Below are 115,343 nucleotides of genomic sequence, written 5' to 3'. Positions count from 1 at the left end.
TCTTTGATTTCATGACGGACAAAGGCAGTTACACCACGGCAGATGAGGCGCAGTTCCGGGCATGCTTTGAGAGGAACGTACTGCTTCCCATGGCGGAGTTTACCTATGAGGGAGTGCGGGACCGGTTTTCTTTTGCGGAGGAAAAGCAGCTTTTTGAAATGGGACTGGCATTTTATAAAATATCGGTCATCCATGAGTCCCGGAAGGTCCTGGGCAGAATCAAGGAGAAGCTGTCAGGTATACCGGACCTGGCGGTTGCGTCCTCCTTTGCCACCAATCTGGAGCTGACCCACAGCTGTGCCCAGAAGGGCAGGGCCCTGGCATTTTATGCGTCGGCCAGGGGTGTGGGACCGGACGAAATCATGGCCGTAGGAGACAGTGAGAATGATTATTCCATGCTGTCCATGGATATAAAATATACGGTTGCAATGGGAAATGCCATGGAGAGCATCAAACGTATTGCCAAATGCCAGACCCGTTCCAATATTCAGGATGGGGTAGCCTATGCCATAGAGACACTGGTGCTTACCAGGGAGGCCAGGGCATACTAAGCGATTTACAGGTTCAGTAAAGAAAATAGTTCACAGGTAATAAGTATAGAGTCCGCAGGTTCTGCCCATAACGTCCGCAGGCGCAGAACCCGGCCGGAAAAGTCCGGCCCCAGGCTCTTTTTTAATTGCATTTGGCAGGTAATCATGATATTATGGGTATACTTCAGCGGAGGTTCCTCCGCAAAAGGTCTTAGTGCTTGCCCGGCAGTTCGCCGGAATTTTCAGCGGTGTTATGGTGCAATATCTTTTTTGGGATGTGGGGACAGGGGGAATGTCTATTGTATGTGTGACAGAAGTTCATGCTGTTGTCATTTTAGAGAGGGATGATTACAATTATTTCCTGCCCGGTCTGATAGCGGTGTGTGATGGGAACAAAATAAAAAAGAACGGATACCACGGCGCCCCGGACCTGGTGGCGGAGGTTGTGTCAATAAGCAGCAGGAGCCTGGATTATATCAGGAAACCGGTGAAATATGAGCAGGCTGGGGTCAGGGAGTACTGGATTGTGGACCCGCTGAGAAATGTGGTTATGGTTTATGATTTTGAGGCCGTTGGGGGGGGGGGGTAAATTCATTTGCACTGCCTCTCTCCCGCCAGTCATGTCTGTTATCATCCGGCTGATATATGCTTCGTCTATATGTTGGTTCCGGTCTGCCCAGATTCAAAACCGGTTCAATCATTCATTACCGATTGACAAATAAATATTCCGGTGCTATGCTAGATGACAACAGGGAGCTTGTGAAGCAGGCTGAGAGGAAGTAATCAAACTTCGACCTATCGCACCTGATTTGGGTAATGCCAACGTAGGGAAATATGAGACATGTATGTGTATTGAATGCATAATTTAAGTCCATATCCTGCGCGGTATGGGCTTTTTTTGCGGCCTTTTGCGCAGCTTGGCCTTATTATGAAGATTCACTGTGCAGGTGATACGCCGCTTATACGGTCAATATGCTGCTGTGCAGGCAGAAGACCGCTGTACAGAAAATATGCCTCTTCACCAGGAAGATAGGCGGGCTCCGAGTAAAAACATGGAGGTATGACTATGAAAGTAAACATTAAGAAACTGGCGGTAAGCGCCATGCTGACAGCGGTGGCCGTATCCTTATCCGGCTTTTCCATTCCAATAGGGGCATCCAAATGTTTCCCGATTCAGCATCTTGCCAATGTATTGGCCGGCGTATTCCTTGGGCCGTGGTACGGTGTGGGTATGGCGTTCTGCACATCCTTTATCAGAAATCTGCTGGGAACAGGCAGTCTGCTGGCGTTTCCGGGCAGTATGGCAGGCGCATTTTTAGGAGGATATCTGTACCAGCGTTTCGGCAGGCTCACACTGGCTTATTTTGGGGAAGTGTTTGGCACCGGCATACTGGGAGGAATCCTCTGTTATCCGGTGGCAACACTGGTCATGGGGAAGGAAGCAGCTGTTTTTGCCTATGTAATCCCATTCCTTATGAGTACCATGTGCGGTACGGTCATTGCCGCGTTTCTGATTGGGGTGCTGTATAAATCCGGGGCATTTCAGTACATGAAGCGTATGCTGAATCTGGATGTACAGCCCGGCAAAGCCGTGGGAAGATAACATAAAAGGATAAAGTGATGATGCAGAGACAATGGATGAAGGACTTGAGGGAACGCTCTCCCAGGGTCCACTGTATAACAAATTACGTTACAGCGGGAGATGTGGCAAACCTGGTCCTGGCAGCAGGCGGCTCCCCTATTATGGCTCAGGGGCTCCATGAGGTGGAGGATGTTACCGCCATCTGCAGCAGCCTTGTCCTGAACCTGGGAACTCTGGATGAGAAGACCATACCAGCCATGGCGGCGGCGGGAAGGAAGGCTGCTGCCATGGGACACCCCATTATTCTGGACCCGGTAGGCGTCACTGCGTCGCGGTTCCGCAGACAGGCTGCCATTGATATCATCCGCCAGGCCCCGCCATCTGTCATCCGGGGAAATGAGGCGGAAATACGGGCCCTGAACCTGGAGCTGAGCGGTCATGAGGCGGGCAATACCTGCGGCGTGGATTCAGAGAACCAAGGCACGGTCCGGAGCCGTATGGAAATTGCCTGTTCCCTGAGGGACCTTACCGGAGCAATTGTGGTGATGACCGGAAAAGAGGATGTGGCTGCAGGAACAGAAAAAGAGTACATTGTCAGAAACGGTCATCCCTGGATGACCAGGATTACAGGCAGCGGCTGTATGCTGGACGGGCTTGTGGGGGCATTCTGCGGGCTGCATGGAGAACAGGGACAGGCAGGCTTGTTGGAGGAATCTGTGGTCATGGCACTCTGCGCTCACGGACTCTGCGGTGAACTGGCGGCCGGGGAGACCATGGAGCAGGGAGGCGGGACTGGTATGTTCCGCATGCACCTGATGGATAAAATGAGCCTTCTGGATGACGAGACATTGGAAAGAGGTAAAAAAATTGAAATTCGATAGGAAACATCTTTTAATTTATGCAGTAACCGATAAATCCTGGACCGGAAAATACTCCCTGGCGGAACAGGTGAGGGAGGCATTAGAGGGCGGTGCAACCATGGTCCAGTTCAGGGAAAAGGAACTGGACAAAGGCAATTTTGAGGAAGTGCTGGAAACTGCCTGCGCCATCCGCAAAATTACCGCAGAATATAACGTGCCTCTTATGATTGATGACAATCTGGAGCTGGCACTGGCCTGTCATGCAGACGGACTCCATGTGGGACAGGAAGATATGGAGGCATCTGAGGCCAGAAGGCTTCTGGGACCTGACCGTATACTGGGTGTTACGGCAAAGACAGTGGAACAGGCCAGAAAAGCACAGGCAGCAGGCGCGGATTATCTGGGAAGCGGGGCCATATTCGGAACCAATACAAAAGCAGATGCCCGCCCCATGACTATGGAGACCTTAAATGCAATCTGCGACAGTGTGGATATTCCTGTGGTGGCTATCGGGGGAATCTGCCTGGATAACATAGGCCGGCTGGCCGGCAGCCATGCCGCAGGAGCAGCCATTGTGTCAGGTATATTTGGGTCGCCCCATATACGGGAAACCACGGAAAAGCTGGTTAAGGCAATGGGGGAAATAGTCGGATTGTCCTCACCGGACAAGAGTAAGAAAATGGAAAATATTTAAAAACTTTGAAAAAAACCATTGACATTTGGAAATGAGCTGATTATAATAAGCTCAACATTCAACGAAACATATAAAACCGTTGAGTAGGAGTAAGTAAGATTGTAATTCCAGGCGCAGAGAGCTTCCGGCCGGTGTAAGGGAGCATTGGATTAGAGTCTGAATGGACCTGCGAGGGCAGCTGGAAACCAGAGGCATAGAGATAGGGCTGATGGGAGTATGGGCTGACGGGTATCCCACCGTTACCAGGGAGAACGCATGATGGTGCGTTGCAGAGCGGGCGTATTTTATTTCTTTGTTCGATGACACAGCATCAGGTTAAATTTAACTTGATGCTTTTTAATTTCCCATACCACAGGATGGCAGGGAATGCAGGTCACGGATAAGCGCCAACCAGGGTGGTACCGCAGAAGCCGGAAGAAGCTTTTGTCCCTGCTGATTACAGATGTAGTCGGCAGGGATAAGGGCTTCTTTTTTTATTGAATGTGATGCCCGGACCCGGAACTGTTGAGAGGTTGAAAATAAACAGCCAGCATGAAGGAAAGGAGTTAACGTAAATGATAATCCCAGCTTGTGATGAAATCTTAAGCCTGTCAGGAGAATATGATATCATCCCCATATGCCGTGAGGTTTACGCGGATGTGGTGACGCCCATAACCCTGCTCAGACGTATAGCAGAACGGAGCAGCCGCTTTTATCTTCTGGAAAGCATAGAGGGCGGCGAAAAGTGGGGACGCTACTCCTTTCTTGGATATAATCCGGTGATGCGTGTTACCTGCCGCTGCGGTAAGGTGAAGATTGAGAGCAGTATCAGCCGGTTCCCGTCAGGGGAAATACAGACCGCCCGTCCCATGGATGTGCTTCGCGGGATATTGGCGCAGTACAGGGCGCCCAGGCTGAAAGGACAGCCGCCCTTTACCGGCGGATTTGTAGGGTATTTTGCATATGCCATGATTGAGTATGCAGAGCCAACCCTCCATATCAGCAGAGGCCAGGCCAATGATTTTGACCTGATGCTCTTTGACAAGGTTATTGCCTATGACCACCTGAAACAGAAGATACAGATTGTGGTTAACATGAAGACCGGCAGGACAGAAAACGCGGGAATAAAGGACCGGGAACACGGTGAGGGCCGGCAGCACTGTGAAGGACAGAACTACGGTGGAGGCCGGGGAAATGGGAACAAATCCGGCAGCCTGGAGTATCTGATGAAGGAATACGGAAGAGCCTGTGAGGAAATACAGGAAATGGCCTCTCTTATCAATGACACGGCGCCTCTTAAACGGCTGTCCTCACCGGAAAAACCATCCTTTTCCTGCAGCGTTTCCAAAGAAGCGTTCTGCAGCACGGTGGAAAAGACAAAGGAGTTTATTTTGGACGGGGATATCTTTCAGGCAGTTATATCCAGACAGTTTACCAGCTCCTATGAGGGCAGCCTGCTGAATGCCTACCGGGTTCTCAGAACCACGAACCCATCCCCTTACATGGTTTACATGAACATAGACCAGGATGAAATCATCAGTACCTCCCCGGAGACCCTGGTACGCCTTGAAAACGGGCGTCTCACCACGTTCCCGGTAGCTGGTTCCAGGCCCAGGGGTGCAACGGATGAGGAGGACAAAAGGCTGGAGGAAGAGCTTCTGGCAGATGAAAAGGAGCTTTCCGAGCACAATATGCTGGTGGATTTGGGACGGAATGATATTGGACGCATTGCAGAGTTCGGGTCCGTGGAGGTGACGGAGTACAAGATGATACACAGGTATTCCAAAATCATGCATATCTGTTCCCAGGTGGAAGGAAATATAAAACCCGGACTGGACGGCTGTTCGGCGGTGGAGGCCCTGCTTCCGGCAGGCACACTTTCGGGTGCTCCCAAGATACGGGCATGTGAGATTATAGAAAAATTGGAGTCTGTTCCCCGGGGGATATACGGCGGGGCTCTGGGATACCTGGATTTTACAGGAAACCTGGATACATGCATCGCCATACGGATGGCAGTAAAACAGGCAGGAAAGGTCACGGTTCAGGCAGGAGGCGGAATTGTGGCGGACAGTGTGCCGGAGCTGGAATATGAGGAATCGGAAAACAAAGCAAAGGCCGTCATTCAGGCCATCCTTCGGGCAGGGGAGGTGGATGACAGATGATTGTATTGATTGATAATTATGACAGCTTTTCCTATAACCTGGTACAGATGATTGGAAGCATTGAGCCGGATATACAGGTGGTCCGCAATGACCAGGTTACGGTGAAAGATATAGAGAACATGAAACCAAGCCACCTGATTCTGTCGCCCGGACCAGGATATCCGCGGGATGCAGGCATTCTGGAGGAGGCAGTCATAAAGCTGAAGGGAAAAATGCCGATTCTGGGCGTGTGCCTGGGACATCAGGGAATATGCGAGGCATTCGGCGGAACCATTGCCCATGCAAAGAAGCTGATGCACGGCAAACAGAGCAATATCCGGCTGGACTGTCATATAAAGGAAGATAACACTCCGGGCAAGGCAGATGCATCCGGAAGGACAGGATACGGATGCCGGCTGTTTGAGGGACTGCCGTCCGTTATACCGGCAGCCAGGTACCATTCCCTGTCCGCGGTTTTGGATAGCCTGCCGGAGGAGCTGGAAGTGGTGGCCAGGGATTGCATGGAGGGGGAGGTCATGGCGGTGCAGCACAGGGATTATCCTGTATATGGGCTGCAGTTCCACCCCGAATCCATATTGACGCCGGATGGAAGGAAGATACTGGAGAATTTTTTGAATATCAGAGCAATGTAACGGAATGTGGCCTGTGAAAACCAGAACAGAGCAGGAATATAATATCAGGGTTTAAGTAAAAAGGAGAATGACTATGATACAAAAAGCAATTCACCAATTGGTAGAAAATAAAAATCTGGATTTTGATACAACAAAGGAAGTCATGGACGAAATCATGAGCGGAAACGCCACCCAGGCACAGATATCCTCGTTCCTCACAGCACTGAGGATGAAGGGTGAAACCATTGATGAGATTACGGCCTGCGCAACTGTTATGCGGGATAAGGCGGTAAAGCTGTCGCCTCCCTTTGCGGTCATGGACATAGTGGGAACAGGCGGGGACGAGGTGGGAACCTTTAATATTTCCACCACCAGCGCATTTGTGGCGGCGGCCGGAGGCATACGGGTGGCAAAGCACGGCAACCGCAGCGTATCCAGCAAGAGCGGGGCTGCAGACGTACTGGAGCGGCTGGGAGCAGAACTGTCGCTGACGGCGGAACAGGCAGAGACTGTCCTGGAGGACACCGGTATGTGCTTCCTGTTTGCGCCGGCGTACCATTCTTCCATGAAATATGCGGCCCCTGTGAGGAAGGAAATCGGAATCAGAAGCATTTTTAACATCCTGGGCCCCCTGTCCAATCCGGCAGGAGCATCCATGCAGCTCTTAGGCGTGTACAGCCGTGATTTGGTGGAGCCGCTGGCGCAGGTGCTGGCCAACCTGGGAGTTACCAGGGGAATGGTGGTATGCGGGGGAGACGGACTGGATGAGGCAACGCTGACCGGTCCCACCCACGTATGTGAAATCCGTTACGGAAAACTTACGGCCTATGATATGACACCTGAGGAACTGGGCTTAACCGTATGCAGCCTGGATGAACTTATAGGAGGCACGCCTGAGGAAAATGCAGAGATAACAAAGAACATTTTATCCGGCAGCCTGAAAGGACCAAAGAGAGACGTGGTGGTCCTGAATGCGGCCATCAGCTTATATCTAGGAATTGATGACTGTACGGTGAAGGACTGTGTGAAAAAGGCCCGGGGCATCATTGATTCCGGAGCAGCCATGGCCAAGATGGAGGAGTTCATCCGGGCCACAAAGAAAGCAGCGGGAGAGGTAAAGGCATCATGATACTGGATACGATAGCCCTGTCCGCCAGGAAACGGGTGGAACAGAAAAAACAGGTAAAACCACTGGAAGAAATGATGAAGGCAGCCTATGAGTTAAGGGAGAGGGAGGGCATTAACCGGGAGGATGGAGGGAATGAACCCCTTGCTTTTAAAGCAGCCCTGTCAAAACCAGGCATTTCCTTCATTTGTGAGGTCAAGAAGGCGTCGCCTTCAAAGGGACTGATTGCTCCGGATTTCCCTTATGTTGAAATAGCCAGGCAGTACCAGGAGGCTGGTGCGGATGCGGTATCCGTGTTGACGGAGCCGGAGTTCTTTTTAGGGGCTGACCGTTATCTGGAAGAAATCCGCAGGGAGACAGACCTGCCGCTGCTGCGGAAAGATTTTACTGTGGATGAGTACCAGATTTATGAGGCAAAGGTGCTGGGTGCATCCGCTGTTCTGCTGATTTGCTCCCTTTTGGACATGGAGCAGCTGAAGCGGTATATGGGCATTTGCGGCAGTCTGGGGCTAAGTTCACTGGTGGAAGCCCATACCGACGGGGAGGTGGCCATGGCGGCAGAGGCAGGGGCCGGTATGATTGGAATCAATAACCGAAACCTGGGGACCTTTGAGGTGGATTTCACAAACGCACTCAGGCTCAGGAGACTGGTGGACCGCGGCACCATATTTGTGGCGGAGAGCGGAATCAGAACGCCTGAGGATATAGAGCTTCTGGCAGAGAACCAGGTGGATGCGGTTCTTGTGGGAGAAACCCTGATGCGGGCAGCAGACAAAAAGAGTGCCCTGCGGGAACTTAAGTCACGGATTGGGTAGAGACATACATGTGCAGGGACCGACATGTGCAGGTACAAATATGTGCGGGACAGATATAGGGAATAATGCAGGGGGATGGATTATGAAAACATGCAGGCTTAAGATTTGCGGTCTCAGCCGGTTTGGAGATATCCTGGCGGCCAATGAGATTCAGCCGGATTATATCGGCTTTGTATTTGCCGAGAGCAGCCGCAGGGTTACGCCTGATAAGGCAGCCCAGTTAAGACAGGTTCTGGATAAGAGAATCCGGGCCGTGGGCGTATTTGTCAATGCATCCATGGAGGAAATACTGGAGCTCGCCGGGAACCAGGGGACCGGCAGGGTGATTGATTTGATACAGCTCCATGGAGACGAGGATGAGGCTTACATCAGACAGCTGAAGCAGCACACCGTACTGCCGGTTATCAAGGCAATACGGGTCAGGAATAGGGAACAGATTTTAAAAGCCCAGGAGCTGCCCTGTGATTACCTTCTTCTGGACACGTATGCAAAGGGTAAGTACGGGGGCAGCGGCACCCAGTTTGACTGGGATATGATTCCCGGGCTTACAAAGCCTTATTTCCTGGCAGGAGGCATACATCTGGGCAATATAAGGCAGGCAGCGGCCCACGGACCCTACTGCATTGATGTCAGCAGCGCGGTGGAAACAGGGGGCAGGAAGGACCGGAGAAAGATGGAGGAGCTGGCCCAGGTCCTGCGGGGGCAGACGCAGAGCCCGGACTGTCCGCTTAATAGCTGTATTTAACATGACTGTATAAAGAAATTGTATCAGAAAAGGAGACACAGCAATGTCAAGAGGAAGATTTGGAATCCATGGCGGCCAGTTTATACCGGAAACACTGATGAGCGCTGTCGCGGAACTGGAAGAGGCATATGAGTACTATAAAAAGGAGCCGCAGTTCATGGCCGAGTTAAAGTATCTGCTGGAGGAATACACCGGCCGTCCTTCGCGCCTCTATTATGCGGAGAAGATGACAAAGGACCTGGGCGGAGCAAGGATTTATCTCAAAAGGGAGGACTTAAACCACACAGGTTCCCACAAAATCAACAATGCGCTGGGGCAGGTTCTTCTGGCAAAGAAAATGGGAAAGACCAGGGTCATTGCAGAGACAGGGGCCGGACAGCACGGCGTGGCAACAGCCACGGCGGCAGCCCTTTTGGGACTGGAATGCGAGGTCTATATGGGAAAGGAGGATACGGACCGCCAGGCGCTCAATGTATACCGCATGGAGCTGTTGGGGGCAAAGGTACACCCGGTGACCAGCGGGACGCAGACATTAAAGGATGCTGTCAATGAGACACTCAGGGAGTGGACCAACCGCATTGCGGATACACATTATGTTATTGGCTCTGTCATGGGCCCCCACCCATTTCCCATGATGGTAAGGGATTTCCAGAGCGTAATCAGCAGGGAAATCAAGGAACAGCTTATGGAAAAGGAGGGAAAGCTTCCGGATATGGTTATTGCCTGTGTGGGAGGCGGAAGCAATGCAATGGGAGCTTTCTATGAATTCATCCATGAAAAGGACGTGAAGCTGGTAGGATGTGAGGCGGCAGGACTGGGCGTGGAGACTGAGCAGACTGCAGCCACCATAGCCACGGGCAGGGTCGGCATTTTTCATGGCATGAAATCTTATTTCTGTCAGGACGAATACGGACAGATTGCACCGGTGTACTCCATATCCGCCGGGCTGGATTATCCGGGCATTGGACCGGAGCACGCGCAGCTCCATGACAGCGGCAGGGCCCAGTATGTGCCTGTGACGGATGATGAGGCAGTGGACTCATTTGAATATCTGTCGCGTATGGAAGGAATCATCCCGGCAGTGGAGAGCGCCCATGCAGTGGCCTATGCCAGGAAGGTGGCAGGCTCAATGGATAAGGACCAGATTATTGTTATCAATCTTTCCGGCAGGGGAGATAAGGACGTGGCTGCAATTGCCAGATATAAGGGGGTAGAGCTCTATGAATAGGATACAGCAGGTTTTTGAGAATAAAAAGGCATTCATACCTTTCATAACAGCAGGCGACCCGGACCTGTCAGTGACAGAGGCGCTTGTGCCTGCCATGGCAGAGGCCGGGGCGGATTTGATTGAGCTGGGAATACCCTTTTCCGACCCGGTGGCAGAGGGAATCGTCATTCAGGAGGCAGACCTTCGGGCACTGGCTTCAGGAACCACCACGGACAAGATATTTGATACAGTGCGCCGGATTCGCCAAAAGACAGATGTGCCGCTGGCGTTCATGACCTATATCAACCCGGTGTTTGCATATGGCGTGGATAAGTTTATGAAAAATGCCTCTGATTGTGGAATAGACGCCCTGATTGTGCCGGATATGCCCTTTGAAGAACGGGAGGAACTGCTGCCGGCTTGTAAAAAGTATGATATGACCCTGATTTATCTGGTGGCGCCCACCTCCAGGGAGCGGGCCCAGGCCATTGCCAGGGAATCCCATGGGTTTGTATACTGCGTGTCATCCCTTGGAGTTACCGGTGTCCGAAGCGAGATTACCACCAACATTAAGGAAATGGTGGACACTGTAAAGCAGGGAAAAAATGTACCCTGTGCCATTGGATTCGGCATCTCTACCCCGGAGCAGGCCGGCAAAATGGCTTCCCAGGCAGACGGAGTCATTGTCGGAAGCGCCATTGTTAAGCTGGTGGCCAGGTACGGTGTAAACTGTGTGGAACCTGTCTGCAATTATGTGAAGCAGATGAAGGCCGCAGTGGGGGTATAGATGGGCAGGAGATGAAAGGGGGAGGAAAGGGGCTGGGCGGAAGATTCTGAAGAGCGGATATACTGCAAGGCGGATATACCTAAGACTCCCTTTCCTTCGGGCCTTATAACAGCCGGCATTTACCACCTGTGTACAGATTTAAATGAAGTTCAGCCTTCTGGCTTCCGTATGAACAGCCTTTCTGATTAGGCTGTTTTTTCCATGAAATGAAGGGATGCTTAAATTCAGGGGGAATTTTGTGCTATAATCGGATAAAGCACACAACTGCCGGAAGGGAGTTCGTATTATTGCAACTTTCGGCGTAAGCCATCATATTGAAGATGACAGGATTGAGGCAGCGGCAGAGCCCTGTCCCAACCGCTGGACCCACCATGTTATTGCCAGGAGTGTGGCCGAGATAGATGACAAGCTGATGGGGCGGATTAGGAAGGCTTATGAGTTTGCGTTGGTTAAATAGGATACAGTGTAATTATGGAAAATTAAAGTATGGAAGTGATATGCGGTTTGTCCGGCAAGGACAGCCGCATATCTGCGTTTTTGCCGAAAGTGAGGGGGTGTATGTCCCAAAGAAAACAAAAGTTTTCAAAAGATAATTAATTTAACTGTAAATAATAAAAATCTATAATGAATATACCAGAAAACAGTCAGAAACATAGAAGGAGGAAAGATATGAGAAGAAAAGGCCTATGTATGGCAGCGTTATTATTGGCAGCAGCAATGTTATGCTCAGGGTGTTCAACAGATGCGTCTCCATCCGGCAATACGACGGCAGGGCAGCAGTCCAGCTCATCCCAGACTGAAGCGCCTGTAAAGGAGGAAACGGTTGCCGGCAGCGAAAAAGAAACGTCTTCCCAGGACGGCGGAGGAAAAGCAGTGAATGCGTCTGATTATCTGATTGGATATTCACAGCTGGCAAATACAGGCACATACCGGATTGCCGAGACTAACAGCATGAAGGATGAGGCGGAGAAGCGGGGGTTTAAGCTGATTGTCACGGATGCCCAGGATAATACGGCTAAACAGGTATCTGATGTGGAAGACCTGATTGCCCAGAACATTGACTTGCTCATACTGTCTCCCAGGGAGTTTGAGGGATTAGAGACAGCATTGCAGACAGCCAAAGAGAATTCTGTCCCGGTAATACTGGTAGACAGGCTTGCCAAGGGCGAGCCAGGAGTGGATTATGTAACCTATATTGCCACGGATTTTGTATGGGAAGGACAGGCAGCAGGCGAATGGCTTAAGGAAAAGACCGGGGGAACCTGCAATATCATTGAGCTTACAGGAACAGTGGGGTCTTCTTCTGCCCAGGACAGGGCTACAGGGTTCGCAGGTGTGGTGAATCAGAATGAGGGAATGAAGATTATCGCATCACAGACAGGAAATTTTGAACGGTCTGAAGGACAGAAGGTTATGGAGAATCTGCTGCAGGCCCATGGCGGTGAGGTGGATGCAGTATTCTGCCACAATGACCAGATGGCTCTGGGGGCTGTGCAGGCCATTAAGGCAGCGGGCTATAAGCCAAATGAGGATATTCTGGTAATAGGAATAGACGGGGAAATGGATTCATTTAAATCTGTCATAGCCGGTGAGATGTCGGCAACTGTTGTCAGCAGTCCCATGTATGGGCCTATTACCTTTGACACGGTAGAAAAAATCCTGGCAGGTCAGGAGGTTCCGGAGCAGACCATCATGGAAGGCGTGGTGGTGGATGCGGGAAATGCACAGGAAAATATGGACCTGGCATATTAAGCAGAGAGGTATGGGTGAAGGAACGGCCATGGAGAATCGGTATTTATTAGAGATGCAGAACATATCCAAAGGCTTCCCGGGTGTACAGGCAATCAAACAGGTGGATTTTAAGGTCGGATATGGAGAAGTACATGGATTGATGGGGGAAAATGGAGCAGGAAAATCCACCTTGATGAAGATTCTGAATGGTCTCTACAGCAGTGACAGCGGAAGGGTCCTGTTTGATGGGAAGACGGTTCATCCCCAGTCTTCCCTGGAGGCCCAGAAACTAGGTATCAGTACTATCTATCAGGAGTTGAATCTTATACCGGAACTGAGTATATGTGAAAATATATATATTGGCAGAGAGCCTATGGGAAAGTGGGGAATAGACTGGAAGGCGATGGAAAGAAATGCCAGGGAACTTCTGACAGGTATCGGCCTGGATTATGATGTAAAGCAGCCCCTCAGCATACAGGGAGCTGCTGTGGCACAGATGGTGGCAATTGCCAGGGCATTGGCCATTCAGTCTAAGCTGGTAGTGATGGATGAACCTACATCCTCCCTGGATAACCAGGAGGTTAAGATTCTGTTTCAGGTAATCCGGAGACTTAAGAGCCAGGGAGTATCCATTATTTTCATATCACATCGTTTAAATGAGGTCTATGAAATATGCGACAGGGTTACGATTTTGAAGGACGGTGTATGTGAAGGTGAGTATGGTATCAATGAGCTGGATGAGATATCCCTTGTCTCTAAAATGATTGGACAGAAGGTGGAAAACAGTGAATCGCGTTTACAGGATAATAATTATCACTGCGACAGCCAGCCAATCTGCGAGATGGAAAATATTACCAATAGCAAGCTGAAAGGGATATCGTTTAAAATGAACCCGGGAGAAGTATTGGGATTTGCCGGATTGCTTGGTTCCGGAAGGACAGAACTCATTAAGGTACTGTTCGGGGAGGATACGGATTATAGGGGAACCATTGTGATAGACAAAAGAAAAATCAGATTTAAAATGCCATCAGATGCCATCCGGCAGGGAATGGCGCTCTGCCCGGAGGACCGCAGAACCGAGGGAATCATACCAAACCTGTCGGTACGCGAGAATATATCCATTGTCCTTCTCCCGAAGCTGACCAGGATGGGAATTATATCAAGAAAAGCCCAAGAGAAAGTGGCAGCAGAGTTCATAAACAGGCTGGGCATCAAGACACCTGACATGGAACAGAAAGTCAGGAACTTAAGCGGCGGAAACCAGCAGAAGGTATTGCTGGCCAGATGGCTGTGTACCTCTCCCAGGCTGGTTATCATGGATGAGCCCACCAGAGGAATTGATGTGGGCGCAAAGGCGGAAATAGAAAAAATTGTGCGTGACCTGGCAAAGCAGGGAATGAGCGTTGTCATGATTTCATCGGAAATCAGCGAGGTGGTAAGGAACAGCAACCGGGTGATGGTGTTGAGGGATGGGCGTAAATTAGGTGAACTTACTGGCGGGGAAATCAGCCAGGAAGAAATCATGAAGAGGATAGCTGACAACAAAGTATTCAGTATGTGAGGATAAGAGGCGTGATATGAGTAAATTATTGAAAAAATACGGAGTATACCTGGCCCTCTTTGCAATGGTAGTGTTTAATAGTCTGGTTACCAGGAATTTCTTCAGCCTGAATACCTGCTGGAACATCATGATTCAGAGCACGACCGTAATGTTTGTCTCCCTTGGAATGACAGCGGCCATTGCTTCAGGCGGAATTGACATTTCCATTGGGCCCGTTATGGCCTTAAGCGCCATTGTGTTTGCCAGACTTTTAGACGTTTCGGTAATCGGTGCGTTTATAAGCGCGTTGGCGCTGGCTATTTTCTGCGGAGCAGTAAACGGGTTCATCATTGCCAGATTTTCCATACAGCCAATGATTGTTACCCTGGGAATGATGAACATGGTCCGGGGGTTTGCGGAACTGGTTAATGATGGAAGGACATATTCCTTTTCCCATCCAGTTATATCAAATCTTGGATTTTATAAGGTTTTTGGCTTAGTGCCAATCCAGGCCCTGTTTATAATAATGGCAGTTGGCGCCATGTACATATTGATGAAGCGGATGCGCTTCGGCGTTTATGTCGAAACCATAGGAGACAACCCGAAGGCAGCCAGGCTCTCGGGAATCAGGATTTCAGGCATGATGGTCCTTATTTATATGCTCAGTGGTTTTCTTGCCGGTGCAGCCGGATTGGTAGAGGCCCTGCGTATGTCCGCGGCAGACCCCATTAATTTTGGACTTCAAATTGAAGTGGATGCCATTGCCTCTACTGCAATCGGTGGTACCAATATGGCAGGGGGGAAAGCAAACCTGGCAGGAACCGTGGCCGGTGTGTTCATTATGCAGATAATAACAGTAATGGTGAATATGAACAATGTGCCGTATTCCTATTCTCTGGTCATCAAGACGCTGGTTGTCATCATTGCGGTCTGTGCCCAGAACGGAAAATTTACAAGATTGGCAGGATTTAGGAAGAGGACGGAGGTAAATACATGGGCGGTTCAAAAAAATATATAGTCTGGATACAGGAAAAGAGCGCGGTGGTTGTATTCCTGATGCTTTTCCTCATATCAGCCCTGCGGTATAAACAGTTCTTTACCCCCATCAATCTGGTAAATCTATTCAGGCAGTCCAGCATAATAGGAGTCATAGCTGTGGGGATGACATTTGTTATCATAACAGGGTGCATCGATTTGTCGGTAGGTTCCACTGTAGCTGTGTGCGGTATTCTGGCAGCACGGATGTGCTCGGTGAATATTGGGGCTGCCATTCTGGTTCCTCTGTGTGCGGGAGCACTGATTGGAATTATAAACGGGACCTTTGTAACCAAACTGGAAGTACCGCCCTGGATTACATCCCTGTCCATGATGATGTGCCTCAGAGGGATAGCCTACATCATGACCAATGAAAGCTCGGTGGATGTGGAAAAGGTTTCTCCGGCCTTTCAGATGATTGGAAGGGGAAAGATACTGGGGCTGCCGGTTCCCGGAATCCTGTTCCTTCTCTTTGTGCTGATTGGGGCCTACAGCCTTAAGTATACCAGATTTGGACGGAGCGTATATGCCACAGGAGGAAACAGGGAAGGAGCCAGGATGATGGGAATCCGGATTGACAGGACTATCATCCTATCATATATGCTGTGCGGCATCGGCGCTGCCATGTCAGGTCTGATTCTCGCCTCCAGGCTGGGGGCTGCCCAGTCTACGGCGGGAGAACTTTATGAGATGCAGGTTATTGCAGCAGTGGTCCTTGGCGGAACGCTTCTGACCGGAGGCATAGGCCATATGGCAGGCACGTTGTTTGGTGTGTTTACCATGAGCATGATAGCAAATATTTTTAACATGCAGGGAAATATCAGTACATGGTGGCAGAATGTAATCATGGGATTTCTTATTCTGGTGATTGTTATTATGCAGTCCGGACTGGAACAGATAAAAACGAAAAAGAGTGAGGAGGAAGCTATATGTTGAATTACAATCCATATACCGTTGGATGTCAGGCCGGGTGGAGGAAGTATGAGCACAACCCTGTTATTGGGGAAGACGGGGATTTTTGTTTCGACAATCATGTATTAAAAGCAGGAGACAAGCTGAGAATGTACTTTTCCTGGAGGACACATTACAGTATAGCATACACAGAAAGTGAGGATGGCCTTCATTGGGGGGAACGCCATGTGGTGTTAAGTCCCAGACCGGAGATTCCATGGGAGGAAGATTTAAACAGACCAGCCATTGATTACAGGGATGGAATGTTTCGTATGTGGTATTCCAGCCAGACAACCGGAGGATTTAATCAGAAAAAATGGGTGGACTCATATATGGAGGCATCTAAGGAGGATAAAGGCGGGTCTGTCATAGGGTATGCCTGGAGCAGGGATGGAATCAGTTGGGAAAGACTGGAAGAGCCGGTACTGGTACCAAATCAGACCTGGGAAAAGCGTTCCTTAATGTGCCCCACTGTTTTGTGGGACCAGGAGCGGAAAATATATAAGCTGTGGTATTGCGGAGGAGGGTGGTTTGAGCCGGATGCCATTGGCTATGCCGAGAGCCAGGATGGAATTGTGTGGGAAAAATGCGGAGGGAATCCGGTCTTTACGCCTGATAAAAAGAATCTTTGGGAACGGGCCCATGTGGCCGGCTGTCAGGTGATAGAAATGGATGGCTGGTATTATATGTTCTATATTGGTTATGAGGACTTGTTTAAAGCCAGAATCTGTCTGGCCAGGTCAAAGGACGGTGTAAGCGGATGGGAACGCCATCCCATGAACCCCATTATTTCGGCCGGACTGCCGGGGGCATGGGATTGTGAATCCATTTATAAGCCATTCCTGTATTATGATAAGGATTATGACAGGTGGCTGATGTACTTCAATGCCAGAACAGGAACCACAGAGCGCATAGGAATTGCAATACATGATGGACGGGACTTCTGGAATTGCTGATGGTTATATGGTGAACTGCATAAATTTTATGAAAGGCAGCAGGTTTAAGAGAACACTCCAGGCTAAGTTTGGAGCGTTCTCTATACCTGCTTTATGGGATTCATGAAAAAAATATACGCTCATATGATGAATTATAAACTTCACACCAGGCTGATGATATACTTTTCCACTATGGTAATTGTGGCCATGCTTTTGGTGGCGGGTATATCCTACATTGCATCTTACCGGATTGTGGAGGAACTGGCCTATTCCTTCAGCAATCAGTCGGCGCAGTCTGTGGCGGATAATCTGAATGACATCTTCAATGAAGCGGAAAACCTGTCAGGTCTTGTGGAGAACAATTCGATTTTCCAGAGCATCCTGAACGCAGAGATGCCGGAGGATATCAGAGATAGATATGCAACAGAGCTGAAATATGATTTTGAGTTGTACCAGCTGGCAGGATATACAATTAATGAGTTCGGAGGCTTATATGTGCTGGGGGATAATGGTTTTAACTTTAAGTCCCATAATGTGGCATTTCAGGAAACAGATTTTAGGAAGGAAGAATGGTACCGGCGCATCCATGAAGCGGATGGGGTCGTGTGGTTTGGGCCTAAGGTTTATTCCAGGACAGTTAAATCCATTGACCGGTCCTATGCTGCCATGGGATGCCCGGTGATAAATAAGGCCAATGGAAACAGAATCGGCGTGGTATTGGTGGAAATAGAGGCTGATTCTATTGAATATATCATCCGGGAATTCGGCAATATAGAAAACGGGGTCATTCAGGTACTTGATGGGGAAAATACTATTCTGTTTCAAAAAAATGGTACTGGTAATGATTCCGGTGAAGCAAAAAGCCATAAGGACAGGAACAGGAACCATTCCGTATTTTATTATACAGAGACAATGGATAATGGATGGACTGTGGAATCCTATATCCCCAAGGCCATTCTGCTGGGAAGGATTATTAACCTGGGAATCTGGCTCGGGCTGGTGATATTTTTGATGATACTGCTGGCGGTTAAGGTCACCAGCGTCATTTCCGGTACAGTGACCAATCCTATCAATAAATTAATTGACCTTATGGAACAGGCGGAACAAAAGGAATTTGCTGTTCAGATGCATGTGAAATATAAGGACGAGCTGGCGGTTCTGGGCAATAAGTTTAACAATATGATGGATTTTACAAGGCATCTGATTGCGGTCAATAATAAGGAACAGGAAAATCTGAGGGAAGCAGAATTAAAGACACTTCAAATGCAGATTAATCCGCATTTCCTGTATAATACCCTTGAAACCGTAATATGGCTGATACGGTCCAAAGAAAATGAAAAGGCAATCAGCGTGATTACATCACTCTCCAAATTTTTCCGTATTGGGTTAAGCAGGGGACGGAATATCATAATGCTAAGGGAGGAACTGGAACACGTCAGGGAATACGTTAAGATTCAAAATACCAGATACAGGGATAAAATCAATTTTTCCATCCATTTAACAGAGAATACCATGCTGGACTGTCCCATACCTAAGCTGACCCTGCAGCCATTGGTGGAGAACGCTATTTATCACGGCATCCAGGAAAAACCGGAAGGCGGGCATGTTTTGATTGAGATTGCCCGTGAAGCACAAGACAGAATCAGGATAACAGTCGCTGATGATGGCATTGGAATGACACCGGCTCAGTTGGAACGGCTTCAGACCGGGTTAAAGGAAATGGGGGAAGTGGGTTTCGGTATGTATAATACGAATCAAAGGTTATGTAATTATTTTGGGGAAGAGTCTGCTTTGAAGATTGAGAGCCGGTTTGGGGAAGGCACCAGGGTGTCATTTAGCATCAACGACAGCAGGAGGGAGGGAAAGGTGTATGATTAAGGCCATTCTTGTGGATGATGAAGATATCATCAGGGAGGGACTGTCAAACTTTATAGACTGGACTGCTTTGGGTCTGGAACTGGTGGGACAGGCATCCAATGGGAGGGAGGCTGTGGAGCTGGTAAGAATGATGGCTCCGGAAGTGATTATAACAGATGTGAAAATGCCTATGATGAATGGAATTGAACTTCTGGCCCTGGCAAAGGAACAAAGGCCGGACTGCGTGGTTATCATGATTAGCAGCTATGACCAGTTTGAATATGCCCAGCAGTCCCTTAATCTGGGCGCCTTTGCGTATCTGCTGAAACCCATTGATACGGATAAGCTGATTCATCTGTTAAAGGAAGCTGTTTTAAAAATACAGAAGGTCAGGTCAGGAGAGAAGATATTAAATACATACAGGAATGTGCTGGAACAGACCCAGAAAAATATATTAGATAATAAAATTAAGCTGATGGCACTTGGAGGAAGGGTGAATGCCCTGAATGAGACTGAGGCAAAGTATCTGGAACAGTTTACAAAATTCTGTGTGGCTTCGGTAAATGCAGAGAGACCTGAATACCAGGAAGAGTCCTTTATGGAGGAACTGGAACGTCACCTGGAAGAATGGAGGACCGGACACGCAGATGCAGCAGACATAAAACAATTCCAGAACCAGAACCGGATGACCGTGTTCTGTGTCATGATGAGAGGGGATAAAGAGATAAGCTTTCGTAAACTGCTGGCTATCTATTCCCGGTATTATACGGAAACCGTACTGGGGATAAGCGATACCGTTGATTCTGTCAGGGAACTATCGGCTGCTTACCGCCAAAGCCTGGAAGCTGTGGAATACCGTTTTTTTACAGACAGAAGTCTGATTCGCTACCGCACTGTCCGGGAGGAAATACAGCCATCCTTTAAGGATATGCCTGACTGGAACCGGAACCTGGAAATGTGTCTGAAGGATGGGAGAGAAAGTGAGGTTAATACATTTACAGATGAATTTCTGTCATATGTTTACCGGACGAAACCATCCCCGGTAATTATACGTACCATGGTTTCAGCTATTCTGCTGGAGACAATCCGTACGTTGAGAACAGCGGGAGGTAAACCAGAGGATTTGTTTTTGTCAGTATCAGACACCATTGCCGCTGTTTTGAATGAAAGCAATCCTGAATTCATGTCCAGAAAACTCAGGGAGCTGTTATGGAGCGTGTCTGATTATATTGCCAGGCTGGAAAAGCTAAGACCTAACTCAGTGGCGCAGAAGGCCAGGAAATATATAGAAGAGAATTATCAGAACCCTGATTTGAGGCTGGATGATGTGGCTGGATATGTCTATATAAATGCCAGCTATTTCAGCTCTGTTTTCAGTAAGGAAATGGGAATATCCTTTGGGGATTACCTGACCAAGGTGCGTATTGAAAAAGCAATGGATTTGTTGAAAAATACGCATATGAAGGTATATGAGATTGCTGAATGGGTGGGATACCAGAATCCCTCCTGGTTCAATGTGGCATTTAAACGGTATACGGGACAGAAGCCAGGGGATTTTAGAAAATAAATACCACACGCTGCATAATAATAATTCTGATGGGAAAAGCCGGCCCGGGTGAGCCGGCTTTTTAGGTTGGCAGTTTTAATTGCTGGTTTTGCGGCAGCGGCATAAAAACTTGCAAATGTTGTAAAAAAACCACAGCTATACAGGGAGGGGGAATAAAATCAGCAGTAATATGGATGTAAATAACAAAACAAGATAAAAATTATCGCGTAGTAAAAGAAATATATTCAATTATATCAGAAAATTCAAATCAAAATAAAAAAATCACAGTTAAAAACACATCAAGAAACGCAAAAAAATCAGGACAAAACAGAAAAAAAGGTACGATAGAATATGATATTATTTCTAATAGACAGGGACAGGAACACAAAAAAATATACAAATTACATAAAAATGGGGGATATATGGAGAGTAAGAAGGTATTAGTGGCAGGTTCCATTGTATTGGATATTATTCCTGAAGTATATATTCCGAAAGGGCAGCCCGTACCGGAAATATTCCTGAGCGAGGGCAAAACCACGGAATGTTCTTATACCCATATATATTTGGGCGGGGAAGTAGGGAATACAGGTCTGGGGTTAAAGAAGCTTGGATGTGATGTAAGGCTGGTCAGTAAAATCGGAGACGATTCCGTAGGGGAAATCGTCAGGGAAATTTTAAACCGCTATGACGCGGATTATACGCTGATTGAGATGATGGGGGAACAGTCCTCGGCCAGCGTTGCCATTGCCCTTCCGGGTAAGGATAAAATGACGCTTCACAGCAGGGGGGCTTCCCAGCTTTTCAAGGCAGCGGATATTACGGACGAAATGCTGGAAGGGGTAAAGCTGTTCCACTTTGGCTATCCTCCCAGTATGAAGTACCTGGTGGAACATGAGGGCGAGGAACTGGAGGATTTGTTAAAGAATGTAAAGTCCAAGGGAATCACTATTTCTCTGGATATGAGCCTTCCGGATTTAAAGACATTTCTGGGACATGTGGACTGGAGACCAATTCTGCAGCGGATACTGCCCTATGTTGACTTATTTTTACCAAGCCTGGAGGAAAGTATATTTTTCCTGCACAGGGAGGATTACGTTGAAATGGTGCGTAAAGCAGGGGCAAACGACCTTCTGGATTATATTGATATAAGAGGAATGGCTGAGAAACTGGCGGATGAGCTTCTGGAAATGGGCGGCACCGTGGTTATGCTGAAATGCGGGCATGAGGGGATGTATCTGAGAACAGCAGGGAAAGAGAGGTGGGGAAATATGGGAAAGGCTGCTCCGGCCAGCCTGACTGGGTGGTATGACAGGAAAATCTGGCAGAAGCCCGTAAAGGTCAAACGGATTTTGTCCAGGACCGGAGCAGGGGATATTGCAATTGCAGGATTTTTATCCTCGTTCCTGCATGAGGATAATGCAAAGACAGCTTTGGGGATAGCTGCATGGGCCGCGTCCATCTGTATTCAGTCATATGATACCATAAGCGGTCTGTGCCCGTTAAACGAGTTGTAAACAAAAGAGAAGGAGTAGGAGGTATTTCATAATGAAAAAAGGTTTGGCAAAAATGACAGCATTGGGATTATGCGCATCAATGGTCCTTTCCATGGCAGGGTGTTCCGGCGGGGGAGGTTCCGCTTCCACGGAAAAGGCGGCTGAGAAGACAGCCGGGGCAGCGACGGAGAAGGCGGTGCAGGACGGAACGGAGGGAAGCCAGGAACCCATTGAACTGACATACTGGTACTGGGAGGACGAACAGGGTACCATTGAGAACATGCTTAAGGACAAGTGGGAGGCCTATGCAGGGGACCGCATTAAGGTTAACTTTGAATCCGTACCCTCTTCCAGCTTCCACGATAAACTTATAACTGCCATCAGTACCGGTACAGGGCCGGATGTGTTTATCTGTAAGCCCATGTGGGCCCCGGAGCTGTACGGAATGGGCGGCCTGATGAATATGGAAGATGTGTTTGAGGGCTGGGAGTACGCAGATGAGGTGGACGATTTCATGCTGGAACAGATGAGGGCGGGGCTGGATAAGCTGTATCTGTATCCGCGTACCACCATTGTGATGTATCTGTATTGCCGTAAGTCCATGTTTGAGAAGGCGGGAATCGATTATCCGAAGACCGTGGATGAGTTCTTTGATGCCTGTGAAAAGCTGACCGTGGATACGGACGGGGACGGCAAGACAGACCAGTACGGATTTGGTATGCGCGGCGGCAACGGCGGCCATTACATGTGGTCATCCTTTGTATTCAGCGCATTGAAGGATAAGGATTACTATGATGGGGAGGGGAAGGCGTCCCTGGCAGACGAGAAGCTGGCTGAGATGAACCAGAAGTACATTGACCTGTATCAGAACGGTTATGTGCCGCCCTCAGCCATTACGGACGGATTCAGTGAGGTCCTTACTAATTTTAAGTCAGGCGTCACAGCCATGCTGTATCATCACATAGCTTCCATAACAACCATTAAAGAAACCTTTGGCGATGATTTTGAGGTGATACCTGTCCCCACAGGAGAGAGCGGGCAGGCATTCGGCTGTCAGGAAATGACGGGATGGGCCATCAATCCTAATTCCAAGAACCTGGAGGCAGCGGAGGAGTTTGTGAAATGGGCGTCTTCACCTGAGATTCATGATGTGCGGTGTGAGAAGCTGCAGCAGGTGCCGTTCATGTCTTCCGTACAGGCATTGGACAAGTACAAAAATGACCAGGCATATAAGGTATCCATGGACAACATGCTTTCCGCCCATACATTGCCGGTAGGACCTGAAATCACAACTTATACAGAGGAAATATGGGCACAGACATTCCAGAGAGCCCTGATGGGAGAACTGAGCAGCATGGAGATGCTGGAACAGCTGGACAAGTGCCTGAACGGGGAAATGTAGGACTAAAACCATGAGAGGGTGAGCGTATGAATCGGGGAAAAGCAGCCGGAAAAAGGCGCAGGAAATCAGACATATATGTTCCCATTATATTGTTAATGCCGGCATTTCTGCTGGTGGTGGGAGTCATAATTTATCCAATCTGCTATGCAGTGGGACTCAGTTTCCAGTATTATAAATTGACGGATTATGTAAACCGCCAGTTTATCGGTTTAGAAAACTACATATCTGTCTGGAGGAATGAGACATTTCTGGCTTCCCTGGGAAATACGGTAAAGTGGGTGGGAATCACTGTTGCCTGTCAGTTCCTGTTTGGACTGGTGCTGGCCATGATTCTGAACGTCCCATTCAAGGGAAGGGGCATCATCCGTTCCATTACGCTGATGCCCTGGGTCACCCCGGGCGTTGTAATTGCGCTTATGTGGGTGTGGATTTATAACGGCAATTTTGGCGTCCTGAACAAATGTCTGACGTCCTTGGGCATCATCAGCAAAAATGTCCCGTGGCTGGGCTCATCCCGGACAGCGCTGTACAGCCAGATTGTAACCATGATATGGCAGGGAATTCCTTTCTTTGCCATCATGGTACTGGCAGCGCTGCAGACCATATCCGTGGACCTGTATGAGGCAGCGGATATAAGCGGGGCCAATTCCTGGCAGAAATTTGTGTATATCACGCTGCCGGAGCTGATGCCCACAATCATAACTACCTGCATGCTGAGAATCATATGGGTCTTTAATAATGTGGAGGTGCTCTATCTGATGACCGGAGGAGGACCGGGCCACAGCTCCATGACTGTATCCCTTGTAGCCTATATCAAGGCGCAGAAATCCCTGGATTTCGGACAGGGGTCAACCATAGCAATCTACGGCACCCTGTTTATGATTCTCTTTATGACCATATATTTAAAGCTGACAAGGCGGGGGGATGAAGATGAAAAGGACTAAACGAATTCAGAAGCTTGTAATGCTTATTCCGCTTATTCTGATAGTGTGTTTTGTGATATTTCCTTACATATGGACATTCCTGACCTCCATAAAGCCTACAGATGAACTGTATACCACCAACATAAAAATACTGCCCAGGGCAACGACCTTCCAGAATTACGTGACGCTTTTTACGGGTACGGATTTCCTGGCCAGTATGTTCCACAGCATTGTGATTGCAGTCATTACAAGCTGCATCTCCATGCTGGTGTCATCCATGGCATCCTATGCCTTTGCCAGGTACAGGTTCAGGGGGAAGAACCTGGCCCTCAGCGGTATCCTGCTGTTATATATGTTTCCGTCGGTCCTTTACCTGACTCCGCTGTTTGTGGTGTTTAATAAGATGAAGCTCATAGGCTCTCCTGTTGCATTGGTGGTTTCATACTGTACGTTTACCATACCCTTCAGCATATGGCTTCTCACCTCATATATGAAGAGCATTCCTCTGGAGTTAGAGGAGGCGGGCAAGATAGACGGGGCCAATGTCCCACAGCTATTATATTATGTGGTAATGCCGCTGCTGAAGCCAGGGCTTATTGCTACCGGCACCTATGTGTTCATCAATTCCTGGAATGAGTATTTGTTTGCAGTCATGTTCACGACTTCCAATAACAGGACGCTTCCTGTCTCATTGGCATCCCTGGTAGGAGAGTATGACCTGAGATGGGACATCATATCAGCAGGAGCAGTGGCAGCCATGATACCGGTGGTTATCCTGTTCATGTTTATACAGAAGAACCTGGTGGCAGGTCTGACTGCCGGTTCGGTAAAGGGGTAAAAATGAAGAATCAAGCAGCATTTTTGATAGATAAACAGAGATTAGAGATTATGGATTGTGAAATGCCGTCCGTTTCCGATACGGATGTGTTGGTTGAAGTGGCCCATGTGGGAATCTGCGGAAGCGATATGCACATATTTGAGGACCCGTATTATGCGGTAAAAGATATAAAGCTTCCGGTAGTGCTTGGCCATGAATGCGCCGGACGCGTAGTGGAGGTGGGAAAGAAGGTAGAAGGAATCGTACCAGGCGACCGTGTTGCGCTGGAGCCAGGCGTACCCTGTCAGACCTGTGAGTTTTGTATGAGCGGACGGTATAACCTGTGTCCGGACGTACGGTTTCTGGGGGCCAGACCATGGCTGAACGGCGCATTCAGCCGTTACGTCAGTCATCCCGCCAGATGGACATTCAAACTGCCCGATGCAATGGACACAGTGGAAGGAGCTTTGCTGGAGCCGCTTGTGGTGGGAATGCATTCAGTAAACCGGGCCAATCCCGGGACCGGACAGGCCGTGCTGATACTGGGAGCAGGGTGCATCGGGCTTATGACCCTGGAGGCATGTCTGGCCAGGGGAATCACAAATGTGACCATATCGGATTTATATGAAAACCGGCTGAATATGGCCGGCACCATAGGCGCCAGACATACGGTCAATTCATCAAAAGAGGATATTGTGACAAGGACCGCGCAGATAACCGGCAATAAAGGATATGACGTGGTATTTGAGACTGCGGGAAGCCAGAGAACAGCCGCATTGACAGCGGACCTGGTGAAACGAGGGGGAAAAATTGTAATGGTCGGGAATGTGTTCGGGGAAACTCCATTCAATTTTTTCAAAACAAATTCAAAGGAGGCGGACATACTGGGAGTATTCCGTTATCGGAACCTGTATCCGGCAGCCATAGAGCTTTGCGGCGAGGGGCAGGCGGAACCAAAGAAGATAGTGACCAATTATTTTGAATTTGAAACCATACAGGCAGCCATGGAGTATGCCATTACAAAAAAACAGGAAGCTGTCAAAACAGTGATTCGGATGTAGAAAGACGGGGACAGGAACATATGTATACAGATGTGAAGACAATACTGGATGACGCATCCAGAAATCATTACGGCGTATTGGCTGCATCCGCCATCAACCTGGAATTGGCAAGGGGGCTGATAGCGGCTGCTGATGAACTCCAGGCGCCGTTAATCATTCTTATGGGTCAGATGCAGATGACCAGACATGCCAGGGCGGATGTGATGGTGCCTCTGATAAAGACGCTGGCAGAGGAGACCAATGTCCCGGTGGCCCTGATTCTGGACCACGGAAGGGACTGGGATGTGATTACACATGCATATAGGAACGGTTTCTCCTCTATCATGATTGACGCTTCTGCTTATGAGATGGAGGAGAATGTAAAAAGAACGAAAAGGGTCATAGAGCTGTGTCATCCCCAGGGAGTGGCGGTGGAAGCAGAACTGGGCCATGTGGGACAGGCTGCCCTGGGAGACCAGACAGATGATTCCTGCTATACGCGGCCTGAGGATGTAACGGAGTTTCTGAGCCGGACCCATGCAGACTGCCTGGCCATTGCCTGTGGTACGGCCCATGGACAGTACCCAAAGGGCGTTACCCCTGAAATACGTTTTGATATCATACGGGCTGTCAAGGAAGTGACGGATGTGCCCATTGCTCTTCACGGAGGTTCCGGTTCAGGGGATGAAAATATAAAAAAGGCAGTGGAGGCAGGTATAAACAAGGTGAATGTCTGCACGGAAATATTTAATTATGTCCGCGATGAAATCAGGAAGACACTGGAGGAGACGCCGGAAATTGACCTGTTAAGCCTGATGTCCCTGACCGAGCAGGCGGCCAGAAAAATTGGAAAGCATTTCATTGGCCTGACCGGCTCCCAGGGAAGGGCAGCTAATTTCCGGAGAAGGTCAACCTTTCAGTATGGCTTTGCGCAGACAGAGACGGATGGGGGAGAATAAGGGGAAAAGGCCGGAAAGAAAATATACAGGTATAACGATGAAGGAAAATGAACAAGGGTGGAACCGATACCAGAGGTTTCCACCCTTATTTCCGTTTAAAATCCTCCGCCTGTTTGAACTTAGAATATTGTTTTGGACTGAGACCGGTGTGCTGTTTGAAGATACGGCTGAAATGGGACAGGTTTTTATAACCGACAAGACCGCATACAGAATCTACGGGAAGATTTTGTGATAGAAGTTCCTTTGCCCTCATGATACGGCAGCTGATGATATACTGGTTTGGTGAAGTGCCTGTCACATTCTTAAAAAGATTGCACAGATAAAATTTGTTAATATAAAAAGTGGAGGACAGCAGCTCCAGGGAAAGCTCGTCGCTCAGGTGCGTATGGATATGGTTGATGACGGAGTAAATCAGGCTGTAGGACGAGGTTATGGTATCGGATGAAATATTATGGTACTTCCGGTACAGGTTATTTATAAAAATCAAAAATTCTCCCAGAAGGAATTTGACTTTCAGGTCGTAGCCGTAATCCTGTTTGGTGGTATCATCGTTGCATGCAACCAGCCGTTTTAGCTGGGCCAGACATTCCTCTGCCTGGGAAATGGTCAGCGGCAGGATATATGGATTTGAGAACGGCCTTAAGAAAAAACATTCCAGCAAATCCGTTTCCTTGGAGGACAGGGATTCAATGTATTCGGGTTTAAAGGAAAGCGTATACCGTTCAAAACGTTCGCGGGTATTCAGGGTAATCTTATGCAAATCCATATTATTGAATAAAATAATACTGTTTTTGGGAACCTTCCAGTTTTTTTCGCTTACATGACAGACCGTATTGGGCGTGAGCATGAATATGATGTCAAACTGTTTGTGGGTATGATATTCATGCTGCTCCGGGCCGTAGGTCACTTTGTATTTGAACGAAAAATCCTCGGAAAAATGGGGGGATATGGGTGTTTTAGCGGGCATAATCTTGAGCAGGTCACCTCCCTTGCAAGTTCTCATAATTCCAATTATTGTACATAACATACCAGGATTTATGCAACTATTTAATTAAACATCAAAAGAAATGCAAAAAACACAGAAAGAATAGTAAAAATCCATTGTGAGTAACGCATAAAAGGCGCATCATGGAATTTGGAAAAACTTTTGAAGAAAACAACTGCTTTCTGTCAATATTATGGTAATAGAAAGCAATGGAAAACTGTTAATATAAGATTACCGAAGGGATGGCAGGGCGATGGAACAGGATACAGGAGGGAACATGATGCAGGAACGGCAATATAAAATTCTGAAGCTGCTGTACAGGTCAGATGGATTCGTGACTGTAGAGTATCTGGCGGCAGAGATGCAGTGTTCCCTTAAGACTATCAGGAACGATTTGAAGCAGCTGGGAAGTTTCCTGGAAGAACACGGGCTGGGAAAGGTTGTCTCTAAGAGTAACAAAGGCGTCTGTCTCATGAAAGAGAAGGACTGGGCAGCTGCAAAGCAGGCATGGAACGATGAGAACCAGATGGAGCTCTACGGCACGGACAACCAGTTCCAGATACTGGAGCTGCTGCTGAAGCAGAGAAGCATACAGAAGATGAAGCTGGAACAGAGGCTTCTCATCAGCAGGCTGGACGCTGAAAAGGCCACCAATCAGGCGGCCGCATGGCTGGAGGCCCATAGGATAGCCGTTACCTGTAAGAGAGGACAGGGGTTGCAGATTGAGTGCAGCGAGTACGATTGGCGCATGGCCATGTGGGTGCTTTTTGCGGATATATCCAGGAAACGCCAGGAGTTTGGGGACCAGTCGCTGAAAAACCAGACAGAGAAGTTTTTGTGGGGCTTTGATATGACCGGGGTTACAGGGGCCATCGCAGGGCTGGAACGGGAATTCGGGATACACTACAGTTTTGACGGGTACCAGCAGCTTTCCTTCCTTCTCTCATTATGCGTTATACGAATCAGGAAAAAGGAATTTGCGGAGATTCCGGCTGCGGATTTTGAGTATGGGGCTAAAGAAAGGCAGGGTTCAGAAAGTCAGGGTTCAGAAGGGCAGGGCTCAGAACATCAGCGGCATATGCGGACCTGCATGGCGTACCAGGGTGTGGAATACGACCGGAATATGGGAGAAATATGCATAGAAAGCCTTAAGAAATATTATAGCATCAGCTTTCCTGAGGGCGAGAAGCAGTTTGTGGTACTGGCTTTGGGGATTGCAGAAATACAGGAGTTTACAGGAGAGACATCCAGGCGGACCTTTATGGAGGCAAACCAAAACATCTGCCGGGTGACGGATAAAGTGATTTCCATTACCGGCAATATCCTGGGGCAGGGTCTTGGCAGGGATGAATACCTGTTTGACAGCCTGCTGCTGTACATGAAATCCAAAATCCTGAAGCTGGGGTACAACATACCGGAGGAAAATCCCCTGAAGGAGGTTGTGAAGTCCAAGTATCCCAATATATACGCAGCCGCCTGGTCAGCCAGCCTTGTCATTGAGTCTGAGCTGGGGGTGAGAATCGGGGAGGACGAGGTGGCTTACCTGGCATTATATATAGGCGGGGCCATTGAACGCCTGAATGTGGGAGTGGAGGTGTGTATCCTGTGCAACCACGGTATCGGTATATCCAGAATCCTCAAGGAACAGATTGAGCGCTCCATACAGAACATACATGTGGTAGATGTGCTGACTACCAGGGATACACTCAAGATTCAGAAGAGCCGGTGTGATTTTCTCATATCATCTGTTCCGGTGGGAAATGTATTTGCGGGAAAGGATGCGGTACAGATTGGTAATGTGCTGCAGCCCTGGGACATACAGCAGATTCAGAATAAAATGAAACTGGTCCGGAAAAAGAAGATGAGGCGGATTGCGGCGAAGGCGGAATACTCCGAGTATCAGCTGTTTCATTCCTCCCTGATATACCATTTTCCGGGAAAGACCCATAAAAGGGAAATCATATCCTTTCTGTGCGCCAGACTGGCGGAGGCAGGCTATGTAACGGAGGATTATGAGCAGACCGTACTGGACCGGGAGGAAACCACATCCACTGTGCTGGACCTTGGAGTTGCCATTCCCCATGGAGCTGCTTCCTGCGTCTGCCACCCGGCGATTGCAGCCGCCATATTGGAGGAGCCGGTGGATTGGGGCAGGGACAGGAGCGTGGACCGGATATTTCTTCTGGCCCTGAATCTGGATGAACGGTTTAAGGCAAAGGGACAAATCATCCGTTTTTATTCCGCCATTGTCACATTGCTGGATGACAAGGAGGCCTATGAGGAATTCCACGGCCTGAGGGGACAGGAAGAAATTACAGATTATTTAAATTCTATGGTAAAAGGAGACAGGAGAGCATGAATCTGCTGGAAGTAATCAATGAAAATGCAGTGGCCGTCAATGTAAGGGCGCAGAATAAGGAGGAGGTGTTTGAATATGTGTGCGACCTTCTTTTAAAGGACGGCAGCATTACATCCAAGGAAGCGTTCAAGCAGGATTTATATATAAGGGAGTCACAGGGAAAGACAGGCATTGGGGACGGAATCGCCATTCCCCATGGAAAGTCGGCGGCTGTGAAACGCAACTGTATATCGGTCCTTAAGCTGGAACGCCCCATACAATGGGAGACTCTGGATGGCCTGCCTGTGCAGGTGTTTATCGTATTTGCCATCAATCAAAGGGATAAGGATGACTACTTCCTGCGCCTCATGGCCAGCGTTGCCAAGAAGCTGGCACAGGAAGGGACATGCAAAAAACTGATGGGAAGCAGCACAAAGGAAGACATTCTGGAAGCATTTTGTTAGGCTGCTTCACTGGATTCGCGGAATACAGGAGCAGCGTGTTTATGACGAACAGGAGGAAATAAAGGATGAATATAGTAGGGGTTACGGCATGTACGGCGGGCATTGCCCATACATACATTGTCAAGGAAAAGCTGGAGCAGGCAGCCAGGAAGCTGGGATACACATGCAGAATCGAGACACAGGGAAGCATTGGAATCGAGGAACAGCTGACACCGGAGGAAATCCAAGCTGCCGATGTGGTCATTTTGGCCATTGACGTGAAGATTTCAGGGGAAAACCGGTTTAAGGGAAAACCAGTGGTGCGCATGAGCACGGAGAAGGCTATGAAAAATACCGGAGCGCTGCTTCAGAGCATTGAGGAAGCGCTGGCAAAAAAGAAAAACGGAGGGGATTAAGATTATGGGTGGGTTTAAATTATCAGAGATTAAGAAGCATGTGATGACAGGAATATCATTCATGATTCCCATTGTTGTGGGCGCAGGCTTATGTATGGCACTGGGAACCGCCATTGGAGGGACCAAGGTATCCGAGGCAGAGGGAACACTGATATGGTATATCTGGAGGACCGGTAAGGTTGGTATGGGCTTTGTGGTGCCTGTGATTACGGCTGCCATTGCGTATTCCATTGCGGACAGGCCGGCTATTGCACCTGGATTGATTCTGGGGTCCATTGCTTCGGAGATTTATACCGGATTCATCGGAGGCATTATAGCAGCCTTCCTTGTGGGCTATACAGTGCTGTTTCTGAAGAAATATCTGAAGGTGCCCAAGACCATGCAGGGTCTGGTTCCTGTACTTATTCTTCCGTTCCTGACCACATTGATTTGCGGTGCCCTTATGTTTGCTGTTATAGGAAAGCCGGTTGCTTTTGTCATCAATGCATTGCAGAATTGGCTGATAGGACTTCAGGGCGGTTCCAAATTCATTCTGGGAGCCATTGTGGGAGGCATGTGCGGCGTTGACTTTGGCGGTCCCATCGGCAAGACAGCTTCTCTGTTTGCAAACGGCCTGCTGGTGGACGGCATATACGGTCCGGAGGCAGTGAAGCTGGTTACATGTATGATTCCTCCTATGGGCGTAACCCTTTCCTACATTCTCACCAGGAACAAGTACACAAAGGCTGAGAAGGAAGCTGTAAAGGCTGCGTTCCCAATGGGTATATGCATGATTACAGAAGGCGTGATTCCGTTGGCCATGAACGACCCGTTGCGTGTAATCGGATCTTCCGTGATTGCCACATCCATAGCAGGAGGACTCACCATGGTGCTGGGAATTGAGAATTATGTAACAGCAGGCGGATGGTTCATTATCCCGCTGTCCAATAAACCTTTGATGATGGCTGCCATGGTAGCCATGGGAGGCGTTATCATGGGAGTTATACTTTCCCTGTGGAAGAAGGTGGTCACGGAAGACGATTCCATGGATTTTGGCATGGAGCAGGAAAACGGGGAAACCACCACCGATGGAATGACATTTGAGAACTTTTAGCGACATCACAGATATTGTCTGATAGGAGGATAAAAAATGCTGCTGAATCTGCAGAAAATACTGGAGCCTGCTGTAAAGGGGAATTTTGCAGTGGGAGGGTTCAATGTAACAGAAAGCACTATGTTCAAAGCTATTGTGGAGGAAGCGGAACACTTGGAATCTCCGGCTATCATCCAGGTTTCTCCCAATGAATTTCAGTTTTCGGAGCGGGAACTGTACCTGTACTTTTCGGTCCGCCTGCAGGGCAGCAGGAATCCATTTGTGCTTCACTACGACCACAGCAAGTCCTATGAGGGGTGCATCCGCGCCATTCAGGCAGGCTTTACCTCTGTCATGTTTGACGGCTCGCAGATGGAGTATAACCAGAACGTGGAATGCACCCGCCGGGTGGTGGAGGCAGCCCATGGGGCCGGCGTGTCGGTGGAAGGGGAAATTGGGACCATAGGGGAGACAGCGGACTATGCCAGCGGCACGGTCCGGGATATGGTATACACATCACCGGAGCTGGCCAGACGGTTTGTGGAGGACACCGGAGTGGATGCCCTGGCGGTTTCCATCGGCACGGTGCACGGCATTCTTCCAAAGGGATATGTGCCCAGACTGCAGCTGGAGCTTCTGAAAGAACTGGCTGCCGCGGTGCCGGTGCCTCTGGTGCTTCACGGAGGCTCCGGCACGCCCCATGAGGAGGTTGCCGCTGCCTGCAGGACGGGGATTCACAAGGTAAATATATCCAGTGAGTTCAAACATGCCTATTATCAGAGCGTAAGGGAATTTGTGACAAATCATCCCACCCAGGTCAGTCCCACCCAGGTCCTTAAGGATGCAGTGCAGGAGGTAAGGAAGGTGGCAGGGACAAAGATGCAGGTACTGGGCTGCGCCGGGAAGGCACATTGCTACATAAAATAATATCAATTAAGGGGAGTACATAATGTATACAGACATCAAAACAATTCTTGACGATGCAAATAAAAACAACTATGCCGTTCTGGCTGCATCCGCATTTAACATGGAGCTGGCCAGGGGACTGATAGCAGCCGCGGATGAAATGCAGGCGCCCTTAATTATCCTGATGGGCCAGGCCCAGATGACGAAACACGCCAGGCCGGAGCTGATGGTACCCATGATACGGACGCTTGCAGAGCAGACCAATGTGCCGGTGGCCCTGATTTTGGACCACGGCAGGGACTGGGAGAAAATCACCTGGGCTTACAGACAGGGATTTTCCTCCGTTATGGTGGATGCTTCGGCCTATGAGATAGAGGAGAACATTGCCAGGACGAAGAAGGTAGTGGACCTGTGCCATGTACAAGGGCTGGCAGTGGAGGGCGAGCTGGGCCATGTAGGGCAGGCCGCCACCCTGGACGGATGCGACGAGGCGCTGTATACAAAGCCGGAGGAAGCAGTGCGCTTTGTGCAGGAGACAGGGGTGGACAGTCTGGCCATTGCCTGCGGCACTGCCCATGGAAATTACCCCAAGGGCTTTGTGCCAACCATTAACTTTGATGTCATAAGAAGGGTGAAACAGGCGGTAAACATGCCCCTGGCACTACACGGCGGCTCCGGTTCAGGGGACGAGAACATCCGAAGGGCAGTGGAAGCAGGAATCAACAAGGTGAACATTGCCACTGAGATATTCAATGCGTGCAGGGATTACGTAAAGACCCGTCTGGACCAAAAGCCGGACCTGGATTATATGTCCCTTATGATGGAAACGGAGCAGGAGTGTAAGAAAACAGTAAAGCATTTTATCGGCCTCACAGCATCTGAGGGAAAGGCAGCCGGTTTCCGGAAGAAGTATGCATTCTGCCACGGAATCAGCCAGATTGATACAGGGATTGGCGAATAAGGGGACACGCCCTAATCCGTATGCCTGTGTCTGTACTGGATGGGGCTGCAGCCGGCCTGCTCCTTAAAGACACGGGAAAAGGAGCTGAGGTTGGTGTATCCCACGGCCTGTCCAATCATTTCCACGGAATAATCCGTGTTGATGAGAAAATCTTTTGCCCGGGTGATGCGGTATTCTGTAATATAGTCGCTGACTGTCATGCCGGAGATTTCCTTAAAGACATTATAAAGCTGGGTCTTGCTGACTAAAAACAGACGGGACAGGCTGTCCGTGGTCAGATTTTCACTGTAATGGCCTCCGATGTATTCATAAATATCATATACCAACCGGGCGTGCTCCCGGTAGGCAGATGTGCTGAGGGGGCCAAACCGCTCTGTGTAGAGCTGGTTGGCCAGCAGAAGAAATTCGCCCAGCAGGAATTTAAGGTGCAGGTCCCTTCCATAAGCAGGCGCAGGGTCCCTGCCCCCATCCGGCCTGTTATAATACTCCATCCTGGAAAGGACGGAAAGAAAGGTTCCCATCTGCCGGTCCGGCACCGTGAGGACCACGGGCTGGTTGCCGGGGCGAAGCAGGAAGCACTCCAGCAGATTAACTTCCGGTGTGGAGAACTGGGATATGTAACCGGAGGAAAAATACAGCACATAGCGGTCGCAGATTCCGGACCCGTTCTCTGAATAGATATAATGCAGGTCCATCTGGTTAAACAGAATCAGCCCATTTCTGGGAATATCAATCACCCCTGTTTCAAACTTACATTTTAAATTGCCGGACAGGGCAAACACAATTTCCATCTGTCTGTGCAGGTGGAAATTTCGCTTTTCTGTTGTCCCGGTTATCTTGTGCCGAACTGAGAATTCTTCCGGCAGCTTTTCCGTATAGCGTGAAAATGGAATGTCCATGGCGCCTCCCAGGGTATCTATGCAATCATATGAAGCACTTCTTAGTATAGCATGGTTTGAAGAAAATGCAAAGTATATGGACAATCTGCAAAAAAATGTAGAAACACATGGTATATAATACAAAATGTAAGGAAAACAAGGAAAAGTTAAGCCGGTATTCATGGAAAATATAAGGAAAAAGTCAAAATGATTGATGAAATTGTAAAGAGCACAAGGGAAGCCTGCGCCGTGCTGGAACGTATAAAATCCATGCCGCGTGAGGAATTGGAAAAGGCAGAAATTCTGCCGCTGCTGAGAAATGCCGTGAACCTGAAGCTTATGATTCAGGAGGATACCCAGACAGATATCAGAAAGCTTGTCATCATGAGCATCAAGCGCCAGGATTTGCAAAAGGGAAACCTGCCGGATGATGTGATTCAGAGGGAGATAAAGAAATACGACTGTCATCAGACCAGCCTGGCGGCACAGAAAAAGGTATTGCTGCTTATGTTTATTGAGAAGGAGCTGGGGATTGCAATGGGGGATGATGAGGCCACGGATATAGAGAGTCTGGATGAATTGGCTGAAGCTGTTATAAGGCACCTGAAAGGGGGAGGATGATATGGATGCAGATAAAATCCGCAGGGATTTTCCGATTCTGGACCAGGAGGGTGGGCCCTTTGTCTATCTGGACAACGGGGCAACCACCCAGAAGCCCCAGGCTGTCATTGACCGTCTGTGCAGGTATTATTCCCAGGAGAATTCCAATATCCACAGGGGAAGTTATCCCCTGAGCAGCCAGGCGTCCCGCATGTATGAAAGGGCCAGGGAGACGGTCCGGACATGGTTGGATGCAGAGTATGCGGAGGAAATCGTCTTTACCAAGGGGTGTACGGAGTCAGTCAATCTGGCTGCCGCGGCTGTATTTGAGACATATGTCCGGACGGGAGACAATGTGATTGTCACTGAGCTGGAGCATTCCTCCAACTATTTCCCATGGAAAAGCCAATGTGAGAAAAAGGGCGCAGAGCTTCGGGCAGCCTTGGCAGAGAGCGATGGAAGCCTGAGGGCGGACGATGTGCTGGAGCTGGTGGACAGCCGTACCAGACTGATAGCCGTCACAGCCATGTCCAATGTGACGGGATTTTGTCCGGATGTGAACCGGATTATAAAGGAAGCCCACAGAAGAGGCGTACTGGTTCTGGTAGATGCTGCCCAGGCCATTGTGCACCAGGTCATATCCGTAAGGCGTATGGACTGTGATTTTCTGTGCTTTTCCGGTCACAAGCTATACGGGCCCATGGGAATCGGGGTACTGTATGGAAGGAAGGTATATCTGGAGGAAATGGCCCCGTATCTGTACGGCGGGGACATGGTGGTAAAAGGCGACAGGGGAGAGATTTCATATAAAAGGTCCTCCGGAAAATACGAGGCCGGCACCCAGAACATTGCCGGGGCACTTGGATTGGAGGCAGCCCTTGTGTATCTCCAAAGTCTGGGCATGGAGGAGATTCTTCGGTATGAGGCGGAACTGGGCGCATATCTGAGAGAGTGTCTGGAGGCGGTTAAGGGGGTACACATAATCGGGGAGTATGAAGGGGCGCTGCAGGTTCCGCCCATGGCAGTGTTTGAGGCTGATAACCTGGGAGCCTATGACATAGGCGTCCTGCTGGCCAATTACGGAATAGCGGTCCGCTGTGGTTCCCACTGCGCCTACCCACTTATGAAGCGCATGGGAAAGGAAAGCCTCTGCCGCGTATCCCTGGCTTTTTACAATACAAAGCAGGAGATTGCATATATGGCTGAACGGCTGGAACGTATCTGCGGGAGGGGAAGTTAATGGATGGGAGATACCAGAAGGATATGCATCAGATAGATATGCATGAAATGGACATGTTCCAGGCTGAGGCAAAACATATTGACAACCTTATCCAATTACAGGACCCAGGCTCCCAGTGCGAGTATCTTCTTATGCTTGGGATGGAAAAGCTTCCTTTGGACTCCCTGCGCGGGGACCGGTACAGGATTGGAGGATGCAGGACCGCAATCTGGGTCCGGGCAGAGAAACAGGACGGGAGGGTGCATTTTTCCAGTGACAGTGATTCCCTGCTGGTGCGGGGCGTGCTTTCCATTTTAGAAGAGCTGTACCAGGGAAGAACGCCGGAAGCCATAAAATCCCATCCCATGAAATTCCTGGATTATATATCCGACGATGTGATTTATCCTGAAATAAAGGAAAATGGATTATCAAAATGTTATGGGATATTAGCACATATGTAAAATAAAAAAACAATAGAAGCAATGAAAAAGGTATAAAAGGAGAAAACAATCATGAAGTATGCAATGGACGTTAAAGTTAACTTAAAACCGGTTTTCAGCAATCTGGTACACACTGACTGGTGGGAAGGCCCTTGCCGGGTAGGTCCCATGGAAGAGGGGACGCCGGAGTTTGAACGCAGGGTAGGAAAGGAACAGTTTAAAATCTGGTACGAGGAATTACAGAACAACCTGGATTTGACCCGCTGCCATCTGATGGAGCCGGCCTACCTGGAATTTGACGAGAGCTTTGTGATGCGGGATTCTGAGTTTGACAAGCTGATGCCTGAAAACCATCAGGTGGATTTGTATCTGATTACATACCGCGTACCCGGAATTGAGCGTTTGAACAAGCCCATTTCCATGATTAATCTGGGGCCTACCCCCATCGACCTTGTGGGTTATTACAGGGATATCGGACTTGAGGCATATATGGCCCATGACTACGAGGAGTACAACCGCCTTCTGACCTGCCTCCAGGTGCGTAAGGCGGTTGCCAGCACAAAAATACTGATTCTGTCCAATTCCGAGCAGACGCCGGCGTCGGTTAATACCAGCTGCTGCGACCTGGTAAGCCTGTTTACACGGTACGGCATCCGCCATAACCGCATTGACTTCAGGCAGGTGTTTAACTATTTTGATGAGATACCGGCTGACGAGGGAATCCATCAGGAGGCCAGGGCTCTGATGGAAGGGGCGGATAAAGTGGATATCACAGAGGAATACCTGTGCAACGACCTGAGGTATTTCCATGCGGTGCGCAGCATGATGGAGCGCTATGACTGCAATGCATTCACCACCCCGTGCAAGGAGCTGTGTGCAAGCCGGCTGCCCCAGAAGAATAAATGTGTTCCCTGTATTACCCATTCCCTGAATAAGGATGACAGGATTCCGTCTGCATGTGAGGAGGACCTGGCTGTATGGATGGCCATGATGATGATGATGTACCTGACACGCCAGAGCGTGTTCATGGGGAATCCGGTGCTGGTGCTGGCAGGGAGCAAGACCCTGGAACAGCTGGGAATGCCTAAGCTTCTGACACAGCCCGGCCAGGTATTTGACCACGATGTGCTGGAAATCCACCACGCTGTGCCGGTGCGCAGGATGCGGGGTTTTGACCAGCCGGAGCAGAGCTATGAGCTGGCGCATTTTACCACCCAGGGCTGGGGCGCCCATTACCATGTGGATATGGCAGAGGAGGACGGACAGGTGGTTACATTTGGCCGGTTTAACCGTCAGGGAACCAAGATGATGGTGGCTGTCGGCCATACACTGGGATGCGAGTTCCGCCCCGTATACTGCAGTCCTGCTGTGTATTACGAGGTAGAGGGCGGAGCCAGGGAGTTCCGCCAGGCATTGGCAAAGGGCGGTTACGGACATCACCAGGCCATTATTTACGGCAATCATGTAAAGGAATTACAGGAGCTGGGCGAAATCGTTGGTTTTGAGGTGGAAGTATTCCACTAATCAGGGAGAGGAACATGGCTTATTATCAGAGAAAGCAGGATGTAAACGAAATTGCGGCAGGAAATGGCCACGGTTCCTTTCCCCTTTTGGGAGAGAAACAGGGCTGTACCAACGGCTGCTGCGCCGGAATCAGCTATTATTCCCGCACAGAGTATACGCCGCCAGCAGTCCATGAGGACCAGGAGGGCTTCATGGTCCTGTCAGGACAGGGATGGGCCAAAATCGGGGAAGAGGAATTTTTCGTGGAACAAGGAACTGCATTTATAGCGCCTGAAGGTATGCCTCACCAGATGAAGAGCGCGGACAGCGGGGAACCCCTCACCCTGTTCTGGTTCCATGCCCAGCCTTAAGCGGATACATTCATTAAATTTTTAAAACCCCCTTGACATTTCCGAAAAAAAAGGATAAACTCAATGAAAATTCATAATGAATGCGGAACAGCTCGAAAGGGAGTAGTTTAGATATATTGTCAACAACCTCGGTTCCACCGGAACCTGGCAATATATGCCTTTACGGTTACAAGACTTTTATGCGTGGTTTGCAGATATGTTACATATCCTGGCAGCCATCCATAGAAGTCTTTTTTTGTGGGTTTCCTGGCAAAGGAACAGAGCAGATAATTGTTTTCTGCTGTGCTCCGGGCATTTTGGCGCAGGGATACGCGCATAATAGAGACTAAGTACTCAATAATGAGGAGGAAAGTACATGAAAGAATGGTATCAACAGACAAAAGAGGAAATACTCAGCCAGTTTCAGGTAACGGAACAGGGGCTGACCTCTTCGCGGGCAGAGGAAATCCTGGCTGAAAAGGGAGAAAATGTCCTGGAAGAGGGAAAGCGCAAAAGCACCCTGCAGGTATTTTTAGAGCAGTTCTGCGACCTGCTGGTGGTAATCCTGGTGATTGCAGCCCTTATTTCCATGGTGTCGGGCAATGCGGAGAGTACGGTGGTCATTCTGGCCGTCATCATCCTTAACGCCATCCTGGGAACAGTACAGCATGCAAAGGCAGAGAAATCCCTGGACAGCCTGAAATCCCTGTCATCTCCCAATGCCAAGGTGCTGAGGGACGGACAGAAGGTGGAAATCCCGTCTGCCAAGGTGGTTCCGGGCGATATCCTGTATCTGGAAGCAGGCGACCTGGTGGTGGCCGACGGAAGGATTTTGGAAAATTATTCCCTCCAGGTCAACGAAAGCTCCCTGACCGGAGAGTCCACCAATGTGGATAAGAGCGACGGTACCCTTCACACCGACTGCGCCCTGGCTGACCGGGCCAACATGGTATATTCCAGCGGCCTGGTGACCTACGGACGGGCGGTGGTGCTGGTAACCTCCACGGGCATGGATACGGAAATCGGCAAAATAGCTGCTCTTATGAATGCCACCAAGGAAAAAAAGACTCCGCTGCAGGTCAGCCTGGACCAGTTCGGCAGCCGTCTTGCTATGGCCATCATGGTCATATGCGCCCTCGTGTTCCTGCTGAGCCTGTACCGCAAGATGCCTGTGCTGGATTCCCTGATGTTTGCGGTGGCCCTGGCAGTGGCAGCCATACCTGAGGCGCTCAGCTCCATTGTGACCATAGTACAGGCCATGGGTACCCAGAAAATGGCCAAGGAACATGCCATCATCAAGGAACTGAAGGCTGTGGAGAGCCTGGGCTGCGTCTCTGTTATCTGTTCAGACAAGACCGGTACCCTGACCCAGAATAAAATGACGGTACAGAATATCTACACCAATGGACAGACCATTACCATAGACCAGCTGAACCTGAAGAACCAGCTTCACCGTTATCTTCTCTACGATGCCATACTTACCAACGATTCCTCCATTGTGGACGGAAAAGGTATAGGGGACCCCACTGAGTTTGCCCTGGTGGAAATGGGAAGAAAGGCAACTGTGGACGAAAACCTGCTCAGGGAGCTGATGCCCCGTCTGGAGGAGATACCCTTTGACTCAGACCGGAAGCTCATGAGCACCAAGTATGAGCTTCACGATGTGCCCACCGTACTTACCAAGGGCGCCCTGGATGTGCTTCTGGACCGCACCGTGAAAATCCGCATGGAGGAGGGAATCCGCGACATCACCCAGGAGGACAGGGACGCCATCCTTCAGAAGAATCTGGAGTTCTCCCAGGAGGGCTTAAGGGTACTGGCCTTTGGTTATAAGGAAGTTCCCGAAGATTACACCCTGTCCCTGGACAATGAAAATGACTTTATTTTCCTGGGCCTGATTTCCATGATGGACCCCCCGAGGGAGGAGTCTAAGGCAGCGGTTGCAGACGCCAAGCGGGCCGGAATCAAGCCGGTCATGATAACCGGCGACCATAAGATAACCGCCACAGCCATTGCAAAGCAGATTGGCATTTTTGAGGATGGGGATATTGCCATGACGGGCCGTGAACTGGACGCCATGCCGGAGGAAGAGCTGGACCGCAGGATTACGGATATATCCGTCTATGCCAGGGTCTCGCCTGAGAATAAAATCCGTATTGTGGATGCATGGCAGAGACGCGGCTCCATCACGGCCATGACCGGCGACGGGGTCAATGATGCGCCTGCCCTTAAAAAGGCGGACATCGGAGTGGCCATGGGCATCACCGGCACCGAGGTCTCCAAGGACGCGGCGGCCATGATACTGACAGATGACAATTTTGCAACCATTATCAAGGCTGTGGCCAATGGGCGCAACGTATACCGCAACATAAAGAACGCCATCAAGTTCCTGCTGTCAGGCAACATGGCCGGTATCCTTTCGGTATTGTACACATCCCTGGCAGCCCTGCCTGTACCCTTTGCGCCGGTGCACCTGCTGTTTATCAACCTGCTGACGGATTCTCTTCCGGCCATAGCAATCGGTATGGAGCCGGCTGAGAAGGATTTATTGTCAGAGGCGCCCAGAAACCCGAAAACAGGCATTCTGACAAAGGATTTCATGACTACCATCCTGACACAGGGCGGAATCATAGCTGTCTGTACCATGATTGCCTTCCACACAGGCCTTAGAAGCGGCAGCGCAGCCACAGCCAGCACCATGGCCTTTGCAACCCTGACCCTGGCCCGTCTGTTCCATGGATTTAACTGCCGCAGCAAGCACAATATATTCAAGCTGGGCTTTTCTTCCAATTGGTACAGCCTGGGAGCGTTTGCAGCCGGCGTAGTCCTGCTGGGCATTGTCATGTTCGTTCCGTTTATGCAGAACCTGTTTTCCGTAACACCGCTGACCCAAAGCCAGATAATAGATGTCTGTCTCCTGGCCGCAGTACCTACGGTGCTGATACAGATATTTAAGGTCATGAGAGATATTAAGCATAGGAAATAATGGGTAATTGTGGTATAATGTCCAAGTAGGCAATGAGCGGTGTACAGCGGCCCGGACCGGCCGGAACTCATCCTACCCAAAACAAACCAACCAAAGGAAAGGGGCGGTGCTTAATGGATAAGGTCATAACAGTAAGCCGCGAATTCGGAAGCGGAGGCCGTGAACTGGGGGTAAAGCTTGCTGAAAAGCTGGACATCCCGTTTTACGACAAGGAGTTAATCTCCATGGCTGCGGACGATATCAATATTGCAGAAGAGGCATTCCAGAATTACGATGAGCATATTGTGATTCACGACCCGTTAGACAGGCAGTATTACCATGCTTTTTCTGACATCTACAAGGTTCCCATGTCGGACCAGATTTTTGTGGCCCAGTCCAATGTCATCCGCAGGCTGGCTGCCCACGGTCCATGTGTTATTGTGGGACGGTGTGCAGACATGATTCTGGATGACAGCATTAACCTGTTTATCTACTCTAAGATGAGGGAACGGATAAAGCGTATGCTTGTCCTGGAACCAGGGTCTGATGAAAAGGAGATGGAGCGCCGTATCCGGGAGGTGGACCGGAAACGCAAGGAGTATTATCAGTATTACACCGGCAACACATGGGGCCGGGCCCAGAACTACCACTTATGTCTGGACAGCGGACTGACAGGGGTGGACGGCTGTCTGAGGGCGGTGCTGGCATATCTGGGAGAGCTGCCCGGGTAAACCCGCAGGGCAGGGTACGGTATGGATAAAAGTACCGGCGTTTCGGTTAAAACGAGAATTAAGCAGGACATTTTAAATTTCTAATAATTTAGGAGGCAGAAGATGAAACAGGATATGATTGTAATTCTTGACCTGGGAAGCACAGAAAACACAAAACTGGCCAGGGACATCAGGGAGATGGGGGTGTACAGTGAGATTTATCCCCACGACATCACAGCCAGCGAACTGAAGGAACTTCCCAATGTTAAGGGAATCATCATCAACGGCGGCCCTAACAATGTTGTGGACAAAATCCCCATAGATGTGCGCCCGGAGCTGTATGAGGCAGGATACCCGGTAATGGCGGCAGGCCATGCCGCATCAGCCTGTGAGCGTTCCATACAGAGCTGGGATGAGGCTGACAGCGCTCAGGTTCTCCGTTCCTTTGTGTTCGATACATGTAAGGCCCAGGCTAACTGGAATATGAAGAACTTCATTTCCGACCAGGTGGAGTTAATCCGCCAGCAGGTAGGGGATAAGAAGGTGTTACTGGCTCTCTCCGGAGGCGTGGACAGTTCTGTGGTTGCTGCCCTGCTTATCAAGGCCATCGGAAAACAGCTGACCTGCGTCCATGTAAATCATGGTCTTATGAGAAAAGGAGAGTCCGAGAGCGTTATCGATGTATTTAAGAACCAGATGGATGCAAATCTGGTGTATGTGGATGCCGTGGACCGTTTCCTTGGCAAGCTGGCCGGAGTGGCTGACCCGGAGCAAAAGCGCAAAATCATCGGCGCTGAATTTATCCGCGTGTTTGAGGAAGAGGCCAGAAAGCTGGAGGGAATTGAATTCCTGGCTCAGGGAACCATATACCCGGACATCGTTGAGAGCGGCACCAAGACAGCCAAGGTGGTGAAATCCCATCACAATGTGGGCGGACTTCCTGAGGATTTGGACTTTACCCTGGTGGAGCCCCTGCGTCAGCTGTTTAAGGACGAGGTACGCGCCTGCGGACTGGAGCTGGGACTGCCTCACGCTATGGTATACCGCCAGCCCTTCCCTGGTCCCGGATTAGGCGTGCGCTGTCTGGGAGCCATAACCAGAGAGCGTCTGGAAGCTGTAAGGGAATCAGATGCCATTCTTCGTGAAGAATTTGCAAACGCTGGCCTGGACAAGACTGTATGGCAGTATTTCACCATTGTGCCGGACTTTAAATCAGTTGGAGTCAGGGACAATGCACGCTGCTTTGATTACCCTGTTATCATCCGAGCAGTCAATACAGTGGATGCCATGACTGCCTCCATTGAGCGCATAGATTACGATGTGCTGCAAAAGATTACAGACCGTATATTGAAGGAAGTCAAGAATGTAAACAGGGTGTGCTATGACCTGAGCCCGAAGCCTACGGCTACGATTGAGTGGGAATAATAATTTAAGTTACTCCGAGTCCCGGGAAGCCTTGATAATACAGGGTTTTCCGGGATTTTTGCTTTTTACTGGCTACAAAATGGCTACATCAGCCAAGTTTTTTGTAGCCGTCATCTTTTTCAGCCATCGCATCAAGCTGATCGGCTACTTCACTTTGCTTGTTCGGATACAGATGGCTGTAGGTTTCCATGGTGGTTTGCACCCTTTCATGTCCCAAGCGTTCTGCTACCAGAAGTGGCGTACAGCCCATGTCAATCAGCAAACTGGCGTGGGTATGACGTACATCGTGCACCCTGATCTTCTGCGTTCCGGAGTGGTCACAGCCATACTTCATCTGTCTGCCGACCCAGCCCCTGTCATAAGGGAAGATACGGTCAGTAGGCTGTACCTCGTAGAGTTTTGCCAGATAGTCTTTCAGACAACTTTCCAGTACCTTCGGCATAACTACCTCACGGTAGCCGGCTTCCGTCTTAGGCGGATAGATGTAGTCCTTTCCGTTCAGACGCTGGTAGTTCTTGTTGACAGAGATAATGTGTCGGTCGAAATCAATATCCTCCGGTGTCAGAGCCAGCAGTTCGCCAACACGCAATCCTGTGTAGTACATCACCATAAAAACAGTGTAGCCAACAGGTTTGCTCTCCATGGCTTCAATGAACAACTTGAATTCTTCGTTCGTCCAGAACAGCATTTCATCGGCGTTCTTCTTGCCCATGGTTCCTGCTTTGTGACAGGGATTTTCTCTCAGTCCATAGAACTTCACCGCAAAATTGAAAGCTGCGGTGAGCTGGTTGTTAATGGTTCGCAGATAGGTCGGTGAATAACCTCTGCCGTTGGGGCGGCGGTAGTTAATCAGCTCATTTTGCCAGTTGCGAATATCGGTCGGCTTGATGGCGTTGATCGGCATCTCACCGAAGTACGGGAGGACCTTCTTGTTGAACAGATAGTGCTTGTTGGCTAAAGTCGTTTCTCTGAGACGAGGATCGGCATCTTTCATATAGAGTGCAACGAAATCCTTGAACTTCATGCCCAGGCTGCCATCTGCCTGACTAATAAAATCACGTTCCCATTGTAAGGCTTCTTTCTTGGTATTGAAGCCTCTTTTCTTTTTGTGGATCTCCTTTCCTGTCCAATCCTTTACACGGATTTGAGACATCCACTTTCCTGTGTTTTTGTCCTTAGTTACTGACATTGTGTTCTCCTTTTCTATCCCAATGTCAGACCTTAATTATTTCTCAGAGCCAAACTCCTTTTCAAGATAAGCTCTGCGACGAGCCAAACGCTCATCCTCGTCAAGTTCTTCCGGTTCCACACATTCTACGGAAGCCCCAGCATAGTACGCAAGGGTCTGCTCTTGCCAGCTATGTAATGCAGCTGCAGAACAGTTGTAGCTGCGCACATCCTCACGCATATCTTCCCATTGCTCTAAAAACAGACACATATCTGCGTTATGGTCAGCATCCATCTCTTTTCCATTAAAGCGGATAGAGCAGGTCCACTCGTTGCTGCGAGGGGGCTTTTTTACATCCACATCAAATTTAAGAGAGGATACCTTGTTCAGTTCAAACAGGAAGCTCATTATGTCAGCAAGACTTCTGATAGGCACCGTATTGGTTTCGTAGCCAAGAATAAAGGTCGGCGTTGTATCCAGATGTTTTGCTATTTCGTTTACGACATCAATGGAAACCTCGATTTCTCCGGTTTCGTACTTTTGTACAGTACGCAGAGATTTCCCAATAAGGTTAGCCAGTTGTGTCTGATTCAGTCCTTTGCGTTTTCGCAGTGTTTTTATCCGCTGACCGATTGCGGAATAATCGAAATTATCCATAGTTGATTCACCTCATATTTATCATATCACAAAGAAATACGAATTTCAAGTGCATATTTTTATTCCGCAAGTATTGACAAAAGCAGCTTTTGTTCGTATAATAAAAACGTATTGAAAGTGCGTATTAAGAAAAAATAGAAGAAATGGATGAATAAAAAATACGCAAATTATCTTTTGAACACAGGAGGTAACCATGAGAGCACAGTTTATCACAGCAGAAGAAGTTCAGCAGGTATTGGATGTCAGCCGTAGCAAATCTTATCAAATCATCAGAGATTTGAATAAGGAGCTGAAAAGTATGGGCTATCATACCATTGCAGGCAAATGCCCAATCCAGTTCTTTAAGAAGAAGTTTTACGGTCTGGAAATTGGAGGTGAAAACGCTTGATGCAGAAAAATGAAAAAACGACCGTCCCGATTCCATCTGTTGGCGCAGATGGGGAACAGTCGCTTTCCTATGTAACAAATGAAATTATAACAACTGGCAACGAAGAAATCAATCCCATAGATGAAAGTATGGAGGAGATGCTTCGTCAGATGCAGAGAATGTCTGATCCATCCTATCTGGCTACCATGACTATGAGCCAGCTGTATGACACTGTATACGAAAGCAGACTGCCTATCATTGATGGTCTGCTTTACCCCGGTACCTATTTGTTTGTAGGTGCTCCCAAAGTTGGCAAGTCATTTCTGATGGCGCAGATTGCGTATCATGTCAGCACAGGACTTCCACTCTGGAATTATTCTGTCCATGCAGGCACTGTACTGTACCTTGCCTTGGAAGATGACTACAGACGCTTGCAGGAGCGTTTGTATCGTATGTTTGGAGTAGAGGGTACAGATACCTTACACTTCGCAACCTGTGCCAAACAGCTTTGTGCAGGACTGTATGAACAGCTGGCTCACTTTGTATCAGAGCACAGAGACACCCGACTGATTATTATTGATACTTTGCAGAAAATCAGAGAAGCCAGCGGAGACAGATACAGCTATGCAAGCGATTATGAAATTATTGGTCAGCTGAAGCATTTTGCCGACCAGACGGGTATTGCGCTGTTGTTGGTACATCATACCCGAAAACAGCAGGCAGATGATAAGTTTGATATGATTTCCGGAACCAATGGATTGCTTGGCGCTGCCGACGGAGCTTTTGTTCTGCAAAAGGAAAAACGCACTGGAAATACTGCGGTACTGGAAGTGTCAGGCAGAGATCAGCCGGAGCAAAGACTGATTCTGAAAAAGGATATGGAACGTCTTGTCTGGGAGTTGGAAAAAGCCGAAACAGAGCTGTGGCAGGTTCCACCAGATCCGATTCTGGAAAAGGTTGCAGCTATGCTGTCGGAAGATATTTTAGAGTGGAGTGGAACACCAACAGAACTTGCAGAAGCATTGAAGTTAGAGCTGAAGCCTAATCTTTTGACAAAACATCTGAATGTCAATGCGAGCAGATTGTTTCATGAGTGCCATACCCAATATGAAAATATCCGCACTCACGCAGGAAGAAGGATCATCTTAAAGCGAGTTTCAGAGCAGCGTGACGATGCGTGACGGTTGTGACGATGATTTTGACAGTGGTGGCGGTGCCTAAAACACCGTCACCATCGTCACCACCGACACGGACAGGAAAGGAATGGATTGAAAATGAAAAATGTGCAAATCCCTTATGATTTATTTGTTGCTTTGCTCCAATATCATTTGATGATGGATGGCGATTATGAAGATGAAATCAAACAAGGCTTGGAGCAGAAACTGGAAGCTATGGTAAGACATGAATGGTACGCAAAGTACAAGACTGCTCCTACACCGGAAGAACGAGAAGAAGCCCGTCAGCGTTATCTGGATGAGCGTGGAGTTCCGCAGAGCTTCCGATGGACTACTTCTCCTTGGGAGTTATAACAGGAGCGTGCCACGCTCCTGTGAATGGTAAATAAGAGAGTGATGATTGCAGCGATTTCACTGAAAGTGGGTGCGCCTCACTTGATGTTGCTGCGGTCATCACTTTTTTCTGTAAAGATAAAAATGAAAAATTTTGCTTCTTACAAAACGATTGAAAATCGTGTAGCCGGTATCGTAGATACCGTTCAAAGGGGATTGGGGATGCTTCCCCAACAAGCAATTTGCGAAGATTGATCCAAAGGGAAAATCGAGAAAATGAGTGAACCTGTACAGGTTTACACTGCTTGCCACTTTGTGAGCGCAAGCGAATACGCTCTTTATTGCCCAAATTATACTTATTACACAGGATTTCGAGATTTCATTTATCAAAAGGGACTAAAAGTAAGTGAACGCTCACTTTTTCGTTGAATTTATCCTCGGTAATGCTATAATTAACATAATGGGACTTTTAAAATAAAAAGTTTTCTGCGAAAGGATTGGTAACTCTATGGATGTTAGTTATAAAAGACTGTGGAAATTGTTGATTGATAGAGATATGAAGAAAAAAGATTTGGCAGAGAAAGCAAATCTCAGTAATTATACAATCAACAAAATGAATAAAGGCGAAAACGTAAATACAGATACCTTGGTAAAAATCTGTGGGGCATTGAATTGCAGGATCGAAGATATTATGGAAATCGTTCCAGATGAAAAGTGATGCTGTGTTCATTATAGGACAGCAGCTATGGTATCATTTGTATTGTAAAAATTCAGGAGATTAGGTATGGAACTAATTAATAACACAACTAAAACACTGCGAGATGATTTAGCTGTTGAGATAAAACCGGGTAGTAGACTCTCTATTGCAGCAGCCTGCTTCTCTATCTATGCTTTTCAGGAATTAAAAAAAGAACTTCAAGGCGTTGATGAATTAAGATTCATTTTTACATCACCGACTTTTACAACCGAGAAGGCAAAAAAAGAGAAGAGAGAATTTTATATTCCAAGATTAAGCCGAGAACGCAGTTTGTATGGAACAGAATTTGAAGTAAAGCTGAGAAATGAACTTACACAAAAGGCGATCGCAAAAGAATGTGCTGAATGGATTCGGAAAAAGGTTACTTTCAAATCTAATGTAACAAATGAAAATATGATGGGCTTCATCAACCTGGATGATAAAAACTATATGCCGATTAACGGTTTTACTACGGTTGACTTGGGATGTGAGCGTGGTAACAACGCATATAATATGGTTCAAAAGACAGAAGTGCCATTCTCAACCGCATATATAGACTTGTTTGATAATCTTTGGAATGACAACTCAAAATTACAGGAGGTTACCGATGAAGTTATTGAGAATATCACAGCTGCTTATAATGAAAACTCTCCGGATTTCATCTACTTTGTAACTCTATATAATATCTTTAGTGAGTTTTTGGAAGATGTCTCTGAAGATCATTTACCAAATGAGGCTACCGGATTTAAAGAAAGCAAGATATGGTCCATGCTATACAACTTCCAGAAAGATGCTGTTCTTGCAATTATCAGCAAATTGGAAAAATACAATGGCTGTATTCTTGCTGATAGTGTGGGTCTTGGTAAAACCTTTACCGCTTTGGCTGTTATTAAATATTACGAAAACAGGAATAAATCTGTGCTCGTTCTATGTCCCAAGAAGCTGACAAACAACTGGAATACCTATAAAGACAACTATGTGAATAACCCGATTGCATCGGATCGCTTACGTTACGATGTACTCTATCATACAGACTTGAACCGTACTCATGGCAAATCCAATGGTCTGGATTTGGATAGGCTGAACTGGAGTAATTACGATCTTGTTGTGATTGATGAATCTCACAACTTCCGTAATGGCGGCAAACTGTCAGGTGAAGATAACGAGAAAGAAAATCGTTACCTGAAGCTGTTAAATAAAGTTATCCGCAAAGGCGTGAAAACAAAGGTTTTGATGCTGTCTGCAACTCCAGTCAATAACCGCTTTAATGACTTGAAAAATCAGCTTGCTCTTGCCTACGAGGGCAATACCGACCTGATTGATGATAAACTGAATACAACAAAAAGTATTGATGAGATTTTCAAAAATGCTCAGAGAGCATTTAACATCTGGAGTAAATGGGACCCAGTAGACAGAACAACAGAAAATCTTCTGCGTATGCTGGATTTTGACTTCTTTGAAGTTCTGGATTCTGTGACGATTGCACGTTCCAGAAAACATATTCAGAAATATTATGATACTTCTGATATCGGCACCTTCCCTACCAGACTGAAACCTATATCCCTCAGACCGCCTCTTACCAGCTTGAAGAAGGCTATCAACTACAATGAAATCTATGAGCAGCTGACACAACTGTCATTGTCCATTTATACGCCTACTCATTTTATTCTTCCGAGTAAAATGGAGAAGTATGCGGAAATGTATGAAGATAATAAAGTAAATGTCGGTTTTACTCAGGCAAACCGTGAGCAAGGTATCCGTCGTTTGACGGCGATTAATTTGATGAAACGAATGGAAAGCTCCGTACATTCCTTTAATCTTACACTGAAAAGGATCTACAGCTTGATAGATTCAACCATTCATAGTATTGATACCTACGATAAGACTTCCTCTGTGAGACTTGAACTAACAGATATTTCGGACATTGATGAGTTTGACAGTGAGGATCAAAATGGTGATGAGCTGTTTACCTTTGGCAAAAAAGTCAAAATTGACATTGGAGATATGGATTATAAATCCTGGAGAGACAGCCTTGCAAAAGATCGTGATATTCTTGAGCTTTTGACACTGATGGTTGGAGATATTACACCTGAGTATGACTCCAAGCTTCAAGAACTATTCCGAGTAATCAAAAACAAGTTGGAGCACCCTATCAATGATGGCAACAAGAAAATTATTATATTCACTGCTTTTGCAGATACTGCTCAGTATCTGTTCGACAATGTAAGTAAATATGTGAAAGAGAATTTTGGATTGAATACGGCAATGGTATCCGGTTCTGTAGAAGGACGCACTACTGTTCCAAGGCTGAAAAGTGATCTGAATACAGTTTTGACCTGCTTTTCTCCAATATCTAAGGACAAGCATCTGCTTATGCCAGATGATACAACAGAAATTGACTTTCTGATTGCTACGGACTGTATCTCGGAAGGTCAGAACTTGCAGGACTGCGATTATCTGATTAACTACGACATTCACTGGAATCCGGTTCGTATTATCCAGCGCTTTGGTCGTATTGACCGTATTGGCAGTAAGAATACCTATATTCAGCTTGTGAATTTCTGGCCGGATGTAACTCTTGATGAGTACATCGACTTGAAAGCAAAAGTTGAAACCCGTATGAAGATTGTTGATATGACTGCAACCGGTGATGATAACCTCTTGAGCGATGAAGAAAAAACAGATTTGGAATACCGCAAAGCCCAGCTTAAACGCTTGCAGGAAGAAGTAGTGGATATTGAAGATATGTCTACAGGTATTTCTATTATGGATTTAGGCTTAAATGAATTTCGTATGGATTTACTGGAATATATTAAGAATCACCCGGATATTGATAAAACTCCGTTTGGTCTCCATTCGGTAGCGGCTGCTTCAGATGAAACACCGGCAGGCGTAATCTATGTTCTGAAAAATCGCTCCAACAGTGTAAATATTGATAATCAGAACCGCCTACACCCGTTTTATATGGTTTATATCAGCAACGAGGGCGAAGTGATTTGTGACCACCTTTCTCCAAAGCAGATGCTGGACAAGATGCGTTTCCTTTGTAAAGGAAAAACGGAACCTATTCCGGAGCTGTACCGCCAGTTCAATAAGGAAACTCGTGATGGGAAAAATATGGCTGTGTTCTCGAAGTTATTGGGAGATGCCATTGCCTCTATTATCGAGGTCAAAGAAGAAAGTGATATTGACAGCTTTTTAGGCGGAGGTCAAATGAGTTTTCTCACAAATGAAATCAAGGGATTGGATGACTTTGAACTGATCTGTTTCCTGGTTGTCCGATAACATAGAAAGTGAGGTGGAATCATGCTCGGATTGCCGAAGGCTACTGAATTAAGCAAGCAGCTTCCTAAGAATGCTATCTATGCGAAGTTTCAGATGAACACAGCAGAGAAAGCAAAAATAGATGCAGATATTTCAAGAATTACTATTGTCAATGAAGTATCCGCAGACAAAGTACATATTGCTGCTGGAGAGCAGGTTAAGTCATTTTTTGTTCTTTTGGTCGCACTGAAAAAGAAGAATTTTGATGACAAGACAATTATCACCATATCAAAGCTGATACCTCAGAATATGCTGTTGGTGCTGGAATGTGGCGATGAAGCAAAGCTTGCCACCTACCACACCAAACTGATGCAGACAGAATGGAAACAAAAAGAAGAACTGTCTGTTGAACTAAAGGGTTTGGATCTGGATGCCGTCTGGGAAAACATCATCCTTCAGATCGGCGCTATCACCTTGGATAAAGGGAACACTCTGGATGAACAGATCGCAGTTGATGAACAGCGAATGAAGATCCAAAAGGAGATCGACCGCTTGACTAAGCAGGCTAAGAACGAAAAACAGCCGAAGAAAAAGTTTGATCTGGTGCGGAAGATCAAGAGGCTGAAAAAGGAAATGGAGGAAATTTAAATGGATAAATTGAAAATGCACACGCCCAACAAGGCGGAGGAGAATTTCAAAAAGCTGGCGGCGTTGTTTCCCAATGCTGTGACAGAGACGATAGACGAAAACGGCGAAGTAGTCCGTGCCATTGATAAGGATGTGCTGATGCAGGAAATATCCTGCACCGTGGTGGACGGCAAGGAGGAACGCTATCAGTTCACTTGGCCGGACAAGAAGAAGTCCATTCTGCTTGCCAATGCACCGATCAACAAGACACTGCGCCCTGTTCGTGAAGATGAAACCGTTCCCACCGGAGCAGATAGTGAGGGAAAACCATATTGTAGTAGTGGCAGCGTGAACTTCGACACCACCGAAAACCTCTATATCGAGGGCGATAATCTGGAAGTGCTAAAGCTCTTGCAGGAAACCTATCTTGGAAAGATAAAGATGATCTATATCGACCCGCCTTATAACACTGGAAATGACTTTGTGTATGAAGATAATTTTGCACAGAGCACAGCAGAATACATGGCGAATAGCGGTCAGTTTGATGCAGAGGGCAACCGTCTTTTAAAAAATCTGGATAGTAATGGTCGCTTTCATACCGATTGGCTTAATATGATCTATCCTCGCTTAAAAGTCGCAAAGGATTTGCTCTCTGAGGATGGCGTTATTTTCATTAGCATTGATGATGTGGAAGTATCTAATTTAAGGAAAATATGCGATGATGCATTCGGGGCAGACAATTTTGTAGCTAACTTGATTTGGCAAAAGAAGTTTTCTCGTTCCAATGATTCCACATATTTTTCCACAATGCACGATCATATACTATGCTATTGCAAAGCTAACTTGTATTCCAGCGAAAATGGTTGGAAAATTGGTCTTTTACCAAGAGGTAATGAAATTCCAGTAGGATACGCTAATCCGGATAATGACCCTCGTGGACCATGGACTTCAGTAGTTTTATCTGCTAAGTCAGGGTCGGATAGCCTTTTGTATGAGATTACAACTCCAAGTGGGCGTAAAGTTGTGCCGCCAAGTGGACGATTCTGGAGTTGTAGCCAAGAAACTTTTAAAAAGTGGAATAACGATAATCGTATCTGGTTTGGTGCAAATGGAGATGGTTCTCCAAGAAAGAAAACATTTTTGTCCGAAGTTCAGTCTGGATTAAGGCCAAATACGCTATTACTTCAGGCAGATGTTGGTCATAATCAAGAGGGCAAGCAAGAAACGAAAAAACTTTTTGATGATATTGGAGTGTTTGATGGTCCCAAGCCAGTACGCCTACTAAAAACTCTTGCAGTAATTGCAAATTTGAAAGATGATGACATAGTCATGGATTTCTTTTCCGGCTCAGCAACGACCGCCCACGCTGTTATGCAGTTAAATGCTGAGGACGGCGGACACCGTAAGTTCATCATGGTTCAGCTTCCAGAAGAAACAGATGAAAAGTCCGAAGCCTACAAAGCAGGCTACAAAAACATTTGCGAGATCGGCAAGGAGCGCATTCGCCGTGCGGCAAGGAAGATCAAAGAGGAAAAGCCCGATGCAAAGTTCGACGGTGGTTTCCGTGTCCTCAAGTGCGATACCTCCAACATGAAGGATGTCTACTACAGCCCTGCTGATTTTGATATGAACCTGCTGGACATGATGGCAGACAACATCAAAGAGGACAGAACCCCGGAGGACCTGCTGTTCCAGGTGATGCTGGATTTGGGTGTTGAACTTTCCAGCAAGATAGAGGAAAGCACCATTGCGGGCAAAAAGGTTTTTGATGTGGCGGACGGTTTCTTGATTGCCTGCTTTGATAAAGACGTCAATGACGAGACCATCAAAGCGATTGCTCAGAAGCAGCCGTACTACTTTGTGATGCGTGACAGCTCTCTGGCAAGCGACAGTGTTGCTACGAATTTTGAGCAGATTTTTGCAACCTACAGTCCTGACACAGTAAGGAAGGTGCTGTAATGAAATTTAACTTTAAGATACAACAATATCAAACAGATGCCGTTGATGCTGTTGTGAAGGTATTCCAGGGGCAGGGATACCATGACAAAATCAGCTATATCCGAGATTTGGGCAAAAAGCAGGAAAATCAGCAGATGCGGCTAAATGTCGATATGAATCAGCAATATTCTCTGGATATGGGGGAACCCCGTCAGCTGAATATCTACGATATGGATGATGATACAGGCTATAAGAATGAAGTGATTGAGCTGTCTGATGAACAGCTGTTAATCAATATTCAAAAGCTTCAAAGCCAGAACAACATCAAGCAGTCCAAAGCACTGGTAAAGGATTTGGGCAGATGCAGCCTTGATATCGAAATGGAGACTGGTACCGGTAAGACCTATGTGTATATCAAGACTATGTTCGAGCTGAACAAGAAATATGGCTGGAGCAAATTTATTGTCGTTGTACCTTCGATTGCTATTCGTGAGGGTGTCAAAAAGACTTTTGAAATCACTGCGGATCATTTTATGGAACATTATGGAAAGAAAGCTCGTTTCTTTGTCTACAATAGTTCCAACTTAAACCAACTGGATAATTTTTCTTCTAACTCCGGCATCAATGTAATGATTATCAACACGCAGGCATTTGCGTCTTCCTTGAAAGAAGATGGCAGAAGTAAAGAAGCCCGTATCATTTACTCGAAGCGTGATGAATTTGGCTCTCGCCGTCCGATTGATGTTATCAAGGCAAACAGACCGATTATTATTCTGGATGAGCCGCAGAAAATGGGTGGAGCTGTTACCCAGAAAGCACTTAAGAATTTTAATCCACTGTTTACCCTGAACTACTCAGCAACTCACGCTGTGCAGCATAACACAGTGTATGTGCTGGATGCTTTGGATGCGTTTAATAAACGTTTGGTTAAGAAAATTGAAGTCAAGGGATTTGAAGTAAAGAACTTCCGAGGAACAGACAGCTATATGTTCCTGGAGCAGATTGTTCTTTCTTCTAAGAAACCTCCAATGGCTCGTATTGAGCTGGAAATAGGTTATAATAAATCCATTAACCGTGAGACCCGTGTGCTTGGTGTTGGCGATGACCTTTACTATGTATCTCAGGAAATGGAGCAATATAAGGGATATACGATTTCTGATATTGATCCGTTCCGTGGAACTGTGACCTTTACTAATGGAGAATCAATCCAAACCGGTGAGGTTTCCGGTGATGTGTCCGAGTCGGATATGCGTAGAATTCAGATTCGTGAGACTATTCTTTCTCATTTTGAAAAGGAAGAAAAGCTGTTCAACATGGGAATCAAGTCCCTTTCCCTATTCTTTATTGATGAAGTTGCCAAGTATCGTCAATATGATGCTGATGGCAATGAAGTGCTTGGAGAATATGGACAGATGTTTGAGCAGGAATATCTGAATGTGCTGAACGAGTACATTACGGTATTTGATACACCATATCAGAAATATCTGAAATCGACTTGCAGTGATGTTTCTGCTGTACATAAAGGCTATTTCAGTATTGATAAAAAGACCGGGCACAGCATTGACAGTCAGCTGAAGCGTGGCAGTGAATTTTCGGACGATATTTCTGCCTATGATTTGATTTTGAAAAATAAAGAGCGTCTGCTTTCCTTTGAAGAGCCGACTCGATTTATCTTCTCTCACTCCGCACTGCGTGAAGGCTGGGACAACCCGAATGTTTTCCAGATTTGTACGTTGAAACATTCTGACAGCCAGACAGTGAAGCGTCAGGAAGTAGGGCGTGGTCTGCGTCTTTGTGTAAACCAACATGGTAACCGTATGGATGCCGAAAACTGCGGTGACAGTGTTCACGATATCAATATACTGACGGTTATTGCCAGTGAAAGCTACAAGGGATTTGTTACAGATCTTCAAAGTGATATCAAGACAGTTCTTTATGACAGACCTACTACAGCTACCAGCGAATACTTTAATGGTAAATATGTCAAGGTAGATGGAACACCAACACTTATCGACAAAAACGTAGCAGATACCATTGAGTTTTATTTGATTAGCAATGGTTATGTTGATATGAAGCGTAAGGTTACAGATAAGTATCGCACCGATGTGAAGATGGGAACAGTTGCTCCGTTGCCGGAAGAAATCCAGCCAATGGCAGAAGGTATTCATACCTTGATTCAATCTGTTTACGATGACAGTGTTCTCAAGGATATGTTTACCGATGGTCACGAAACAAAGGTGAAAGACAATCCGCTGAATGATAACTTTGCGAAAGCTGAATTTCAGGCATTGTGGAAGCAAATCAACCACAAATACGCTTATACTGTCGAGTTTGACAGCGATGAGTTGATTCGTAAGTCCATTGACCATATTAATGAAAAATTATTTGTTTCTGAATTGCAGTACACCACAACGATTGGTCGTCAAAAGGCAGAAATGAATGAACATGAAGTTGGTCGTGGTGCATCGTTCACTGGCGAAAAGACAAGGACTCAGACTTTGAAACACGCACAGACCAGTCAGATTAAGTATGATCTTATCGGTAAAATTGCAGAGGGTACTGTCTTGACCCGTAAAACAGCAGTAGCTATTTTGAAAGGCTTACGAGCTGATAAACTCTATATGTTTAAGAACAATCCGGAAGAGTTTATCTCCAAGGTGATTAAGCTTATTAAAGAGCAGAAAGCCACAATGATTGTTGAACATATTTCTTACAATCAGATAGAGGGTGAATATGACAGCACCATTTTTACAGCTGAAAAGAGTACTCAGACCTTTGATAAGGCATTCCGAGCAAACAAGGCAATTCAGGACTATGTGTTTACAGATGGTTCTGCTGAAAAGAGCATAGAACGTCGTTTTGTAGAGGACTTGGATGCCGCACAAGAGGTTTGTGTTTATGCGAAACTTCCGAAAGGATTTCATATTCCAACTCCGGTAGGCAATTATTCTCCAGACTGGGCGATTGCATTTTATGAGGGGACTGTAAAGCACATTTTCTTTGTTGCTGAAACAAAGGGCACAATGGATAGCTTAAATCTCAGACCGATTGAGCAGGCAAAAATTTCTTGTGCTAAAAAGTTGTTCAATGAAATGTCTACAAGCAATGTGAAATATCATGACGTAGACAGCTACCAGAGTCTACTAAATGTGATGAAGTCATTGTAGATTTATTGGTAGATACCATTTATAGCTGTTTGCGAAAAAAGTTATCATTTGCTTGAGGAAGAACGGAAAGTATATTAGATTAGGCGACCAATAGTGTAATTGGTCGCCTAATTTTATCACAGCACGAAGTTGTTTACTCAGCAAAAATCAGTTCTTTGAGGACAATCTCCTCTGAACGGTTGCGGATGTTGTTCATGGCTCTGACCCATGTCATCTGATCCTGTGCTTTCATCTGCTCGCTGATGCCTTCTTTTTCTGCCAGCTGCATTACAAGCAGATCGAGCTTATTTCGAGCCTGTGTTTCAATGCCAGAAAGATAGCTATATAGCTTACCGCTAAGAACAAGATCATTATATAACATGGGACGATATTCTTTCAGGTATTGCTGGTGCTTCCTGCCCCAGATGCCGATGGTATGGATTTCTTCCTCCGGAATGACCAGACACGGTAGATAGTAATCGCCGTGCAGTTCATACCAAAGTCCGTTACTGTTGTCGTAGATGTATTTTTCCATAGTGCTAACCTCCGTGTATCATTTGAAATAGATAGTACCGAGTGGCTTTGAGGTGAATCAGCCAGCGGAGGTTGCATTGTAGCCGGTGGCTACAAAATGGCTACAGAATTCGTAAAGACGCTACGGAAAGCGTGAAATATGTGGAATGTGTGGATGGAAAGTGTACTTTTAGTGCGTATTATCACGAGAAATTAAGGTCTGGCGCTCGAGTGGGAATGATGCTGGAAATGGCGCAAACCCGCATGAATACAGGCTTTTTGCCCTGCCACTTTGCCGTTTGATACTGGTTTGATACTATTCGTATCTGCCTGTATCGCCTAGAATAATTGCAAAGGACAAGCAAAAATGCCCTGCTGAATGACAAATTCAGTAGGGCATTTTTTGTTTGTCTTTTTTCTATTCCATTTTAGTTTGGCACTCGCTGCACTCTCTGTCGTGAAGTGAAATAACTCCGCCGCAATTTGGACAGGTGTACTGTTTAAGCTGCTGCTCCATAAATGCGGCAAGACCATACGCCTTTACAAAAAGGCTGTTTTCTATGAGGCTTGCGCCGTATCGTTGATTGTAGCTTTTCTCCAAGTTTTTAATCTGCTTGCAGGGAAAAGCGTCACACTCGTAGCAATAGGTCAATCCCTTTTCTTGCACGCAATCTTTGATTTTGCACTTGCGGCAATGCTCCGGCTTGCCCTCGTCACCCGGCAGGCATCCGGCACAAGGTTTTTTCACATAGCAGTGTTTGTAGCAGACCATACAGTTCATGCCACAGGGCGCAAAGAAAGCCTGTACAATCGTTTGAGGCATTTTCATGGCTGTACCTCCCTACCTATGTAGTTTTGCCCTCTGCCTCTATAGTTTTTAATGTTTTACCCGTAGATGTTTTCCATTGCTGCGGGCCACTAATGCTATAGCCAACAGCAAAGGCAGCGGCGGCTGATGAACTGGTGAAAGGTTTGTCACACTGCAAAATGCCATCAATAATTTCACCCTTTTCCCTGCTCTCCTCAACCTTTTTCTTTACCCCGATATTTAAGGAATCGGCAGCTACTTGGTGAATAGCAGAGCCCTTAAGTAAAACAAAACCGTCAGAAGTAGGCACACCGGTTGCTTTTCCATCTCCAGCAGAAAGATAGAAAACTTTATCATCATCTTTAGAGCCAGAGGATTTGTCGACATAAGGTTCAAACACCTTATGGCCTAAAGCATTTACAAGAATTTTAGCGTTGTAAACAAACTCCTCTAATTCTGCTTGTTCTGCCTCAGATATTGTGGATTTTGTGGGAGTAGATGAATTATCAACAGTATACCTACCGCACTCAAGAGCGATAGCGTGAAATTTGTTTTCAAGGAATTTGATATGCGCTTTATTCAAATTGGAATCCTTGCTAATAAAAACAATAACTTCGTTCCAGTTATCCCTCTTATCCAAATGTTGCTTAAGCCGCACAATGGTGTTTTCAGCCTCTCCAATATAGATAAGTGGTCTTTCTTTGGTTTCATCTTGACCAAATAGAAAGTAAACTCCCGGTGAGGTAAGCTCTGTACGAGATTCACTCTCTTTGACACGATTTCGAGGAATTTTGTAAGCAATGCCTGTCCAGTTTGAGAGTTCACAAATCCATCTGCCATTAGGCGTGCCATCCACTAAGAAAAGCTGAATCCTTTTTGCAAATGTCATTCTGTCACTTCCTCTCTCCACTGGATGGATGGCTCACATTTGCCGCAATCGTCACAGGTCTGCGGCCAGTTGATTTTCCACTCAAAGTATTCGGCTTTGGAAATCTCCTTTGCCCGTAGCTCCTGCTGGCGTATCAGCCATTCCCGCATGAACTCGTCCACAAGGCCGTACTGAAAATACATCCCTACTGGGGCGTGTGCAGGCCAATCGTCGTTGTCGTTGTACCGCACAGCGGTGTCCTCGGATGCGTTTGTCTTGCCGGGATTGCGGACGAGCTGAAATAGACGGATAGCGCCGGGGCTGTCCTCGTCCAGCCAGAAAAACGTCCGCATAATGTCCTCGGCGCTGCCGGGGGCATCGGTATAGAAATTCTGGCGGTTGACGTTCAGTGCCGCCGCAATCTGGGTGAGCAGCTCATTTTTAGGAATACGGTAATTGGTTTCATATTGGGCAATGCGATTATCCGCTCCCTTTTCATCCAAACCGATTGCCAAGCCTAATTCCTTTTGTGTCATACCCCGAAAGGTACGGATTTTCTTGATTTTATCGCCTACTGTCATACATTCCACCGCCTTTGCAAATAGTATAGCGCAAAAAAGCGAAAGATGCAAGAAAAATATTAACAAAAAAGCGAATTAGATACTTGACATTAACAAATGTGTTAATGTATAATGAGAATGCAAACATTAACAAATTTGCGAATATAAAATATAGGAGGTCATGCACATGAAAAAGGAACTCTTTGTAAAGGTAGAGGAGATTGCCGAGGAGCTGGGCGTTTCCAAGCCTTATGCCTACAAGCTGGTGCGGGAGATGAACGAGGAGCTGAAAAAGAAAGGCTTTCTCACCATCGCCGGACGAGTGAGCAGGCGCTATTTTGAGGAAAAATGCTATGGGCTGAAAAACAGCCAGTAAGGAGGAGCAAAATGCCGGCATACAAAGACCAAGCAAAAGGCACATGGTATGCGTCCTTTTACTACGAGAATTGGAAAGGGGAAAAGGAAAAGAAACTCAAACGGGGATTTAAGACCAAACGGGAGGCACTGGAATGGGAACGGACATTCCAGCAACAAAAAGCCTCCAATCTGGATATGGTTTTTCGGAGCTTTGTGGAGGTTTACAGCAAGGACATGGAGGTGCGGCTCAAGCAGAACACATGGCTGACAAAAAAGCACATCATCGAAACCAAGCTGCTCCCCGCCTTTGGCGGTAAGAAAATGAACGATATTCGCCCCTCTGACATTATCCAGTGGCAGAACGAGATGATAGCTTACCGGGATGAAAAAGGTAAGCCGTACTCCGAAACTTACCTTAAAACCCTGCACAATCAGCTCTCCGCCATATTTAACCATGCGGTGCGGTTCTATGAGCTGAAAGCAAACCCGGCGGCAAAGGCCGGGAATATGGGCAAGGCACAGGGCAAGGAAATGCTGTTTTGGACAAAAGAGGAGTACCTAAAGTTTGCGGATGCCATGATGGATAAACCGCTATCCTATTATACCTTTGAAATTCTGTACTGGTGCGGCATCCGTATGGGGGAGCTGTTGGCGCTCACCCCTGCCGACTTCGACTTCACCAAAAGAACGCTCACCATCAGCAAGTCCTATCAGCGGCTTTTGGGGGAGGATGTTATCACAGACCCCAAGACCGCCAAGAGCAACCGGGTGGTGCAAATGCCGGACTTCCTCGGCGTGGAGATGCAGGAGTACATAACTTCCCTTTACCACTGCCAGCCGGACCCCCGCATTTTCCCGGTGACAAAGAGCTATCTGCACAGGGAGATGGACAGAGGCGCAAAGGAGGCGGGGGTCAAGCGGATACGCATCCACGATATTCGTCACTCGCACGTTTCCCTGCTGATAGAAATGGGATTTTCCGCTGTGGCGATTGCTGACCGGGTAGGCCATGAGAGTATCGAAATCACCAATCGCTACGCACACCTGTTTCCAACCAAGCAGGCGGAGATAGCAAACAAATTAAGTATGGAAAGGATGGGATAGGAATGGAAAAGACGTTAGATGCAAAAGGCAGATGGCGGTTGACGGTGGCCTTTCGGATGTCACCGGAGGAGAACGAGGACTTAAATACACGGGTGCAGCTTTCCGGCCTTACCAAGCAGGATTACCTTATCAACCGGGCGCTGTGCCGGGATGTGGTGGTCGTGGGCAATCCGAGGGTTTACAAGATGCTCCGCAATCAGATGGCAGAGATTTACGAGGAGCTGAAACGGCTGGAGCAGGGCGGCAGCATCAGTGAGGAGCTGCACCAAACCATGTGGCTGGTAGCGGAAACCCTAAATGGCTTAAAGGAGGACTGATAGATGGATAGGACACTAAAAACGGCTGCCCCATTCTCGTCTGCGGGAACAGACGTGGAGCAGCCGCCAATGCAAATATGCAAATCAAGTATAGCAGAGAATGGTGCGGAACGCAAACCGCAATCTTCTCTGCGGACGATAACCATTGCGGAGCTTTATGACACTGCTTATAAAGCTCCCGCTCCAATCATAGACAATCTGCTGTATGCCGGAACGTATCTCTTTGTGGGTGCGCCCAAGGTGGGAAAATCGTTCTTTATGGCACAGCTTGCCTATCATGTGAGCAATGGCCTTTCCCTTTGGGATTACCGGGTGCATCAAGGCACGGTGCTTTATCTGGCGCTGGAGGACGATTTCGCCCGTCTGCAAAAGCGCCTTGCTCGAATGTATGGAACAGAGGGAAACGAGCTGCTGCACTTCGCTATCGAATCCAAGCAGCTCTCCGATGGACTGGAGGAGCAGTTGGAGGAGTTTATCCGGCTGCACCCTGCCACCCGGCTTATCATCATAGATACCCTGCAAAAAGTCCGGGAGCTGGGCGGTGAGAAGTTCAGCTATGCCAGTGACTACGAAATCGTGACTCGGCTAAAGCGGTTCAGCGACAAGCACTATGTTTGCCTGCTGGTGGTACACCACACCCGCAAGCAGGGAGCGGAGGATTGCTTTGATACCATCAGCGGCACGAACGGTCTGATGGGCGCTGCTGATGGGGCATTCATTCTGCAAAAGGAAAAGCGCACGGACAACAAGGCAGTGCTGGATGTTGTAGGGCGTGACCAACAGGATCAGCGGATGCTCCTCACCTTTGACCGGGAGCGGTGTATCTGGCAGCTTACCAAGCTGGAAACGGAGCTGTGGAAAGACCCGCCTGACCCGGTACTGGAGGCTGTTGTCCAGCTTGTCACCGACAGCACCCCGGAGTGGACGGGTACGGCCTCCGAGCTGGCGGCGCTGCTGGGTGAACTGGAGCTGAAACCCAACGCCCTATCCCGGCGGCTCAACGTGGGCGTGAACCGCCTGCTGGACGAGTACAGCGTTGCCTACGAGTGCAACCGTACCCATACGGGCAGGCAGATACGGCTTGTCCTCACGCCGCCATTCCCCCTCGGAGAGCGCAATGCGCTTTTGATTTACTCTTGACAAGAGTAACAGAACCTTGATTAGCGGAAAGGATTTAAAATAGGACGATGAAACATTACCAGATAACGGAGAAGCTGTTTTTCATGCTTGCCCGGTTTCACCTGCTGGGGCAGGAGGAGGAGCGGGAGGAAATCGAAACGGAGCTGCAAAAGAAAGTGGATGCCATGATAAACCGCAGCCTCTATACCCAGTACAAAATGAGTGATGTCCCACAGGAGCAGGAGAAAGCCAGACAGGAGTACCTTGACCGCAAGGGATATTTCCCCAGCTTTCGGTGGTGATATTCTCCTTGCCGGCCTATCACAGAGGCGTGGCACGCCTCTGTATCCTGCCAATAAGGAAAAGGGAGGTGCATAGCATTGAAACGAACCATCAGCGGCATGGTGGGCAGAGGGTCGCTCACCCATTATAATAGGGAGTTCATAGCGGAAAATATAGACCGTGCCAGAATAGCCGATAACCTCCACTACTGTCACGAAAATTTGAAACAGGTCTATGAGGAGCTGTTTGGTGATGCGCTCCAAAGGTACAACGACAAACAGAAACGCAGTGACCGAAAGATTGAAAACTACTATACACACATTGAAAAAGGCAGACAGGAAAAGCTGTTCCATGAGGCGGTCTTTCAGCTTGGCAACGTAAAAGATACCGCCGTAGGCACAGTCGAGGGCGAACAGGCCAAGGCGGTGCTGGACGAATTTATGAAAGGTTTTGCCGAGCGCAATCCTAACTTGCGGGTGTTCTCCGCACATCTGCACGTAGACGAGGCCACGCCCCATCTATATATCGACTTTGTACCCTTTACCACCGGGAGCAAACGGGGATTGGACACAAGGGTGTCGCTGGAAAAGGCGCTGGCGGCACAGGGATTTGAGGGCGGCAGCCGGGAGGATACCGAGCTGAACCAGTGGATAAATTCTGAAAAGGAGGCGCTTGCACAGGTCATGCAGCGGCATGGCATTGAGTGGGAGCAGTTAGGCACTCACCGGGAGCATCTGTCCGTACTTGACCACAAAAAGCAGATGCGGAGCGAGGAGGTCAAGGCATTGGAGCAGTCCATCGCCAAGCTGCAACAGAAACAGGTGGACATACAGGCATTGGAGCAGATTGTAGCAAAACCTGTGCCTCTTTCCAGCAAAGTAAAACTAGAGCCGGAGGAATACAAGACACTGGTGACAGCGGCAAAGGCGTATGTGGTGCAGGAGAAAAAGGAGCGCAAGCTCCAAAAGTTGCTGCAAGCAGCGGAAAAGACCATAGAGGGGTTAAAGACGAAAATTGCTGATATGAAACGGGAACTGGATTCCTACCGCTCTGTGCGAGGGCAGCTTAAAGCCGGAACACTGGAAAAGGAGAACGGCGAGCTGCGCCGCCGCAATACGCTCTATCAGTCCATCATTGAAAAGAACGGCCTTGCCCACCTGCTGGGCGGCAGACAGGAGAACCAGCAAAGGCGTGATATGCGGTGATGTTACGATTAGAACAGCAATTTGGAGGGTGCGAGGGATAACATACCACCCACCCCGAAACAGAGGCCGCAAAGCCGCATAAACACTGGCCTTTTACGCCCCTATTGCGTGACATTTGAGAGGTGAACCCAGAGGGGTTAAGGCTTGCCCTTAACCCCTTGTGCTACTTCTGGGAATGTGTGAACAGAAATGTCAAAAAGTCTTGACATTTTACTCTGCATCATTTAAGATGAAAATGTCAAAACAATTTGACACTTTTGGATGTCTGACGGGAAAGGAGTATTTTATGATTGATATTGGACTTATTTTATTTGGTGGCTATCTGCTTGTAATGCTTGTCCTAGATGTGTCTATGTTGATTTCGTTGATAAAACCGGGGGATGAAAGAAAACAAATGATTGTCTGGAAAGCAAGTGCCTTTACTTTGTTTGCTACTATGGGAAGTTTAGTAATTGGAATAATCGAAAACATGATTAAAGCACAAGCTATGAGTGTAAACCCATTCATAACGCTTACTGCCGCCGCCACAATATACTTCATTTCCCTGCTATATTACAGAAAGAAACATGGCGGCTGATATGGAAAATATTATTCGAGATAAAAGAAAACAACAAGGACTATCGCAAGAGGAACTGGCAAAAAAATGTGGTGTTTCTCGCCAAACAGTAAATGCTATCGAAAACAATAAATATGACCCGACTTTGGCTTTGGCATTTAGCTTGGCGAAGGAATTAAATACAACTGTTGATGAGCTTTTTAATTTTGCCTAATCCTTATATTGGCATTTAGAGTACTGATATTATTTTGATATTAAAAAATTTGCAAACCATAAAAACTATGCAGATTTTCATGGATATGTTATACTACAAATACCATAAATCAAGGGAAATCACCTTGTACTTATGAGGCTCTATCGAGCGGGAATAACCGTTGAAACGGCGCAAACCCGCCCTGCTGAACGACAAATTCAGCAGGGCGGGTTTTACATACCCCCGGAGCCACAAGCGATTTATTGAAGATGGGGCTGATTAGAAGCGGCTATACTGACCTAACCCCAGAAGATGAAGTGGAAATGGCCAGCTTTATCTGGCCGATTGTCAGAGGAATCATCAGGACTGCGATTGAAAATCACCAAAAAGACCCCGGCTTGAAAAGGAGAAATACTGTGAATACGCCCAAAATAGAAACAGAACGTTTAATTTTAAGGAAATTTACAGGAGAAGATATTGAAGCACTGTTCCTTATCCTTAAAGATGAAGAAGTCAACAAATTTTTGCCTTGGTATCCCATGAAGGACATTGAGGAAACAAAGAAATTTTATATGGAACGATATGCTGCAAAGTATGCCCAGCCGCAGGCTTATGCGTATGCAATCTGCCTTAAAAGCGATAATTTTCCCATTGGCTATATTAATGTTGATATGGAGGAACATCACGATTTCGGTTACGGACTCCGAAAAGAATTTTGGCATCGGGGTATTGTTTCCGAAGCGGGCAAAGCTGTTGTGGAGCAGGTGAAAAAGGATGGCCTGCCGTATATTACCGCAACCCATGACAGAAATAATCCGAGAAGCGCAAATGTGATGAAAGCTTGCGGTATGAAGTATTGCTATACATACGAAGAACAGTGGCAGCCGAAGGACTTCCCCGTGCTTTTCAGGATGTACCAGCTCAATTTTGACGGCAATGAAGATTTCGTATATAAGAAATACTGGAATATGTACGAAAAGCATTTTGTTGAAGAAATATTTTAAAACCAATCCTACGTACAAAAATATCTTGTCAAGCAGAAAATTAGATAAGTTTAAAAAAAATATAAAATTAACTAAAATTCTATAAAAATTAAATAAATAATTATTGAATTTAAGGGTCGAATATGATAAAATAAAAACAATCTATAAAAATTCCTTTTTCTAACAGCGCTGGTATAGTTTTTTTCTTTATGAATAATCTAGTACCATGCTGGAGGATTCAGGGAAACTCCGGGGAGTTTCTGTGAGAGCGCGAAAGCGCAGGACAGATATAAGCGTCCATAAAATCTTCCATGCTCACAGGCAAAAGGGAGGCATACTTTCCCATCTATGGTGGGTGTCCCTATTGTATGTTTACATCCCGCTCCTTGGAGCGCTGATTATATCAGCACAAATAAAAATGCCGCGGTATGCGGCCAATTAAACGTATAGGGGGAATTAGGAATGGACGTTATTACAAATCTCGTAGCAAAAGGTAACAGTTTTCTCTGGAGTTTTCTGTTGATTGTTCTTCTGTGCGGCACTGGTATCTACTACACAATCCGCCTGAGATTCATCCAGGTGAGAAAGTTTACTGAAGGCTGGAAACTGGTATTCGGGCACCTCAGCCTTAATGGTGAGAAGCACGAAAAGGGTGAGATGACACCGTTCCAGTCAATCGCAACTGCAATTGCAGCCCAGGTTGGAACCGGTAACCTGGCAGGCGCTGCCACGGCTCTTTTAGGAGGCGGACCTGGCGCTATTTTCTGGATGTGGGTAAGTGCGTTCTTTGGTATGTCAACCATTTACGCAGAGGCAACTCTGGCTCAGAACTTTAAGACTGAGGTAAACGGTGAGGTAACCGGCGGTCCTGTTTATTACATAAAGGCGGCTTTTAAGGGCACCTTCGGCAAGGTCCTGGCGGGCTTATTTGCAATCTTTATTGTGCTTGCCCTGGGATTCATGGGCAACATGGTTCAGGCCAACTCCATCGGAGCTGCATTTACAGAAGCATTTGGAGCATTTAACATAACAATCTCACCAGTCATCATAGGCGTTATCGTGGCAGCTATTGCAGCATTTGTTTTCCTGGGCGGGACACAGAGGCTTGCATCCGTTGTTGAGAAGGTAGTTCCCATCATGGCAGGCGTGTACATTGTGGGAAGCCTGATTCTTATTATCATGAATATTGCCAACGTTCCTGCAGCCATTAAGATGATTTTTGTAGGAGCATTTGACCCGCAGGCTGTATTAGGCGCAGGCGCAGGTATTGCAGTAAAAGAAGCCATCCGTTTCGGCGTTGCCAGAGGTCTTTTCTCTAACGAGGCTGGTATGGGTTCCACACCTCATGCACATGCAAGGGCTACTGCGGAGAATCCTCATAAGCAGGGACTTTGCGCTATGATTAGCGTATTCATCGACACGTTTGTAATCCTTAACCTGACTGTATTTTCCGTACTGACCACGGGCGCTCTTGAGTCCGGAAAGAACGGTACTGCTCTTACACAGGCAGCTTTCATGAGAGGATTCGGCTCCTTTGGTATTGTATTCGTTGCAGTCTGCCTTTTCTTCTTCGCATTTTCTACGATTCTGGGCTGGCATTTCTTTGGCCTTATCAATGCGAAGTATCTATTTGGCGATAGTGCAGCAAAGATTTATTCCTTATTGGTAGTGGCTTGTATCATAATCGGTTCCGCTCTGAAACTGGAGCTGGTGTGGGATTTGGCAGACTTCTTTAATGGTCTGATGGTTATACCCAATGCCATGGCCTTGCTTGCCTTAAGCGGTCTGGTGGTACAGATATGTAATAAGTACAGTAGTAAATAACACCTGATACAGTAAAATAAATGGTATTTTTGCGGCAGCTTTTCCGGAATATCCGGGGGAGCTGCTGCTTTTTCTTTTCCTTTTTGCAGCGAATGAAAAATTTAGTTATTGGGAAGTATTTATGGTAAAAGAGAAAGCAGAAATGAGGAATTAAATCATGATTGACTCCATTGCAAAGATAACGCTGTATGTGAAAAATCAGAATGAAGCCAGGGATTTCTGGACAGAAAAAATGGGATTCATCGTGCGTCTGGAACAGCAGATGGGAGCTGGACAGAAATGGCTGGAGGTAGGGCCGGAATACGGAGGCGGGACATCCTTTGTCCTGTATGACAAAGAAATGATGAAGGCCCAGAATCCTGAAGTAAATGTGGGCCACCCTTCTGTCATCTTATGCACCGGGGACCTTGAAAGCGCCCATAGGGAAATGAAGGAGAGGGGGGTCCTGGCCGGGGATATCATGAGGATGCCTTACGGCAGCATGTTCCAGTTTTATGATATGGACGGGAATGTGTTTTTGCTGAGGGAGGAAGTCGGTACACATTAAGTTTCCGTGTAATTTCCAGGCCTGTTTTTCTGCGAAACGCCGTGCATGTATTTGTAAACCGGTATAAAATATGTTAGAATAAGTAGCATTAGAGCATACGGCGATAACCGGGAAAGGATGTAGTCAGGAGAATGCAGAAGTCCAACAAAGGAGAACTGTCCAACCTGAAAAGCAAACTGCTGGCAGAACAGGTTCAGGAGCAGATATATCAGTATATATTGGATACACCTATAGCAGTAGGCGCTAAACTTCCCAATGAATTTGAATTGGGAGACAGGTTCAGCGTGGGAAGGAGTACTATCCGGGAGGCGGTAAAGCTTTTGATTTCCAGAGGAATTCTGGAAGTCAGAAGAGGCTCCGGCACGTATGTGGTCAGCACCACGCCCATGGATATGGACCCCCTGGGCCTGGGCGCAGTGGAGGACAAGATGGCCCTGGCCCTGGATTTGGTAAATGTCCGTATCATCCTGGAGCCGGGAATCGCTGAGATGGCAGCGCTCAATGCAACAGAGGAGGACGTGGAGAAGCTGCGGAATCTGTGTGACAGCGTGGAGCGGAAGATAAAGATTGGGGACAGCTACATAGAGGACGATATTGCCTTCCATACCTGCGTGGCCGAATGCTCCAAGAATAAGGTGGTGGAGCAGCTGATTCCCATTATTGACACAGCCGTCCTTATGTTTGTCAATGTGACCCACAAAAAGCTGACGGACGAAACCATCATGACCCACAGGGCAGTGACAGATGCCATTGCAGAGCATGACCCCATTGGCGCAAAGACAGCCATGATGATGCATATGACCTTTAACAGGAATATGATTCGGCAGCTGATGAAGGATGGGCGTGAGGCATAGGGGTGGGTATATTGGAAATCGGCGATATGAAATATGAGTGACATTAAAAATCAGAAATATCAATAAGCAGTAATACCTATAAGATAAAGTATCTCCCGGAAACAGATAAAAGGGAATACTTATACTTATAGGTATTTTTTTGGTTAATTGAAAGAGGAAAATAAATACATCTGACGACTTTTTGCGCTGACGTAAGACGCACAAGGCAAAAAAATAAGAAAAATGGGATATACTGGAAATTCAACAGCGCGAAATTGTGTATAGTGCACAATTTTGCTAAATTCTTTTGACAATTAAGTAGAAAACAGGTCTGATGACTTGAAAGAATAATCCAGAAATGCTACTATAAAACTACAAAGAAGTCAGACGTCAGATGTGAAGAGAAAGAGGAGGCATTTTATGGAACTGAACAGTCAAAGAGTAAGAGCGCTGGCACCGGAGAACGACCCGTTAAAAATCGGCATGGGGTGGAAGGTGGAAGACCTGGACAAGCCGCAGATTATGGTTGAGAGTACATTTGGGGACAGCCATCCGGGCAGCGCCCATCTGGACCGGTTTGTAAACGAAGCCATGCGTGGAATTACGGATGCAGGCGGAAAGGGAGCCAGATATTTTACCACCGACATATGCGACGGCATTGCCCAGGGACATGACGGCATCAACTATTCCCTTGCACACAGGGACATGATTGCCAATATGATTGAGATTCACGGCAATTCCACTGGATTTGACGGAGGTGTGTTCATTGCCAGCTGTGACAAATCCGTACCGGCTTGTCTGATGGGACTGGCAAGACTTGATATGCCGTCCATCGTGGTAACCGGCGGCGTCATGGATGCAGGCCCTGACCTTTTGACCCTGGAGCAGATTGGCGCTTACTCTGCCATGTGCCAAAGGGGTGAGATTACAGAAGAGAAACTCACCTATTATAAGCACAACGCCTGTCCATCCTGCGGGGCCTGCTCTTTTATGGGTACTGCCTCCACCATGCAGGTCATGGCCGAATCCCTGGGTCTGATGCTCCCTGGCTCTGCGCTGATGCCTGCAACCTGTGAGGATTTGAAGGAAATGGCTTATAAGGCCGGACTTCAGGTTATGGAACTGGCCAGAAAGGGGCTTAAGGTAAGCGATATTGTTACCATGAAATCATTTGAAAATGCTATCATGGTGCATGCAGCCATATCCGGCTCCACCAATTCCCTGCTCCATATCCCTGCCATTGCCCATGAGCTGGGGCTGGAGATTGACGCCGACACATTTGACCGTATGCACAGAGGCGCCCACTATCTGCTGGATATCCGGCCTGCCGGGAAGTGGCCCGCACAGTTTTTCTACTATGCAGGCGGTGTTCCTGCAGTGATGGAAGAAATTAAGTCCATGCTCCATCTGGATGTGATGACAGTTACAGGAAAGACTCTGGGAGAGAATCTGGAAGAGCTTAAGGCCAATGGATTTTATGACAAATGCGACGGATACCTGAAAAAATGGGGTCTTAAGCGCACCGATGTTATCCGGACCTTTGAGGAGCCCATTGGAACAGACGGAACCGTGGCCATATTAAGAGGAAATCTGGCGCCGGAGGGTTCCGTGGTGAAACATTCAGCTGTTCCCAAGGAAATGTTTAAGGCGGTCCTGAAGGCAAAACCCTTTGACTGCGAGGAGGATGCCATTGAGGCAGTCATCTCCAGGAAGATACAGCCGGGAGATGCTGTGTTTATCCGGTATGAAGGACCTAAGGGGTCGGGAATGCCGGAAATGTTCTATACCACAGAGGCTATTTCCTCAGACCCGGAGCTGGGCAAGACCATAGCCCTTATCACGGACGGCAGGTTCTCCGGGGCATCCAAGGGACCGGCCATCGGACATGTATCGCCTGAGGCAGCGGACGGAGGGCCCATTGCACTGGTGGAAGAGGATGACCTTATCCGGATTGATATCCCGGAACGCGTACTGGAAATCATAGGCGTAAAGGGGAAGGAGCTTCCTATGGAAGAAGTGGAGCGGATTCTTGCAGAGCGCAGGAAGGCCTGGAAACCCAGGGAGGCCAAGTATAAGAAGGGTGTTCTTAAAATCTATTCCCAACATGCCGTATCCCCGATGAAGGGCGGATACATGGTCTGATTGCCGTAGCAGGAAAATATTAAGGTAAACATATAGGGAAAATAGGGATATTGTGTGAAATTATAGGAGGGTAATAAGTATGACAACAACGACTGCTGCAGCTCTGGACCCAACCAGACTGATTATCGCTGCCCTGGCAGGGCTGGTAATTCTGCTGCTTTTAATCATCAAATTCAAGGTCCAGGCAATGATTTCCATTCTGGTCGGTGCAGTGGCCATCGGCCTGATTGCAGGTATGCCGTTTGCAGATATCATCAGTTCTGTCAATGAAGGAATTGGCAGTACACTTAAGGGAATCGCCCTGCTTGTGGGCCTGGGTTCCATGTTCGGCTCCATATTGGAGATATCAGGAGGCGCCCAGACGCTGGCCGTTACCATGGTGAAGAAATTCGGCGACAGGAAGGCTGCCTGGGCCCTGGGAATCACGGGTCTTGTCATCGCCATGCCCGTATTTTTCGACGCAGGACTCATCATCCTGATTCCTCTTGCCTTTTCTCTTGCCAAGAGAACCAAGCGCTCCTCACTGTTTTACGCCATTCCCCTGCTGGCCGGTCTGGCGGTAGGCCACGCATTTATCCCGCCCACTCCAGGTCCGGTGCTGGTGGCCACCATGCTGGGCGTGGACCTGGGATGGGTCATCATGATAGGCATTGTGTGCGGTATCTTTGCCATGATAGTGGCCGGCCCCATATGGGGAACCATCTGCGGAAATAAGTACGATGTTCCGGTTCCGGAACATATTGCAAACCAGGAGGATTTTGACGAATCCAAGCTTCCTAAATTCGGGACAATTGTGGGAATCATATTGATTCCATTGGTTCTTATCATTCTGAATTCCATTGCAAAGGTGGTTCCTGCCCTTGCCTCTGTACAGCCTGTATTGGGATTTCTGGGCGAGCCCTTTGTGGCCCTTACCATTGCAACCATTGTGGCCATGGTTCTTCTGGGATACCGCCACGGATACAGCAATGAGGAGCTGGAAAAGGTACTGACAAAGTCCCTGGAGCCTACCGGACTGATTCTCCTGGTAACAGCCTGCGGCGGCGTGCTCCGGTTCATGCTTCAGAACTCCGGTCTGGGTGATGTGATTGGCAATGCAGTGTCCTCAGCATCCCTTCCGATTGTGGTAGTGGCGTTTGTGGTGGCTGCCCTGGTGCGTATCTCTGTGGGTTCTGCGACCGTAGCCATGACCATGGCTGCCGGTATCATTGCAGCCATGCCGGAGATTGCAACCCTTTCCCCTCTGTACCTGGCCTGCGTCACGGCAGCAGTAGCAGGAGGCGCAACGGTTTGCTCCCATTTTAATGACTCTGGTTTTTGGCTTGTGAAATCACTGGTAGGGCTGGATGAAAAGACCACTCTCAAGACATGGACCATCATGGAGACACTGGTGGGCGGTACCGGATTTGTGGTAGCCCTTATCATATCCTTCTTTGCATAAGGATGGATGGTGTGGTTATATACGGTCGTTCAGATATGAAATGAGATATTTAGGGGGAGGCAGTCTTCAGGCTGTCTCCCCCTTTCAGCGCGCCGCTATATGCCCGGCGGGTCTTCAGGCTGGCTTAATAGTTTTTGCATCTGGGACAACAAAGAGTATTTGTTGTCAGGCAGTTGTCCTAAGAAGGTGTATTTGTCCAGGACCGTGGTATCTGCAAAGGCGCAGTGTTCCAGCTCCAGGCCACTGAGCAAATCGTGGGCTTCCTGCAGGCGTTCAAGAGGCGAGAGAGGGGTGAAAGTACCCTCCCTGCACATAGATGCCAGGCTGGTGTTAGGCCATACCCTCAAGCCTATGAACCATACCCTTGCAGGCTGTACTTTATTCAGGAAAGCAATTGTGTCATTCACATGTTGGCCGGAACATTCTTTCCCGCCCAGTCCCGGAATGACGTTGAGGGAAAATGGGATACCGGCCTGGCGTAAGCGCAGACACGCCTCTTCCGCCTCCTGGGCCGTGATTCCCTTATTCATGAGCCGCAGCACCTCGTTGCATCCGCTTTCCAGACCAATATACAGATGGGTCAGACCGCGGCGCATGAGGACGTTAAGCTGCTGCAGGTCCTTTCTCAATATGTCGTCAAATCTGGCATACATGCTTATGCCTTCCATCCATGGCATATGGGAATGCACGATGTCAAAGATGGACAGCAGTTTGGGAGTGTCCATCACAAAGGGATTCTCACCCAGAAGGAAGACAGAGGTTTTGCCGGTTGAATACTGGGCTAATATAGCGGCTTTTTTTTCTATGTCGCCCAGAGAAAAAACAGAAAACTTATCGTTGGAAAAGTCACAAAAAGCACACTTGTGCCAGCTGCACCCCAGGGTAGTCTCTAAGAACGCACTGTCATTTTCCCAGAAGGGGCGGTAAATTTCTTCACCAGTATACAATGATATATTGTCCATAATGATTCCTTTACTCGGATATTATGCTGTCCGTACAGTTGGGAGCTATCTCTATCTTCAGTAAATCCAGAGCTTTGCCGACCATGTGCCAGCGGTAGGTACGCTCCTCCTTCAGGCTTAGTTTGGGGTCCCCGAAAACATGGCAGATATCATTACCGCGCAGGATGCGGCTCACCCCCACGCTCTCGGCAATCTTAGTCAGGTTTGTCACCTGTATTACAGGTATGCCAAGACGCTCGATTTCTTTTCCAATCAATGCACCGCACCGGGTGCTGGTCCCGCAGGTGGAGGACAGGACAACAGCGTCCACATCGCAGTCCCTTAGTGATACGGCAATTCGTTCTCCCAGGGCAGTACCGTTTTCAACCGATGTCATTACGCCGGCCGTGGTGTAGAAAATATCAAATAACCGCCCTATCATACCCTCACGTTCCGCCCTTCGCAAGGCATCTATGGGTAAAAGCCGGTTGGGGTCCTGTTCTATATATTCGGTATTATAACCCTGATGACTGACCTCGTAGTCCTTGGAGAGAAGCATTTCACTGCCGCTCAGAGAATACATGCAGAACTTCTGTGAATTTGTTGGGTTGAGATTATCCGGGTTTCCTTTGGGGACAAGCCCGCCGTCTGTAACAAGAGCAATCCTGGCTTTTGCCAGTTCCTTTTTCAAGTTAGGCATCAGTATCTCCTGAAAAGGCTTCGCGGGTACTTCTGTCTCGAAATTCTGTTTATGATATTTGGCTAGCAGCATGTCTATGCCACGTTTGCTGGCAGGAGTTGCATAGTCAACATTTTTGATTGATGGGTTTTTGGAGTTGTTATCCAAACATAATCACCAGCTTTCTATAACCTGTTTCTGTAGAACATGATAATACGGTCTTTCTTACATCATATAGATTTCGATAATATATGTCAAGATGCATTTTGTGCACGTTGTACACGGGGGGACAGGAGGAATATTATAATTTGACAATAGCTGCTAATGGACATATAATAGATAGATATTATTGATATATTTGTAACTATCCAGTTGTTTTATCTATGTGTGTACCAAGTTGAAGTTAATGAATGCAAAGGAGGAGATGTTCAACGTCCAGCAGCGATATAACTAAAAAGGCATTTGCGGATGCAATCAAACATCTGCTTAAAAAAAAGTCATTAGCCAAGATTTCCGTAAAGGATATAGTTCAGTATTGTAATATCAGCCGAAATACTTTTTATTATCATTTTAAAGATAAATATGAATTGATAAACTGGATTTTTTATACAGAAACATTGGCAGAAGTCAACTCCTTCAATGACCCCAGCAAGTGTCAGGACAGTTTTATAAATCTGTGCAGGTATCTGCATAAAAACCGGAGTTTTTACCTGAGCTGTTTCCAATATGTGGGCCAGAATTCCCTGAGGGATTATTTGCAGAATTTTTATTATGAGTTGATTCGCATGAACCTCAGTGTTCAATATTCAGAGGCAGGAATCAGGCTGTCAATTGATGAACTGAACCTGATGGCGCGTATGGAGGCTTATTCATATGTAGGCATTGTTTTTGACTGGGTCAGGGATGGCATGAATAACGATTATGGGCGGTATTTCGACCATCTTGCCAGTATACGAAAGATTGAGATGTCCTATAATAAAATGACTGAGAAAAGTATGATGCAGAATCATTGACAAGCCAGTAAGAGGATGGCGCAGCTGTGTTATACCCGTGATATTCCGGCAGAAAACCACCGTTTTGGAGGTTTTCTGCCGGATTTTTAATGCAGTCCTACCATATGGCCTGTATGTGACTATTGTATGCCTTTGACGGAATAAGTGTATTACACTTTGTGAATAATGTAATATTTTTGCGCACTGTAGCAAGTCTGTAAATTGATTATGGCGGTTATCCATACTACACTGAAAGAAAAAGAAATGGGGGTACCGAGGAATGAATGGTAAACAGGAAACAAACAGGTGGGCGATACTGGTGTACGGTATGATTTGCATGTTGATTATGGGCATATGTTATACATATAGCTTATTTCAGCCCTATATCATGGACCACTTTTCCGTGGCAAGTGCGAGTGCAAGCCTTCCATACACGATTTTTATTGCCGTGTTCTGTGTGGGAAACTTTTTCGGAGGCGTCATGCAGAGAAAGATGTCCTTGAAGACAGTGCTGATTATTGGGTATGGGCTTATGTTTTTAGGGTGGTTCGCCTCAGCAGTTTTGCCGCCGGACATGTTCTGGTGCATGTTTTTGACATTTGGAGGCCTTTTTGGAATCGGAGACGGCATTGTATATAATGTTATCGTTGCACTGATGCCAAAGTGGTTTCCGGACAAAAAGGGACTGGCATCCGGGCTCACGCTTGCCACTTTGGGAATCAGTGCAACGGTATTTTCACCCATAGTAAGCTCCTGGCTTACAAATTATGGTTATATGAAATCGTTCATGATAGTCTCAGGAGTATACATTGCAGTTGGAATATTCGGGACCATTACAATGAAGGCACCTCCGGCCGGATTTATGGAGGATTATGTATCTGCCGGAGCCAATGTCAGCTCTAAAAAGCAGTATACATTAAAAGAGGCGCTGCATGTAAAGGAATTGTATACAATAACCGGATTATATTTCTGTGCGGTACCAGCTTATCTGCTGCTTAGTGCGATTTTTGTTACATATGGAGCGGATAAGGGACTTACATCAGCCATGGCAACCCTGGGCGTCAGCATTGCCTCATTGTGCCAGGTTGGCGGACGCTTCGTCATTCCTACCTTAAGTGATAAGATAGGACGTAAGGCAGCATTTGCCATTTCCTTTTTCATTACAGCTGGAGGGGTTGCATTATTGACAGTTGCAACGGGAAATCTTTATATGTTCTGCTTCTGGCTCCTCAGCTTGTCTTATGGCGGCTGCCAGGCCTGTTTCTCACCGATTGCAGCAGACCGGTTTGGAACAAAGAATGTGGGTGTTATCCTCTCTTTCACCATGATTGGCTTTGGCGTGGGCTCCGTAGGTGCATCCCTGCTTGCAAAGGTGGTAGGTATCTCTACTGCATTCATCGGTGCCGGAGTAGTTGCGCTGCTTGGAATTGTCCTGGTATTTACGCTGCCTGGCAAGAAAAGTGCTGAGAATGCATGATAATATATTACATGTTTGACATAGGAAAGGAGTGCTTAAATTGAGCAAAAAATTGCAGATTGACTATGTAAGGGTAAAGAAAGTTCAGTTCGGGGACAAAACAGTTTTAGAGAATGGGATACTGACAATTAACAAAGAGGAATTGATTGACACGGTAAAGAGTGAGATGTTCGGGAACCTGGATATCAAGATAGCAGTGCCTGGGGAGAGCTGCCGCATTCTGGCCATACATGATATCATGCAGCCCCGCTGCAAGGCGGATGCGCCGGAGACCTCCTATCCGGGTATCTGGGGAAAGCTTGCTCCTATGGGGGAGGGACGGACGGTTGCTCTTAAGGGCGTGGTGGTATCAGACATCTACTATGCAAAGTGTAATATTAAATATTATATGGATATGGGCGGTCCATGCGCCAAATATACCCACTTTTCAAAGCATTATCATGTGATTCTGGATGCAACGCCGGCAGAGGGCGTAAGCGATGCAAGCTATGCAGAGGCATTAAAATATGCGTCCCTGACAATCAATGTATATCTGGCAAAGCTGGGAATCGGCCTTACACCGGATGAGACAGAAACCTTTGAATTGGGACCCGTAGGACCGGGGCCTGATGGAAAGCCTCTCCCCAAGGTGGCGTATCTTGTTACCCATATGGCTTCCCATGATACATGGAACTTCCTGGTATATGGGCAGAGCGCACTGAACTTTTTGCCAGTCATTCTCCAGCCCACTGAGATACTGGACGGAGCCATGGTATGGAGATACTGGGAGCCTAATTACTATCTGCAGAATGAGACATACATCAAGGAGCTGCTGAGAAGGCATGGAAAGGACCTGGAATTCGTAGGCCTTGTATTTGCCAATAATGTGATGAAGATTGACGGCAAGGATGCCATGGGAATGATGGCGGCCACCTTGTGCAAAGAGACATTGAAAGCAGACTGCGTTCTTGTCAATAAGTCCGGCATGGGACATTGCCAGCTGGATTCGGCCCTGGCCTTTAACTGGTGCCAGAAAATGGGGATGCCTTGCGTCATGAATCTGTCTGCTGTTTCCAATGATGTTCCCGGCGATATGCTGGTTATCTCTGACCCTAAGATTGACGCAGTTATAAACAGCGGAAGGAATTACGACCTGCAGCATCCCAAGGTGGACCGTGTGATTGGTAAAGATGCAGGTGTTCCGAGTCTGATGGGATATAATGTTGAGGGACCATTTACACACACAACAAACTTCGCTTATCAGGGAATCTGGTCTCAGCTGGGTGATTGTTATGTGACAACAGACAGCGATTTGCCGGATGTCCCGGACACTATGTAAACAGGAGGGAGAAGAAATGTCTGATAAGATTCGTGTGGTTCACTATATCAACCAGTTTTATGGCGGATATGGCGGGGAAGACACCGCCAGCATGGGAATCGTGGTAAAAGAAGAACCCGTTGGCCCCGGGCTGTATCTGCAGTCAGCATTGGGAGACAGCTATAAAATAGTTGCAACTATTATTTGCGGTGACAATTTTATTGCTGAGAATATTGAGAACGTGTCAAATGAGGTTGCTGACATTGTGGAAAAATACAATGCCCAGATGTACATAGCCGGCCCCGGATTCAACGCAGGGCGGTACGGTCTGGCCTGCGGAGCCACTACGGCAGTTGTTACTGAACGGCTTAAAATACCTGCAGTCACCGGCCTATATACGGAAAATCCGGGCACAGACCTCTACAAGGACAGGGCCTATATCCTGCAGACTGAAAACAATGCGGCTAAGATGAAGGAGGCACTGGAACGACTGGCTGGTTTTGCATCTCGTTTGGCGGAGGGCGGTTTTATCAGTGATGGAAAGACAGAAGGATACTTTGGTTCTGGTCCTGCCGTAGATATTGATTATGGCACACCTGCAAGTACCAGGGGCATAAACATGCTTCTCAACAAATATTTCCATCAGAATTTCAGAACCGAGGTGGTCATGCCGAACCATGAAGAGATTCCGGTTCCGGTTCTGGAAAAGCCGCTGAGTGAAGCAAGAATTGCGTTGGTTACGGACGGAGGCCTGGTTCCCAAGGGGAATCCGGACCATATGGTTCCCACCAACTCCAAGTATTTTAAATCTTATAATTTCGGGGATACAGACCACCTGGATGCATCTGATTATGAGGTCAGCCACCAGGGATATAACAATGCGTTTGTATTGGACGACCCCAACCGCCTGGTACCTGTGGACGCAATGCGTGCCCTTGAGAAGGAAGGAAAGATAGGAAGCCTTCTGGACACCTATTATACCACGGCCGGTGTCATGACTCCCATGGAGATGGGGAAAAAGTTTGGTGAGGAGATTGCAAAGAGCCTGAAGGACCAGAATATTGATGCGGTCATACTTACCAGCACCTGAGGGACCAGCTCTCGCTGCGGTGCAGTGATGACAAAAGAAATCGAAAGGGCTGGAATACCTATTGTGCAGGTTACCAATTTGACTAAGATTGCGGAAGGCATTGGTTCCCACCGGATATTCCGCGGCAACAGCGTACTCCATGTGTTTGGCAATCCGTCCCTGCCAAAGGAGCAGGAGGTAAAATACCGTAAAAAACTGGCGGAAGAAGTGCTTACCATGCTGGAAGAGACGCCCGGAGAAGGGGAGTCCAGCATGATACGCGAGGAATAGAAATGTGCTGACAGAGACAGGATAGAATCATAATGATAGAAGGGTTCCTTTTCTCAGATATTATAATAAGGAAAGGGAACCCTTTTTGCGTATCTTCCGGATTTATACCGCTTGTTTTTTGTGTAAAAATGATAAAAACTATTTACATCTGCTTATCTTTGTGGTAGTATTATATATGTAACCGGTTACAGATTATTCTGGCACGGTTACAGGAAAAAGAGAGGGAAAGGGCCATGAACATTAAAGAGATTGCACGCCGGGCAGGTGTCTCTTCCGCTACGATTTCCAGGGTCCTCAATAATTCGGGATATGTGAAGGAGGAAACCAGGCAGAAGGTGCTTAAGGCAGTGGAGGAGTACAACTATGTGCCCAGCGCCATTGCCAGAAGCCTGAGTATCCAGGACAGCTTAAGTGTGGGAACCATTATCCCGGATATTGAAAATGAGTTTTTCTCCAAGGTCATAAGCGGAATCAGCGAGGTGGCCGAGACATATCATTATAATATTGTTTTTCTGGGAACCAATGAGACATTGGACAAGGAACATGACTTTTTAAAAATCGTGGAAAGCCAGAGACTGAAGGGCGTAATCATTACGCCGATTTCAGAGACGGACACGGTTACCAGGGATAATCTGCTCCGGCTGGAGGAATCCGGCATACCGGTGGTGCTGGTGGACCGTGATGTGAAGGGAGCCCAGTTTGACGGCGTTTTTGTGGACAACCAGAGGGGTTCCTATGACGGGGTAATGGAATTAATAAAGGCAGGCCATGAACGGATTGCCATCATAACCGGACCCGAGACTTCCAAGCCTGGCAAGGACCGGTGCCAGGGCTATATGCAGGCCATGGAGGACAGCGGGCTGGCTGTGCCTGAGGCGTATGTTGCCTGCGGCGATTTTAAGATTGCCAAGGCATATGAGTGCACCGGACGGCTTCTGGGACTGAAGGAACCGCCCACAGCCATCTTTACATCCAACAACCTTTCCACCCTTGGGTGTCTTAAGTATCTGACGGAACACAAGGTGAAGATAGGAAGGGATATTTCCCTGATGGGATTTGATGACATTGATGCCCTGCGGATGATTGACTACAGGATATCCGTGGTGGACAGGGATGCCAGGGAACAGGGGCGGGAAGCCATGAGGCTTCTTCAGGAGTGCTTTGAGGATTCCGGGAAGAACCGCCAGCGAGGAAAGCGGATTACCATTCCTTATCAGGTAATCCTGAGAGGGTCGGAGCAAAAGAAAACAACCTGACGATTAGGTCAGATTGTTTTCTGCACAAATCTGTAACCGGTTACACACAGAACAAAAGCCATTCTATTTTTTTACTGAGATATGTAACCGGTTACAGAAAATATATATTACAATTTTAACCTATATAAGCTTCAAATGGAAAAGGAGAATGAAAATGGGAATTGCACACATGATTGACCACACGATGCTGAAGGCAGATGCCGGTAAGGATACCATCATTCGATACTGCAGCGAGGCAAGGGAACATAAATTTGCCTCTGTCTGTGTCAATACCTGCTTTGTGCCCCTGGTGGCGGAGCAGTTAAAGGGAAGCGGGGTAAAGACCTGCTGTGTGGTAGGGTTCCCCCTGGGAGCCATGCTTACCACAGCAAAGGCCTTTGAAGCCTCAGAGGCTGTAAAGGCAGGGGCGGACGAGGTGGATATGGTTATCAACATAGGCGCCCTTAAGGACGGGGACGATTCCTTTGTGGAGGAGGATATCCGGGCAGTGGTAAAGGCTTCTGCAGGCGCAGTGGTAAAGGTCATCATAGAAACCTGTCTTCTGACGGATGAGGAGAAGGTAAGAGCCTGCCGGCTGGCAGTGAAGGCAGGGGCTGATTTCGTGAAAACCTCCACCGGATTCAGTACAGGCGGGGCAACGGCAGCTGATGTGGCGCTGATGCGCAGGACGGTTGGAGAAAGTGCCAGGGTAAAGGCCAGCGGCGGTATCCGTACGCCGGAGGATGCTGCGGCCATGATTGAGGCCGGGGCAGACAGAATCGGAGCAGGCAACGGGATTGTGCTGATATAGCGGGCACACAGCCAGGATGGATTAAGGAGAGAAATCATATATGGAACATTTGGGAAAGAAAGTAACGGTATTCGGCAGCTTTGTGGTGGATTTGATGGGCAGGACGCCGCACCTGCCGGCAGCAGGAGAGACGGTGAAGGGAACCGTGTTTAAGATGGGTCCCGGCGGAAAGGGATTCAACCAGGGAGTGGCGGCCCATAAGGCAGGAGCGGATGTGACCATGGTGACAAAGCTGGGTCAGGATGCATTTGCAGACATTGCCCTTAATACCATGCATGAGCTTCACATGGATTCGGGAAGAGTACTGTATTCCAAGACAACGGAGACAGGATGCGCCCTGATTATGGTGGATGAAAACAGCAGCCAGAACGAAATCGTGGTCATACTGGGGGCCTGCAATACCATTACGGACCAGGAAGTGGATTCCCTGGAGGATTTGGTGGGACAGTCCGAATATCTGCTGACACAGCTGGAGACTAACGTATCCTCTGTGGAACGCATTGTGGACATGGCATACAGGAAGGGCGTCAAGGTCATTTTAAATACAGCTCCTGTGCAGCCTGTCAGTGATGAGCTTTTGGGCAAGATTGACCTGATTACGCCCAACGAGGTGGAGGCGGAGATTCTCACAGGAATCAAGGTGGACAGCGAGGAAGCAGCGGATAAGGCGGCGGACTGGTTCTTTTCCAAGGGCGTAAAGAACGTGCTGATTACACTGGGGCATCGCGGCGTATACATAAACACGGGAGAAAAGAAGGGAATCATACCTGCCTATAAGGTGGACGCAGTGGATACCACCGGCGCCGGGGATGCATTTAACGGCGGCCTTCTGGCAGCGCTGTCAGAGGGAAAGGATTTGTGGGAGGCAGCTGATTTTGCCAATGCCCTGGCGGCGCTGTCCGTACAGAAAATCGGCACCACGCCCTCCATGCCGGTCAGGGAAGAGATTGACGCATTTATGGCAGCAAACCATTGACATCAGTAACAGGAGAAGGGGAAACGAACATGTTAAAGACAGGAATATTACATCCGCAGCTGGCCAGGGTGCTGGCGGAACTGAGACACAAGGATACCATTATTATCGGAGACGCAGGGCTGCCCATTCCCAGGGGAGTGGAGCGCGTGGACCTGGGCTGGAGGCCCGGTGACCCGGCTTACCTGGATGTACTTGAAGAAATACTTAAATATATCGTGGTGGAGGGAGCCGTGTTCGCGGATGAGGCTCTGACTGTGACTCCGGACTTCCACAAGAAGGCGCTGGCCCTTCTGCCCCAGGGCCTTCCGGTGGAATACATTCCCCACACAGAGCTTAAGGAGCGCAGCAGGGATGCCAAGGCCATTGTCCTTACCGGTGAATTTACCGGATACACCAACGTGATATTAGTGGCTGGATGCGCTTACTGATACAGCCCTGGTAAAAGGGGTGCTCTCAGGAACTCTTAGCAGCAAGGGAGGGGTAACATGGAAGAAAAATTAGTATTGCAGATGGATTCAATTGTGAAGACATTTCCGGGTGTAAAAGCCCTGGACGGAGTCCATCTGGATGTGAGGAGGGGCGAGGTGCACGCCCTGTGCGGTGAGAACGGCGCAGGCAAATCCACCCTGATGAAAATCATAGCAGGAGCTCAGGGATATACTTCCGGACACATGTATGTCAATGGGGAGGAAGTGGTGTTCCACTCCACCAAGGATGCGGAGCGCAAGGGAATCGCCATGATATACCAGGAATTCAACATGGTGCGGGACCTGTCCGTGGCGGAGAATATGTATTTGGGAAGGCTTCCGAAAACTTCCTACGGCGCAGTGGACTGGAAGAAGCTGTACAAGGACGCCCAGGAGGAGCTGGACCGTCTGGGTCTTAAGTTTGACTGCCGCACCAAGGTGCGCAACCTGTCTGTGGCTGAATCCCAGATGACGGAAATCGCAAAGTGCCTGACCATAGGCGCCAAGGTCATCATCATGGACGAGCCCACGGCTGCCCTGACAGATGAGGAAATCCGTATCCTGTTTAAAATCATAGCGGAGCTTAAGGAGAAGGGGATTTCCATTCTGTATATCTCCCACCGAATGGATGAGATTTTCGAGATTTCAGACCGCCTGACCGTGTTCAGGGATGGAAAATACATAGCGACCAAGGATATAAAGGACACCAACTATGACGAGGTGGTTTCCATGATGGTGGGCCGCAGTGTTACCAACCTGTACCCTGAGAGGGATTACAGGCAGGATGAAACTGTGCTGGAGCTTAAGGATATCTGCGGCAAAGGCGTCCGCAACGTGAACCTCAGCCTCCGCAGGGGCGAAATACTGGGAGTGGCCGGACTTCTGGGCTCAGGCACCATAGAGCTGTCTAAAATCGTGTACGGGGCGCTTCCCATGGAGTCCGGAGAGATTTACATAAACGGGGAAAAGAAGGACTGCTCCAGCCCAAAGAAAGCGTTGAAGGCAGGAATCGGATTTGTGTCCGATGACAGGAAGCAGGAAGGGCTGGTGCTCATACGCAATATCAGGGAGAATGTTTCCCTGTCATCCCTGGACAAGATAACCCATTTCATTCATCTGGATAAGAAGCTGGAGACAAAACAGATTGACGCGCAGGTCAGGAGGCTCAACATTAAAATCAGCAGCCTGCAGCAGCTGGCAGGTAAACTCAGCGGCGGCAACCAGCAGAAGGTGGTATTTGCCAAGGTGCTGGAGGCCAACCCGTCCATTCTGATTCTGGACGAGCCCACCCGCGGCGTGGATGTGGGGGCCAAGGCGGAAATCTATCAAATCATGGATGAGCTGACCAGGGCCGGAAAAAGCATTATACTGATTTCCACGGACCTGCCCGAGGTCATTGGAATGAGCGACCGGGTGGTCATCATGAGGGAAGGCCGTACGGTCCTGGAAATACCCAAGTCAGAAATGAATCAGGAAATTATTTTAGCCCATGCATCCGGAGGTGTCAGCGAAAATGAATAATATAAATAAGAAAAAATGTATCGGCCAGCTCAATATTTACCGTTCCGTACTGATTTTACTGGTAATCTGCGTATTTGCAACCATATTGTCCCCCAGCTTTTTAAGCGTGGCCAACCTGTTTAACGTGTTTAAGCAGATTACAGTGGCCGGTATTGTGGGATGCGGCATGACCTTTGTCATCCTCACCGGAGGAATCGACCTTTCCGTGGGCTCCATCCTGGGCCTGGCAGGCGTTCTGGCCTCCGGCATCCTGGAATCCACGGGCAATGCGGGCGCGGCCATTGTGGTGGCTCTGGCTGTAGGCATAGGATGCGGCGCTGTAAATGGTTTTTTTGTGGCAGTGTGTGAGATTCCTCCCTTTATCTCCACCCTGGGCATGATGACCCTCCTGCGCGGATGCATCCTCGTTTATACAAAAGGCTCCCCCATTCCCATTAAGGTGGATGCCTACAAATTTTTTGGCAAGGGTACAGTTGCCGGGGTGCCGGTACCTGTCATCATCCTTATCATCCTCTTCCTCATTGCCCACTATGTGCTGACACAGACCAGCTACGGCCGCAGCATCTATGCCTTTGGGGGCAATCGGGAGGCCGCGCGCCTGTCCGGTATTTCCGTCCGCTTCACGGAGTGGATGGCTTATACGCTCAATGGGCTTATGTGCGGAATCGCAGGCGTGATTTTGACGGCCAGACTGGGTTCTGCCCAGTCCACCAGCGGCACCGGCATTGAGATGGACGCCATTGCGGCCGTTATCCTGGGCGGCACATCCTTAAGCGGCGGCGTGGGCTTTGTGCTCCCCACCGTGGTGGGCGCCATGATTATGGGTATTATTGATAATATCCTGACACTTATGAACGTAAATCCCCATGCCACCAACATTGTGAAGGGCGCTGTCATACTGATTGCAGTCCTGGTGGACAAGAAGGTGAAGGATTTGTCTGCCAAGGCAGAATAGAACATGCCCGGAACCGGGCGCAGAGAATATGGTACCTATGGCCTGCCATACCGCCCATGGTGCGGCGGGCTGTTATGCAAATTTCATAAAAGAAAAGGAGAATGTATTATGAGGAAACAAATTGGGGCAACTGTACTGGCAATGGCAATGGCGTGCTCACTGATGGCTGGATGCAGCTCGGGTTCAGGGGACACCACCGCAGCGGCCGCAGCCGCAGCGACTGAGGCAGCAAAGGACGAGGCAAAGGATGAGGCCAAGGAGCCTGCTTCCGAGGCGGAGAAAACCGGCTCAGAAGAGGGAAGCGGAAAGAAATATGTGATTGGCCTTGCCATGAACACGCAGACCAACCCATTCTTCGTGGATGTAAAGGACGGAGTCCAGAAGGCTGCGGACGAGCATGGAATTGAGCTCTACATTACCGATGCGCAGGACGACCCCACCATCCAGATGAAGGACGTGGAAAACCTGATTACAAAAAAACCGGACGCCATCATCATCGATACCTGTGATTCCGACGCCATCGTGTCCTCCATCGAGGCATGCAATGAGGCGGGGATTCCGGTATTCACCATGGACCGCGAGGCCAATGGCGGCGAGGTCATTTCACATATTGGCTATGACGCTATCAAGTCGGGCCGTATGGCTGGACAGTACCTGGTTGACACATTAGGCGGAAAGGGCAAAATTGTTGAGATTCAGGGCATTATGGGAACCAATGTTGCGCAGAACCGTTCCCAGGGCTTTAACGAAGTCATGAAGGACAATCCTGATATGGAAATCGTAGCCTGCCAGGTAGCTGATTTTGACAGGGCCAAGGGCATGAGCGTTATGGAGAATATTCTTCAGGCTAATCCGGAAATCGACGGACTTTACGCTGCAAATGACGAAATGCTGTTAGGAGCGCTGGAGGCAATGGAAGCAGCCGGAAGAACCGATGAAATCGTAAAAATCGGCTGTGACGCCATCGATGATACCCTGGATGCAATGAAGGCCGGCAAGGTTGACGCTACCATCGCAGAGCCGCCGTTCTTCCTGGGCAAAGCCATCCTGAACACTGCCTATGATTATCTGGAAGGCAAGCAGGTCGAGCCTTATGTAATCCTGGACAACCAGCTGGTGACACAGGATACAGTGGACAGCCTGGTAACAAAGGAATAATTTACCGGCAGTTCTTGCACACAGGAAACAGAATAATTTCAGGCCATCGGCTCATACTATGAGGGTACAAAGGAAGTACGAATCAGAAACAGGTGAGTCCATGGAAAAACCCGGTAAGAAACTGAAGAAATTACTAATTATAACAGGAACCACGGGAGCGGTGTATGCAGGATTTAAATACCTGCTGCCCCTCGTGGCTCCTTTTTTCGTGGGTTATATCCTGGCCCTGCTGCTGCGGCCTTCGGCCAGGTTTCTGTCCTACCGCATGAAAATAACGGTAAGGGGAAAACGGCATCATATGCCCATCGGCGTCATCGGCGGCGTGGAATTTCTGGCAGTGCTGTCCGTCCTGGGAGCAGTGCTTTACAGAGGCGCCCTGAAGCTGTGCGCAGAGGGCAAGCTGCTTATGGTACAGCTGCCTGTGTGGCTGGAACAGTTTGATGTGTGGCTCACAGGAAACTGCCACAGGATGGAACATGCCATGGGGCTGAGGGCCGGCTGTGTGGCGGACATGGCAGGGGACATGCTCTATCATATGGTAGATACATGCAAAACAGCCGCCATGCCCTTTCTCATGGCCAACTCCATGTCTGTAATCAGCTGCCTGGCAAAAGGAGCCATTGTAAGCCTTGTGGTGTTCCTGGCAGCCATATTAAGCCTTCAGGAAATGGAGGACCTGCGGGACCGCCGGGACCAGTCCGCCTTCCGCAAGGAATTCAATATGATTGGAAGCCGCCTGGTACAGACAGGGAAAGCCTGGTTCAGGAGCCAGGGAATTATTCTGTTCATAACAACGGGACTGTGCATCGGGGGAATGTTCCTGCTGCGGAATCCCTATTATATCATGGCAGGCATCGGAATCGGCATACTGGATGCCCTTCCCATCTTTGGGACCGGTACGGTGCTTATACCCTGGGCGGTCCTTAAGCTGGCCGTGGGGGACTGGAAACAGGCACTGATTCTCACGGCCCTTTACCTGGTGTGCTACTTCGTGCGTCAGATTCTGGAGGTGCGTATGATGGGCGGCCAGGTGGGTCTGTCTCCTCTTGAGACATTGGCGTCCGTGTATGTGGGGCTGGAACTGTTTGGATTTTTTGGGTTCATACTGGGGCCTTTGGGGCTGCTGCTGATTGAGGATATGGTGGAGGCATGGACGAAAGAGGAAGAGATGGAGACATAGGGGGATACAAGGAATGATTTGTCTGCCACAGAAGCGTCATATGGCGATTCTGTGGTTGACAAAGTCCCAAAACTGACGTAAAATCATTCTTACATAAAGAGATGACCAATTCATAGAAATGACATGGAAAGGGAACAGTAAGCGTGATTGCACGTCACAGAGAGAGGACCGAAGGTGAGAGGTCCTTACGGTTGGCAGATGCTGAACCCACCCTGGAGTCCTGCATGATGAATGCAGCGTATGTCCGGCGTTAACGGATTATGAGAGAACCATGAGGGCGGACAGGGCCCTGAGGTTAATGAGGGTGGTACCGCCGAGTCATTCGGTCCCTTGTGCATAGAGCGCAGGGGACAGGGTGGCTTTTTTAGTTTCATAATGTTAGATATGCAAGGGTCAATGTAAATAACGAAAAGGAGAAGAATCATGGCAGACAACAAGAAAATGGTAGAGGCCATCACATCCATGGATGAGGATTTCGCCCAGTGGTATACGGATGTGGTAAAGAAGGCGGAGCTGTGCGATTATGCCAGCGTCAAGGGATGCATGGTGATTAAGCCGGCCGGCTACGCAATCTGGGAGAACATCCAGAAGGAGATGGACAGAAGGTTTAAGGAGACAGGGGTGCAGAATGTCTACATGCCTATCTTCATACCCGAGAGCCTGTTGGAGAAGGAAAAGGACCATGTGGAGGGATTTGCCCCTGAGGTGGCGTGGGTAACCCATGGAGGACTGGAGGAACTGCAGGAGCGCATGTGCGTCCGGCCTACTTCTGAGACACTGTTCTGCGATTTTTATGCAAAGGACATCCACTCCTACCGCGACCTTCCCAGGGTCTATAACCAGTGGTGTTCGGTTGTGCGCTGGGAGAAGACCACGCGTCCCTTCCTCCGCTCCAGGGAATTCCTGTGGCAGGAAGGTCATACAGCCCATGCATCAGCTGAGGAAGCTGAGGCCAGGACAATCCAGATGCTGAACCTGTACGCTGACTTCTGCGAGGAAGTGCTGGCCATTCCTGTTATCAAGGGCCAGAAGACGGATAAGGAAAAGTTTGCCGGAGCAGAGGCAACCTACACCATCGAATCCCTGATGCACGACGGAAAGGCCCTGCAGTCAGGTACCAGCCATAACTTCGGAGACGGGTTTGCAAAGGCATTTGACATCCAGTTTACGGACAAGGACAATACATTAAAGTATGTACACCAGACTTCCTGGGGCGTGAGCACCCGTATCATCGGCGCCATCATCATGGTGCACGGCGATGACAACGGCCTGGTGCTTCCTCCGAGAATCGCTCCGGTCCAGATTATGGTTGTTCCGGTGCAGCAGCAGAAGGAGGGCGTGCTGGATAAGGCATACCAGCTGAAGGAGCGTCTTACCAAGGCAGGATTTGCCGTAAAGGTGGATGATACGGACAAGAGTCCGGGCTGGAAGTTTGCTGACTGTGAGATGCGCGGCGTACCCCTCCGCGTGGAGATAGGACCAAAGGATATAGAGAAGAACCAGGCCGTGCTGGTGCGCAGGGATAACCATGAGAAGAGCTTTGTATGCCTGGATGAGCTGGAGTCAAGAGCAGGCGAAATGCTGGATACCATCCATGACTCCATGCTGGAGAAGGCAAGAAAGCACAGGGATGCCCACACCTATACAGCAGCCGGATGGGATGAATTTGTGGATACCGTCAACAATAAGCCCGGCTTTGTAAAAGCCATGTGGTGCGGCTGCCTGGAGTGCGAGGAAAAAATCAAGGAAGTGGCCGGCGCCACATCCAGATGCATCCCCTTTGAGCAGGAGAAGCTGTCCGACACATGTGTCTGCTGCGGGAAACCGGCGAAGAAAATGGTTTATTGGGGCAAGGCGTACTAAAAAATATATAGAAATGGCAGATGCAGGACCAGACCTGTATCTGCCGTTTTTTTATGCACGGAAAAGAAATACCTGGAGAGGAAACATCCGGAAAGGCGTTCCTGCGGGTTTATACCCCCAGCCATCTGCTGCTGGCTTCATATAACCGGGCAATGGTTTCCGGCCGGTCTTCCCCGGCCAGGTCCCCGTTGGGATGTCCGCCGTATTTGACCTGACGGAGCATCATATTGGCATAGGTGGGACGGTACTGGGACAATTCCTCCCGGCTGGCGCAGAAGGAACCATGTGTAAAGGCGGATTTCATAGTATCCTTCTCATAGATGGCGTCCATGGTGAGAAGTTTCCATATCCCGTTGCGTTTCTCTGCCCGGTAGTGGAGACGCGTATGGGTGGACAGGTCCACCAGGTCATGGTCCAGCTCGCAGCGGATTTGGATGGCGGTGATGCATTCCACAATGGCGCGGCTGCCATGTTTCCATACCAGGGTATCAAAAATCTTATGCTTTGCAGGGGCCTTTGTGGTGACCAGATGTCTGGAACCTTCGATGAATTCATCTATGGTTCCTTCCATCCAGGAAACGACAATGCGGGCGTCATCGTGATAACAGGTGCGCAGCTGGTCCCACAGCATATAATCACGGCAATAGCGCTCAAATTCCACCAGTTCCCGGAGATTGAACTTATCTGTCACATCCTCCGGCGTATTCTTACCCATCGGGCATTCGTAGAACATTCCCATATACTTCACCTCATTCATGTATTTGATTGGCATAACGTTATTCTACCGTATATAAAAGTGAAAAGCTATGGTCGTATGACTAAAATCATAGCAAAACAAGTGACGAAAAACTGTTCTAAACAACGAAAGGGGCAGGGGGGACAAATAAGGTATTTGTTCATTGGAACAGATTATTAGTTTAACCTTAAAATCCTTTTTGGTCGGCCGGACATTGTTTGCAGCCTGATGCAGGGCTATAATAAATGCAACATGAACGGTTCCGACACGGCCGGCGGAACCAGGGGTATGTTAAAAAAGAACATGCAGGTAAATGTACAAACGAGTAGGAGGTATTGGTTTTATGGAGTATTTAGAGCTTGCGAACAGCTGGATTATGTGGGTGGCGGTTCTTCCGGCAGTACTTTTAACAGTATTTCAGGCAGTGATTTTCACAAAGAAGTCCATATCTACAGGAAAGAAGCTTGGCATTACCAGCCAGCAGTTTAAACGGGCCACAGCCGCGTCGGCGGTGGCCAGCCTTGGACCGGCAGTGGTATCGGCCATTGGCTGTGTTGCCCTGATTGTGGCAATGGGAGGGCCGGTGGCATGGATGCGCCTTTCATTTGTTGGAAATGTAAGCTATGAGCTGGTCAGCGCACAGGTGGCGGCTACCAGTGCCGGTGCCACCCTGGGCGGCGAGGGAATGAATATGAACATTTTTTGCAACTGTCTGTGGGTTATGTCCATTGGATGTCTGGGATGGATTCTGGTAGGCGCATTGTTCACAGATAAGATGGATAAACTGAACCGTTTTGTGGCAAAGGGAAATGCCGTAAAACTGGGAATCATCACCACGGGTTCCATCATTGGTGTATATTCCTATCTTGCCACAAACCAGTGCATCAGTGCATCCAGCAGTTCAGGAGCAGTGCTGGCTCTGTTTTCAGCAGGAGCCGTACAGGCATTTTTTACTCTCTACAATAAAAAGCATCCGAATAAGTGGATGCCCCAATGGGGAATGACGATTTCCATGGTGGTAGGAGTGGTATGTACCGCAGCCTACCTGTATCTGTAATGAGTCAACTGATATTTGAAAATATGGAGGTATATTATGGGCCATCAAGATTTCTTTAAGACTGACTATACGCCCTATGTTGTAAAATGGGGGCGTCTGACCAATATTATCGGAGCTGTATTTCTGTTCATCCCATGCATTGTCCTGTCCATTATGGGCCACCACCCTCTCTGGGGGGCAGTGGGAGTGGCGCTGGTTATCCGTGTTTCCTCCCTTTGCGTGGGATGGTTTGCTGAGCCTATTTCCTATTACCCATCTCTGGGAGCTGCCGGCACTTATATGGGCTGCTTGTGCGGCAGTATGTCAAACATGCGTCTGCCGGCATCACTGGTAGCACAGGAGGCTGCAGGCGTGAAGAACGGGTCGGAAGAGGGGGTATGTATCTCCACCATAGGCGTGGCGGTTTCCGTGGTGGTAAATCTGGTGCTCCTGACACTCACGGTTGTCTGCGGCACCCAGGTAATTAATTCGCTGCCGGAGGAAATCAAGGGACTGCTCAATTACCTGCTTCCTGCACTGTTTGGCTCCCTGCTGGCCAACAATATCATCAAAAGTCCCAAACTGGCTGCCATCGGCGTGCCCCTGGCTGTATTCATGACATTCGGCAACTCCATGGGGCTTTTGAATTTCATGCCCAAGGTGGCCAGGACACCGGTTGTAATGATTGTATCAATTTTCGGAACCATTGCCCTGGGATTTGCAACGCTCTTAAAAAAGCAGCAGAAGGAAGCATAGGAAAGACAGCAAAATCAGAAAGGATGAATTATGAGGAGAGTATGTGTTCTTGGCTGCGGACGGCTGGGACAAATCATTGCGGACGGTTTGTATTCCGGAAAGGTTGAGGGATGCCAGCTTGCCGGTGTGATGGATGGCAATGGTATGGCTGCGGAGAAGGCTGCCGGTAAATTCCAGTGTAAGGCATGCACCGGTATAGAGGAGCTGATGGCCCTTAACCCGGATTATGTGGTGGAGGCAGCCACAGCGGATGCGGTGAAGGCATGCGCTCTGGCCGTGCTGTCAGGAGGTGCAGAGCTCATATGCCTGTCTGTGGGGGCATTTTATGACCATGCATTCAGGCAGCAGGCAGCAGCGGCGGCAGTGCAGCATGGCACGAAGGTACATCTGGCCTCCGGGGTATTGGGAGGATTTGACTTTATGACGGCCGCCGCCATGTACGGCCAGGCTGAGACAGTTCTGGTCAGCCGCAAGCAGCCGTCGGACAGTCCCAAATGCCCGGCCGGCCTTACGGAGCTGCCGGACCATTATCAGGCAAGTGTGGAGGAGGCCTACCGGATGTCTCCCGGACACCTGAATATTGGTATAGCCGTGGGACTGGCCTGCGGGGATTTTAAACAGACCCAGCTGGTCATTGAGCCGGTGGCGCCGGATGAGTATACAGGGTTTGCTATTCATATGAAGGGGGATTTTGGAAAGGCCGAACTGTATTTTCAGCAGGGCTGTGACGGCCATCCGGTTCAGGGGCCTGTGATGGCGGCCTGGAGCGCACTGGCCCTGCTTAAGAGACTTACTTCTCCCATCAGTTTTTAAAAGATAAGTACAGATTGTATAACCGGAGGTTTGAAACATGGATAAAGAGAAATTATTTTCCCGTATTGATGAAAGGGCAGAAGAGCTGAAGGGCATATGCAGACAAATCTGGGAATATGCAGAGACAGCGCTCAATGAGGAGCGTTCCAGTGCCCTGCTGAAGGACTATCTGGAGCAGGCCGGTTTCCGGATAAAGGAAGTGCCGGGACTTCCCACTGCATTTATTGCGGAGTGCGGTGAAGGCAGACCGGTAATCGGCATCCTGAGCGAGTATGATGCCCTTCCCGGGCTTTCGCAGAAGGTCCAGGCGGATAAGAAAAAACGGGAATGCACGGAAAACGGCCATGGATGCGGCCACAACATGATATGCACCAGCATGCTGGGGTCTGCTGCTGCTGTCAGGGAGGCAATGGAAACGGACGGATTAAAGGGGACCCTGCGCTACTATGCCTGCCCGGCAGAGGAGATTACCGTGGGTAAGGTGGAGATGGCGCGCCAGGGCCTGTTTGAGGACCTGGATGCGGCGCTGGGCTGGCACCCGTCCCAGCTGAACGTGGTTGCGCGCTCAGCCTATTTAGCCACCAATTCCATTAAGTTCCGTTTTAAGGGAAAATCCTCCCACGCAGCCACTGCACCAGAAGCAGGGAGGAGCGCATTGGATGCAGTGGAGCTTATGAATGTGGGCGCCAATTATCTGAGGGAACACATAAATGACAAGGCAAGACTTCACTACTGCATTACCAACGGAGGCATGTCGCCCAATACGGTGCCTGAGGATGCAGAGGTCTGGTATATTGTGCGCGCTCCCAGGCGGAATGAAGTGCAGGATATCACCAGGCGCCTGTATAAGATAGCTGCCGGTGCAGCCCTGATGACAGAGACAAAGGTAATACCGGATTTCCAGTCAGGCTGTTACGATGTCATGCCCAACGAGGTGCTGAGCCAGGTCCTGGATGAGAATCTGCAGGCAGTGGGGGCCATTGGTTTTACGGAGGAAGACTATGCCTTTGCCCGTGAACTGGGCAGGGATTTTACGGAAGAACAGAGAAAAAGAGTGGGGGCAGCTCTTTTTACGGAACCCGGCCAGATACCAAAGGGGTCATACCTGGAGCCGGGCGTATATTCCATAAGGGATAAGGGGACTGTGAAGGCAGCCTCCACCGATGCAGGAGATGTCAGCTATATTGCTCCCTTTGCACAGTTCAACGTGGCTACATGGCCCTTGGGATGCCCTCCCCACAGTTGGTATGCAAGTGCTGCATCCGGGTCGGGGATTGGAATGAACGCCATGGTGTTCGCCTCCAAGGTGATGGCAGGAGCCCTTGCGGACCTGTTATCAGACCCGGGGACTGTGGAGCGCGCCCAAAAGGAATTCAGGGAATCCCTGGACGGATTCCGGTATGTGCCGCCTGCTGAGGAAGCGGCAGCCAATCAGGCGCTGACAACCATTGAATGAAGCTGCATAGAGTCAGAAAGGAAACATTATGAAAAAGATTACCATTGTGGGAGCCGGAAGCACCGGTCATGCGCTGGCGGCCGTCCTGTCCATGAACGGTCATGAGGTATACCTGACGGACAGCTCCGCCTACACAGATGTCTTGGAAAAGAGTGCGCGCTATGGTACAATCAAAATCAGAGGTACTGTAACGGGAGAGGGAACGCCCAGATGTATTACCACCAATGTGGCTAAAGCGCTGGAGCGTGCAGAGCTGATTATCTGCTGCACCATATCCAACAGGGATGAGGAAGTGGCGCAGATGCTGGCGCCCTTTGTGACACCGGAAAAACCGGTTCTTCTCAGCGCCGGAAACTGCGGGTCGATGATTTACCATCGTGTGTTTGAACAGTATGGAAAAAAGGGGATTCTGGTGGGGGAGGTGGGAGGCAATTTCTTCCCCTGCCGTTTGTCGGAGGACCGGATAGCCACCATAGGACTTCCCCTGGGTCCAAAGGCAATTGCGGCGTTTCCGCCGGAGAATACGGACAGACTGGCTGAAGCATTTGGAGAGGTGTGGGATTTCAGCCCGGTGAAGAGCATCTTATACGCGGCGTTTAACGGGCCAAACCTGATTTGCCATATTGCCGGTACAATCCTCAACATTGCTGCCATTGAAAACAGCGAAGGTTCGTTTAACCTGTTCAGGGATGGTATAAGCCCGGGGGTCATTAATCTTCTGGAACAGCTCTGGGAGGAGAAAAAGTCTGTGTTCGACGTGTTTGGGTTCCAGCCCGCGCCTTCCGTCAGGGGAATGTTTGAGGGAATACAGAACCATGACCCGTTTTACGACTATTTTTGTGAGATGGGTGGACCGGGAGATTTGCTGCATCGCTATGTGTCGGAAGACGCGCCGCTGCTGACCTGCTTTTTTATCTCCGTTGCAAGGGGAATCGGAGTAGATGTCCCCCTGTATGAGAGTATGGTTCGCCTTTTATCCGCTGTCACAGGTACGGATTACTACGGGCAGGGAAGGACGCTGGAAAATCTTTCCTTGGACCGGCTGTCAAAGGAAGAATTGATTTCGTATTTTTGTGAAGCGTAAGGACTGAATTACTGTATCTTGGGGACTGCTTATAGGGAGGATGTGGAATATGCTGCTGACACATGAGATTGCACAGCCAATCATTGAAACATTAGAGGAGGCATTTCCCTGTAAGGTGACGATTACAGATGCCAACGGATTCATCATAGGTACAAGCATACCGTCGCGCCTGAATCTGTTCCAGCCTTCGGCTTATGAGGTAATCTGCGGCCGGGAGCCCATGGAGAAGCTGGGGCCGGACGGCCAGTGGGAAGTGCCGGACGGTGTAATGCTGGGATATGGGGAGCGCATTATCTATAATGGAAAATGCATTGGCCTGGTAGGTCTGGTAGGGCCGCCGGAGGAAATGCAGTCCTACATGAAGACGGTGATGACAATGCTGAAGCTTTTGCTGGACCGGGTCAAGACCCAGGAACAGCTCTCCCTTCTGGTGCATGAAAAGAACTCGTTCATCACCACATTGCTGCTGAATCAGAATCAGGATGAAAAATGGATTGATACCAGAAGCCGTTTTTATAAATTCGATATGGGCCTTCCCAGAACCGTTGTGGTGGTTAAGCCATGTTTTTCCAAAGGTGATATAGAGCAGCCTCTGGTCCAGACCACAATCATGCGCAGGCTCCTGTCCCTGACCGGTGATGTGTTCCATCACAGACAGGATATGGTCTGCGAACTGAACAACGGGCTGATTGCAGCCATCACGGTGGGGGATGGAAACGGGATGCCGGCCCGCCGGAAGGACAATATATGCAGGGCCGTATCAAACCTGAGTGAATATGCAAAACGCCAGTGCGGACTGGATTTGCTCATTGGCATGGGAGCCGAGGTGTCCCAAGTTTCCCGGTATCATATTTCTTATGAGCAGGCAGGCCTGGCGCTTACTATCGGATGCCGTTCGGCAGCAGTCTGCGGTGTGTTCCGTTATGAGGACATGCTTCTGGAACGGGCTGCCATGAGTATGGATGCCAGGACAGCGGACGCTCTGTGGGAGCAGATAATAGAAAAGCTTCTGGCGGGAGGCAGTACCAGCCTCATAGAAACCATGGACTGCTATTTTGCGAACAACGGAAATGTGGCGGAAACCGCTCAGGCACTGTTTCTGCACCGTAATACGCTGCAGTACCGGTTTAACCAGATAAAAGAACTGACCGGATTTGACATCCGCCGGATTGACGACATGATATTGCTGCGTCTGGCGGTTCTCCGGTATACATATAAGAAATAAACAGTAAGGAGATTGACATGGGGTTTCGAGTAAATGCAAAGGATATAACAACCAACTATACCCAGACATTATCTGAGTTTATTACGAATTTAACATATGATGATATTCCCGAAGACGTGAGGGAGCGGGCAAAACACCTGACCATGCAGACCATAGGAGTCTCCCTGTCAGCTCATGGGCTGCCCATGAGCCATAAGGCGGTTGCCATAGCCAGGGCCTGCGGCGCGGGCGAACCATACGCTACCCTGTGGGGCGACGGAGGCAGGGTGAGTATGACCAGCGCTGCCTTTGCCAACGGTACCCTGGCGGATGTGATGGACTGGGAGGACTGTTCCTGGACAGGCCACCCATCCGCAGGCGTGATTCCGGTGGCGTGGGCGGTGGCAGAGGGTCTTCATCTGTCAGGCAGGGAATTCCTCACAGCGGTGGTGGCGGCCTATGAGGTATACCAGCGCATTGCTATGGTGGTCCAGCCTCCGAGGGACTGGGATATTATGAAGGGATGGGGCCTTACCTCCTGGCAGATATTTGCGGCAGTGGTACCGGCTGCAAAGCTGATGGGCCTGACTGCGCAGCAGGTCAATCAGGCCCTGGGGTTTGGTGTTCTGTGCTGTCCGGTCCAGAGCAACCTGCACCACATTACCATGTCGGACGCGTATCATTTTGAGCATGGATTCCGGGCCAAGGACGGTGTGCTGGCCGCTATGGTGGCCAAGGCAGGGGTGGATAATTATATGGATTGTTTCGACGATACATACACCTTTGACTACCACATGACTCCGGAGCCAAAGCGGGAATGGTATACAAAGGAACTGGGGACAAGGTGGCTTACCAAGGAAGTCCTTATCAAACACTGGCCCGCCAATATGTGGCTGCAGACCCCCATTGAGCTGGCTCATGACATTACGGTAAAGAATGATATTAAGCCGGAGGACATTGAGGAGATTATACTGGACCCGCCTACAGCAGGGCGCATGTACTATTCTCCGGAGGGCTTCAACTCCCTAACCCAGGCCCAGTTCAGCGCGCCGTTTATGCTGGCGGCATATCTGCTGAATCCGGAACCCGGCCCAGGCTGGTTTGACCGGAGCAAGCTGACGGACCCGGAAATCCTGGAACTGGCAGGTCGCATCCATGGGGGCAGCAGTGAGCCACATTATCTGAATCTCTGCTTTAAGGGTTTCCAGGAGGGCGAGTTCCCCATGAAGAAGCTTACAATCCGGACAAAGGACGGTAAGGTATATGAGGCGTCAATGGACTGCCATCCCGGCCACCCAAGAAATATGATGTCCCATGAGGAATTCGTGGAGCGCTTTAAGGTGGAGGCTGCACCTGTGTTATCCGGTCCGCGGCTGGAGGAGACTGCCGGCGCTCTGGCAGAACTGGAGACATGCGGGGACATAGCGGGCATAAGCAGGCTGCTGTGTAAGCAGTAAGGGGTTCCGCTGTCTGCTTCATGCCGATACCATTTTTATTAGCTGTCAGCATACAGCCATTTATTTACTGGGAAAAGCTGCAGCTTGCTGTATTTGCTTCCTCGTTGGCTGCGTTGGCCTTCTTGCGGTTCTTCATGTAAAAATAAAGCGGAGCCACTACAACCATTGCGCCAAGTCCGGCCACAAGCTTTGGTAATTCCGTGTTAATCAAAAGCCAGATGCTGGCAATGACTGCCACGGCAGGAATCACGTTTCCAAAAGGAACCCTGAAATTTGCTTTCATCTCTGGATGGTTTTTCCGCAGAAAGATGACGGCCAGGCATGTGGGGATGTACTGGCTGAACCGGCTGACCACGCTAATCATTGCCAGTTCGGTAAAGCTGCCGCTCAGGGACAGGAGAATGGCCAGCACTCCGGTTACAACCACTGAAACATAGGGTACGTTATGACGGTTCCGCTTTGTAATGGATTCCGGTAAAAGCCCGTCCTCGGCAAGGGCCTGGGCACATCTTGGGGTATTAAAGGAAGAACCGATGTTAATTCCGGCAATGGAAACAAGGGTACCGACGGTTACTAAAAGAGCGCCTTTATTTCCAAGGATAATTCCCATTGCATCCGCTACCGGGGTAGAGGTGCCGGATAGATTTTCTCCCAGCGTTCCAATACAGATAAACTGTATAAGGAAATAAACAATTGAAACAACGGACATGGATAAAATCAATGCTTTCGGCACATTTTTGGCAGGATTCTCCATGTCCCCCGCTGCAAGACCTGTATTTTCAAACCCTGTAAAAGCATAGAACACAGTGATAATGGTTGCGGAGACCCCTGCGGAGCCAAGGCCGGCCGGGAACAGCGGCATAAAATTAGAGCCTTTGATGAAGAAAATACCCACTGTGACGCAGAGAACAAGGGGAACCAGTTTGGCTACTGTGGATATATTGTTCAGGTAGGCCATGATATTAATTCCGAACAGATTGATGATACTCAGGACTGCGATGATGCCGACAGCGGTCATCTTCTGGACAGCAGGATTTGCAAACAATGGGAACACTGCTGAAAGCGCAGTGGAAAATCCAACGGCCATGGTTGCCCATGCAATGATGCTTACAATCCATTTCATAATCCCCACTTCATAACCGGCAAAGGAGCCAAAGGTTTTCTGGGCATACAGATAAGGGCCGCCGGAACGCTCGAACATGCTTCCGCATTCAGCAAAACACAGTGCTATGGACATCACCAGGACAAGAACAAAAGCATAGGCAAGGAGACTCCCGGCTCCCATTGTTTTATAGGCATTTCCCGGCAGCAGGAAGATGCCGCTTCCGATTACCATATTGATTCCGTAGAGGATGACTGTTCCCAGACTCCATTTTTTCTCTTTCATGATTTATTTCCTCCTTCGCATAAACGGTCTAAAACGTATTGGGTGAGTACGGCTACGCCGGCGGCTATACATGTTTCATCAAAAATGTTTGAGGCGTTATGAAGGCCCAGACGGCTCCCGGGGTTATCATTGGCAGTACCCAGGAAAAACTGTGCGCCTTTGCTGTATTCCAAAAAGACTGAGAAATCGTCGGAACCAGGGCTTGGAAATTCAAATTCCACTACTTTGTCTTCACCGAGCACTGTGTGGGCTGCATGGATGATATCGTCCACCACCTCCCCGTCATTGTACAGCGGCGGCAGGCTTCCCATTATTTCCACTTCTCCTTCCGCCCGCATGCCCTCGCAGACAGAATGGGTAATACGGCGTATGGCCTCGATATTTTGTTCCCTGCATTCCGGATAAAAGGTCCGAAGTGTTCCCAGTATGGTTACCTGGTCCGGTATGGCGTTGGAAGCCTGTCCGCCGTGAATGCTGCCAAATGTTAGGACAGTGGGTTTCACGGCCTGATTTTCCCTGGTTATGATTGCCTGGAGCTGTGTCAGCAGGAATGCCGCTGTCATTATCGGGTCCACGCAGCGGTAGGGATGGGCGCCGTGACCGCCCTTTCCGCGGATTGTTATTTTCAGATGTTCCACGCCAGCCTCCATGGGGCCCTTTCTCAGGCAGATGCTTCCGGCCGGTGTGTCGGGATGGGTATGGAGCCCTACCACAATATCATTTGGGGGTGTCAGGTCCATCAGTCCTGCCTTTATCATGGCTTGTGCGCCGTCGCATGGTTCTTCTGCGGGCTGGAACACGATTCTGACATTGCCGGCAAGGCTGTCTTTTCTTTCCTGCAAAAGTTTGGCGCAGTACAGCGCTATGATTGCGTGGATGTCATGACCGCAGGCATGGCTGATTCCATCCATTTCCGAGGCAAAGGAAAGACCGGTAGCTTCCTGGATAGGCAGCGCATCTATATCGTGGCGGATACAGATTGTTTTGCCGGGCCGCTCACCACGGATAATTGCGGAAACGCCGGTGGGCATTTGGAGCGGTTCCAGTTCAATGCCGGAATTCAGCAGCTCTTTCTTTAAGAACTCTGTTGTGTGAAATTCCTGATAGCTGAGTTCCGGATTCTGATGAAGCAGACGTCTCTGTGCAATCATGGTTTCTTCCAGCTTTTTAATTTCGTCGATTAGTTCCATTTTATCCTCCTTAAAACGCTCTTTGTTACAACTTGAACTCTTTAGCAAAAGTATACTGTTATCGTCAGGTCAAGTCTATTTTTTCTCATTTTTCTTACAAAAAAGCAGGGGTTGCCAGTAAATGTCCTTTCGGACCACTGACAACCCCTGCTCAAATCCGCCGGATTACCGTTTCAGAAAATACACCAGCTTTGGCCTGCCCATTCTGCCGTAGCTGTTCTGCACATCCACCTGTCCCTCCTTTTGCATGTACTGGAGATAGCGGTACAAGGTTTTCTTTTTGATACCCGTGATTTCCTCAAGCTCTTCAATCTCTTTGTATTCTTTTAATTCCCTCATTGCATCTTCCAGTTTTTTCAGCGTTACTGACCCAATTCCCTTTTCCGTATTATCGTAGTACTGGCTTTTCTCAGCATAGCTTAAGTGGACTTTGATTCTGGCAATCAGGTCAACGGCCTTAATGGGTTTCAGGGCGTAGTCGTCAGCCCCTGCCTCCATGAATCTTTCCGCCACGAATTCCCGTTCTTCAATGGTCAGGACAATAATGGGAAGATGGGGAAGTAGTTTCCTTATGGTTTTTACCGCCGTGATGCCGTCCATATCCGGCATATGGTAATCCACAATGACAAGATCAATGGCGGATGTCCGGAGGAATTTTTGGGCCTGCACGGAATTTTCGGCAAGCAGAGGACGCCATTTCTGAAACTTGCAAATCTGTTCCATGGTATAGAGAATATCTTTGTTATCATCCCATATCAGTATTGTTTTCGCCATGCAAAGCAGCCTCCTTCATCCATATTTCAAAGCTGGTGTACTGTCCTTCTTCGCTCTGAATCTTTATGTCCCCTCCATGATTTTCAATTACCTGTTTTACAAAATCAAGACCAATTCCGGTGGAACCGGCTGCCGAATATCCCTTTTGCCAGATTTTCTCCTGGATTGCTTCCGGTATTCCGTTTCCATTATCCCAAATACGGATAATGACGGTCCCCTGTAATTCCCTGACCGAAATATCAATAAGGCCGTCCGGTTTTTCCTCGACAGCCCGGTATGCATTCTGGATGATGTTAATCACTGCCCGGGAAAAACGGATTCGGTTAACCTGAAGCAGGGCGCTTTTGGCATGGTTCCGGTATTTGATAATATTTCCCGGTATGCCGGCCTGAGCCTGGGCCAGTATGGTGCGGAACAGCTCGTCTGTCTGGCATAGCTCCCTGTGTTCTTCATAGAGAATATCTGAAATCATCCCGCTCATCCCTTCGGCGGATGCACTGATTCTTCCCAGATATTCCCGTATCTGATGGTCGGATTCCATCATTTCCGAGAGACTAATCAGGCCCTGCATGGCGGTGAGCGGAGATTTTAAATCATGCACCAGGCTCTGGACCTCGCTGGCGCTTCTGAGTTTCAGTGCGTCAATCTGGGCCTGATACAGCTGTTCCGTCATCTGTTTGTTCTGTTCCGTCATTGTTTTTAAACGGTGCTCTTTATAAAGAAGCCGTATTTGGATAAGCAGTGCAAACAAAAAGGAACAGCCCAGGGCGGCGGCATAAAAGCTGAGCGTCCATCCGTCTCCGTGTTCAACAGCGGTTTCTTTTATCAGGGACGACAGATTTCCGCGTCCAAAGCCGTATTTGCTGATAACAGGAATTTCATCCAGCCATTGGAAACAGAGCTGCATGGATATCAGCACAAAGATTTTATTGGAGAGAGGGATGGAAAATAAATTCAGGTATGTAAGCGCGAACACAGACAGAATCATGATGTGCGCTGTCAGTCCGAAATCGAACCGGATTCCGTGGATGAAGTAAATGCCCCTGTAAACAAGAAACAGCACCAGGTAGGTAAGCAGAAAATTAAAAATTAAGAACCGTTTCCCGCGGTATACCATGCGGATGGATTCACTCATCAGAAAAGCCCCCATATATTGGGGAATCGCCCTGATGCAGTTTATCAGCACCATCTGCGCTGCGGATATCATGAGATAATATGTATTCCCTGTTTTCACATAAATATCCAATGCGCTTTCGATTGAGAAGCTTGTGGTTTTCAGGATTCCCGGCAGCGCAATGCCAAGGGCAGCCAGACACAGGCCCTGGAGCAGTTTGGTTTTGTCATATTCTGTTTGCAGGCTTATGTTAACGGTCTTGCTGTTCATCCGCAGTTCCTCCGCTGGTTCGTACCGCATCCATTTCATAGAATGTTGTCTGATGATACGTTAATACAATTATAGCATTTCGGGAATAAGTTTCAAGGATAGAACAGGTTGTTTTGCTTTCAGAGCGTAACCATTCAGAAAGGAGTCATTGGCTAAGACCAAAAAAATTTTACTAAAAAGTGCTTGCCAAATCAGAAGTTCTATGATACTATTTGCTTAACAGCTTAATATATTAACCTAATAAGCGCATAAATAAGACACAACAATGAAACAACACAGCCAGGGAGTACAGCAGGAAAGACCAAAATAATTACAAAAAAAGGGGATGAGGCATTCCGTAGGTATGCTGAGAACTGAAAAAGCTGAATGGGAATGGCAGGACATGGGATTTGCGATTGAAGAGAAAGGAAATAATTGATATGATAATGACAGATTATTATATTAACCAATTAAGAGGGAGCAAAGGAGAGGTCCGTATGTCTATTCCAAAATATCAGCAGATTAAACAAAACTTACTCTATGAAATCAACAATGGCAAGTTTCTGCCGGGAGACAAGTTTTACAGCGAGGCGGAGTTAAAGAAGAAGTACAGCGTCAGCGGTATAACCGCAATCAAGGCATTACAGTGTCTGACCAACGAGGGATACCTGGTCAGATACCAGGGAAAGGGAACCTATGTATCCAAGGCAAGGCGGGGCAAGATTGTAAAGTTTTCCGATATTGAGAAGTATAAGGATGCGGCAGAGCGTACGGAAGTGCTTGACATTCAGAAGATAAAGGACCCCAGGATTGCCTCCCAGCTGAACCTGGGACCGGATGAGGAGTTTTACCATATCAAGCGTCTGCGTCTGGTGGATGACAAACCTATTTTTGTGCAGAACAGTTATGTCATAGGGGAATTCATTAAAGAGGAGGATGCCATGGACAAGGAGAAGTTCACGTCCATATATGGGAAGATACGCCAGGATTATGGCATTGACCTGTATCAGGCTGATTCCAAGGAAATTACGGAAATCGTATTTCCGGCTCCTGAGCAGGAAGGGAAGCTTCTGGGCCTGACAGACAGGGAGCCAAGTGCGTTTACCAGAAGATATACATATCTGTTTGACGGAAGGACCATTGAGTATATTGAGGGATATAAGCGGTGGGATTATTTTAGTATTGAGATAGAACCGATTTAGTCCGGTACCGCTGAAAGCAGAGGAATGGAGGAATTGTATGGAACTATTGTTAGTCTCCCACAGGGGAATCGCGTCCGGGATGAAATCAGCTATTGCTATGGTCATGGGACCGGCAGCGGACCAGATTAATGTCATGGAGCTGACGGAGGAGGAAGGAATCCAATGTTTTGCAAGCCGTCTGGAAGAGTATTTACTGTCCTGGCTGACAGAGGGTAGGAAAGGGCTTATCCTGGCGGATTTAAGGGGCGGAACTCCCTATAACCGGGCGGAGCTGCTTCTGACAGAACATGGGCTTAAAGAGCGGGCCAGGGTCATCAGCGGAATGAATCTTCCCATGATTGTGGACGCTGTTCTGCGTGACATGGATGTGTGCAGCATGGATGAGATAGCTGATTTAGTCCGGGCAGCCAGGGACGGTATCATGTGCCTGGATTTGGAAACCAGGACACAGGTGTCGGATGATGAATAATTGGGAGGAATAGAAGATGACAATTCAGTGGTGGCAGATTCTGCTCATGACGATATATGCGGGATTTGCATTTTATGACGGTAACAATACGACCTTTGGGGCGGTAAAACCAACTATGGCAGGCTTCTTTGCAGGTCTTGTGCTGGGGGACATCACCACCGGTCTGGTGGTGGGCGGAACCCTTAACCTGCTTGTGCTGGGAATCGGCAATTTCGGCGGGGCTTCCATACCGGATTACATGACAGGTTCGCTTTTGGGAACCGCTTTCGCCATCCAGAGCGGCCAGGGAGCTGAATTTGGTGTGACGCTGGCTATACCTATTGGACTTTTGATGATACAGCTGGATATCCTGGCCAGGTTCTCCAATACATATTTCCAGCACCGGGCAGAACGCCTGGTGGACGGGGGAAATATAGAGGCGGCTGCCAGGATGAACCTTTTAGGCTTGATTCCCCAGTCCATTTCCCGTATGCTTCCGGTGTTTCTGGCCCTTGTATTTGGCTCTGATTTTGTGAACCTGGTGGTGAACCACCTTCCTATGTGGCTCATGAACGGACTCAAGACTGCAGGCGGCATCCTGCCATCGCTTGGTATTGCCATCCTGCTCCGTTATCTCCCTGTCAGCAAGAATTTCTCCTATCTGATTCTGGGATTTGTGCTGGCTGCTTACTTGAAGGTACCGGTACTGGGAGCGGCGTTAGTAGGGCTGGCCTTTGCTGTCATGAGCTTCCAGTCAGATAAAGATGAGGCGCCTGTCCCGACGCAGGCAGCAGTAAACGCAGGAGGTGAGATGGGAGATGAGTAAGATGGTAAATGGTCTGACAAAAGAAAGCAGAAGCGTATTCTGGCGGTGGTATTTCCTGGGAGGCGCGGGCTGGAATTATGAGAAGATGCAGGGCCTGGGATATTTCTACAGCATGCTTCCCATGGTCAGGAAACAGTCTGATGAGGAAAAACAGAAAGACCTGGCCAAGACAGAGCTTCAGTTCTTTAACACCAACAATACAATGGCGCCTATCATTATGGGGGTGGACTGCGCCCTCCAGGATGAAAAGGGGACAGAGGCACTGGATACGATTGCAGCTTTGAAAACCGGTATGATGGGGCCACTGGCAGGCATCGGCGATACACTGTTCCATGTTATACCTTCCACTATCATCGGTTCCATTGCTTCTTATATGGCATTGGAGGGAAGCCCTCTGGCCCTGGTGCTCTGGATTTGCTTTGGCCTCCTGCGTCTGTTCTGCATGAAGAATTTCTTTTCTCTGGGATACAGGGAAGGAGCCAAGATTGTGGGCGAAATCGGCAACCGGCTTAAGAAGATTACCAAGGCCGCTAATATTCTGGGCATCACGGTCATCGGAGCCCTGATTCCGTCTGTGGTAAATGCCAGATTCGCATATGAATTTTCCTGGGGTGAGGTGAGTGTATCCATACAGGAGCTGGCAGATAAGATTATGCCGTCCCTGGCGCCTACGCTGGTTGTGTTCTTTGCCTACTGGATGCTTGGAAGAAAGAAAATGAATTCAACGAGAGTGACACTGCTGTTAGTGCTGGTGGGGATACTGGCATATAATTTAAAAATATTTGCATAATAGGAGGAAAGAAGAATGAAAGGATTCGTACATATCCGTATTGACGACCGTCTGATTCACGGTCAGGTAGCCACACGCTGGTCCACCGGCCTGAGAGTAAACCGCATCATGGTAATTGATGACGCGGTTGCCGCTAATGACAATGAAAAGGCAATCCTGCGCATGGCTGCACCTGCTGGGATTAACACTTCCATCCTGCCTCTGGAGAAGGCTGTTGCCAATATCCAGAACGGAAATTATGAGGGACAGAGGGTAATGCTTATTGTCAAATCCCCCGTCACCCTGTCTAAGATGATGGACATGGGCGTACAGCTTCTGCCGGTTAATATCGGCAATATGTCCAACAGGCCAGGGACGGTCCAGTATAAGAAATCAGTCAGTATGAACGAAGAAGAAAAGGCTGCGGTGGATAAAATGCTGAAGGCCGGGGTAAAGGTGACGGCTCAGATGGTGCCGGATGACCCTTCTGTGGGAATTGAGACATTTTTCTAAAGCGTGTCTGAAGGATGAAGAGGAACAGCTATGAGAGAAGATTTGAAAACCTGGGCCGGCAAGGAGATGGACCGTATCTGTTGTGTGCTGGAGAGAAATATGAAACGCTACGGTACGGATTTCCCCTCGGCCTGTGCTTCCATGGGAAGGTACAGGATTAAGAAAAATGATGACTGGACCAACGGATTTTGGACAGGTATGCTTTGGATGGCATACCTGCATACAGGCAGGCAGACGTTTAAAGAGCTGGCGCTTAAGAATGTGGCAAGCTTTGAAGAACGGCTGAGGGACCATTTTGTGCTGGACCATCATGATATCGGTTTCCTCTACAGCCCATCCGTGACTGCGGCCTGGAATGTTACAGGAGAGGAACGGTTAAAGGATGTGATTGTACGGGCAGCGGATGTGCTGGCTGCCAGGTTCCAGGAAAAAGGAGGTTTTATCCAGGCATGGGGGCCGCTGGGGGAGGAAAAGGAGTATCGTTTGATTATAGATTCCCTGCTCAATCTCCCGCTTTTATATACTGCCGGGAATATCACGGATAATGGGTATTACAGGGAGATTGCAGAGCGGCATTATGACAATGTGATTCACTGTATTGTCAGGGAAGACGGTTCCACCTATCACACCTATTACTTTGATAAGGAAACCGGCCGGCCAAAATACGGGGCTACCCATCAGGGGTTCAATGACCAGTCCTGCTGGGCCAGGGGACAGGCATGGGCCATATATGGCATTCCACTTCACGCCCGCGTATCCGGGTTTCCCATGACCTGGGAGGAAAGGGAAATCCTCGAAAAGGCTACGGATTACTTTGAGAAACATCTGCCTTCCGATGGGATGCCCTACTGGGACCTGGTCTTTACAGACGGGGACGAACAGCCTAGGGATAGCTCAGCCCTGGCCATTGCTGCCTGCGGGATGTTAGAGACAGGTCAGTGGGGCCGCGGGGAGGAGATGATTCGGACTTGCCAAAATCTGGCCTCCTCAGAGGGGGAAGAAGACTGCGAGGGGCTGCTGCTTCACGGAGTTTATGCCTACGCCGAAGGCAAGGGCGTGGATGAGCCGAATCTGTGGGGAGATTATTTTTATATGGAAGCTTTGTTCCGGCTTCTTAATAGGGACTGGATTCCGTTTTTATGACAGGGAGAGATAAAGTATGAGTACATTTGAAATAAAAGAGGAATTCTGCCTGGATGGGAAACCGGTAAAGCTGTTGTCAGGAGCAGTCCATTATTTCCGGCTGATGCGGGAATACTGGGAGGATTGCCTTTATAATCTGAAGGCTATGGGATTCAATACCGTGGAAACATATATCCCGTGGAATATCCATGAGCCTAGAGAAGGCGAGTTTGATTTCTCCGGCAGCAAGGATGTGGAGGCGTTTGTAAGGCTGGCAGGGGATATGGGCTTGTATGTTATTCTGCGGCCCAGCCCTTTTATATGTGCGGAATGGGAATTTGGGGGACTGCCAGCCTGGCTGCTGCGCTATGAGGACATGAAGGTGCGGAGCAATACCCCCTTGTTTCTGAGTAAAGTGGACTCCTATTATAAGGAGTTGTTTGGCCATATTGCCGGGCTTCAGATAACCCAGGGTGGACCGGTCATCATGATGCAGGTGGAAAATGAATACGGTTCCTTTGGCAATGATAAGGAGTACCTGAGACAGATAAAAGGACTGATGGAAAAGTATGGAGCCCAGGTTCCGCTTTTTACATCCGACGGCGCCTGGGACGCTGCCCTGGAAGCAGGAAGCCTGATTGAGGATGGGGTTCTGGCTACTGCCAACTTTGGGTCCAGGTCAGATGAGAATCTGGATGTGCTGGAAGCATTTTTAGAGAGAAATGGCCGCAAATGGCCCCTCATGTGTATGGAGTTCTGGGATGGCTGGTTCAACCGCTGGAAAGAGAAAATCATCACCAGGGACGCGGATGACCTGGCCATGGAGGTCAAACAACTGTTACGACGGGCCAGCATTAATCTATATATGTTCCAGGGCGGAACCAACTTCGGTTTTTACAATGGCTGCTCAGCCAGGGGCAACACAGACCTGCCCCAAATTACTTCCTACAATTACGATGCTATCCTGACGGAGTGGGGGGAACCCACGGACAAATTTTACAGGGTTAGGGATACGGTTCAGGAATTGTTCCCCAACATAAGGACTGGGGAGCCAAGGTTCAGGGACCGTGCTTCCTATGGATTGGCTTCCCTGACGGGCAGGGTGTCCCTGTTTTCCTGTGTGGATGACCTGGCCCGGTGCAGGAAAAGCGCCTACCCAATGACTATGGAGGAGGCAGGAGATGGATATGGATATATGCTGTACCGTACTCATGTGAAGGGATATAACAGGAAAATGAGGGTGAAGGCGGTTCAGGCATCGGACCGTGTCCAGTATTATCTTAACGGGGTATTTGAGGGCACTCAGTGCCAGAATAATTCAGGGGAGGAGCTGGAACTGTATTTTGTAGAAGAAAATGAACTCAGCCTTCTGGTAGAAAACATGGGGCGGGTGAATTATGGATATAAGCTCCAGGCCCCAACTCAGAAAAAGGGAATCCGGACAGGTGTCATGGTGGACCTGCATTTTGAAAGCGGCTGGGAACAGTATGCTCTTACCTTTGATACGATTGGCCAGGTGGATTTTACAAAGGAGTGGATTAGGGATACCCCGTCTTTTTACCGGTATGAATTTCGTGTGGAATGTCCTGCAGATACTTTTCTTAACTGCCGGGAGCTGGGAAAAGGATTGGCGTTTATCAATGGATTTAATCTGGGACGCTACTGGTCAGAAGGCCCGCAGCAATATCTTTACATACCGGCTCCTCTTCTGAGGGAAGGCAGGAATGAAATCATTGTCTTTGAAACGGAAGGCAAGGTTGTGGAGGGACTGACACTGGAGGAGCGGCCGGTTTACGGGGTATGCAGTTAAAATATCTCTGGAAAAAGGCCGGAAGAACTGATAAAATAAGACCGTGGCAATGTAAATCATAAAATATTTAAAGTATGAGGAAGCAGACAGACATGGAAATCAGAATTCCTGCTCCGGCAGAGGAGATTATAAATAGACTGTACGAACATGGATACGAGGCGTATGTGGTGGGCGGATGCGTCAGGGATATGCTTTTGGGCAGGGAGCCGGGGGACTGGGATATCACCACCAGCGCCCTGCCCCGGCAGGTAAAGGAGGTATTCCGGCGCACCGTGGATACCGGCATACAGCACGGAACCGTGACCGTGATGATGGGAAAGGAAGGGTATGAGGTAACGACTTACCGCGTTGACGGGGAGTACTCTGACGGACGCCATCCTGACAGTGTGGAGTTTACGCCGGATTTGGCGGAGGATTTAAAGCGCCGGGATTTTACCATCAATGCCATGGCCTATAACAGCCGCAGGGGATTTGTGGATGAATTCGGAGGTTCGGATGACCTGGAAAAGGGCGTTATCCGGTGCGTGGGTGAACCGATGGACCGCTTTACGGAGGATGCCCTGAGAATACTGCGGGCCATCCGTTTTTCTGCCCAGCTGGGTTTTTCCATAGAAGAACACACCTTTGAAGCTATCAAGGTAATTGCGCCTAATATGGTCCATGTGAGCAAGGAACGGATACAGGTGGAGCTGACCAAGCTTTTGCTGAGTGCCCATCCGGATTATATCTCGCTGGTGTATGAGACTGGAATCAGTCCCTTTGTGTCAGAGGGATTTCACAGGGCCGGTGTCATGGAATCAGGGGATTGGGCGGTGCCGCCTGTTCCGTCCGGGGTTCCGGCGGTAAAGCATATGCGGTGGGCAGCCTTTCTGAGGGAGTGCGGCGCTTCCCAGGCAGCGGGTATATTGAAGGATTTAAAGCTGGACAATGATACCATCTGCAAGGTGAGAACTTTGGTGGAGTGGCAGGGGAAGAGGGTAGGCTATAAGGAGATTATGGAAGATGAAGGGGGAGAATCAGGAAAAAAATCATCCGGGGACGCGCCTGTAAAACCATCCAAGGCATTAATCCGCCAGGCCATGAGCCAGATGGAGCCGGAGCTGTTTGATGATTTGCTCACTCTTAAAATATGCCTTTCTGAGGCAGAATCCAATGACAGGGAAGTGGAATGGCTGCGCCAGGTCCGGGAACTGACAGAGGAAATCCGAAGGGACGGGGACTGCATCAGCCTTAAGACCCTGGCTGTGTCCGGCCATGACATCATGGAGGCAGGGGTGAAGCCGGGCAGGGAGGTGGGCAGTACGCTGTCACGGTTTTTGGATATGGTACTGGAGGAACCGAAGAGGAATACGAAGGAGTATCTTCTTTCCCATTTAGAGTGAGCAGGCGGAGAGATACGTATCAGGGAAGGAGCGTCTGCTCCTTCCCCTTCTTGTATTTCCGCATCATTTCGCATACAGCCATCAGCAGGATGGCATCCTGGTGACGCTCATGGCGCCAATTGCAGTTCCACTATTTATTGCTTATATGAACGGTAGATTACGTCTTTTTACGCCTGTCTCAAGGCAATTACCTTATCCATAAATTCCTTTGTCCTGTCATAGCTCACCGGATTTTTCCAGTTATTTCCTTCTTTGAACCAGCTTCCGATAATGGCGCCGTCCGCTGCTGCCAGCAGTTCGTTTACATTGCCGCTGTTAAGGCCGCTACCTATGAGTATGGGAAGGGAAGTGGAATTCTTGCATGTTGTAATGTTTTCCACAGACGGCGGGGTGCCTGTATCAAATCCTGTGACAATAACTGCATCGCCGTCCTGGGATTCGATATCCATGGCCTGTTCCGCCACGCTGCGGTCATGGATAATGTAATGGCTTCCGTGTTTGACATTTACATCGCACAGGGCCAGAATCTGGTCTGCCTTCAGCCGGCTTCTCATACGGGATACATTGGCGCCCATAGCATTGATGAAGCCGGACTGGGATACAAATGCATTGCACCATTCAAACACTCGTATCCAGCTTGCACCTGCGGCCACTGCGCAGGCCATGGCGCAGTCAGCGCCGTTCATGTGGCATTCGGCTCCAACCGGAATGGAAACCTTATTGCGGACTGCATGGATTCCCACTGCTAGGGCGGCGGCTGTCTCGTATCCGATATCTTCGCTGCGAAGATAGGGGATATCCCACATATTTTCCACCTGGACACCGTCCACACCGGCCTGCTCCAGTATGACTGCCTCTTCCAGAGCGATGGAGATGATTTTATCCATTCCCATGTTTACCGGATCGTATTTGGGGGAACCGGGCAGAGGCCTTAAATGCACCATGCCGATAATCGGTTTATCTGCTTTAAAAACATCCTTTAATTTACCCATATTTATATTACCTTTCATTGATACAGGAAATATCCGTCGTAAAATAATTGTAGCTTCTCTCCACATCAAGTCCAATGAGCTCATTCATCCGCTTTTGTATCTTTACGTATAGCCGTAATTCCTCATCTGTAAAATCATACAGTTCCTTTGAGTTATGCTCATAGGACATACGGTCAAAATTTTCATGGTGGTCGTAGACAATAAGCCCTTCTTCTGTCAGATGAAGTTTATATTCCCTGTTGTTATTTTGATTGCGGGTCTGCTTGACCCAGTTTTTTTTGACTAGTTTTTTGACCATCTGGGAACAGGCGCTCTTTGTTTTTTTCAAAAGTTTGGACGCCTCTGTCACGGTGATGCCGTCATTCTGACCAATACATTGAATGAGATGGGCCTCTGACTGGTAGAGGACGGCATTTCCATAGTCATGGGGGAGACTGTCATACTCGTTCATCAGCTGATTTGTCAGTTTCAATTCTGTCATCATATCACAATATAATAAATATCTCCTATTATCCATGCTCTCTCTCCCTTTGGCTTATAAAAATACTATATAGTTTTATTATAATACATTTTCTTCAAAAGGAATAGAGATTTGCGCCCCCCTGTGCTGCACGCAGTATGCAGCGGCGCGGTTGGCATAGTTGACAGACTCCTGAAACGGGCATCCCTGGGACAATTTTGCGGCCATACTGCCGATGAAGGTGTCGCCGGCGGCCGTTGTGTCTATGGCTTTGACACGGAGTCCTTCCACTGAGGTGACGCTGCCCTTGTATTCGTAGACAACACCGCGGCTTCCAAGGGAAATCACAGGCATCCTTATTCCCTTTTTCTTGAGGATATGTATTGCCTGTACCGCATCTTCTTCTGTTTCTACCCGTATGCCTGTCAGCATTTCTGTCTCCACTTCATTGGGTTTTAGTATGTCAATCCGCCGGGCAATTTCAGGCGTGAGCTTTGAGTAGTCCTTGGAGGAGGGGTCAACAACCAGTGTACAATTGTTTTGCTGGGCCATAAGAGTAATCTCATCTAATAACTGGCGGCTGTGTTCCAGAGTAGTCATGACAATACTGCCTTCCGTAAACAGGTGGGCATGGGATTGTAAATCCTGGGGGGTCACTCTGGCATTGACGCCCAGGGAGCAGACACATTTATTATGCCCTTCCATATCCACCCATACAAAGGCCACGCCTGTCCTGGCTTCCTTATCGACTTTTAACTGGCTTGTGTCTATATGGTCCTTTTGAAAGCTGTGAACCAGCTGGCGGGCATATTCATCATCCGCAATTCTGCCAATCAATGTCACGCTGCCTCCGGACCTGGCGGCTGCAACAGACTGGTTGCCGCCTTTTCCTCCCGGATTCACATGATAGTCCTCATAGGTATAGACTGTTTCGCCTATAGCAGGTATTTTATCGCAGCGTATGGAAATGTCCATGATAAGCGAACCAAAGCAGATGATATTCTTTGAAGTTGTCCCATCCATTTTTTATGCCTCCCTAATCCAGATAGCTTAAAAACTGTGTGATTCTGTCATTGTGCAGGTTCACCAGTTCGTCGTAGCTTCCTTTGGCCAGTATTTCCCCCTTTTCCACGAACACAACCTCTTCACTGACCTCTCTTGCAAAGGACATGTTATGCGTCACGACAATGATGGTATAGTCCTCCTGGGACAGTTCCTTAATCAGGCTCAGGACACCGGCGCCCAGCTCGGGGTCCAGGGCGCTTGTCGGTTCGTCAAACAAAAGAATTTCCGGCTTCATGGCCAGGGCCCTGGCTATGGCGATTCTCTGCTGCTGCCCTCCGGAGAGCTGATGGGGATAACTGTCTTTTTTGTCCTCCAGTCCAACCCGCTTCAAAAGTTCCATGGCTTCCCGGCAGGCCTCGGCCTTGCTTTTTTTCAGAACAGTGACGGGTCCTTCCATGATGTTTTCAAGGGCGGTCTTGTGCGGAAAGAGGTTGAAGCTTTGAAAGACCATGCCTGTCTTCTTGGTGAAGGCAGCTTTTTGGTGTTTCGGCAGTTTTTTGGAAAAATCTAGTTCTTCTCCATCCAAGCCTATTTTTCCTGAATCAGGAGTCTCCAGAAGGTTGATGCACCGGAGCAATGTGGATTTTCCTGAGCCGGATGAACCTATGATTGCCATTGTCTTGTGGGATTCAATTTCCAGGTTAATGTCCTTAAGTACATGATTGTCCCCAAAATATTTATTTAAATGTTTTATCTGCAGCATATGGCACCTCCCTAGGCCTGCGTATCCGTAATTTCTTTGATTCTTTTCTTATCCGTAGGAGTCAGCATGAGTTTATTTTCAATCCGGTTCTGAACGTAATTTAAAACCGTACAGAATATAAGATATATAAATCCAACCTCAATGTACATGAGAAGGGGTTCGTAGTTCCTGGCAGTTATCCTCTGGGTAGTCAGAAACATCTCAGGAATGGTTATGTTAGCTGCAAGAGACGTATCCTTTACAAGGGCAATAAAGCTGTTAAAGAGAGGCGGTACGGATATC

At 48.5% G+C, this 115,343-nt stretch carries 110 protein-coding genes, 1 riboswitch and 1 other annotated feature (2 of these 112 cut by a window edge); of the genes, 90 read left to right on the top strand and 20 right to left on the bottom strand.

Going from position 1 to position 115,343, the window contains the following annotated elements:
* The 25 genes from I2H39_RS10330 to I2H39_RS10210 all read left to right on the top strand — a co-directional run.
* Positions 1 to 551 carry the 3' portion of a Cof-type HAD-IIB family hydrolase gene (locus I2H39_RS10330; protein ID WP_138310874.1) on the top strand. The gene continues 301 nt to the left of window position 1, outside the view, so only the last 551 of its 852 coding nucleotides appear in the window; the start codon falls outside the window, past its left edge; the stop codon is at positions 549 to 551.
* Positions 552 to 837: 286 nt separating this feature from the next.
* Complete coding sequence (locus I2H39_RS10325) at positions 838 to 1,119, top strand: Uma2 family endonuclease (RefSeq protein ID WP_347708579.1); 282 nt, start codon at positions 838 to 840, stop codon at positions 1,117 to 1,119.
* Positions 1,120 to 1,269: 150 nt separating this feature from the next.
* Positions 1,270 to 1,379: riboswitch (TPP riboswitch) on the top strand.
* A 217-nt stretch (positions 1,380 to 1,596) separates the two neighbouring features.
* Positions 1,597 to 2,133, top strand: a complete 537-nt coding sequence (thiW, locus tag I2H39_RS10320) for an energy coupling factor transporter S component ThiW (RefSeq protein WP_138310778.1) — start codon at positions 1,597 to 1,599, stop codon at positions 2,131 to 2,133.
* A 17-nt stretch (positions 2,134 to 2,150) separates the two neighbouring features.
* Positions 2,151 to 2,993 carry a hydroxyethylthiazole kinase gene (thiM, locus tag I2H39_RS10315; RefSeq protein ID WP_138310779.1) on the top strand — a complete coding sequence of 281 codons (843 nt, stop codon included), beginning with the start codon at positions 2,151 to 2,153 and terminating at the stop codon, positions 2,991 to 2,993.
* Positions 2,980 to 3,666, top strand: coding sequence for a thiamine phosphate synthase (gene thiE, locus I2H39_RS10310; protein WP_138310780.1), 687 nt, complete (start codon positions 2,980 to 2,982; stop codon positions 3,664 to 3,666). Before thiM ends, thiE begins: the two co-directional genes overlap by 14 nt.
* 554 nt (positions 3,667 to 4,220) lie before the next feature.
* Positions 4,221 to 5,807 carry a chorismate-binding protein gene (locus I2H39_RS10305; protein ID WP_138310781.1) on the top strand — a complete coding sequence of 529 codons (1,587 nt, stop codon included), beginning with the start codon at positions 4,221 to 4,223 and terminating at the stop codon, positions 5,805 to 5,807.
* Positions 5,804 to 6,439 carry an aminodeoxychorismate/anthranilate synthase component II gene (locus I2H39_RS10300; RefSeq protein WP_138310782.1) on the top strand — a complete coding sequence of 212 codons (636 nt, stop codon included), beginning with the start codon at positions 5,804 to 5,806 and terminating at the stop codon, positions 6,437 to 6,439. Before I2H39_RS10305 ends, I2H39_RS10300 begins: the two co-directional genes overlap by 4 nt.
* A 73-nt stretch (positions 6,440 to 6,512) precedes the next feature.
* Entirely contained in the window at positions 6,513 to 7,547 is a 1,035-nt protein-coding gene (gene trpD, locus I2H39_RS10295; protein ID WP_195626392.1) for an anthranilate phosphoribosyltransferase, read from the top strand.
* Positions 7,544 to 8,359, top strand: coding sequence for an indole-3-glycerol phosphate synthase TrpC (gene trpC / locus I2H39_RS10290; protein ID WP_195626391.1), 816 nt, complete (start codon positions 7,544 to 7,546; stop codon positions 8,357 to 8,359). The genes trpD and trpC overlap by 4 nt, the downstream gene beginning before the upstream one ends.
* An 82-nt stretch (positions 8,360 to 8,441) precedes the next feature.
* Positions 8,442 to 9,104, top strand: coding sequence for a phosphoribosylanthranilate isomerase (locus tag I2H39_RS10285; RefSeq protein WP_138310785.1), 663 nt, complete (start codon positions 8,442 to 8,444; stop codon positions 9,102 to 9,104).
* A 43-nt stretch (positions 9,105 to 9,147) separates the two neighbouring features.
* On the top strand, positions 9,148 to 10,332 hold the full coding sequence (trpB, locus tag I2H39_RS10280) for a tryptophan synthase subunit beta (RefSeq protein ID WP_138310786.1): 1,185 nt from the start codon (positions 9,148 to 9,150) through the stop codon (positions 10,330 to 10,332).
* Positions 10,325 to 11,098 carry a tryptophan synthase subunit alpha gene (gene trpA / locus I2H39_RS10275; RefSeq protein WP_138310787.1) on the top strand — a complete coding sequence of 258 codons (774 nt, stop codon included), beginning with the start codon at positions 10,325 to 10,327 and terminating at the stop codon, positions 11,096 to 11,098. The genes trpB and trpA overlap by 8 nt, the downstream gene beginning before the upstream one ends.
* 669 nt (positions 11,099 to 11,767) lie before the next feature.
* Complete coding sequence (locus tag I2H39_RS10270) at positions 11,768 to 12,850, top strand: ABC transporter substrate-binding protein (protein WP_138310788.1); 1,083 nt, start codon at positions 11,768 to 11,770, stop codon at positions 12,848 to 12,850.
* A gap of 10 nt (positions 12,851 to 12,860) precedes the next feature.
* Positions 12,861 to 14,390, top strand: a complete 1,530-nt coding sequence (locus I2H39_RS10265; protein ID WP_330640710.1) for a sugar ABC transporter ATP-binding protein — start codon at positions 12,861 to 12,863, stop codon at positions 14,388 to 14,390.
* 16 nt (positions 14,391 to 14,406) lie between these two features.
* On the top strand, positions 14,407 to 15,387 hold the full coding sequence (locus tag I2H39_RS10260) for an ABC transporter permease (RefSeq protein WP_138310789.1): 981 nt from the start codon (positions 14,407 to 14,409) through the stop codon (positions 15,385 to 15,387).
* Positions 15,363 to 16,340, top strand: a complete 978-nt coding sequence (locus I2H39_RS10255; protein ID WP_138310790.1) for an ABC transporter permease — start codon at positions 15,363 to 15,365, stop codon at positions 16,338 to 16,340. The genes I2H39_RS10260 and I2H39_RS10255 overlap by 25 nt, the downstream gene beginning before the upstream one ends.
* Positions 16,334 to 17,311 carry a family 43 glycosylhydrolase gene (locus I2H39_RS10250; protein ID WP_138310791.1) on the top strand — a complete coding sequence of 326 codons (978 nt, stop codon included), beginning with the start codon at positions 16,334 to 16,336 and terminating at the stop codon, positions 17,309 to 17,311. Before I2H39_RS10255 ends, I2H39_RS10250 begins: the two co-directional genes overlap by 7 nt.
* 123 nt (positions 17,312 to 17,434) lie before the next feature.
* Positions 17,435 to 19,168 carry a sensor histidine kinase gene (locus I2H39_RS10245; RefSeq protein WP_227146361.1) on the top strand — a complete coding sequence of 578 codons (1,734 nt, stop codon included), beginning with the start codon at positions 17,435 to 17,437 and terminating at the stop codon, positions 19,166 to 19,168.
* Positions 19,161 to 20,714: a response regulator gene (locus I2H39_RS10240; protein WP_138310793.1), complete on the top strand. Its 1,554-nt coding sequence runs from the start codon at positions 19,161 to 19,163 to the stop codon at positions 20,712 to 20,714. Before I2H39_RS10245 ends, I2H39_RS10240 begins: the two co-directional genes overlap by 8 nt.
* Before the next feature lie 401 nt (positions 20,715 to 21,115).
* Positions 21,116 to 22,207 carry a carbohydrate kinase family protein gene (locus I2H39_RS10235; RefSeq protein ID WP_138310794.1) on the top strand — a complete coding sequence of 364 codons (1,092 nt, stop codon included), beginning with the start codon at positions 21,116 to 21,118 and terminating at the stop codon, positions 22,205 to 22,207.
* A 31-nt stretch (positions 22,208 to 22,238) separates the two neighbouring features.
* On the top strand, positions 22,239 to 23,588 hold the full coding sequence (locus tag I2H39_RS10230; RefSeq protein WP_138310795.1) for a sugar ABC transporter substrate-binding protein: 1,350 nt from the start codon (positions 22,239 to 22,241) through the stop codon (positions 23,586 to 23,588).
* 26 nt (positions 23,589 to 23,614) lie between these two features.
* A complete protein-coding gene (locus tag I2H39_RS10225) occupies positions 23,615 to 24,532 on the top strand; it encodes a sugar ABC transporter permease (RefSeq protein WP_138310796.1) in 918 nt (305 codons plus the stop codon).
* Positions 24,519 to 25,349 (top strand): carbohydrate ABC transporter permease, encoded by an 831-nt coding sequence (locus I2H39_RS10220; protein ID WP_138310797.1) that lies wholly within the window; start codon positions 24,519 to 24,521, stop codon positions 25,347 to 25,349. The genes I2H39_RS10225 and I2H39_RS10220 overlap by 14 nt, the downstream gene beginning before the upstream one ends.
* Positions 25,350 to 25,351: 2 nt before the next feature.
* Positions 25,352 to 26,389 carry an NAD(P)-dependent alcohol dehydrogenase gene (locus I2H39_RS10215; protein ID WP_195626390.1) on the top strand — a complete coding sequence of 346 codons (1,038 nt, stop codon included), beginning with the start codon at positions 25,352 to 25,354 and terminating at the stop codon, positions 26,387 to 26,389.
* A gap of 32 nt (positions 26,390 to 26,421) precedes the next feature.
* Positions 26,422 to 27,327: a class II fructose-bisphosphate aldolase gene (locus I2H39_RS10210; RefSeq protein WP_347708578.1), complete on the top strand. Its 906-nt coding sequence runs from the start codon at positions 26,422 to 26,424 to the stop codon at positions 27,325 to 27,327.
* An 85-nt stretch (positions 27,328 to 27,412) separates the two neighbouring features.
* On the opposite strand, the gene I2H39_RS10205 is transcribed toward I2H39_RS10210, so the two are convergent.
* Entirely contained in the window at positions 27,413 to 28,330 is a 918-nt protein-coding gene (locus I2H39_RS10205; RefSeq protein ID WP_240305260.1) for a helix-turn-helix domain-containing protein, read from the bottom strand.
* 235 nt (positions 28,331 to 28,565) lie between these two features.
* Here I2H39_RS10205 and I2H39_RS10200 point away from each other — a divergent pair, with 235 nt between their 5' ends.
* The 6 genes from I2H39_RS10200 (at position 28,566) to I2H39_RS10175 (ending at position 34,448) form a co-directional block, all read left to right on the top strand.
* Positions 28,566 to 30,671, top strand: a complete 2,106-nt coding sequence (locus I2H39_RS10200) for a PTS sugar transporter subunit IIA (protein WP_227146370.1) — start codon at positions 28,566 to 28,568, stop codon at positions 30,669 to 30,671.
* The gene (locus I2H39_RS10195; protein WP_138310801.1) at positions 30,668 to 31,114 is read left to right on the top strand and encodes a PTS sugar transporter subunit IIA; all 447 of its coding nucleotides are present in this window, start codon (positions 30,668 to 30,670) and stop codon (positions 31,112 to 31,114) included. The genes I2H39_RS10200 and I2H39_RS10195 overlap by 4 nt, the downstream gene beginning before the upstream one ends.
* A gap of 65 nt (positions 31,115 to 31,179) precedes the next feature.
* On the top strand, positions 31,180 to 31,509 hold the full coding sequence (locus I2H39_RS10190) for a PTS fructose transporter subunit IIB (RefSeq protein WP_138310802.1): 330 nt from the start codon (positions 31,180 to 31,182) through the stop codon (positions 31,507 to 31,509).
* Between the two features lie 4 nt (positions 31,510 to 31,513).
* The gene (locus I2H39_RS10185) at positions 31,514 to 32,602 is read left to right on the top strand and encodes a PTS fructose transporter subunit IIC (protein WP_138310803.1); all 1,089 of its coding nucleotides are present in this window, start codon (positions 31,514 to 31,516) and stop codon (positions 32,600 to 32,602) included.
* Between the two features lie 36 nt (positions 32,603 to 32,638).
* Positions 32,639 to 33,508, top strand: a complete 870-nt coding sequence (locus tag I2H39_RS10180; RefSeq protein WP_195626389.1) for a ketose-bisphosphate aldolase — start codon at positions 32,639 to 32,641, stop codon at positions 33,506 to 33,508.
* Between the two features lie 22 nt (positions 33,509 to 33,530).
* Entirely contained in the window at positions 33,531 to 34,448 is a 918-nt protein-coding gene (locus I2H39_RS10175; RefSeq protein ID WP_138310805.1) for a class II fructose-bisphosphate aldolase, read from the top strand.
* Positions 34,449 to 34,459: 11 nt separating this feature from the next.
* Here I2H39_RS10175 and I2H39_RS10170 read toward each other — a convergent pair whose 3' ends face one another.
* Positions 34,460 to 35,347: an AraC family transcriptional regulator gene (locus tag I2H39_RS10170; protein WP_195626388.1), complete on the bottom strand. Its 888-nt coding sequence runs from the start codon at positions 35,345 to 35,347 to the stop codon at positions 34,460 to 34,462.
* Between the two features lie 186 nt (positions 35,348 to 35,533).
* Between I2H39_RS10170 and I2H39_RS10165 the strand changes: the two genes are divergently transcribed.
* The 8 genes from I2H39_RS10165 (at position 35,534) to guaA (ending at position 44,538) form a co-directional block, all read left to right on the top strand.
* Positions 35,534 to 35,947: a hypothetical protein gene (locus I2H39_RS10165; protein WP_195626387.1), complete on the top strand. Its 414-nt coding sequence runs from the start codon at positions 35,534 to 35,536 to the stop codon at positions 35,945 to 35,947.
* 1 nt (position 35,948) lies between these two features.
* Positions 35,949 to 37,166 (top strand): aminotransferase class V-fold PLP-dependent enzyme, encoded by a 1,218-nt coding sequence (locus I2H39_RS10160; protein ID WP_195626386.1) that lies wholly within the window; start codon positions 35,949 to 35,951, stop codon positions 37,164 to 37,166.
* Positions 37,166 to 37,606 (top strand): SufE family protein, encoded by a 441-nt coding sequence (locus I2H39_RS10155; protein ID WP_138310809.1) that lies wholly within the window; start codon positions 37,166 to 37,168, stop codon positions 37,604 to 37,606. Before I2H39_RS10160 ends, I2H39_RS10155 begins: the two co-directional genes overlap by 1 nt.
* A 51-nt stretch (positions 37,607 to 37,657) precedes the next feature.
* Complete coding sequence (locus tag I2H39_RS28840) at positions 37,658 to 39,109, top strand: hypothetical protein (protein ID WP_207746789.1); 1,452 nt, start codon at positions 37,658 to 37,660, stop codon at positions 39,107 to 39,109.
* A 14-nt stretch (positions 39,110 to 39,123) separates the two neighbouring features.
* On the top strand, positions 39,124 to 39,459 hold the full coding sequence (locus I2H39_RS10145) for a cupin domain-containing protein (protein WP_138310810.1): 336 nt from the start codon (positions 39,124 to 39,126) through the stop codon (positions 39,457 to 39,459).
* Positions 39,460 to 39,814: 355 nt separating this feature from the next.
* Positions 39,815 to 42,424 carry a cation-translocating P-type ATPase gene (locus I2H39_RS10140; RefSeq protein ID WP_138310811.1) on the top strand — a complete coding sequence of 870 codons (2,610 nt, stop codon included), beginning with the start codon at positions 39,815 to 39,817 and terminating at the stop codon, positions 42,422 to 42,424.
* A gap of 113 nt (positions 42,425 to 42,537) precedes the next feature.
* Entirely contained in the window at positions 42,538 to 43,134 is a 597-nt protein-coding gene (locus I2H39_RS10135; RefSeq protein WP_138310812.1) for a cytidylate kinase-like family protein, read from the top strand.
* Positions 43,135 to 43,236: 102 nt separating this feature from the next.
* A complete protein-coding gene (gene guaA / locus I2H39_RS10130; protein ID WP_195626385.1) occupies positions 43,237 to 44,538 on the top strand; it encodes a glutamine-hydrolyzing GMP synthase in 1,302 nt (433 codons plus the stop codon).
* Between the two features lie 88 nt (positions 44,539 to 44,626).
* Here the strand turns inward: guaA and I2H39_RS10125 are convergent, their stop codons facing one another.
* On the bottom strand, positions 44,627 to 45,727 hold the full coding sequence (locus I2H39_RS10125; RefSeq protein WP_195626384.1) for a site-specific integrase: 1,101 nt from the start codon (positions 45,725 to 45,727) through the stop codon (positions 44,627 to 44,629).
* Positions 45,728 to 45,763: 36 nt separating this feature from the next.
* Positions 45,764 to 46,363: a helix-turn-helix transcriptional regulator gene (locus I2H39_RS10120; RefSeq protein WP_195626383.1), complete on the bottom strand. Its 600-nt coding sequence runs from the start codon at positions 46,361 to 46,363 to the stop codon at positions 45,764 to 45,766.
* Between the two features lie 193 nt (positions 46,364 to 46,556).
* On the opposite strand from I2H39_RS10120, the gene I2H39_RS10115 reads away from it, so the two are divergent.
* The 9 genes from I2H39_RS10115 (at position 46,557) to I2H39_RS10075 (ending at position 57,970) form a co-directional block, all read left to right on the top strand.
* Complete coding sequence (locus tag I2H39_RS10115) at positions 46,557 to 46,751, top strand: ICEBs1 excisionase (RefSeq protein WP_195626382.1); 195 nt, start codon at positions 46,557 to 46,559, stop codon at positions 46,749 to 46,751.
* Positions 46,751 to 47,911 (top strand): helicase RepA family protein, encoded by a 1,161-nt coding sequence (locus tag I2H39_RS10110; RefSeq protein WP_195626381.1) that lies wholly within the window; start codon positions 46,751 to 46,753, stop codon positions 47,909 to 47,911. Before I2H39_RS10115 ends, I2H39_RS10110 begins: the two co-directional genes overlap by 1 nt.
* A 93-nt stretch (positions 47,912 to 48,004) precedes the next feature.
* Positions 48,005 to 48,259: a complexin-2 gene (locus I2H39_RS10105; protein WP_195626492.1), complete on the top strand. Its 255-nt coding sequence runs from the start codon at positions 48,005 to 48,007 to the stop codon at positions 48,257 to 48,259.
* A gap of 24 nt (positions 48,260 to 48,283) precedes the next feature.
* On the top strand, positions 48,284 to 48,493 hold the full coding sequence (locus I2H39_RS10100) for a hypothetical protein (protein WP_207746788.1): 210 nt from the start codon (positions 48,284 to 48,286) through the stop codon (positions 48,491 to 48,493).
* A 253-nt stretch (positions 48,494 to 48,746) separates the two neighbouring features.
* Entirely contained in the window at positions 48,747 to 48,956 is a 210-nt protein-coding gene (locus tag I2H39_RS10095) for a helix-turn-helix transcriptional regulator (protein ID WP_195626379.1), read from the top strand.
* 66 nt (positions 48,957 to 49,022) lie between these two features.
* Positions 49,023 to 52,259, top strand: coding sequence for a helicase-related protein (locus I2H39_RS10090; RefSeq protein ID WP_195626378.1), 3,237 nt, complete (start codon positions 49,023 to 49,025; stop codon positions 52,257 to 52,259).
* A gap of 21 nt (positions 52,260 to 52,280) precedes the next feature.
* Positions 52,281 to 52,886 carry a DUF4391 domain-containing protein gene (locus I2H39_RS10085; RefSeq protein ID WP_195626377.1) on the top strand — a complete coding sequence of 202 codons (606 nt, stop codon included), beginning with the start codon at positions 52,281 to 52,283 and terminating at the stop codon, positions 52,884 to 52,886.
* Positions 52,887 to 54,824, top strand: a complete 1,938-nt coding sequence (locus tag I2H39_RS10080) for a site-specific DNA-methyltransferase (protein WP_195626376.1) — start codon at positions 52,887 to 52,889, stop codon at positions 54,822 to 54,824.
* Entirely contained in the window at positions 54,824 to 57,970 is a 3,147-nt protein-coding gene (locus I2H39_RS10075; protein WP_195626375.1) for a DEAD/DEAH box helicase family protein, read from the top strand. Before I2H39_RS10080 ends, I2H39_RS10075 begins: the two co-directional genes overlap by 1 nt.
* 133 nt (positions 57,971 to 58,103) lie before the next feature.
* Here the strand turns inward: I2H39_RS10075 and I2H39_RS10070 are convergent, their stop codons facing one another.
* The 4 genes from I2H39_RS10070 to I2H39_RS10055 all read right to left on the bottom strand — a co-directional run bounded on the left by I2H39_RS10070 (position 58,104) and on the right by I2H39_RS10055 (position 60,719).
* The gene (locus I2H39_RS10070; protein ID WP_195626374.1) at positions 58,104 to 58,484 is read right to left on the bottom strand and encodes a TnpV protein; all 381 of its coding nucleotides are present in this window, start codon (positions 58,482 to 58,484) and stop codon (positions 58,104 to 58,106) included.
* A gap of 396 nt (positions 58,485 to 58,880) precedes the next feature.
* Complete coding sequence (locus I2H39_RS10065; protein ID WP_195626373.1) at positions 58,881 to 59,291, bottom strand: DUF3795 domain-containing protein; 411 nt, start codon at positions 59,289 to 59,291, stop codon at positions 58,881 to 58,883.
* Between the two features lie 16 nt (positions 59,292 to 59,307).
* Entirely contained in the window at positions 59,308 to 60,159 is an 852-nt protein-coding gene (locus I2H39_RS10060) for a GIY-YIG nuclease family protein (protein WP_195626372.1), read from the bottom strand.
* Positions 60,156 to 60,719, bottom strand: a complete 564-nt coding sequence (locus tag I2H39_RS10055; protein ID WP_195626371.1) for a helix-turn-helix transcriptional regulator — start codon at positions 60,717 to 60,719, stop codon at positions 60,156 to 60,158. Before I2H39_RS10055 ends, I2H39_RS10060 begins: the two co-directional genes overlap by 4 nt.
* 166 nt (positions 60,720 to 60,885) lie before the next feature.
* On the opposite strand from I2H39_RS10055, the gene I2H39_RS10050 reads away from it, so the two are divergent.
* From I2H39_RS10050 to I2H39_RS09985, 14 genes are all read left to right on the top strand, one after another.
* Positions 60,886 to 61,074 (top strand): DNA-binding protein, encoded by a 189-nt coding sequence (locus I2H39_RS10050; protein WP_195626370.1) that lies wholly within the window; start codon positions 60,886 to 60,888, stop codon positions 61,072 to 61,074.
* 11 nt (positions 61,075 to 61,085) lie between these two features.
* Positions 61,086 to 62,159, top strand: a complete 1,074-nt coding sequence (locus I2H39_RS10045) for a site-specific integrase (protein WP_195626369.1) — start codon at positions 61,086 to 61,088, stop codon at positions 62,157 to 62,159.
* A gap of 2 nt (positions 62,160 to 62,161) precedes the next feature.
* A complete protein-coding gene (locus tag I2H39_RS10040) occupies positions 62,162 to 62,476 on the top strand; it encodes a mobilization protein (protein ID WP_195626368.1) in 315 nt (104 codons plus the stop codon).
* 3 nt (positions 62,477 to 62,479) lie between these two features.
* On the top strand, positions 62,480 to 63,616 hold the full coding sequence (locus I2H39_RS10035; protein ID WP_195626367.1) for a helicase RepA family protein: 1,137 nt from the start codon (positions 62,480 to 62,482) through the stop codon (positions 63,614 to 63,616).
* Positions 63,617 to 63,663: 47 nt separating this feature from the next.
* Entirely contained in the window at positions 63,664 to 63,897 is a 234-nt protein-coding gene (locus I2H39_RS10030; protein ID WP_195626366.1) for a complexin-2, read from the top strand.
* Positions 63,898 to 63,975: 78 nt separating this feature from the next.
* On the top strand, positions 63,976 to 65,082 hold the full coding sequence (locus tag I2H39_RS10025; RefSeq protein ID WP_330640711.1) for a plasmid recombination protein: 1,107 nt from the start codon (positions 63,976 to 63,978) through the stop codon (positions 65,080 to 65,082).
* 286 nt (positions 65,083 to 65,368) lie between these two features.
* On the top strand, positions 65,369 to 65,659 hold the full coding sequence (locus tag I2H39_RS10020) for a hypothetical protein (RefSeq protein ID WP_195626365.1): 291 nt from the start codon (positions 65,369 to 65,371) through the stop codon (positions 65,657 to 65,659).
* Position 65,660: 1 nt separating this feature from the next.
* Entirely contained in the window at positions 65,661 to 65,852 is a 192-nt protein-coding gene (locus tag I2H39_RS10015; RefSeq protein ID WP_195626364.1) for a helix-turn-helix transcriptional regulator, read from the top strand.
* Positions 65,853 to 66,100: 248 nt separating this feature from the next.
* The gene (locus I2H39_RS10010) at positions 66,101 to 66,835 is read left to right on the top strand and encodes a GNAT family N-acetyltransferase (protein WP_330640712.1); all 735 of its coding nucleotides are present in this window, start codon (positions 66,101 to 66,103) and stop codon (positions 66,833 to 66,835) included.
* Positions 66,836 to 67,276: 441 nt separating this feature from the next.
* Positions 67,277 to 68,638 carry a sodium:alanine symporter family protein gene (locus tag I2H39_RS10005; protein ID WP_138310814.1) on the top strand — a complete coding sequence of 454 codons (1,362 nt, stop codon included), beginning with the start codon at positions 67,277 to 67,279 and terminating at the stop codon, positions 68,636 to 68,638.
* A 157-nt stretch (positions 68,639 to 68,795) separates the two neighbouring features.
* On the top strand, positions 68,796 to 69,185 hold the full coding sequence (locus I2H39_RS10000) for a VOC family protein (RefSeq protein ID WP_138310815.1): 390 nt from the start codon (positions 68,796 to 68,798) through the stop codon (positions 69,183 to 69,185).
* Between the two features lie 131 nt (positions 69,186 to 69,316).
* Entirely contained in the window at positions 69,317 to 70,039 is a 723-nt protein-coding gene (locus I2H39_RS09995; RefSeq protein ID WP_138310816.1) for a FadR/GntR family transcriptional regulator, read from the top strand.
* 405 nt (positions 70,040 to 70,444) lie between these two features.
* The gene (gene ilvD / locus I2H39_RS09990) at positions 70,445 to 72,160 is read left to right on the top strand and encodes a dihydroxy-acid dehydratase (protein WP_347563882.1); all 1,716 of its coding nucleotides are present in this window, start codon (positions 70,445 to 70,447) and stop codon (positions 72,158 to 72,160) included.
* A 79-nt stretch (positions 72,161 to 72,239) separates the two neighbouring features.
* The gene (locus tag I2H39_RS09985) at positions 72,240 to 73,601 is read left to right on the top strand and encodes a gluconate:H+ symporter (RefSeq protein WP_138310818.1); all 1,362 of its coding nucleotides are present in this window, start codon (positions 72,240 to 72,242) and stop codon (positions 73,599 to 73,601) included.
* A gap of 95 nt (positions 73,602 to 73,696) precedes the next feature.
* Here the strand turns inward: I2H39_RS09985 and I2H39_RS09980 are convergent, their stop codons facing one another.
* On the bottom strand, positions 73,697 to 74,563 hold the full coding sequence (locus I2H39_RS09980; RefSeq protein ID WP_207746787.1) for a radical SAM protein: 867 nt from the start codon (positions 74,561 to 74,563) through the stop codon (positions 73,697 to 73,699).
* A 10-nt stretch (positions 74,564 to 74,573) separates the two neighbouring features.
* Positions 74,574 to 75,389 carry a glycine/betaine/sarcosine/D-proline family reductase selenoprotein B gene (locus I2H39_RS09975; RefSeq protein WP_227146373.1) on the bottom strand — a complete coding sequence of 272 codons (816 nt, stop codon included), beginning with the start codon at positions 75,387 to 75,389 and terminating at the stop codon, positions 74,574 to 74,576.
* 449 nt (positions 75,390 to 75,838) lie between these two features.
* On the opposite strand from I2H39_RS09975, the gene I2H39_RS09970 reads away from it, so the two are divergent.
* The 13 genes from I2H39_RS09970 to proS all read left to right on the top strand — a co-directional run bounded on the left by I2H39_RS09970 (position 75,839) and on the right by proS (position 90,513).
* On the top strand, positions 75,839 to 76,234 hold the full coding sequence (locus tag I2H39_RS09970; protein WP_243281799.1) for a TetR-like C-terminal domain-containing protein: 396 nt from the start codon (positions 75,839 to 75,841) through the stop codon (positions 76,232 to 76,234).
* Positions 76,235 to 76,493: 259 nt separating this feature from the next.
* Entirely contained in the window at positions 76,494 to 77,690 is a 1,197-nt protein-coding gene (locus tag I2H39_RS09965) for an MFS transporter (RefSeq protein ID WP_138310821.1), read from the top strand.
* 40 nt (positions 77,691 to 77,730) lie between these two features.
* Positions 77,731 to 79,008, top strand: coding sequence for a glycine/sarcosine/betaine reductase component B subunit (locus I2H39_RS09960; protein WP_195626362.1), 1,278 nt, complete (start codon positions 77,731 to 77,733; stop codon positions 79,006 to 79,008).
* On the top strand, positions 78,989 to 80,347 hold the full coding sequence (locus I2H39_RS09955) for a glycine/betaine/sarcosine/D-proline family reductase selenoprotein B (RefSeq protein WP_347708577.1): 1,359 nt from the start codon (positions 78,989 to 78,991) through the stop codon (positions 80,345 to 80,347). The genes I2H39_RS09960 and I2H39_RS09955 overlap by 20 nt, the downstream gene beginning before the upstream one ends.
* Positions 80,348 to 80,580: 233 nt before the next feature.
* Positions 80,581 to 81,603 carry a LacI family DNA-binding transcriptional regulator gene (locus I2H39_RS09945; RefSeq protein WP_138310825.1) on the top strand — a complete coding sequence of 341 codons (1,023 nt, stop codon included), beginning with the start codon at positions 80,581 to 80,583 and terminating at the stop codon, positions 81,601 to 81,603.
* A 154-nt stretch (positions 81,604 to 81,757) separates the two neighbouring features.
* Positions 81,758 to 82,393 carry a deoxyribose-phosphate aldolase gene (gene deoC / locus I2H39_RS09940; RefSeq protein WP_138310826.1) on the top strand — a complete coding sequence of 212 codons (636 nt, stop codon included), beginning with the start codon at positions 81,758 to 81,760 and terminating at the stop codon, positions 82,391 to 82,393.
* Between the two features lie 40 nt (positions 82,394 to 82,433).
* A complete protein-coding gene (rbsK, locus tag I2H39_RS09935; protein WP_138310827.1) occupies positions 82,434 to 83,369 on the top strand; it encodes a ribokinase in 936 nt (311 codons plus the stop codon).
* A 29-nt stretch (positions 83,370 to 83,398) separates the two neighbouring features.
* Complete coding sequence (gene rbsD / locus I2H39_RS09930) at positions 83,399 to 83,797, top strand: D-ribose pyranase (protein ID WP_138310828.1); 399 nt, start codon at positions 83,399 to 83,401, stop codon at positions 83,795 to 83,797.
* Positions 83,798 to 83,854: 57 nt separating this feature from the next.
* The gene (locus I2H39_RS09925) at positions 83,855 to 85,357 is read left to right on the top strand and encodes a sugar ABC transporter ATP-binding protein (protein ID WP_138310829.1); all 1,503 of its coding nucleotides are present in this window, start codon (positions 83,855 to 83,857) and stop codon (positions 85,355 to 85,357) included.
* The gene (locus I2H39_RS09920; RefSeq protein WP_330640714.1) at positions 85,350 to 86,312 is read left to right on the top strand and encodes a ribose ABC transporter permease; all 963 of its coding nucleotides are present in this window, start codon (positions 85,350 to 85,352) and stop codon (positions 86,310 to 86,312) included. Before I2H39_RS09925 ends, I2H39_RS09920 begins: the two co-directional genes overlap by 8 nt.
* A 108-nt stretch (positions 86,313 to 86,420) precedes the next feature.
* Positions 86,421 to 87,470 (top strand): substrate-binding domain-containing protein, encoded by a 1,050-nt coding sequence (locus I2H39_RS09915; protein WP_178332083.1) that lies wholly within the window; start codon positions 86,421 to 86,423, stop codon positions 87,468 to 87,470.
* A gap of 58 nt (positions 87,471 to 87,528) precedes the next feature.
* Positions 87,529 to 88,650, top strand: a complete 1,122-nt coding sequence (locus tag I2H39_RS09910; protein ID WP_138310832.1) for an AI-2E family transporter — start codon at positions 87,529 to 87,531, stop codon at positions 88,648 to 88,650.
* Between the two features lie 115 nt (positions 88,651 to 88,765).
* Positions 88,766 to 88,984, top strand: a binding site (T-box leader).
* An 89-nt stretch (positions 88,985 to 89,073) separates the two neighbouring features.
* Complete coding sequence (gene proS, locus I2H39_RS09905) at positions 89,074 to 90,513, top strand: proline--tRNA ligase (RefSeq protein ID WP_195626360.1); 1,440 nt, start codon at positions 89,074 to 89,076, stop codon at positions 90,511 to 90,513.
* Between the two features lie 109 nt (positions 90,514 to 90,622).
* On the opposite strand, the gene I2H39_RS09900 is transcribed toward proS, so the two are convergent.
* Complete coding sequence (locus tag I2H39_RS09900; RefSeq protein WP_243281794.1) at positions 90,623 to 91,270, bottom strand: nuclear transport factor 2 family protein; 648 nt, start codon at positions 91,268 to 91,270, stop codon at positions 90,623 to 90,625.
* Between the two features lie 322 nt (positions 91,271 to 91,592).
* Between I2H39_RS09900 and I2H39_RS09895 the strand changes: the two genes are divergently transcribed.
* The 7 genes from I2H39_RS09895 to I2H39_RS09865 are packed head-to-tail and all read left to right on the top strand — an operon-like array spanning position 91,593 to position 99,055.
* Complete coding sequence (locus I2H39_RS09895) at positions 91,593 to 92,306, top strand: DUF5058 family protein (RefSeq protein ID WP_195626359.1); 714 nt, start codon at positions 91,593 to 91,595, stop codon at positions 92,304 to 92,306.
* A gap of 36 nt (positions 92,307 to 92,342) precedes the next feature.
* A complete protein-coding gene (locus I2H39_RS09890; protein WP_195626358.1) occupies positions 92,343 to 93,041 on the top strand; it encodes a hypothetical protein in 699 nt (232 codons plus the stop codon).
* Positions 93,042 to 93,071: 30 nt separating this feature from the next.
* On the top strand, positions 93,072 to 93,854 hold the full coding sequence (locus I2H39_RS09885; RefSeq protein ID WP_195626357.1) for a DUF108 domain-containing protein: 783 nt from the start codon (positions 93,072 to 93,074) through the stop codon (positions 93,852 to 93,854).
* 37 nt (positions 93,855 to 93,891) lie between these two features.
* Positions 93,892 to 95,310, top strand: coding sequence for an amidohydrolase (locus tag I2H39_RS09880; protein ID WP_195626356.1), 1,419 nt, complete (start codon positions 93,892 to 93,894; stop codon positions 95,308 to 95,310).
* 28 nt (positions 95,311 to 95,338) lie between these two features.
* Positions 95,339 to 96,394: an NAD/NADP octopine/nopaline dehydrogenase family protein gene (locus I2H39_RS09875; RefSeq protein ID WP_195626355.1), complete on the top strand. Its 1,056-nt coding sequence runs from the start codon at positions 95,339 to 95,341 to the stop codon at positions 96,392 to 96,394.
* A gap of 49 nt (positions 96,395 to 96,443) precedes the next feature.
* Positions 96,444 to 97,619, top strand: a complete 1,176-nt coding sequence (locus I2H39_RS09870; protein ID WP_195626354.1) for a helix-turn-helix domain-containing protein — start codon at positions 96,444 to 96,446, stop codon at positions 97,617 to 97,619.
* A 17-nt stretch (positions 97,620 to 97,636) separates the two neighbouring features.
* Positions 97,637 to 99,055, top strand: coding sequence for an MmgE/PrpD family protein (locus I2H39_RS09865; RefSeq protein ID WP_195626353.1), 1,419 nt, complete (start codon positions 97,637 to 97,639; stop codon positions 99,053 to 99,055).
* Positions 99,056 to 99,119: 64 nt separating this feature from the next.
* Here I2H39_RS09865 and I2H39_RS09860 read toward each other — a convergent pair whose 3' ends face one another.
* The 4 genes from I2H39_RS09860 to I2H39_RS09845 all read right to left on the bottom strand — a co-directional run bounded on the left by I2H39_RS09860 (position 99,120) and on the right by I2H39_RS09845 (position 103,790).
* Positions 99,120 to 100,442, bottom strand: a complete 1,323-nt coding sequence (locus I2H39_RS09860) for an APC family permease (RefSeq protein WP_195626352.1) — start codon at positions 100,440 to 100,442, stop codon at positions 99,120 to 99,122.
* Positions 100,439 to 101,632, bottom strand: a complete 1,194-nt coding sequence (locus I2H39_RS09855) for a M20 family metallopeptidase (RefSeq protein WP_138310836.1) — start codon at positions 101,630 to 101,632, stop codon at positions 100,439 to 100,441. Before I2H39_RS09855 ends, I2H39_RS09860 begins: the two co-directional genes overlap by 4 nt.
* 165 nt (positions 101,633 to 101,797) lie before the next feature.
* Positions 101,798 to 102,406, bottom strand: a complete 609-nt coding sequence (locus I2H39_RS09850; protein ID WP_138310837.1) for a response regulator — start codon at positions 102,404 to 102,406, stop codon at positions 101,798 to 101,800.
* Positions 102,378 to 103,790, bottom strand: a complete 1,413-nt coding sequence (locus I2H39_RS09845; RefSeq protein WP_195626351.1) for a HAMP domain-containing sensor histidine kinase — start codon at positions 103,788 to 103,790, stop codon at positions 102,378 to 102,380. Before I2H39_RS09845 ends, I2H39_RS09850 begins: the two co-directional genes overlap by 29 nt.
* Positions 103,791 to 104,266: 476 nt before the next feature.
* Between I2H39_RS09845 and I2H39_RS09840 the strand changes: the two genes are divergently transcribed.
* From I2H39_RS09840 to I2H39_RS09805, 8 genes are all read left to right on the top strand, one after another.
* Positions 104,267 to 104,971 (top strand): GntR family transcriptional regulator, encoded by a 705-nt coding sequence (locus tag I2H39_RS09840; protein ID WP_227146386.1) that lies wholly within the window; start codon positions 104,267 to 104,269, stop codon positions 104,969 to 104,971.
* 37 nt (positions 104,972 to 105,008) lie between these two features.
* Positions 105,009 to 105,440 carry a hypothetical protein gene (locus I2H39_RS09835; protein ID WP_195626349.1) on the top strand — a complete coding sequence of 144 codons (432 nt, stop codon included), beginning with the start codon at positions 105,009 to 105,011 and terminating at the stop codon, positions 105,438 to 105,440.
* A gap of 16 nt (positions 105,441 to 105,456) precedes the next feature.
* On the top strand, positions 105,457 to 106,245 hold the full coding sequence (locus I2H39_RS09830) for a PTS sugar transporter subunit IIC (RefSeq protein ID WP_195626348.1): 789 nt from the start codon (positions 105,457 to 105,459) through the stop codon (positions 106,243 to 106,245).
* Positions 106,238 to 107,035 (top strand): PTS system mannose/fructose/sorbose family transporter subunit IID, encoded by a 798-nt coding sequence (locus tag I2H39_RS09825; RefSeq protein WP_195626347.1) that lies wholly within the window; start codon positions 106,238 to 106,240, stop codon positions 107,033 to 107,035. The genes I2H39_RS09830 and I2H39_RS09825 overlap by 8 nt, the downstream gene beginning before the upstream one ends.
* Before the next feature lie 15 nt (positions 107,036 to 107,050).
* Positions 107,051 to 107,527: a PTS sugar transporter subunit IIB gene (locus I2H39_RS09820; protein WP_195626346.1), complete on the top strand. Its 477-nt coding sequence runs from the start codon at positions 107,051 to 107,053 to the stop codon at positions 107,525 to 107,527.
* A gap of 30 nt (positions 107,528 to 107,557) precedes the next feature.
* Positions 107,558 to 108,670 (top strand): glycoside hydrolase family 88 protein, encoded by a 1,113-nt coding sequence (locus tag I2H39_RS09815; RefSeq protein ID WP_195626345.1) that lies wholly within the window; start codon positions 107,558 to 107,560, stop codon positions 108,668 to 108,670.
* Positions 108,671 to 108,686: 16 nt separating this feature from the next.
* Positions 108,687 to 110,459, top strand: coding sequence for a beta-galactosidase family protein (locus I2H39_RS09810; RefSeq protein WP_195626344.1), 1,773 nt, complete (start codon positions 108,687 to 108,689; stop codon positions 110,457 to 110,459).
* A 92-nt stretch (positions 110,460 to 110,551) separates the two neighbouring features.
* Positions 110,552 to 111,841: a CCA tRNA nucleotidyltransferase gene (locus I2H39_RS09805; RefSeq protein ID WP_195626343.1), complete on the top strand. Its 1,290-nt coding sequence runs from the start codon at positions 110,552 to 110,554 to the stop codon at positions 111,839 to 111,841.
* Between the two features lie 167 nt (positions 111,842 to 112,008).
* Here I2H39_RS09805 and I2H39_RS09800 read toward each other — a convergent pair whose 3' ends face one another.
* The 5 genes from I2H39_RS09800 to I2H39_RS09780 form a co-directional block, all read right to left on the bottom strand.
* On the bottom strand, positions 112,009 to 112,833 hold the full coding sequence (locus tag I2H39_RS09800; protein ID WP_195626342.1) for a BtpA/SgcQ family protein: 825 nt from the start codon (positions 112,831 to 112,833) through the stop codon (positions 112,009 to 112,011).
* 7 nt (positions 112,834 to 112,840) lie between these two features.
* On the bottom strand, positions 112,841 to 113,317 hold the full coding sequence (locus I2H39_RS09795) for a MarR family transcriptional regulator (RefSeq protein WP_240305265.1): 477 nt from the start codon (positions 113,315 to 113,317) through the stop codon (positions 112,841 to 112,843).
* Positions 113,318 to 113,392: 75 nt separating this feature from the next.
* Positions 113,393 to 114,316 carry a ribokinase gene (locus I2H39_RS09790; protein ID WP_195626340.1) on the bottom strand — a complete coding sequence of 308 codons (924 nt, stop codon included), beginning with the start codon at positions 114,314 to 114,316 and terminating at the stop codon, positions 113,393 to 113,395.
* Between the two features lie 13 nt (positions 114,317 to 114,329).
* Entirely contained in the window at positions 114,330 to 115,061 is a 732-nt protein-coding gene (locus I2H39_RS09785; RefSeq protein ID WP_195626339.1) for an amino acid ABC transporter ATP-binding protein, read from the bottom strand.
* Positions 115,062 to 115,072: 11 nt separating this feature from the next.
* Positions 115,073 to 115,343 carry the 3' end of an amino acid ABC transporter permease gene (locus I2H39_RS09780; protein ID WP_195626338.1) on the bottom strand. 434 nt of this gene lie beyond the right edge of the window, so only the last 271 of its 705 coding nucleotides appear in the window; its start codon lies off the right edge, out of view; it ends in the stop codon at positions 115,073 to 115,075.

Origin of the sequence: Clostridium sp. 1001283B150225_161107_B6, from assembly GCF_015556325.1 — a bacterium.
GTDB lineage: Bacteria > Bacillota > Clostridia > Lachnospirales > Lachnospiraceae > Enterocloster.
Note: the sequence above shows the minus strand (reverse complement) of the source record. Positions and strands in the feature narration are given on the sequence as shown.

What these genes read in the sequence shown, in the direction of transcription:
- thiW (WP_138310778.1), top strand. Translation starts at nt 1,597, where the DNA reads ATGAAAGTAAACATTAAGAAACTGGCGGTAAGCGCCATGCTGACAGCG.
- thiM (WP_138310779.1), top strand. Translation starts at nt 2,151, where the DNA reads ATGATGCAGAGACAATGGATGAAGGACTTGAGGGAACGCTCTCCCAGG.
- I2H39_RS10305 (WP_138310781.1), top strand. Translation starts at nt 4,221, where the DNA reads ATGATAATCCCAGCTTGTGATGAAATCTTAAGCCTGTCAGGAGAATAT.
- I2H39_RS10300 (WP_138310782.1), top strand. Translation starts at nt 5,804, where the DNA reads ATGATTGTATTGATTGATAATTATGACAGCTTTTCCTATAACCTGGTA.
- trpD (WP_195626392.1), top strand. Translation starts at nt 6,513, where the DNA reads ATGATACAAAAAGCAATTCACCAATTGGTAGAAAATAAAAATCTGGAT.
- trpC (WP_195626391.1), top strand. Translation starts at nt 7,544, where the DNA reads ATGATACTGGATACGATAGCCCTGTCCGCCAGGAAACGGGTGGAACAG.
- I2H39_RS10285 (WP_138310785.1), top strand. Translation starts at nt 8,442, where the DNA reads ATGAAAACATGCAGGCTTAAGATTTGCGGTCTCAGCCGGTTTGGAGAT.
- trpB (WP_138310786.1), top strand. Translation starts at nt 9,148, where the DNA reads ATGTCAAGAGGAAGATTTGGAATCCATGGCGGCCAGTTTATACCGGAA.
- trpA (WP_138310787.1), top strand. Translation starts at nt 10,325, where the DNA reads ATGAATAGGATACAGCAGGTTTTTGAGAATAAAAAGGCATTCATACCT.
- I2H39_RS10270 (WP_138310788.1), top strand. Translation starts at nt 11,768, where the DNA reads ATGAGAAGAAAAGGCCTATGTATGGCAGCGTTATTATTGGCAGCAGCA.
- I2H39_RS10265 (WP_330640710.1), top strand. Translation starts at nt 12,861, where the DNA reads ATGGGTGAAGGAACGGCCATGGAGAATCGGTATTTATTAGAGATGCAG.
- I2H39_RS10260 (WP_138310789.1), top strand. Translation starts at nt 14,407, where the DNA reads ATGAGTAAATTATTGAAAAAATACGGAGTATACCTGGCCCTCTTTGCA.
- I2H39_RS10255 (WP_138310790.1), top strand. Translation starts at nt 15,363, where the DNA reads ATGGGCGGTTCAAAAAAATATATAGTCTGGATACAGGAAAAGAGCGCG.
- I2H39_RS10250 (WP_138310791.1), top strand. Translation starts at nt 16,334, where the DNA reads ATGTTGAATTACAATCCATATACCGTTGGATGTCAGGCCGGGTGGAGG.
- I2H39_RS10245 (WP_227146361.1), top strand. Translation starts at nt 17,435, where the DNA reads ATGATGAATTATAAACTTCACACCAGGCTGATGATATACTTTTCCACT.
- I2H39_RS10240 (WP_138310793.1), top strand. Translation starts at nt 19,161, where the DNA reads ATGATTAAGGCCATTCTTGTGGATGATGAAGATATCATCAGGGAGGGA.
- I2H39_RS10235 (WP_138310794.1), top strand. Translation starts at nt 21,116, where the DNA reads ATGGAGAGTAAGAAGGTATTAGTGGCAGGTTCCATTGTATTGGATATT.
- I2H39_RS10230 (WP_138310795.1), top strand. Translation starts at nt 22,239, where the DNA reads ATGAAAAAAGGTTTGGCAAAAATGACAGCATTGGGATTATGCGCATCA.
- I2H39_RS10225 (WP_138310796.1), top strand. Translation starts at nt 23,615, where the DNA reads ATGAATCGGGGAAAAGCAGCCGGAAAAAGGCGCAGGAAATCAGACATA.
- I2H39_RS10220 (WP_138310797.1), top strand. Translation starts at nt 24,519, where the DNA reads ATGAAAAGGACTAAACGAATTCAGAAGCTTGTAATGCTTATTCCGCTT.
- I2H39_RS10215 (WP_195626390.1), top strand. Translation starts at nt 25,352, where the DNA reads ATGAAGAATCAAGCAGCATTTTTGATAGATAAACAGAGATTAGAGATT.
- I2H39_RS10205 (WP_240305260.1), bottom strand. Translation starts at nt 28,330, where the DNA reads ATGAGAACTTGCAAGGGAGGTGACCTGCTCAAGATTATGCCCGCTAAA.
- I2H39_RS10200 (WP_227146370.1), top strand. Translation starts at nt 28,566, where the DNA reads ATGGAACAGGATACAGGAGGGAACATGATGCAGGAACGGCAATATAAA.
- I2H39_RS10195 (WP_138310801.1), top strand. Translation starts at nt 30,668, where the DNA reads ATGAATCTGCTGGAAGTAATCAATGAAAATGCAGTGGCCGTCAATGTA.
- I2H39_RS10190 (WP_138310802.1), top strand. Translation starts at nt 31,180, where the DNA reads ATGAATATAGTAGGGGTTACGGCATGTACGGCGGGCATTGCCCATACA.
- I2H39_RS10185 (WP_138310803.1), top strand. Translation starts at nt 31,514, where the DNA reads ATGGGTGGGTTTAAATTATCAGAGATTAAGAAGCATGTGATGACAGGA.
- I2H39_RS10180 (WP_195626389.1), top strand. Translation starts at nt 32,639, where the DNA reads ATGCTGCTGAATCTGCAGAAAATACTGGAGCCTGCTGTAAAGGGGAAT.
- I2H39_RS10175 (WP_138310805.1), top strand. Translation starts at nt 33,531, where the DNA reads ATGTATACAGACATCAAAACAATTCTTGACGATGCAAATAAAAACAAC.
- I2H39_RS10170 (WP_195626388.1), bottom strand. Translation starts at nt 35,347, where the DNA reads ATGGACATTCCATTTTCACGCTATACGGAAAAGCTGCCGGAAGAATTC.
- I2H39_RS10165 (WP_195626387.1), top strand. Translation starts at nt 35,534, where the DNA reads ATGATTGATGAAATTGTAAAGAGCACAAGGGAAGCCTGCGCCGTGCTG.
- I2H39_RS10160 (WP_195626386.1), top strand. Translation starts at nt 35,949, where the DNA reads ATGGATGCAGATAAAATCCGCAGGGATTTTCCGATTCTGGACCAGGAG.
- I2H39_RS10155 (WP_138310809.1), top strand. Translation starts at nt 37,166, where the DNA reads ATGGATGGGAGATACCAGAAGGATATGCATCAGATAGATATGCATGAA.
- I2H39_RS28840 (WP_207746789.1), top strand. Translation starts at nt 37,658, where the DNA reads ATGAAGTATGCAATGGACGTTAAAGTTAACTTAAAACCGGTTTTCAGC.
- I2H39_RS10145 (WP_138310810.1), top strand. Translation starts at nt 39,124, where the DNA reads ATGGCTTATTATCAGAGAAAGCAGGATGTAAACGAAATTGCGGCAGGA.
- I2H39_RS10140 (WP_138310811.1), top strand. Translation starts at nt 39,815, where the DNA reads ATGAAAGAATGGTATCAACAGACAAAAGAGGAAATACTCAGCCAGTTT.
- I2H39_RS10135 (WP_138310812.1), top strand. Translation starts at nt 42,538, where the DNA reads ATGGATAAGGTCATAACAGTAAGCCGCGAATTCGGAAGCGGAGGCCGT.
- guaA (WP_195626385.1), top strand. Translation starts at nt 43,237, where the DNA reads ATGAAACAGGATATGATTGTAATTCTTGACCTGGGAAGCACAGAAAAC.
- I2H39_RS10125 (WP_195626384.1), bottom strand. Translation starts at nt 45,727, where the DNA reads ATGTCAGTAACTAAGGACAAAAACACAGGAAAGTGGATGTCTCAAATC.
- I2H39_RS10120 (WP_195626383.1), bottom strand. Translation starts at nt 46,363, where the DNA reads ATGGATAATTTCGATTATTCCGCAATCGGTCAGCGGATAAAAACACTG.
- I2H39_RS10115 (WP_195626382.1), top strand. Translation starts at nt 46,557, where the DNA reads ATGAGAGCACAGTTTATCACAGCAGAAGAAGTTCAGCAGGTATTGGAT.
- I2H39_RS10110 (WP_195626381.1), top strand. Translation starts at nt 46,751, where the DNA reads ATGCAGAAAAATGAAAAAACGACCGTCCCGATTCCATCTGTTGGCGCA.
- I2H39_RS10105 (WP_195626492.1), top strand. Translation starts at nt 48,005, where the DNA reads ATGAAAAATGTGCAAATCCCTTATGATTTATTTGTTGCTTTGCTCCAA.
- I2H39_RS10100 (WP_207746788.1), top strand. Translation starts at nt 48,284, where the DNA reads ATGGTAAATAAGAGAGTGATGATTGCAGCGATTTCACTGAAAGTGGGT.
- I2H39_RS10095 (WP_195626379.1), top strand. Translation starts at nt 48,747, where the DNA reads ATGGATGTTAGTTATAAAAGACTGTGGAAATTGTTGATTGATAGAGAT.
- I2H39_RS10090 (WP_195626378.1), top strand. Translation starts at nt 49,023, where the DNA reads ATGGAACTAATTAATAACACAACTAAAACACTGCGAGATGATTTAGCT.
- I2H39_RS10085 (WP_195626377.1), top strand. Translation starts at nt 52,281, where the DNA reads ATGCTCGGATTGCCGAAGGCTACTGAATTAAGCAAGCAGCTTCCTAAG.
- I2H39_RS10080 (WP_195626376.1), top strand. Translation starts at nt 52,887, where the DNA reads ATGGATAAATTGAAAATGCACACGCCCAACAAGGCGGAGGAGAATTTC.
- I2H39_RS10075 (WP_195626375.1), top strand. Translation starts at nt 54,824, where the DNA reads ATGAAATTTAACTTTAAGATACAACAATATCAAACAGATGCCGTTGAT.
- I2H39_RS10070 (WP_195626374.1), bottom strand. Translation starts at nt 58,484, where the DNA reads ATGGAAAAATACATCTACGACAACAGTAACGGACTTTGGTATGAACTG.
- I2H39_RS10065 (WP_195626373.1), bottom strand. Translation starts at nt 59,291, where the DNA reads ATGAAAATGCCTCAAACGATTGTACAGGCTTTCTTTGCGCCCTGTGGC.
- I2H39_RS10060 (WP_195626372.1), bottom strand. Translation starts at nt 60,159, where the DNA reads ATGACATTTGCAAAAAGGATTCAGCTTTTCTTAGTGGATGGCACGCCT.
- I2H39_RS10055 (WP_195626371.1), bottom strand. Translation starts at nt 60,719, where the DNA reads ATGACAGTAGGCGATAAAATCAAGAAAATCCGTACCTTTCGGGGTATG.
- I2H39_RS10050 (WP_195626370.1), top strand. Translation starts at nt 60,886, where the DNA reads ATGAAAAAGGAACTCTTTGTAAAGGTAGAGGAGATTGCCGAGGAGCTG.
- I2H39_RS10045 (WP_195626369.1), top strand. Translation starts at nt 61,086, where the DNA reads ATGCCGGCATACAAAGACCAAGCAAAAGGCACATGGTATGCGTCCTTT.
- I2H39_RS10040 (WP_195626368.1), top strand. Translation starts at nt 62,162, where the DNA reads ATGGAAAAGACGTTAGATGCAAAAGGCAGATGGCGGTTGACGGTGGCC.
- I2H39_RS10035 (WP_195626367.1), top strand. Translation starts at nt 62,480, where the DNA reads ATGGATAGGACACTAAAAACGGCTGCCCCATTCTCGTCTGCGGGAACA.
- I2H39_RS10030 (WP_195626366.1), top strand. Translation starts at nt 63,664, where the DNA reads ATGAAACATTACCAGATAACGGAGAAGCTGTTTTTCATGCTTGCCCGG.
- I2H39_RS10020 (WP_195626365.1), top strand. Translation starts at nt 65,369, where the DNA reads ATGATTGATATTGGACTTATTTTATTTGGTGGCTATCTGCTTGTAATG.
- I2H39_RS10015 (WP_195626364.1), top strand. Translation starts at nt 65,661, where the DNA reads ATGGAAAATATTATTCGAGATAAAAGAAAACAACAAGGACTATCGCAA.
- I2H39_RS10010 (WP_330640712.1), top strand. Translation starts at nt 66,101, where the DNA reads ATGGGGCTGATTAGAAGCGGCTATACTGACCTAACCCCAGAAGATGAA.
- I2H39_RS10005 (WP_138310814.1), top strand. Translation starts at nt 67,277, where the DNA reads ATGGACGTTATTACAAATCTCGTAGCAAAAGGTAACAGTTTTCTCTGG.
- I2H39_RS10000 (WP_138310815.1), top strand. Translation starts at nt 68,796, where the DNA reads ATGATTGACTCCATTGCAAAGATAACGCTGTATGTGAAAAATCAGAAT.
- I2H39_RS09995 (WP_138310816.1), top strand. Translation starts at nt 69,317, where the DNA reads ATGCAGAAGTCCAACAAAGGAGAACTGTCCAACCTGAAAAGCAAACTG.
- I2H39_RS09985 (WP_138310818.1), top strand. Translation starts at nt 72,240, where the DNA reads ATGACAACAACGACTGCTGCAGCTCTGGACCCAACCAGACTGATTATC.
- I2H39_RS09980 (WP_207746787.1), bottom strand. Translation starts at nt 74,563, where the DNA reads ATGGACAATATATCATTGTATACTGGTGAAGAAATTTACCGCCCCTTC.
- I2H39_RS09965 (WP_138310821.1), top strand. Translation starts at nt 76,494, where the DNA reads ATGAATGGTAAACAGGAAACAAACAGGTGGGCGATACTGGTGTACGGT.
- I2H39_RS09945 (WP_138310825.1), top strand. Translation starts at nt 80,581, where the DNA reads ATGAACATTAAAGAGATTGCACGCCGGGCAGGTGTCTCTTCCGCTACG.
- deoC (WP_138310826.1), top strand. Translation starts at nt 81,758, where the DNA reads ATGGGAATTGCACACATGATTGACCACACGATGCTGAAGGCAGATGCC.
- rbsK (WP_138310827.1), top strand. Translation starts at nt 82,434, where the DNA reads ATGGAACATTTGGGAAAGAAAGTAACGGTATTCGGCAGCTTTGTGGTG.
- rbsD (WP_138310828.1), top strand. Translation starts at nt 83,399, where the DNA reads ATGTTAAAGACAGGAATATTACATCCGCAGCTGGCCAGGGTGCTGGCG.
- I2H39_RS09925 (WP_138310829.1), top strand. Translation starts at nt 83,855, where the DNA reads ATGGAAGAAAAATTAGTATTGCAGATGGATTCAATTGTGAAGACATTT.
- I2H39_RS09920 (WP_330640714.1), top strand. Translation starts at nt 85,350, where the DNA reads ATGAATAATATAAATAAGAAAAAATGTATCGGCCAGCTCAATATTTAC.
- I2H39_RS09915 (WP_178332083.1), top strand. Translation starts at nt 86,421, where the DNA reads ATGAGGAAACAAATTGGGGCAACTGTACTGGCAATGGCAATGGCGTGC.
- I2H39_RS09910 (WP_138310832.1), top strand. Translation starts at nt 87,529, where the DNA reads ATGAGGGTACAAAGGAAGTACGAATCAGAAACAGGTGAGTCCATGGAA.
- proS (WP_195626360.1), top strand. Translation starts at nt 89,074, where the DNA reads ATGGCAGACAACAAGAAAATGGTAGAGGCCATCACATCCATGGATGAG.
- I2H39_RS09900 (WP_243281794.1), bottom strand. Translation starts at nt 91,270, where the DNA reads ATGAATGAGGTGAAGTATATGGGAATGTTCTACGAATGCCCGATGGGT.
- I2H39_RS09895 (WP_195626359.1), top strand. Translation starts at nt 91,593, where the DNA reads ATGGAGTATTTAGAGCTTGCGAACAGCTGGATTATGTGGGTGGCGGTT.
- I2H39_RS09890 (WP_195626358.1), top strand. Translation starts at nt 92,343, where the DNA reads ATGGGCCATCAAGATTTCTTTAAGACTGACTATACGCCCTATGTTGTA.
- I2H39_RS09885 (WP_195626357.1), top strand. Translation starts at nt 93,072, where the DNA reads ATGAGGAGAGTATGTGTTCTTGGCTGCGGACGGCTGGGACAAATCATT.
- I2H39_RS09880 (WP_195626356.1), top strand. Translation starts at nt 93,892, where the DNA reads ATGGATAAAGAGAAATTATTTTCCCGTATTGATGAAAGGGCAGAAGAG.
- I2H39_RS09875 (WP_195626355.1), top strand. Translation starts at nt 95,339, where the DNA reads ATGAAAAAGATTACCATTGTGGGAGCCGGAAGCACCGGTCATGCGCTG.
- I2H39_RS09870 (WP_195626354.1), top strand. Translation starts at nt 96,444, where the DNA reads ATGCTGCTGACACATGAGATTGCACAGCCAATCATTGAAACATTAGAG.
- I2H39_RS09865 (WP_195626353.1), top strand. Translation starts at nt 97,637, where the DNA reads ATGGGGTTTCGAGTAAATGCAAAGGATATAACAACCAACTATACCCAG.
- I2H39_RS09860 (WP_195626352.1), bottom strand. Translation starts at nt 100,442, where the DNA reads ATGAAAGAGAAAAAATGGAGTCTGGGAACAGTCATCCTCTACGGAATC.
- I2H39_RS09855 (WP_138310836.1), bottom strand. Translation starts at nt 101,632, where the DNA reads ATGGAACTAATCGACGAAATTAAAAAGCTGGAAGAAACCATGATTGCA.
- I2H39_RS09850 (WP_138310837.1), bottom strand. Translation starts at nt 102,406, where the DNA reads ATGGCGAAAACAATACTGATATGGGATGATAACAAAGATATTCTCTAT.
- I2H39_RS09845 (WP_195626351.1), bottom strand. Translation starts at nt 103,790, where the DNA reads ATGAACAGCAAGACCGTTAACATAAGCCTGCAAACAGAATATGACAAA.
- I2H39_RS09840 (WP_227146386.1), top strand. Translation starts at nt 104,267, where the DNA reads ATGTCTATTCCAAAATATCAGCAGATTAAACAAAACTTACTCTATGAA.
- I2H39_RS09835 (WP_195626349.1), top strand. Translation starts at nt 105,009, where the DNA reads ATGGAACTATTGTTAGTCTCCCACAGGGGAATCGCGTCCGGGATGAAA.
- I2H39_RS09830 (WP_195626348.1), top strand. Translation starts at nt 105,457, where the DNA reads ATGACAATTCAGTGGTGGCAGATTCTGCTCATGACGATATATGCGGGA.
- I2H39_RS09825 (WP_195626347.1), top strand. Translation starts at nt 106,238, where the DNA reads ATGAGTAAGATGGTAAATGGTCTGACAAAAGAAAGCAGAAGCGTATTC.
- I2H39_RS09820 (WP_195626346.1), top strand. Translation starts at nt 107,051, where the DNA reads ATGAAAGGATTCGTACATATCCGTATTGACGACCGTCTGATTCACGGT.
- I2H39_RS09815 (WP_195626345.1), top strand. Translation starts at nt 107,558, where the DNA reads ATGAGAGAAGATTTGAAAACCTGGGCCGGCAAGGAGATGGACCGTATC.
- I2H39_RS09810 (WP_195626344.1), top strand. Translation starts at nt 108,687, where the DNA reads ATGAGTACATTTGAAATAAAAGAGGAATTCTGCCTGGATGGGAAACCG.
- I2H39_RS09805 (WP_195626343.1), top strand. Translation starts at nt 110,552, where the DNA reads ATGGAAATCAGAATTCCTGCTCCGGCAGAGGAGATTATAAATAGACTG.
- I2H39_RS09800 (WP_195626342.1), bottom strand. Translation starts at nt 112,833, where the DNA reads ATGGGTAAATTAAAGGATGTTTTTAAAGCAGATAAACCGATTATCGGC.
- I2H39_RS09795 (WP_240305265.1), bottom strand. Translation starts at nt 113,317, where the DNA reads ATGATGACAGAATTGAAACTGACAAATCAGCTGATGAACGAGTATGAC.
- I2H39_RS09790 (WP_195626340.1), bottom strand. Translation starts at nt 114,316, where the DNA reads ATGGATGGGACAACTTCAAAGAATATCATCTGCTTTGGTTCGCTTATC.
- I2H39_RS09785 (WP_195626339.1), bottom strand. Translation starts at nt 115,061, where the DNA reads ATGCTGCAGATAAAACATTTAAATAAATATTTTGGGGACAATCATGTA.